The 115,343-nt window shown below is 36.5% G+C and carries 107 protein-coding genes (2 of these 107 only partly in view); 67 read left to right on the top strand and 40 right to left on the bottom strand.

Translation table 11 applies throughout. The features are described from left to right. From A8B79_RS13150 to A8B79_RS13135, 4 genes are all read left to right on the top strand, one after another. Positions 1 to 1,526, top strand: partial view of an exodeoxyribonuclease V subunit gamma gene (locus A8B79_RS13150; RefSeq protein WP_066223520.1) — the end only. The gene continues 1,594 nt to the left of window position 1, outside the view; only the last 1,526 of its 3,120 coding nucleotides appear in the window; the start codon falls outside the window, past its left edge; its stop codon occupies positions 1,524 to 1,526. Then, complete coding sequence (gene recB / locus A8B79_RS13145; protein ID WP_161485175.1) at positions 1,523 to 5,038, top strand: exodeoxyribonuclease V subunit beta; 3,516 nt, start codon at positions 1,523 to 1,525, stop codon at positions 5,036 to 5,038. Before A8B79_RS13150 ends, recB begins: the two co-directional genes overlap by 4 nt. Continuing rightward, on the top strand, positions 5,031 to 6,743 hold the full coding sequence (gene recD, locus A8B79_RS13140; RefSeq protein WP_161485174.1) for an exodeoxyribonuclease V subunit alpha: 1,713 nt from the start codon (positions 5,031 to 5,033) through the stop codon (positions 6,741 to 6,743). Before recB ends, recD begins: the two co-directional genes overlap by 8 nt. A 283-nt stretch (positions 6,744 to 7,026) precedes the next feature. After that, the gene (locus A8B79_RS13135; RefSeq protein ID WP_066223512.1) at positions 7,027 to 8,325 is read left to right on the top strand and encodes a hypothetical protein; all 1,299 of its coding nucleotides are present in this window, start codon (positions 7,027 to 7,029) and stop codon (positions 8,323 to 8,325) included. 70 nt (positions 8,326 to 8,395) lie between these two features. Here the strand turns inward: A8B79_RS13135 and A8B79_RS13130 are convergent, their stop codons facing one another. Next, positions 8,396 to 9,094 carry an FKBP-type peptidyl-prolyl cis-trans isomerase gene (locus A8B79_RS13130; protein WP_066223509.1) on the bottom strand — a complete coding sequence of 233 codons (699 nt, stop codon included), beginning with the start codon at positions 9,092 to 9,094 and terminating at the stop codon, positions 8,396 to 8,398. A gap of 127 nt (positions 9,095 to 9,221) precedes the next feature. Between A8B79_RS13130 and A8B79_RS13125 the strand changes: the two genes are divergently transcribed. Continuing rightward, on the top strand, positions 9,222 to 10,781 hold the full coding sequence (locus tag A8B79_RS13125) for a DEAD/DEAH box helicase (RefSeq protein ID WP_235603726.1): 1,560 nt from the start codon (positions 9,222 to 9,224) through the stop codon (positions 10,779 to 10,781). A gap of 53 nt (positions 10,782 to 10,834) precedes the next feature. Further along, positions 10,835 to 11,998 carry an alkaline phosphatase gene (locus tag A8B79_RS13120; protein ID WP_066223505.1) on the top strand — a complete coding sequence of 388 codons (1,164 nt, stop codon included), beginning with the start codon at positions 10,835 to 10,837 and terminating at the stop codon, positions 11,996 to 11,998. On the opposite strand, the gene A8B79_RS13115 is transcribed toward A8B79_RS13120, so the two are convergent. Both A8B79_RS13115 and A8B79_RS13110 read right to left on the bottom strand, forming a co-directional pair. Continuing rightward, entirely contained in the window at positions 11,985 to 13,196 is a 1,212-nt protein-coding gene (locus A8B79_RS13115) for a hypothetical protein (RefSeq protein WP_066223502.1), read from the bottom strand. The two genes, A8B79_RS13120 and A8B79_RS13115, sit on opposite strands and share 14 nt — an antisense overlap. Then, positions 13,177 to 13,581 carry a hypothetical protein gene (locus A8B79_RS13110; protein WP_153038438.1) on the bottom strand — a complete coding sequence of 135 codons (405 nt, stop codon included), beginning with the start codon at positions 13,579 to 13,581 and terminating at the stop codon, positions 13,177 to 13,179. The genes A8B79_RS13115 and A8B79_RS13110 overlap by 20 nt, the downstream gene beginning before the upstream one ends. 112 nt (positions 13,582 to 13,693) lie before the next feature. Between A8B79_RS13110 and A8B79_RS13105 the strand changes: the two genes are divergently transcribed. Next, positions 13,694 to 14,197: a DUF4920 domain-containing protein gene (locus tag A8B79_RS13105; protein ID WP_066223495.1), complete on the top strand. Its 504-nt coding sequence runs from the start codon at positions 13,694 to 13,696 to the stop codon at positions 14,195 to 14,197. Beyond that, positions 14,194 to 14,685: a putative metallopeptidase gene (locus tag A8B79_RS13100; RefSeq protein WP_066223493.1), complete on the top strand. Its 492-nt coding sequence runs from the start codon at positions 14,194 to 14,196 to the stop codon at positions 14,683 to 14,685. Before A8B79_RS13105 ends, A8B79_RS13100 begins: the two co-directional genes overlap by 4 nt. On the opposite strand, the gene A8B79_RS13095 is transcribed toward A8B79_RS13100, so the two are convergent. From A8B79_RS13095 to A8B79_RS13075, 5 genes are all read right to left on the bottom strand, one after another. Continuing rightward, positions 14,682 to 14,903 (bottom strand): translation initiation factor, encoded by a 222-nt coding sequence (locus tag A8B79_RS13095; protein WP_066223491.1) that lies wholly within the window; start codon positions 14,901 to 14,903, stop codon positions 14,682 to 14,684. The two genes, A8B79_RS13100 and A8B79_RS13095, sit on opposite strands and share 4 nt — an antisense overlap. Further along, positions 14,904 to 16,319: an MATE family efflux transporter gene (locus A8B79_RS13090; protein ID WP_066223489.1), complete on the bottom strand. Its 1,416-nt coding sequence runs from the start codon at positions 16,317 to 16,319 to the stop codon at positions 14,904 to 14,906. 4 nt (positions 16,320 to 16,323) lie between these two features. Further along, positions 16,324 to 16,866 (bottom strand): hypothetical protein, encoded by a 543-nt coding sequence (locus tag A8B79_RS13085; protein ID WP_153038437.1) that lies wholly within the window; start codon positions 16,864 to 16,866, stop codon positions 16,324 to 16,326. Between the two features lie 16 nt (positions 16,867 to 16,882). Further along, a complete protein-coding gene (locus tag A8B79_RS13080; protein WP_066223485.1) occupies positions 16,883 to 18,388 on the bottom strand; it encodes a carboxypeptidase regulatory-like domain-containing protein in 1,506 nt (501 codons plus the stop codon). 112 nt (positions 18,389 to 18,500) lie between these two features. Next, the gene (locus A8B79_RS13075) at positions 18,501 to 19,724 is read right to left on the bottom strand and encodes an MFS transporter (protein ID WP_066223483.1); all 1,224 of its coding nucleotides are present in this window, start codon (positions 19,722 to 19,724) and stop codon (positions 18,501 to 18,503) included. 267 nt (positions 19,725 to 19,991) lie between these two features. Between A8B79_RS13075 and A8B79_RS13070 the strand changes: the two genes are divergently transcribed. The 8 genes from A8B79_RS13070 to A8B79_RS13035 all read left to right on the top strand — a co-directional run bounded on the left by A8B79_RS13070 (position 19,992) and on the right by A8B79_RS13035 (position 30,337). Then, positions 19,992 to 20,432, top strand: a complete 441-nt coding sequence (locus A8B79_RS13070; RefSeq protein WP_066223481.1) for a hypothetical protein — start codon at positions 19,992 to 19,994, stop codon at positions 20,430 to 20,432. A gap of 547 nt (positions 20,433 to 20,979) precedes the next feature. Further along, positions 20,980 to 22,185, top strand: a complete 1,206-nt coding sequence (locus tag A8B79_RS13065) for a type II secretion system F family protein (RefSeq protein ID WP_235603725.1) — start codon at positions 20,980 to 20,982, stop codon at positions 22,183 to 22,185. Continuing rightward, positions 22,185 to 23,963: a GspE/PulE family protein gene (locus tag A8B79_RS13060; RefSeq protein WP_066223477.1), complete on the top strand. Its 1,779-nt coding sequence runs from the start codon at positions 22,185 to 22,187 to the stop codon at positions 23,961 to 23,963. The genes A8B79_RS13065 and A8B79_RS13060 overlap by 1 nt, the downstream gene beginning before the upstream one ends. Positions 23,964 to 24,037: 74 nt before the next feature. Then, positions 24,038 to 24,538, top strand: a complete 501-nt coding sequence (locus A8B79_RS13055; protein ID WP_066223475.1) for a Crp/Fnr family transcriptional regulator — start codon at positions 24,038 to 24,040, stop codon at positions 24,536 to 24,538. Between the two features lie 74 nt (positions 24,539 to 24,612). After that, positions 24,613 to 25,866, top strand: coding sequence for a type IV pilus twitching motility protein PilT (locus A8B79_RS13050; protein WP_235603721.1), 1,254 nt, complete (start codon positions 24,613 to 24,615; stop codon positions 25,864 to 25,866). Between the two features lie 4 nt (positions 25,867 to 25,870). Then, entirely contained in the window at positions 25,871 to 27,619 is a 1,749-nt protein-coding gene (locus tag A8B79_RS13045; protein ID WP_066223473.1) for a PilN domain-containing protein, read from the top strand. A gap of 4 nt (positions 27,620 to 27,623) precedes the next feature. Then, positions 27,624 to 28,484 carry a hypothetical protein gene (locus A8B79_RS13040; RefSeq protein ID WP_066223471.1) on the top strand — a complete coding sequence of 287 codons (861 nt, stop codon included), beginning with the start codon at positions 27,624 to 27,626 and terminating at the stop codon, positions 28,482 to 28,484. After that, positions 28,481 to 30,337, top strand: coding sequence for a type II and III secretion system protein (locus tag A8B79_RS13035; protein WP_066223469.1), 1,857 nt, complete (start codon positions 28,481 to 28,483; stop codon positions 30,335 to 30,337). Before A8B79_RS13040 ends, A8B79_RS13035 begins: the two co-directional genes overlap by 4 nt. Before the next feature lies 1 nt (position 30,338). Here A8B79_RS13035 and A8B79_RS13030 read toward each other — a convergent pair whose 3' ends face one another. Continuing rightward, positions 30,339 to 31,127 (bottom strand): alpha/beta fold hydrolase, encoded by a 789-nt coding sequence (locus A8B79_RS13030; RefSeq protein ID WP_066223467.1) that lies wholly within the window; start codon positions 31,125 to 31,127, stop codon positions 30,339 to 30,341. A 117-nt stretch (positions 31,128 to 31,244) separates the two neighbouring features. Here A8B79_RS13030 and A8B79_RS13025 point away from each other — a divergent pair, with 117 nt between their 5' ends. The 4 genes from A8B79_RS13025 (at position 31,245) to A8B79_RS15975 (ending at position 35,817) form a co-directional block, all read left to right on the top strand. Next, positions 31,245 to 32,021, top strand: a complete 777-nt coding sequence (locus A8B79_RS13025; RefSeq protein WP_082894181.1) for a GNAT family N-acetyltransferase — start codon at positions 31,245 to 31,247, stop codon at positions 32,019 to 32,021. A gap of 16 nt (positions 32,022 to 32,037) precedes the next feature. After that, entirely contained in the window at positions 32,038 to 32,814 is a 777-nt protein-coding gene (locus A8B79_RS13020; RefSeq protein WP_066223464.1) for a lysophospholipid acyltransferase family protein, read from the top strand. Beyond that, entirely contained in the window at positions 32,804 to 33,343 is a 540-nt protein-coding gene (locus tag A8B79_RS13015; protein WP_066223462.1) for a DinB family protein, read from the top strand. Before A8B79_RS13020 ends, A8B79_RS13015 begins: the two co-directional genes overlap by 11 nt. 164 nt (positions 33,344 to 33,507) lie before the next feature. Next, positions 33,508 to 35,817 carry a DedA family protein gene (locus A8B79_RS15975; protein ID WP_161485173.1) on the top strand — a complete coding sequence of 770 codons (2,310 nt, stop codon included), beginning with the start codon at positions 33,508 to 33,510 and terminating at the stop codon, positions 35,815 to 35,817. Here A8B79_RS15975 and tadA read toward each other — a convergent pair whose 3' ends face one another. Further along, a complete protein-coding gene (gene tadA / locus A8B79_RS13005; protein ID WP_066223575.1) occupies positions 35,818 to 36,246 on the bottom strand; it encodes a tRNA adenosine(34) deaminase TadA in 429 nt (142 codons plus the stop codon). Between the two features lie 92 nt (positions 36,247 to 36,338). On the opposite strand from tadA, the gene A8B79_RS13000 reads away from it, so the two are divergent. From A8B79_RS13000 to A8B79_RS12985, 4 genes are all read left to right on the top strand, one after another. Then, entirely contained in the window at positions 36,339 to 36,878 is a 540-nt protein-coding gene (locus A8B79_RS13000) for an adenine phosphoribosyltransferase (RefSeq protein ID WP_066223460.1), read from the top strand. Positions 36,879 to 36,949: 71 nt separating this feature from the next. Then, positions 36,950 to 37,423: a hypothetical protein gene (locus A8B79_RS12995; RefSeq protein WP_066223457.1), complete on the top strand. Its 474-nt coding sequence runs from the start codon at positions 36,950 to 36,952 to the stop codon at positions 37,421 to 37,423. After that, positions 37,420 to 38,646 carry a hypothetical protein gene (locus A8B79_RS12990; protein ID WP_066223456.1) on the top strand — a complete coding sequence of 409 codons (1,227 nt, stop codon included), beginning with the start codon at positions 37,420 to 37,422 and terminating at the stop codon, positions 38,644 to 38,646. Before A8B79_RS12995 ends, A8B79_RS12990 begins: the two co-directional genes overlap by 4 nt. 75 nt (positions 38,647 to 38,721) lie before the next feature. Continuing rightward, positions 38,722 to 39,255, top strand: a complete 534-nt coding sequence (locus tag A8B79_RS12985; protein ID WP_066223454.1) for a SixA phosphatase family protein — start codon at positions 38,722 to 38,724, stop codon at positions 39,253 to 39,255. Here A8B79_RS12985 and A8B79_RS12980 read toward each other — a convergent pair whose 3' ends face one another. The 7 genes from A8B79_RS12980 to A8B79_RS12950 are packed head-to-tail and all read right to left on the bottom strand — an operon-like array spanning position 39,256 to position 48,558. Then, positions 39,256 to 41,340 (bottom strand): hypothetical protein, encoded by a 2,085-nt coding sequence (locus A8B79_RS12980; protein ID WP_066223452.1) that lies wholly within the window; start codon positions 41,338 to 41,340, stop codon positions 39,256 to 39,258. A 1-nt stretch (position 41,341) separates the two neighbouring features. After that, positions 41,342 to 42,337, bottom strand: coding sequence for an AAA family ATPase (locus A8B79_RS12975; protein WP_066223451.1), 996 nt, complete (start codon positions 42,335 to 42,337; stop codon positions 41,342 to 41,344). After that, positions 42,337 to 43,704, bottom strand: a complete 1,368-nt coding sequence (locus A8B79_RS12970) for a peptidylprolyl isomerase (protein ID WP_066223449.1) — start codon at positions 43,702 to 43,704, stop codon at positions 42,337 to 42,339. Before A8B79_RS12970 ends, A8B79_RS12975 begins: the two co-directional genes overlap by 1 nt. 3 nt (positions 43,705 to 43,707) lie before the next feature. Beyond that, the gene (locus tag A8B79_RS12965) at positions 43,708 to 44,601 is read right to left on the bottom strand and encodes a peptidylprolyl isomerase (protein ID WP_066223447.1); all 894 of its coding nucleotides are present in this window, start codon (positions 44,599 to 44,601) and stop codon (positions 43,708 to 43,710) included. After that, a complete protein-coding gene (locus tag A8B79_RS12960) occupies positions 44,602 to 46,533 on the bottom strand; it encodes a peptidylprolyl isomerase (RefSeq protein ID WP_066223445.1) in 1,932 nt (643 codons plus the stop codon). It lies immediately after the preceding gene. A 37-nt stretch (positions 46,534 to 46,570) separates the two neighbouring features. Continuing rightward, on the bottom strand, positions 46,571 to 47,902 hold the full coding sequence (locus A8B79_RS12955; protein ID WP_066223443.1) for a NupC/NupG family nucleoside CNT transporter: 1,332 nt from the start codon (positions 47,900 to 47,902) through the stop codon (positions 46,571 to 46,573). Further along, positions 47,902 to 48,558 (bottom strand): thymidine kinase, encoded by a 657-nt coding sequence (locus tag A8B79_RS12950; protein ID WP_066223442.1) that lies wholly within the window; start codon positions 48,556 to 48,558, stop codon positions 47,902 to 47,904. Before A8B79_RS12950 ends, A8B79_RS12955 begins: the two co-directional genes overlap by 1 nt. A 144-nt stretch (positions 48,559 to 48,702) precedes the next feature. Between A8B79_RS12950 and A8B79_RS12945 the strand changes: the two genes are divergently transcribed. The 3 genes from A8B79_RS12945 to A8B79_RS12935 all read left to right on the top strand — a co-directional run bounded on the left by A8B79_RS12945 (position 48,703) and on the right by A8B79_RS12935 (position 52,740). Then, complete coding sequence (locus A8B79_RS12945; protein ID WP_066223440.1) at positions 48,703 to 49,239, top strand: HDIG domain-containing metalloprotein; 537 nt, start codon at positions 48,703 to 48,705, stop codon at positions 49,237 to 49,239. Between the two features lie 113 nt (positions 49,240 to 49,352). Next, complete coding sequence (locus tag A8B79_RS12940) at positions 49,353 to 50,615, top strand: hypothetical protein (protein WP_066223438.1); 1,263 nt, start codon at positions 49,353 to 49,355, stop codon at positions 50,613 to 50,615. Positions 50,616 to 50,718: 103 nt separating this feature from the next. Then, entirely contained in the window at positions 50,719 to 52,740 is a 2,022-nt protein-coding gene (locus A8B79_RS12935) for an ATP-dependent helicase (RefSeq protein WP_066223436.1), read from the top strand. Here A8B79_RS12935 and A8B79_RS12930 read toward each other — a convergent pair. Then, on the bottom strand, positions 52,729 to 52,986 hold the full coding sequence (locus A8B79_RS12930) for a hypothetical protein (protein ID WP_066223434.1): 258 nt from the start codon (positions 52,984 to 52,986) through the stop codon (positions 52,729 to 52,731). The genes A8B79_RS12935 and A8B79_RS12930 overlap by 12 nt on opposite strands. A gap of 60 nt (positions 52,987 to 53,046) precedes the next feature. Here A8B79_RS12930 and der point away from each other — a divergent pair, with 60 nt between their 5' ends. The 6 genes from der (at position 53,047) to A8B79_RS12900 (ending at position 57,227) form a co-directional block, all read left to right on the top strand. Beyond that, positions 53,047 to 54,354: a ribosome biogenesis GTPase Der gene (der, locus tag A8B79_RS12925; RefSeq protein WP_066223432.1), complete on the top strand. Its 1,308-nt coding sequence runs from the start codon at positions 53,047 to 53,049 to the stop codon at positions 54,352 to 54,354. An 88-nt stretch (positions 54,355 to 54,442) separates the two neighbouring features. Continuing rightward, positions 54,443 to 55,129 carry a NuoI/complex I 23 kDa subunit family protein gene (locus A8B79_RS12920; protein ID WP_066223430.1) on the top strand — a complete coding sequence of 229 codons (687 nt, stop codon included), beginning with the start codon at positions 54,443 to 54,445 and terminating at the stop codon, positions 55,127 to 55,129. Positions 55,130 to 55,150: 21 nt separating this feature from the next. Beyond that, positions 55,151 to 55,675, top strand: a complete 525-nt coding sequence (locus A8B79_RS12915) for a hypothetical protein (RefSeq protein ID WP_066223429.1) — start codon at positions 55,151 to 55,153, stop codon at positions 55,673 to 55,675. A gap of 3 nt (positions 55,676 to 55,678) precedes the next feature. Then, positions 55,679 to 56,293 (top strand): hypothetical protein, encoded by a 615-nt coding sequence (locus A8B79_RS12910; RefSeq protein WP_066223427.1) that lies wholly within the window; start codon positions 55,679 to 55,681, stop codon positions 56,291 to 56,293. Continuing rightward, the gene (locus tag A8B79_RS12905; RefSeq protein ID WP_066223425.1) at positions 56,274 to 56,744 is read left to right on the top strand and encodes a redoxin domain-containing protein; all 471 of its coding nucleotides are present in this window, start codon (positions 56,274 to 56,276) and stop codon (positions 56,742 to 56,744) included. Before A8B79_RS12910 ends, A8B79_RS12905 begins: the two co-directional genes overlap by 20 nt. Positions 56,745 to 56,873: 129 nt before the next feature. Next, a complete protein-coding gene (locus tag A8B79_RS12900; RefSeq protein WP_066223422.1) occupies positions 56,874 to 57,227 on the top strand; it encodes a response regulator in 354 nt (117 codons plus the stop codon). 3 nt (positions 57,228 to 57,230) lie between these two features. On the opposite strand, the gene A8B79_RS12895 is transcribed toward A8B79_RS12900, so the two are convergent. The 5 genes from A8B79_RS12895 to A8B79_RS12875 all read right to left on the bottom strand — a co-directional run bounded on the left by A8B79_RS12895 (position 57,231) and on the right by A8B79_RS12875 (position 60,658). Continuing rightward, complete coding sequence (locus A8B79_RS12895) at positions 57,231 to 57,908, bottom strand: energy transducer TonB (protein ID WP_066223420.1); 678 nt, start codon at positions 57,906 to 57,908, stop codon at positions 57,231 to 57,233. Between the two features lie 86 nt (positions 57,909 to 57,994). After that, positions 57,995 to 58,342, bottom strand: coding sequence for a DUF952 domain-containing protein (locus A8B79_RS12890; RefSeq protein ID WP_066223418.1), 348 nt, complete (start codon positions 58,340 to 58,342; stop codon positions 57,995 to 57,997). Positions 58,343 to 58,347: 5 nt separating this feature from the next. Beyond that, positions 58,348 to 59,292, bottom strand: a complete 945-nt coding sequence (locus A8B79_RS12885) for a succinylglutamate desuccinylase/aspartoacylase family protein (protein ID WP_066223416.1) — start codon at positions 59,290 to 59,292, stop codon at positions 58,348 to 58,350. After that, positions 59,285 to 60,208: a 30S ribosomal protein S6--L-glutamate ligase gene (rimK, locus tag A8B79_RS12880; RefSeq protein ID WP_066223414.1), complete on the bottom strand. Its 924-nt coding sequence runs from the start codon at positions 60,206 to 60,208 to the stop codon at positions 59,285 to 59,287. The genes A8B79_RS12885 and rimK overlap by 8 nt, the downstream gene beginning before the upstream one ends. Before the next feature lie 6 nt (positions 60,209 to 60,214). Beyond that, positions 60,215 to 60,658 carry an ATP-dependent zinc protease family protein gene (locus A8B79_RS12875; RefSeq protein ID WP_066223410.1) on the bottom strand — a complete coding sequence of 148 codons (444 nt, stop codon included), beginning with the start codon at positions 60,656 to 60,658 and terminating at the stop codon, positions 60,215 to 60,217. A 92-nt stretch (positions 60,659 to 60,750) separates the two neighbouring features. Here A8B79_RS12875 and A8B79_RS12870 point away from each other — a divergent pair, with 92 nt between their 5' ends. Together A8B79_RS12870 and A8B79_RS12865 are read left to right on the top strand one after the other, a co-directional pair. Continuing rightward, positions 60,751 to 61,317: a hypothetical protein gene (locus A8B79_RS12870; RefSeq protein WP_066223409.1), complete on the top strand. Its 567-nt coding sequence runs from the start codon at positions 60,751 to 60,753 to the stop codon at positions 61,315 to 61,317. Continuing rightward, positions 61,314 to 62,399 carry an alanine racemase gene (locus A8B79_RS12865; RefSeq protein ID WP_066223404.1) on the top strand — a complete coding sequence of 362 codons (1,086 nt, stop codon included), beginning with the start codon at positions 61,314 to 61,316 and terminating at the stop codon, positions 62,397 to 62,399. Before A8B79_RS12870 ends, A8B79_RS12865 begins: the two co-directional genes overlap by 4 nt. 30 nt (positions 62,400 to 62,429) lie before the next feature. Here A8B79_RS12865 and A8B79_RS12860 read toward each other — a convergent pair whose 3' ends face one another. The 6 genes from A8B79_RS12860 to fni all read right to left on the bottom strand — a co-directional run bounded on the left by A8B79_RS12860 (position 62,430) and on the right by fni (position 70,594). After that, positions 62,430 to 65,969, bottom strand: coding sequence for a DPP IV N-terminal domain-containing protein (locus A8B79_RS12860; protein ID WP_082894179.1), 3,540 nt, complete (start codon positions 65,967 to 65,969; stop codon positions 62,430 to 62,432). 71 nt (positions 65,970 to 66,040) lie between these two features. Continuing rightward, entirely contained in the window at positions 66,041 to 67,063 is a 1,023-nt protein-coding gene (locus A8B79_RS12855) for a S66 peptidase family protein (RefSeq protein WP_066223402.1), read from the bottom strand. Between the two features lie 24 nt (positions 67,064 to 67,087). Next, the gene (gene nadD / locus A8B79_RS12850; RefSeq protein ID WP_066223399.1) at positions 67,088 to 67,666 is read right to left on the bottom strand and encodes a nicotinate (nicotinamide) nucleotide adenylyltransferase; all 579 of its coding nucleotides are present in this window, start codon (positions 67,664 to 67,666) and stop codon (positions 67,088 to 67,090) included. A 6-nt stretch (positions 67,667 to 67,672) separates the two neighbouring features. Then, positions 67,673 to 68,503: an outer membrane protein assembly factor BamD gene (locus tag A8B79_RS12845; RefSeq protein WP_066223397.1), complete on the bottom strand. Its 831-nt coding sequence runs from the start codon at positions 68,501 to 68,503 to the stop codon at positions 67,673 to 67,675. A 14-nt stretch (positions 68,504 to 68,517) separates the two neighbouring features. Next, entirely contained in the window at positions 68,518 to 69,513 is a 996-nt protein-coding gene (locus A8B79_RS12840; RefSeq protein ID WP_066223396.1) for a polyprenyl synthetase family protein, read from the bottom strand. A 55-nt stretch (positions 69,514 to 69,568) separates the two neighbouring features. Next, on the bottom strand, positions 69,569 to 70,594 hold the full coding sequence (gene fni / locus A8B79_RS12835) for a type 2 isopentenyl-diphosphate Delta-isomerase (RefSeq protein WP_066223394.1): 1,026 nt from the start codon (positions 70,592 to 70,594) through the stop codon (positions 69,569 to 69,571). Between the two features lie 81 nt (positions 70,595 to 70,675). Between fni and A8B79_RS12830 the strand changes: the two genes are divergently transcribed. The 5 genes from A8B79_RS12830 to A8B79_RS12810 are packed head-to-tail and all read left to right on the top strand — an operon-like array spanning position 70,676 to position 75,787. Beyond that, on the top strand, positions 70,676 to 72,031 hold the full coding sequence (locus A8B79_RS12830) for a glutamine synthetase family protein (protein ID WP_066223389.1): 1,356 nt from the start codon (positions 70,676 to 70,678) through the stop codon (positions 72,029 to 72,031). Beyond that, positions 72,031 to 73,074 (top strand): hypothetical protein, encoded by a 1,044-nt coding sequence (locus A8B79_RS12825; protein ID WP_066223387.1) that lies wholly within the window; start codon positions 72,031 to 72,033, stop codon positions 73,072 to 73,074. Before A8B79_RS12830 ends, A8B79_RS12825 begins: the two co-directional genes overlap by 1 nt. Positions 73,075 to 73,077: 3 nt before the next feature. Beyond that, the gene (locus A8B79_RS12820) at positions 73,078 to 73,923 is read left to right on the top strand and encodes an HAD-IIA family hydrolase (RefSeq protein WP_066223385.1); all 846 of its coding nucleotides are present in this window, start codon (positions 73,078 to 73,080) and stop codon (positions 73,921 to 73,923) included. Further along, on the top strand, positions 73,920 to 75,008 hold the full coding sequence (locus tag A8B79_RS12815; RefSeq protein ID WP_066223383.1) for a class I SAM-dependent methyltransferase: 1,089 nt from the start codon (positions 73,920 to 73,922) through the stop codon (positions 75,006 to 75,008). Before A8B79_RS12820 ends, A8B79_RS12815 begins: the two co-directional genes overlap by 4 nt. A gap of 17 nt (positions 75,009 to 75,025) precedes the next feature. Then, positions 75,026 to 75,787, top strand: a complete 762-nt coding sequence (locus tag A8B79_RS12810) for a creatininase family protein (protein ID WP_066223569.1) — start codon at positions 75,026 to 75,028, stop codon at positions 75,785 to 75,787. A 44-nt stretch (positions 75,788 to 75,831) separates the two neighbouring features. On the opposite strand, the gene A8B79_RS12805 is transcribed toward A8B79_RS12810, so the two are convergent. Continuing rightward, positions 75,832 to 76,491 (bottom strand): O-methyltransferase, encoded by a 660-nt coding sequence (locus tag A8B79_RS12805; protein WP_066223381.1) that lies wholly within the window; start codon positions 76,489 to 76,491, stop codon positions 75,832 to 75,834. Positions 76,492 to 76,539: 48 nt separating this feature from the next. Here A8B79_RS12805 and A8B79_RS12800 point away from each other — a divergent pair, with 48 nt between their 5' ends. Further along, positions 76,540 to 77,205, top strand: a complete 666-nt coding sequence (locus tag A8B79_RS12800; RefSeq protein ID WP_066223379.1) for a lysophospholipid acyltransferase family protein — start codon at positions 76,540 to 76,542, stop codon at positions 77,203 to 77,205. Positions 77,206 to 77,236: 31 nt separating this feature from the next. On the opposite strand, the gene A8B79_RS12795 is transcribed toward A8B79_RS12800, so the two are convergent. Next, positions 77,237 to 78,307 carry a hypothetical protein gene (locus A8B79_RS12795; protein ID WP_066223377.1) on the bottom strand — a complete coding sequence of 357 codons (1,071 nt, stop codon included), beginning with the start codon at positions 78,305 to 78,307 and terminating at the stop codon, positions 77,237 to 77,239. A gap of 122 nt (positions 78,308 to 78,429) precedes the next feature. Here A8B79_RS12795 and A8B79_RS12790 point away from each other — a divergent pair, with 122 nt between their 5' ends. The 6 genes from A8B79_RS12790 to A8B79_RS12765 all read left to right on the top strand — a co-directional run bounded on the left by A8B79_RS12790 (position 78,430) and on the right by A8B79_RS12765 (position 84,363). Then, positions 78,430 to 79,527: a glycosyltransferase gene (locus A8B79_RS12790; protein WP_235603697.1), complete on the top strand. Its 1,098-nt coding sequence runs from the start codon at positions 78,430 to 78,432 to the stop codon at positions 79,525 to 79,527. Positions 79,528 to 79,567: 40 nt separating this feature from the next. After that, on the top strand, positions 79,568 to 80,509 hold the full coding sequence (locus tag A8B79_RS12785) for a tyrosine recombinase XerC (protein WP_235603695.1): 942 nt from the start codon (positions 79,568 to 79,570) through the stop codon (positions 80,507 to 80,509). Between the two features lie 17 nt (positions 80,510 to 80,526). Further along, entirely contained in the window at positions 80,527 to 80,826 is a 300-nt protein-coding gene (gene hpf / locus A8B79_RS12780) for a ribosome hibernation-promoting factor, HPF/YfiA family (protein ID WP_066223373.1), read from the top strand. After that, positions 80,826 to 81,857, top strand: a complete 1,032-nt coding sequence (gene hprK / locus A8B79_RS12775) for an HPr(Ser) kinase/phosphatase (protein ID WP_066223371.1) — start codon at positions 80,826 to 80,828, stop codon at positions 81,855 to 81,857. The genes hpf and hprK overlap by 1 nt, the downstream gene beginning before the upstream one ends. Positions 81,858 to 81,930: 73 nt before the next feature. Further along, a complete protein-coding gene (locus A8B79_RS12770; protein WP_066223370.1) occupies positions 81,931 to 82,905 on the top strand; it encodes a M23 family metallopeptidase in 975 nt (324 codons plus the stop codon). Positions 82,906 to 82,989: 84 nt separating this feature from the next. Continuing rightward, the gene (locus A8B79_RS12765; RefSeq protein ID WP_066223368.1) at positions 82,990 to 84,363 is read left to right on the top strand and encodes a M28 family metallopeptidase; all 1,374 of its coding nucleotides are present in this window, start codon (positions 82,990 to 82,992) and stop codon (positions 84,361 to 84,363) included. Here A8B79_RS12765 and A8B79_RS12760 read toward each other — a convergent pair. From A8B79_RS12760 to A8B79_RS12750, 3 genes are all read right to left on the bottom strand, one after another. Next, entirely contained in the window at positions 84,360 to 85,040 is a 681-nt protein-coding gene (locus A8B79_RS12760; protein WP_066223366.1) for a TrmH family RNA methyltransferase, read from the bottom strand. The two genes, A8B79_RS12765 and A8B79_RS12760, sit on opposite strands and share 4 nt — an antisense overlap. A 64-nt stretch (positions 85,041 to 85,104) precedes the next feature. Continuing rightward, entirely contained in the window at positions 85,105 to 85,776 is a 672-nt protein-coding gene (locus A8B79_RS12755; protein ID WP_066223364.1) for a response regulator transcription factor, read from the bottom strand. 106 nt (positions 85,777 to 85,882) lie between these two features. After that, positions 85,883 to 86,572, bottom strand: coding sequence for an alpha/beta hydrolase (locus tag A8B79_RS12750; RefSeq protein WP_066223360.1), 690 nt, complete (start codon positions 86,570 to 86,572; stop codon positions 85,883 to 85,885). A gap of 120 nt (positions 86,573 to 86,692) precedes the next feature. Here A8B79_RS12750 and bioB point away from each other — a divergent pair, with 120 nt between their 5' ends. From bioB to A8B79_RS12730, 4 genes are all read left to right on the top strand, one after another. Next, positions 86,693 to 87,685 (top strand): biotin synthase BioB, encoded by a 993-nt coding sequence (bioB, locus tag A8B79_RS12745; RefSeq protein ID WP_066223357.1) that lies wholly within the window; start codon positions 86,693 to 86,695, stop codon positions 87,683 to 87,685. Positions 87,686 to 87,739: 54 nt separating this feature from the next. After that, positions 87,740 to 87,973, top strand: a complete 234-nt coding sequence (locus A8B79_RS12740; RefSeq protein WP_066223353.1) for an addiction module protein — start codon at positions 87,740 to 87,742, stop codon at positions 87,971 to 87,973. A 277-nt stretch (positions 87,974 to 88,250) separates the two neighbouring features. Then, a complete protein-coding gene (locus tag A8B79_RS12735; RefSeq protein ID WP_066223352.1) occupies positions 88,251 to 89,144 on the top strand; it encodes an SMP-30/gluconolactonase/LRE family protein in 894 nt (297 codons plus the stop codon). A gap of 58 nt (positions 89,145 to 89,202) precedes the next feature. Continuing rightward, positions 89,203 to 90,429, top strand: a complete 1,227-nt coding sequence (locus A8B79_RS12730) for a GAF domain-containing sensor histidine kinase (RefSeq protein ID WP_066223350.1) — start codon at positions 89,203 to 89,205, stop codon at positions 90,427 to 90,429. Here A8B79_RS12730 and A8B79_RS12725 read toward each other — a convergent pair. Continuing rightward, positions 90,426 to 91,229 (bottom strand): DUF547 domain-containing protein, encoded by an 804-nt coding sequence (locus A8B79_RS12725; RefSeq protein WP_066223348.1) that lies wholly within the window; start codon positions 91,227 to 91,229, stop codon positions 90,426 to 90,428. The two genes, A8B79_RS12730 and A8B79_RS12725, sit on opposite strands and share 4 nt — an antisense overlap. A gap of 101 nt (positions 91,230 to 91,330) precedes the next feature. Here A8B79_RS12725 and A8B79_RS12720 point away from each other — a divergent pair, with 101 nt between their 5' ends. From A8B79_RS12720 to A8B79_RS12680, 9 genes are all read left to right on the top strand, one after another. Beyond that, the gene (locus A8B79_RS12720) at positions 91,331 to 92,029 is read left to right on the top strand and encodes a TIGR04283 family arsenosugar biosynthesis glycosyltransferase (RefSeq protein WP_066223345.1); all 699 of its coding nucleotides are present in this window, start codon (positions 91,331 to 91,333) and stop codon (positions 92,027 to 92,029) included. A gap of 185 nt (positions 92,030 to 92,214) precedes the next feature. Further along, complete coding sequence (locus tag A8B79_RS12715) at positions 92,215 to 93,975, top strand: aromatic amino acid hydroxylase (RefSeq protein WP_066223344.1); 1,761 nt, start codon at positions 92,215 to 92,217, stop codon at positions 93,973 to 93,975. An 891-nt stretch (positions 93,976 to 94,866) separates the two neighbouring features. Then, a complete protein-coding gene (locus tag A8B79_RS12710) occupies positions 94,867 to 95,376 on the top strand; it encodes a toxin-antitoxin system YwqK family antitoxin (RefSeq protein WP_161485172.1) in 510 nt (169 codons plus the stop codon). Positions 95,377 to 95,566: 190 nt separating this feature from the next. After that, entirely contained in the window at positions 95,567 to 96,904 is a 1,338-nt protein-coding gene (gene mtaB, locus A8B79_RS12705) for a tRNA (N(6)-L-threonylcarbamoyladenosine(37)-C(2))-methylthiotransferase MtaB (protein ID WP_066223341.1), read from the top strand. Next, entirely contained in the window at positions 96,897 to 97,781 is an 885-nt protein-coding gene (locus A8B79_RS12700) for a uracil-DNA glycosylase (RefSeq protein WP_201118593.1), read from the top strand. The genes mtaB and A8B79_RS12700 overlap by 8 nt, the downstream gene beginning before the upstream one ends. Before the next feature lie 205 nt (positions 97,782 to 97,986). After that, positions 97,987 to 99,522: a replicative DNA helicase gene (gene dnaB, locus A8B79_RS12695; protein WP_066223339.1), complete on the top strand. Its 1,536-nt coding sequence runs from the start codon at positions 97,987 to 97,989 to the stop codon at positions 99,520 to 99,522. Positions 99,523 to 99,582: 60 nt separating this feature from the next. Continuing rightward, complete coding sequence (locus tag A8B79_RS12690; RefSeq protein ID WP_066223337.1) at positions 99,583 to 99,774, top strand: type II toxin-antitoxin system VapB family antitoxin; 192 nt, start codon at positions 99,583 to 99,585, stop codon at positions 99,772 to 99,774. A gap of 2 nt (positions 99,775 to 99,776) precedes the next feature. After that, positions 99,777 to 100,169 carry a PIN domain-containing protein gene (locus A8B79_RS12685; protein WP_066223335.1) on the top strand — a complete coding sequence of 131 codons (393 nt, stop codon included), beginning with the start codon at positions 99,777 to 99,779 and terminating at the stop codon, positions 100,167 to 100,169. Beyond that, positions 100,166 to 101,458 carry a M28 family metallopeptidase gene (locus A8B79_RS12680; RefSeq protein WP_066223333.1) on the top strand — a complete coding sequence of 431 codons (1,293 nt, stop codon included), beginning with the start codon at positions 100,166 to 100,168 and terminating at the stop codon, positions 101,456 to 101,458. The genes A8B79_RS12685 and A8B79_RS12680 overlap by 4 nt, the downstream gene beginning before the upstream one ends. Here the strand turns inward: A8B79_RS12680 and A8B79_RS12675 are convergent, their stop codons facing one another. The 3 genes from A8B79_RS12675 to A8B79_RS12665 form a co-directional block, all read right to left on the bottom strand. After that, positions 101,459 to 102,565 carry a tRNA-queuosine alpha-mannosyltransferase domain-containing protein gene (locus A8B79_RS12675; RefSeq protein WP_066223331.1) on the bottom strand — a complete coding sequence of 369 codons (1,107 nt, stop codon included), beginning with the start codon at positions 102,563 to 102,565 and terminating at the stop codon, positions 101,459 to 101,461. It abuts the gene before it with no gap. 729 nt (positions 102,566 to 103,294) lie between these two features. Continuing rightward, positions 103,295 to 105,124 carry a DNA mismatch repair endonuclease MutL gene (gene mutL / locus A8B79_RS12670; RefSeq protein WP_066223329.1) on the bottom strand — a complete coding sequence of 610 codons (1,830 nt, stop codon included), beginning with the start codon at positions 105,122 to 105,124 and terminating at the stop codon, positions 103,295 to 103,297. A gap of 11 nt (positions 105,125 to 105,135) precedes the next feature. Beyond that, on the bottom strand, positions 105,136 to 105,351 hold the full coding sequence (locus A8B79_RS12665; protein WP_235603691.1) for a hypothetical protein: 216 nt from the start codon (positions 105,349 to 105,351) through the stop codon (positions 105,136 to 105,138). 146 nt (positions 105,352 to 105,497) lie between these two features. Between A8B79_RS12665 and A8B79_RS12660 the strand changes: the two genes are divergently transcribed. The 5 genes from A8B79_RS12660 to A8B79_RS12640 all read left to right on the top strand — a co-directional run bounded on the left by A8B79_RS12660 (position 105,498) and on the right by A8B79_RS12640 (position 111,156). After that, entirely contained in the window at positions 105,498 to 106,217 is a 720-nt protein-coding gene (locus tag A8B79_RS12660; RefSeq protein WP_066223328.1) for a hypothetical protein, read from the top strand. 203 nt (positions 106,218 to 106,420) lie between these two features. After that, positions 106,421 to 108,649 carry an NADP-dependent isocitrate dehydrogenase gene (locus A8B79_RS12655; protein ID WP_066223325.1) on the top strand — a complete coding sequence of 743 codons (2,229 nt, stop codon included), beginning with the start codon at positions 106,421 to 106,423 and terminating at the stop codon, positions 108,647 to 108,649. A 48-nt stretch (positions 108,650 to 108,697) separates the two neighbouring features. Further along, positions 108,698 to 108,955, top strand: a complete 258-nt coding sequence (locus tag A8B79_RS16230) for a GIY-YIG nuclease family protein (protein ID WP_201118590.1) — start codon at positions 108,698 to 108,700, stop codon at positions 108,953 to 108,955. 567 nt (positions 108,956 to 109,522) lie between these two features. Next, positions 109,523 to 109,834 carry a hypothetical protein gene (locus A8B79_RS12645; protein ID WP_066223323.1) on the top strand — a complete coding sequence of 104 codons (312 nt, stop codon included), beginning with the start codon at positions 109,523 to 109,525 and terminating at the stop codon, positions 109,832 to 109,834. An 11-nt stretch (positions 109,835 to 109,845) separates the two neighbouring features. Continuing rightward, the gene (locus tag A8B79_RS12640) at positions 109,846 to 111,156 is read left to right on the top strand and encodes a hypothetical protein (protein ID WP_066223321.1); all 1,311 of its coding nucleotides are present in this window, start codon (positions 109,846 to 109,848) and stop codon (positions 111,154 to 111,156) included. A gap of 25 nt (positions 111,157 to 111,181) precedes the next feature. Here A8B79_RS12640 and A8B79_RS12635 read toward each other — a convergent pair whose 3' ends face one another. Continuing rightward, a complete protein-coding gene (locus tag A8B79_RS12635) occupies positions 111,182 to 111,700 on the bottom strand; it encodes a hypothetical protein (protein ID WP_066223318.1) in 519 nt (172 codons plus the stop codon). Positions 111,701 to 111,730: 30 nt separating this feature from the next. Further along, the gene (locus A8B79_RS12630) at positions 111,731 to 113,362 is read right to left on the bottom strand and encodes an acyl-CoA carboxylase subunit beta (RefSeq protein ID WP_066223316.1); all 1,632 of its coding nucleotides are present in this window, start codon (positions 113,360 to 113,362) and stop codon (positions 111,731 to 111,733) included. Between the two features lie 111 nt (positions 113,363 to 113,473). On the opposite strand from A8B79_RS12630, the gene A8B79_RS12625 reads away from it, so the two are divergent. Next, positions 113,474 to 114,853: a GWxTD domain-containing protein gene (locus tag A8B79_RS12625; protein ID WP_066223314.1), complete on the top strand. Its 1,380-nt coding sequence runs from the start codon at positions 113,474 to 113,476 to the stop codon at positions 114,851 to 114,853. Positions 114,854 to 114,892: 39 nt separating this feature from the next. After that, positions 114,893 to 115,343, top strand: the 5' end (the start) of a protein-coding gene (gene pdxA / locus A8B79_RS12620) for a 4-hydroxythreonine-4-phosphate dehydrogenase PdxA (RefSeq protein WP_066223312.1). The gene runs 551 nt beyond the window's last position; the window shows 451 of its 1,002 coding nt (coding positions 1-451); the start codon lies at positions 114,893 to 114,895; its stop codon lies off the right edge, out of view.

Raw genomic sequence — 115,343 nt, 5'->3', positions numbered from 1 at the left:
GTGAGTTTCAGGTAAAGAGTTTGATAAGCAGGCTTCAGGAACTACAAGCTAAAATAGAAGCAGTTGATATTAACCATACCATCAATTTTGAGTTGTTTTCAATATGGCTAAAGAAGCAATTTAAGGAATCTAATTCTGCTACGGTCTCATTTGGTCATGGTGTAAACTTAAGTGAATATGTACCTAATCGTAATATTCCCTATAAATTTGTTGCAATACTTGGTCTTAATGATAAAGTGCTTCCATCGCCTGTTCTGCGACCTGATTATGATTTGATACATCGACATCCTATTCCGGGCGACAGAATCGAAAAGCAAGAGCAAAGATATTTGTTTTTTGACATGATCCATTCTGCAAAAGAGAAATTACACATTAGTTATTTGGGACAGAATAGCCAGTCAATTGTGGAATCAATGCCATCTGTACTTCTTCAGGAATTAATAGAGACCTGCAAGGCTAGTGGGGTATCATTAAGTATTCAAAAGCACAGATTACACGGTTTCGAAAAGGAATATTTCAACAAAAATGATGCAGATCTAATAAGCTTTTCTGATAGAAGAAAGTTGCTTACAAAATTTATTTATGAAAATGAGCCTGAGAACGACAATTTATTCGAGCAAGATATGACCTTTCAGGAAGAGGCTAATAAATTCGAAATTTCACTTAGTGAACTCGTTTCTTTTTTTGCAGATCCACCAAAGACATTATGCAGAGAAAAACTTGGTATCTCTAACTATGATGATTTCAATGATCCAAGCGATCGTGAACTGTTCGAAACAAAAATGCTCGATAAGTATTTTTTAAAAGATTTTCTACAGGAGTCACTATTTGAAAATATAGACTTTGAGCAGATCAGGTCAGCTTCTAAAAGTAAAGGACTGGTTCCGGAGGGTTATCCGGGTGAAATAGACTTTAAAACTAACCTGAAGCTAATAAATAAGCTTAATCTGGTTCGGGAAAAATATGACTTGCAAACAAAATCCAGAATGGAAATAGATAGTGGTTCAGCTTTAAAACCCTATACTCTTAATGGAATAGTCAGTAATGTTTTTGAAGATTCACATGTAGAGATCAGATTAGGATCATTAAAAGGTAAGAACGTACTAAAACTATGGTTAAATCATATTTCCTTAAACCTTGAATCCGATTTTACCAGTGAGTTGTTTTATTTTGAAAAAGAGGAGCTTAAAAGTTTAAAAATAAACGCAAAGACAATAAGCCCTGACGCTGAGTTAATCCGTCTGATTAAATTCTATCATAAAGCACTGGAGCAACCTGCATCTCAAGTTTACCCAGTAGAAAGCAGTTTTGAATTTGCAAAAACTCATTTCAAAACCGGATCGGATAAAGAGGCGATCAAAAGTGCACAAGCAATCTGGAATGGTTGGGGAGAATTTTCAGAAAGCGATAGCTACTATAATAATCTAATGTATTCTGACATTGATTTCATAGAAAGTGAGCCTTTTCAAAAGTCATCCAAAGAGTTATGGCTCCCAATTTTAAAAGCAATAGGAGATATGTCTTGAAGTCTCTAGATGTTTTTAATATTGAGTTTAAAGGCCTTAATCTTGTAGAGGCGAGTGCAGGGACCGGAAAAACATACAATATCACTTCTCTGTATATCAGAGCTTTAATTGATCAGGAATTATCACCGTCTGAGATCCTTGTTCTTACATTTACTGAAGATGCCACGGCAGAGCTTAAACAACGCATCAGATCAAGAATTTCAGAATGTATAAATGCATTTAAAAATGGAAACCCGCACAACGATCCTTTTCTTCAGGAATTATTAAAAAGAGATCCAAAACAATCATTAAAACAATTACAATCTGCACTTTTTACTTTCGATGAGTCCGTTATTTCTACTATTCATGGATTTTGTCAAAAGTTATTGAAAGAATTCAGTACCGAACTTAACGTTCAATCTGATTTTAAAATTTTGACCGATCCTTCTGATCTGATACAAGAAAATGTGGATGAGTTCTGGAGAAAATTTATTCGTGATCATTCTGAATCTAGCGTGGGCAGAAAACTAATTGATCATTTTATTTCAGATAAGATAAATCCTGATAATCTAGCAGGACTTTTAAAACAAGTAATTAATAAACCATATGCCAGTTTAAAGCCGGCTTTGCTTACTGAAACTGAAAGAGATCTCATTTTTAATGATATAAAGGAAGCTTATTTAAGAATTCAGGAAAGGTGGCAAGAGGATAAAGCAGAACTTGAAGAAATTATTTTTTCAGGGAAAATGCATGGTGGGTGGTACAGACCGGGATCTTTTAAGATCTATTTTCAAAATTTTGAAGATTGGATAAGTCAATCAGAAACTCCGTTAAGTGGTTTTGAAAAACTAGAATCATTTGGACTCACAAAGATGGATAAGGGAACGAATAAAAGTTTTAACCCTGAATTTCCTGAGATTTGTGAGCTGATAGATGTCTTTTTGAGTAGATCTGCAGAAATGGATAAGATCGTATCTCACTTTAAAATAGAATGTATTCAGGAAGTTCAGAAAAAGATCTCTGCTCAAAAGGATAAAGATAATGTTCTCACATTTGATGATATTCTTCAAAAGGTAGATGAAAACCTGAACAAAGATCTGCAAAATAAACTTTCAGCTCTTTATCCGGTTGCTTTGGTAGATGAGTTTCAGGATACTGATCCCATACAATATTCGATCTTCAAAAGTATTTTTAAAGGATCTTCATCAGCTTTGTTCATGATCGGTGATCCTAAACAAGCGATATATAGTTTCAGAGGAGCAGATCTGTTTACCTATTTTCAAGCAACGAAAGATGTGCCTGACGAAAGAAAATATTCTCTGGATCATAATTATCGTTCAAATAAAGAGATGATCTCATCCGTAAATGAGATATTTGAGAACAAAGAAACTCCCTTTGTAGGTCAAAATCCGAAGTTCCGGTCAGCTAAATATCCTGAGAATAAAAAAACACCTCAGTTAAAATTAAACGGAAAACCTTGTGTCCCGTTTTCGATAGTTGATTGTGAATTTGACGGTAAAAAAGAAGAATGTTCAGATGTTGTCTGCGAATACGTTTCTGAACAAATTTCAGAGTTATTAAGTAAAGATTTTAGAATTGATAACCGTCTCGTACAGCCTAAGGATATTGCTGTTTTGGTAAGGAAAGGAGTAGAAGCTCAAGCTATTCAGTCGGCATTAATTGCAAAGAATATCAAAAGCTCAGTAAAAGCCAGGGAATCAGTATTTAATAGTAGAGAAAGCAAAGACCTCCTGATCATTTTAAAAGCGGTTGCCGATAGTTCAAATCCGGGAATGGTCAGAGCGGCACTTGTTACTTCTTTAGCGGGTTTCAATGCAAAAGATATAATTGATCTAGAAAGAAATGATGCAAGATGGGTAGAGATCAGTCGTGCTTTTTTACAAGCAGAAGAAAACTTTACTGAAAAAGGCTTGACCTCAGGATTTAAAATTCTGGATTCTTTTTTCAAGATAGGAGAGAATCTGGCCAAAAAAGATCAGCCTGAACGTCGGATAACGAATTTAGAACATATACTGGAACTTCTGTCTCAGGAAGAGCAAAAGACCAATGCTTCTATTTACACCTTGATCAGATACTTGAATAAAAAGACAAAAAAGAATTCAACTGTAACTGATGATGAATTGATAAGGCTGGAAAGTGATTCCGATCTTGTTACGATTTCAACACTTCATTCCAGTAAAGGACTTGAGTACCCCATTGTGTTAGTTCCTTTTTTATGGGATGATTTCGAAAGTTCGGGTTCAAAAGGATTAAAACTTACCGAATATCATGATAAAGAGAATCGGCTTTGTATTGATCTTTCTAAAAACCCGGACGAAGAAATTGTTTTACAAAGAAGGAGGGAGTCATTAGCAGATGCTATCAGATTAAATTATGTTGCCTTTACACGGGCTAAATATGCTTGTATAGTTCCTTTTGTTAATTATAAAGGCCTTTATAATTCACCATTGGTTGGCACCATATGTGATCCTGAAATAATTTTTGATGAATCGCTCAAGTCTAAAAACAAAAAACAGCTTTTTGAAGAAAGTTTATCTGTGTTAAATGAAAGTGAGAATATTGAATACCTGACTTCAATGGACATGTTGAATGCTTCTCTCGAAGGGACAGCGGTAAAGAGAGAACTAAGTAATGACTTTTCAGATGGTTTGTCAGTACAGGAGAATAAAAGGGGAGATCTCTTTGATTTCAAAAGAGTGTTGAGTTTTTCTTCTATTTCTTCAAATCATGAAACTGATAACCATAAAGATTATGATGAATTTGAAATGACGGTTGAGGAAACCATTTCAGATGAACTTGAAGAATCGAAAAGATCGAAACTTACCTTTCCAAAAGGAGCGGATACAGGAAATTTACTCCATTTTATTTTTGAAGACATTTCATTTAGTGATCACTCAAGCGTAGATGATGTAGTATCAGATAAGTTAAAACAACTTGGGTTTGACCCTGAATGGAAAGAAGTACTAAACGAATGGGTCTTTGAGGCTTTAGAACATCCGCTATTCGAAGATATGAGGCTTAAAGATCTTGAGGAGTCATCTCTTTTAAAAGAAATGGAATTTTATTTTCCGGTTAAAAACCTTTCCGCTGACCGGATTATTTCTGAAATAAGAAAAGATGTTGAGCTTGTTCAAAGTAAAAAGGAATCCATTTCAGGATTTATGAAAGGTTTTATCGATCTGATTTTCAGATTTAAAGGGAAGTTCTACATACTTGATTACAAAAGTAATTTTTTAGGATACGAAGTAGAAGATTACTCGGCTGAAAAACTACAAGATGCTATTTTCTCATCAAGCTATGATCTTCAGTATCATATCTATTCGGTTGCTCTTTATAAGTTTCTAAAACTCAGAACGCCGGAATTTGAGTACAATGAACATTTCGGAGGAGTTATATATTTGTTTTTAAGAGGAATAGATTCTGAACGGTCAGGTTCAGGTGTTTTCTTCGATAGACCAAAAGAGGAAATAATTGAATCGATAGCAACACTGATGGAGGATGCCATTGATTGAAATAAAGGCTCCATTTCTAAGATCGCTTCGCAAAGAGAATGAAATTGATCAATTCGAATTTGAGTTTATAAAATTTCTGGTAAGAAATTATCCGAACATTGAAGATAATGTCATTAAATGTGCTTTAATTGCCGTAAACGATCAATTGAATGGAAATATTTGCACTAATTTAGAGTCGTTAAGTGAATCAATTCTTGCTCAAGAGTTGGGAATTGATAAGATAGATCTAACAAAATTAAAGCACGAGTTAGTTTCGTCCGAAATAATTGGCTCTCCTGAAGAATACAAACCATTCATTTTAGAAAAGAATAATCTGTATCTCCATAAATTTTGGAGCTATGAGAATGAGTTGGTGAATTGGTTAAAAAAGAAGAGAAATGAACCCTCGGCTCTTATAGATTCAAATGTAGTTGATAAAGTAAATAGACTTTTTCCGGATACCGATGGGGATCTAAATTATCAAAAGCTGGCAGTCTTTTTATCGTTAACGAAATCTTTTTTGATCATTTCCGGGGGACCCGGAACCGGAAAAACATACACGGCCAAAAAAATAATAGAAGCGCTTAAGATCTATAACCCTCAAATCAATATTGCACTTGCTGCTCCAACGGGAAAAGCAGCTGATCGTTTAAATGAATCGATATCAGACATTAATGGGGATTTTAAAGCCATTACTCTGCATCGTCTAATTGGGGCAAGATCAGATGGTGAATTCAGGTTTAATGAAAATGAGAAGTTACTTCAGGATGTAATAATTATTGATGAAGCATCAATGCTTGATATCAGAATGTGGGTAAGTATGCTGAGAGCCCTGAAAAGCTCAGCGAAACTCATTTTACTTGGGGATAAAGATCAACTTTCATCCGTTGAAGCCGGTTCGGTATTAGGAGATATATGTTTTGAAGCTGATAATTACTTTACAAGTGAAATAACAGAAATGCTTTCTGAGCATGGAGTAGAATGTCACCGATCACATTCAGTTAATATTCTAAATGATCATATAGTTTTACTGAACAAGAGCTATCGATCGGAATTAAGTTCCGGAATTCCTCAACTGGCAAAAGCAATTAATGAAAAAAATCTAAAATCATTCGAGGAAGTAATTCGAGATTTTGATCAAGTTCAGTTACTTGAGCCTGACACTGAAAATGTAAATAGTCTATTAAACACTTATTCAGAAGAGATTGTAAATCAAAAATTCGATTCTCAGTTTTTATGCTCTAATAAAAAAGGAGTTTTTGGAACCGAAAATTTGAACCGACTTATTGAAAGTAAAATAAAAAGCTTGCTTAAAATTCCTGTGATCAATGAATGGTATGCCGGGCGAAGAATTATGATCACAAAAAATGATCCAATACTTGGTCTTAGTAATGGTGAGATTGGAATATGTATTCGTCTTGAGGATAATTCGTTTGTTGTCAATTTCGAGGACGATAAAGAAGTCAAGATCTCAGAGCTCCATAATTTTAGCTTAGCTTACGCTATTACTATTCATAAAAGCCAGGGTTCGGAATTCAATAGAGTATATATATTCTTGCCTGAGGAGCATAATTCTATTCTTTCTAAAGAATTATTGTACACAGGTGTAACAAGAGGGCGTAAAAATACTCTTGTAATAGGAAAAAGGGAACTGATAAAGCAAACACTAAGTAGTGAGATTAAGCGAAACAGTTCTATCCGTGAAAAATTAGGCCATAGACTTTAAAAAAAAGCCGTAACGCATATGCGCTACAGCTTTCTGATTGTACCCCGAAAAAGCCAACGTATTCATAGGAGATTGGATGATATCTGATCTCCTATTTTAATATCAGGTATTTTTGATATTAAATCCCTTAGAAATTCTTAATTATCAAATCAATAGAATCTAATATAACCGCATAAGACAATAAGTCAACATCGGATGTTTAAAATAATTTAATCCCTTATTCGGAACAACTTGTACTATAGCTTGTTCAAGAGAGTAGTTAATCAAAACAAAACAACTAAATATGTTGACTAACAAATTTTATAAATATCCAATAATGATTCTGATGCTTGCAGTATTTGGCTTTGCATGCTCAGACAGTAATAATAATTCTGATTCAGCTACCGTGAATGGTAATGTTGAACAGTCTCAATCTAATGCCAAAGCACTACCTGAGGGCACTGTTGTAACAATGGCAACTGTAACCTCAAGCGGTTCTATCAATACAATTGATGGAGCAGAAACTACTACTGATGCAAACGGAGATTTTTCTCTTTCATTTGATGCAAACGCAGCACAAAATTTTGTTGTAGTTGCAGAAAATAATGGATCAGAAGCAATGGGTTTCCTTTCTGCTAATGTAGAAAATGGACAAACGATCCTTCTGAAGCCTATTGATAACGAATCGACTGCAGAGAGTAATGTTTTTGCAAGACTCGTAGCTCAAGGCGATGCTGATCTTGTAACTAAGTCTGATATTGAGACAATGGTTACCGCAGCAAACGAGAGTGAAGTGAGAAGTAATACATCATTAGCATCTCAATTTGCTACTTCTTTAGCTAGTTCTGCTGAAGCAAGAGCTGATTTCTTTGCAAATGAAGTAGAAGAAAACGGTGAAGAAAAGTATGAAGCTACACTTGAAATACTTGCAGATGCTCAAGCTCGTCTTGAAGCAGATTTAGAAGCAGCAAGTTCAACAGAAGCTGAAACCGAAGCTTATGATTTATTCATAGAAACAACAGCAAGTGCTTTTGTAAGTGCTGGTGTTGAAGCGAATAAAGCTGCTCAAGCTATTGAAGTTTGGGGAAGAGTAATGATCAATAACATAAATTCTGCTTCTGAAGAAGTTGAAAACTCGGTAAGAACTCAAACTTCTATTATGGCCGGTATCGCAATTGATGCTGCTGTAAGAGCTGAAGCTGAGGCTTCTGAAATGTCTGATGAATCTAAACAAACAATTGCAGACGCTGGTGTAACCCTTAAAGCTGCGCTAAGAACAGCTGTAGGTGTAAAAGCTGACGTAGAAACTGCTTTTGAAGAGTATCAGGAAGAAGTACAAACTACGATGGAAAGTGATTCTTCAGTAGAAGCTAACTTTGTGATCACTGTTAATACAGAGATCAATTCTCAAACTGGTGCGAAAACTATATTTGAGAATGCAATTTCAAGCACAACTTCTGCTGATCTTGCATTGAATATCTTTGCAACGTTCTTCAGTGATGTTGAATCAACTTCAGATGATAATGCAAACTCAACTTCAATGAGCGAAGCTAATCTTGAAGCGGTAACAAGTATAATTATACTTACAAACCTTGCTTCATAAACAGCTGAATAAAAGACAATGAAAAAGCCCGTGATCTTAGATCACGGGCTTTTCTTTTTTTAAGTAATCTTTACTTCACTGAAATTAATTCTACCTTAAAAACTAAAGTGGTATTAGGCTTGATAGGTCCGCCCGGTCTAGGGTTCTCACCATAAGCCAGATCTGAAGGTATATATAGCATATATGTTGCACCTTCTTTCATTAAGGCTACACCTTCTGTGAAACCTCTAACAAATCGATTTAATTGTAACTCATAAGGCTGACCTCGATCATATGAACTGTCAAATTTTTCGCCATCAATGAATGTGCCTTCATAATGAACAACAACTGTATTTTCAGGATCCGGAGAGACTCCTGTACCTTCTTCAATCACTTTGTATTGTAGGCCGGATTCAGTTTCCATTACACCTTCTTTAGTTTTGTTCTCAGCTAAGAAAGCCTCACCTTCTAACCGGTTCTTTTCTTTTTGTGCAGCTGTTAATTGAACTCTAAACTCATTCATTAATGAGTTTCTTGTTGCCTGGTCCAGCTTTTCTGTTTGCTCTATTCCATTAATAAAACCAGCTATATATGCATCATAGCTAAATTCTGTAGCTCCTTCGCGAGCGAAGAAATCTCCATTTTGGTATCCTAAAGCAAAACTTATGCTATCCTGAGCTGAAGAAAGGTCTGTATTTTTATTAATTGATGAATCACTTGAATTGTCACAAGCTAAGCCAACTATTAAAACTAAAAACAGGGCTAATCTTGATGAATTTTTAAAAGTCATAGTATTTTTTTGATTGATATTTAAATTTTGTACTAAAAGTAAAGGAAATTACCACCAAAGTGGAATATATATTCCGTACTTTCTGTGTATATTTATATGATTTAGAACTTTTAAGAAATTTAGCACTTTGACATTTAAAGATTTTGAGCTCCATGAGTCTCTTCAGATGGGATTGAACGATGTTGGTTATTCAGAACCTACTCCCATTCAGGAACAAAGCATTCCGGAAGCCTTAAAAGGCAAGGATATTTTAGGGGCAGCACAAACCGGTACCGGTAAAACCGGAGCATTTGTAATACCAATTATTGAATTAATACTTCGAAATCCATCAGAGGGAACTCGAGCATTAATATTATCACCGACAAGAGAATTAGCTCAGCAGATCGATGAACAGATCTTTGCGTTGGGTTATCATTCTGGAATTAGTTCGGCTACTATAATTGGAGGAGAAGATTTTTCAAGACAGGCAAATGCTTTAAGAGCCGGTGTTGATATTATTGTTGCAACTCCCGGGAGGCTGATAGATCAAATGAAAGTGTTGGATGTTGACTTCAGTAAGATCAATTTTTTGGTACTTGATGAAGCGGACAGGATGCTTGATATGGGTTTTCTTCCTGATGTAAATCATATCATCGATAAGCTTCCGAAAGAACGCCATACAATGCTTTTCTCGGCTACAATGCCCAAAGAGCTTCAAAAGCTTATGAAAAGCGTAATGAAGGATCCTGTCAAAATTGAGATTGAAGTTTCTACAACTTCAAAACAAGTTGATCAAAGAGCATATCAAGCTCCTCCAAGAAAGAAACTAGGAGCTGTTCAAGATCTCCTAGATGAGCTTGATTGGACATCTTGTATTATATTCTCTGCAACCAAAAAGGGAACAAACGAATTAGAAAGAGCGCTCAAGAAAAAGGGCATCAATGCTGGTAGTATTCATGGAGACCGATCTCAGGAAGAGAGAACTGCTTCATTAAGAGCTTTTAAAAACGGAACTGTTCCTGTTATTGTGGCTACCGATGTTTTAGCCAGAGGAATTGATATTGATAACGTTTCAGTTATCATAAATTATGATGTTCCAAGAGCTGTTGAGGACTATATCCACAGATGTGGAAGAACAGGACGTTATGATAAAGAAGGTATTGCGATCACCTTAGTGAGCAAAGCAGATGAGAAATATTTTGAGCCTATAAAGAAAAAAGTAGGAGATGATCTCAAAATTCTTGATTTGCCGGAAGAAAAGAAATCTTCAGCAAAAGAATCTCCTAATCCTAAACCAAAAACTCAGCCGGCAAAAAAGCAACAGACTAAGACAAACAAGAAGATCTCTGATGGTACAAAACCTATTAATGTTGAAAAAGATACGGTTGTAATTTCAACAGACAAGGACGGAAAGGTTAAAGTAGAACTTAAGAACAAAGCTCAGAAAACTGAAAAAACTGAGAAAAAGCCTTCTGAAATTAAAAAAGATGAGAAGAAAAAAGTTGAGGTCAAGTTAAAGAAGAAAACAAAGCCCAATAAAAAGGAAGACAAGAAGAAAGAGAAGGAGAAGAAAAAACCTGAATTATGGAGTAAGCAAGACCGGCCTGACCGAATTGAAAAAGCAAAGGACAGAAAGCAAAAGGTGCGCAAACCATCAAAAGGAATTTGGGGGCTTATTAAATCTTTTATTCCTAAACTTCCTAAGTAGTTTATATTCTGTTAATCTTAACACACTAATTTCACTTAAAAAATACCAAAAAAATGAAATTGAAAAGCATACTAGTAATTTTACTTTTTAGCTTTGCATGTACTAAAAGCCAGGAAGTTGAAGTAGTTAAAACCAGTACTTCAAATACGGAACGTTTACCAATGGTAAATGAAACTAAGATCAAGAATGTGATCTTGTTAATTGGAGATGGAACCGGATTAGCACAAATTTCTTCAGGTCAATTAAATATAGTGGGACCGGATGGCTATTTGAACTTACAACGAATGCCTGTTACAGGTATCGTAAAAACGCAATCTTCTAGTTCATTAATTACTGATTCCGCCGCCGGAGCTACTGCTTATTCTTGTGGTATGAAAACAGATAATGGAATGATAGCTTATTTACCCGATGGTTCTCATTGTAAAACACTATTGGAACTAGCTAAGGAAAAAGGAATGAGCACAGGATTGGTTGCAACTTCTACCATTACGCATGCTACTCCTGCCAGCTTTGCTGCTCATGTGCGTTCTAGAGGCAGTCAGAATGAAATAGCTGAACAATATGTGAATTCCGGTAATGATGTATTTTTGGGTGGTGGAAGAGAGTTCTTTATCCCTCAGAATCAGGAAGGAAGCTCACGTAAAGATGACAGAAATATAATTGAGGAATTTGAATCTAATGGATATGAATATGTTTCAACAGCTGAAGAGATGCAAAACTCTGAAACAGATAAGGTTTTAGGACTTTTTGCTAATTCCGGAATAGAAAGTGAGAACAGAACTCCTACACTACAAGAGATGACGAACACTGCGATTTCAAAATTAGAATCAAATGAAAAAGGTTTCTTCCTGATGGTTGAAGGCAGTCAAATTGATTGGGGTGGTCATGGAAACGATGCTGAGTATGTAATTCGTGAAATGAAAGACTTTGACGATGCTGTTAAAGCTGCTTTAGAATTTGCAGAGAAGGATGGCGAAACGTTAGTAGTACTTACTGCAGATCATGAAACAGGTGGCATGACAATGATGACAGCATCAGATGATCCTCATAAGTTAAAAGTTGAATGGGTTACTGATTATCACACCGGAGTACCCGTAGCATTAATGGCTTATGGCCCTAATGCAATTCAGTTTACCGGATGGCATGACAATACAGATATTGGAATTAAAATAGCTGAATTAATGAACTTTGGTGAGTTTCCTCTTATTCTAGAATAGCCACTTTAATTTTAGAAGAGTTCTGATCGCTTACATCAGCCCAGGCAGCTATAATTGATTTTTTATAGCTGCTTATTTGTGGAAATCCACTTTTTCTGCTTGATTCCATTAAAGAAAATTCAAATTCATTCTGAATTTCTCCATCTGTCGTGATCCTCTTTGCTACAAAAAATGCTTTTGAGCGATTTTCCATATTTCTTTCCATCCAACTGACCAATACTTCGTTGTTCGAAATAAATTCAACATCGACTCTTCCAAGTGGGTTTCCGTTATCTAGCAATACAGGCGTTTCAAATGATTTTCCCTCGTCATTAGAAAAGGCAAGTTTTACACGAGATGTATCGCCGGCTCCGGTATACCATGCAATTGCAAGAGTTTGTCCTTGTGCGGCTATTGCAGGTCCGTTGACAGGACATGCTGCTATTTCCCAGTTATCATCATGAACTGATACAGGCTTTTCCCATTTACCGTTCATAAAACGGGATATGTATATATCCCGAATTTCATCTTCTGTACGGTCTCTGTAAGCAGCAATAAAACCGTTTTTAGTCTTTACTGCGGCTGTTCCACAACAATCACAAACGCTTGCATCAATTAAAAAGCTCTCTTCAATCTTTAAATCATTATTGATGAATGCTGACCTCAAAGTCATCGCTGAAGAAAGTCCTGAAGTATGGCTATCATGTCCACCGGAACCGGCTGTATTTCTGCCATCTAACCAAATACTCAAAAAAGTGGAATCCGAAGCAGGAGTTAAACTTACAAAGCCATGTTCAGTTGGTGTATTATCTTTATGAGGTGTTAGTACGTTTTCCCAGTCGTTAGCAGAACCGGCAATATTGACATTATAAGCGTAAGTGCCTCCGGGAACTTTTTGCAACCAATGAGCTGCTACTGCTTTACCGTCTTTGCCAATTACTGAAGGGAAATCTGCCCAGTTTACAAACCAACTATCAGATTTGGCAATGAGTTTTGGTTTAGACCATTGATCATCATTAAGAGAGGAATAAAACAGGGAAGAGGTATCTCCTTTAGATTCAACCCAGCTGAGAAATACGGTACCGGTGTTATCCGTAAATAGTCGCGGTAACGAGGCATTTTCACCACTTGGAGAGGTAAATTCTTTAACTGAATATTCTTTGTTAGATGAACAGTTTATAGCTATCAATAAAAAAATGCTAAGAATCAGAGGACGCATTGTGAGTTCTATTAAGATTGTATGTGAATTTTGCAGTAAATAAACCAAGAAGTGAAGTAATTGGAAACGTCATTAAATACCATAACGGTACTACTTTGATTGATGCCAAAGTTTCAAATATTATCCAAAAAACGATCAAGGAGGTAATGACATAAAATGCATTTTTTGAGTTAGGATCAGCCATACTAAGAGCTAACATAACTCCAAGCCAGGTTGCCATAAATGAAACGATATAAATGATCAGTATCCATGAAAAGCCCGGTAAAGACTCTATTCCAAAAAAGTAAAATTCTTGTTTGTGAAAGAACGAAATAATAATTCGGGAAAAGCCTTCAACAAATAAACCAAATCCGAAACCAAAAACCGCAGAGAAAAAAGATTTCAATACAAAGTATTTAAAAATTAACGTATCACTTAATATAGAATAATTAATAATCAAGGTTAACAATTGATAGCTTAATTAGTATTTTCAATGCAACAATTAAAAACCAATTTTTATGAAAACATTATCCGTACTTGTATTAATAATCCTTTTAGGGTCAAACCTGTCTGCTCAGGAAACAAAAAAAGTAATCAAACTATCTGAACCGGTCCGGGTTACAAATAATTTTGAGATATATGGCGCCAATGTAGAGGATTTTGAAAAGCCTAAATCACTTACCGAAGTTTTAAAAAATGATGAAAAAAGTTCTACAGTTGTTGTTAATACATCTATAGCAGAAGTATGTGAAAAGAAAGGCTGCTTTTTTATAGCTCAGGAAGGAGATTACTCTGCTCGGATCACTTTTAAGGATTATGGTTTCTTTGTCCCAACTGACTCAGAAGGTAAAGAGGTCACTATTATCGGAGAGCTAAGTAAGAAATTGTTATCAGAAGAAAAGGCTAAGCATTATGCTGAAGACGCCGGAAAAAGCAGTGACAATATACAAGGAGAGCAAATCGAGTACTCGATAGTAGCATCAACAGTAATTATTCAAAAAGAAAGAAAAAATCAGGAATGAACGATAACGATTTATTGAAGCCGGTAGAAGTAACATCAAGTGATAAACAATTAATGGAATCTCCCGAAGTGGAGAAGATCGCTAAAGATGTAATTGCAAAAAATAATATGGAGTTTGGTCCTGCAGAGATCGGTTACTTTTTGGTTTACCCCAACATCTCAAAACAGAGAGCTGCAAAGTGTATGAAAGCAACCAGGGAAGTCAAGTACTATTCCGGTAATGATTATCTGATAGAGCTTTCAGGGGAATTATGGGACATGCTTGATACCAAAACTAAAGAGATGGTTCTTTACCATGAACTCATGCATATTGATCCTTCCTTTAAATCAAAGACTCAGGAATGGAAGATGAACTTAAGAAAACCTGATTTTGCAGATTTCTATACTATCAACGATAAGTATGGAAATGAATGGTATAAAACGGTTCAGGCTACTGCTTCTTCGTTATACGATCTGGATCCAAGACAAGAAAGCAAGGTTTCGCTTTAGAAAGTAAACCCTTCTTTTTCAAGGAGGGGTTTTACACGTTCAATGTGGTTTCCTTGAATTTCAATTGTTTTACCTTTTACAGTACCACCGGTTCCCAATTGCCCTTTTAGCTTTTTGGCAATTTTTTCGATGTGTTGAGGATTATGTTGAATATTTTTGATGAGGGTTACTTCTTTTCCTCTGCGACCTGACCGGTCTAGTGTAATTGTAACTTTCATTTAAACTTGTGTTGTTTTCCATTTACCACGTTTGAATAATATAAAGCCTATTATTCCCAATAAAGTTTCAGAAACTACTATTGAATAAAAAACGCCTTCTTCTGCCAGTCCTAAATGCATTGCTAAAAAATACGCCAGAGGAATTTCAACTATCCAAAAACATACTAAATTGATAAGGGTAGGAGTGAAGGTGTCACCTGCTCCGTTAAAAGCCTGAATAATTACCATCCCAAAAGCATAGGCCAAATAACCATAGCTCATTATTCGTAAACATCTGGCTCCTACATCTATAATGGCTTCGTCAGATGTAAAAATGCCCATCAATAACTCAGCATTAGTAAAGAAAATCAAACCAACAATACCAAGGAAAACCATATTTGCAAAAGCAGATATCCAGGTTGATCTTTCAGCTCTTTCAGGCTGATTTGCCCCGAGATTCTGGCCTACTAAAGTTGCAGCAGCATTACTCATGCCCCAGGATGGTAAAATCGAGAAAATTAAAATTCGAACTGCGATCGTATAACCAGCTAAGGACACGCTGCCAAACTCAGCAATAATCCTGACCAGCCCAATCCAGCTACTTGTAGCAATTATAAATTGACCAATTCCACCAAGTGAAACTCTAATCAAGTTAGACATGATATCCCATCTCAGAACAAGATGTTTTTTAAGGACATTAATTCGTGTCTTTCCGTCAAAAAGTTTGTAACACTGATATCCGACTCCAATTCCACGCCCTATGGATGTGGCAACAGCTGCTCCGGCAATACCCATTTCCGGAAAGATCCAGATTCCAAAAATTAATAAAGGATCCAGAATTATATTTATTCCATTAGCAATAATAAGTGTACGCATTGCGATGTTTGCATCTCCAGCTCCTCTGTATACTGAGTTGATCACAAAGATCAGCATGATCACAAAATTCGTACTGAACATTATAGTGGTGTACACAGAGAACTCAGAAACAATTTGTCCGGTAGCGCCCATCAAGACTAGTAATTCCGATGCAAAATAGCCTCCAAAAATTGCGATCGGAGTGGAGACTAAGATTCCTGCAATTATTGCTTGAACGGCAGTTATTGATGCTTTGTCGTAGTTTTTTTCTCCGAACCTTCGGGATACAACAGCGGTAGTGGCCATAGCAAATCCAATGGCAATTGCGTAAATCAGTGTCATCAGAGACTCTGTAATGCCTACTGTTGCAATAGCTTCAGCACCCAGTTTGGAAACAAAGAAGATATCTACAACCGCAAATACCGACTCCATGAGCATTTCCAGAACCATCGGAATTGAAAGAACCAGAATTGCTTTTCCGATACTTCCCTTTGTGAAATCTTTATCCGTTCCTGAAAGCGAGGCTTTTACTTCACTCCAAATAGAAGCTTCTTTTAGTTCGTTCTCCTCGCTTGATTCCATTTAGTTAAACCGGGCGACGGGAGGGAAGATTGGAACCGTTTACTCTTACTTGGCTTAACCAGAAAAATAATTTCTCAATTCTGGATGATGGAACATTAAATCTAATAACAGCATCTGCAGTTCTTTCAATTGCTTTATCGATATGATTTAAATTCTCAAACTCGATAATACAAGGGCTGTTCAGCTCTGCTAGTTTTTTTATAAAATACTTTTCCTGTGGAGTAGCATATTTCACAACAGAATAAGTATGCCCAACATATACACCGCAAAGTTGCTCTGCATTATTGAAAATAATGAGTGACCTTATTGATGATAGACGGTCAAAGAGTTGATCTAACTTTTTATAAGTTTCAGATTCTGAACCAGAGATATGATCTTCTAAAGAAACATGAACGGAATCGCCCATTACTTCAGTTTCAAATTGGCTTAAAGCATATTTTCTATTTTCGGCGAAGTTGCCTGCAAATACTATCACTCTTTTTTTCTCAGGGTCGTTTCTGAAGTTTTTAAGAAACTCTTTATAAGAGGTACTGTTAAAGTCGAACATTAATTTTGCTGTAGTTTTATTGTTTTCTTTCAATGAAGGTTGTCTCTGTGTCACTGGGATCGAAATTCCACCCACCTGATTTTGCACGTGTTCCTTGAATGGTTAAGGATGTAGTTGAACCTGTTCCGGCTGAAGTTACCGTAATTGTGATTGACGTACCAATTACATCTGCATTTTCATCATCGGTATCCGAGACAGTAAATCCAAACTCAGTACTTCCTGCACCCGGAGCAGTAAAATCTCCTAATGAAAAGCCAACATCACCAGATGCTTCTAAACCTGTTGCTACACTTACTCCTATATCTGAACCTGCAGACATAGGATTACCATTTAGATCTGTAACAGTGTAAGTGAAAGATTGAGCTCCATCCGCAGGTATATTAACGGAATTAGGATTAATCGAAATTAACGCTTGAGACGTTGTAAAAAGCAATTTTAGATCTTGATTAACAAAATCATTGTTTTCATCTACTGTTTTTGCTTTAACAGTAAAAAAACCGATACCCTGTGGGTCAGAACTTGGGCGACTTCCATCTGGTCTTAGTTTCACAGTTGCAGTACCAAATTCATTGGTAAGCGCTGATCCTTCGATAATTCCTGCACCTTGTGTTCTAAAGTCAACGGCGGTTCCTCTTTTTACAGGGTTCCCAAATTTATCACCAACGCTAGCAACAATATCATACTCCAAAGAAGAGTTATTGCCTGATATCAGTCCGAACCCTTCTAAGTTTGTATTGGCAGATGCTATAAAAAACCTATCCGGAGCAGGAAAACCTCCATTTATTGCCACTAAAATAGGCTCTGATACTATTGTGAGCCCAACATCGGAGCGGTCAATAAGAGCTCTTACACGAACTACTCCTGCTGAATCTCCACTAAATAAACTTGTAACTGCTTGTCCGGCAGCGTTTGTTGTTACAGAACTAGGAATTACAGTTTCACCCCCACCAGGACCTTTTAATATGGAGAACTCCACATTTACAGCACCTTCAGTATTTATTGCTCTACCCGCAGAATCTTGTACAACAAAGGTAAATGTAGAACTAACTTGACCACCTGTTTGTCTTATATTAATGGATTCAGCTGAAATCCTTTCTAAAATAATAGCAGCTGCTCCTTCGGGATCTCCACTCACTTCGTCACCACCCGGATCATCCGGTCCCTGTGAATCATTTGGTGTTAATTCAAAATCAATATTATTCAAGACATCCGAAGGGGCTACCCTTAATGTTTGTGTAGCATCACCAAAATTAGCAGATGATGCAGTAAGAGAGATGTCAGTAACTTCATCTATACTAATACCGGTAAACTGGTAATTACCACTAGAATCAGTTTTAACAAAATCAGTCAATTCTTCAGGAGACTCTATTTCAACTGTAGCTCCAAGAATTGGGTCTCCCGAATCAGAGTCTGAAACCTGGCCTGTTATTATCACATCATCATCAGCATTATCAGTGCTGCATGAATTGATCGTGACAAAAAGAAAGAGAACAAAAAGACTTAGGAGATGATATTTTTTCATGGCTTTTTCCTAAAGAGATAATTAAAAGTTAGTAAAGTTACATATTATTTTATCGTCTTGGAAAGTTAATTTATAAAAGCCGGTCTTTCAGATCAAAAATGCTTTAATAAAACTATTCCACAATTGAAGGCTCGGGTATTGGGGTAGATTTAAGTTTTGGTTCAGGTACAAATTTCCAAACTACCAAGGCGGTTAAAAATATAGCAAAAGCACCAAAATAAGTATTACTGGCATATCCTTTAATTGAATAGAGGGGGCCTGCAACAGTTCCTCCGAGGCCGTAACCAACTTGTCCGATTGCAACCAGCAAACTCATCATAGTTCCTCTGTTATTAGATTTTACTAATTCTGATGAAAGTGCCTGAAAGGGACTGATTCTCATTGCTATCAAAATCATAGCAACAGGAAATAAAATAAATGCAAAAGACAGTTCTGTAATGAAAAAAGTTGTACCCGTCATTAAAACAGAAAGCCCGAGACATGAAGTAATAATCATGTTTTTTCTACCAATTTTATCTGATATCCATCCGGAACTTGGTCCAGCAATAACATTAGCGATACCACCCACTGCAAATATATACCCAATGGTAGTTAAGGAAGAATCAAATGAATCTTCCAACCAAGTAGGGAAATAAATTATAAAAACAGATAAACTTAGAAACATTAGTAAGTAACAAAGGGCTACAAAACTCACGTCTTTCCTCTTGAGGAGGTTTATATACTTAGTAAATGTAGAAAGTATTGTAAGCTTGTCAGTATGAAGCTCAACATTAGGTTGAGGGACTTTTATATATATAAGTATAAAAGTAAGTGACATTACAATTCCAAAAACCAAGAACGGAGATTTAAAGCCGAATTGTTCAGCTAGAAATGTACCTAAAGGTATTCCGAGTATCTGTCCAACAGCTATACCACTCATAACCCAACCATTAGCCCAACCTCGTTTTTCGTATGGGAAGTAATCTCCCACATAAGCTACCGCCGCTCCACTTAATACACCACCTGCCATTCCGGCCATCGCTCTAACCAATAAAAAACTCTTAAAATCAACCACTAGTGTATGGCAAAATAAAAAAACAGCCATACCACCAGTGCCTATCAGAAGAATTTTACGGCGACCGATTTTATCAGAGAAAGGCCCCATAATTATAGCAAAAACACCAACCATTACGGCATAAACAGTAATTAAATTGCCTAACAGTTCAATGGGAGTGTTAAGAGTTTGTCCAATTTCCGGTAGTATTGGAGCTATTATCATAATTTGGCTACTCGCAGAAAAAACCAGTAACCATAATGAAAACAGAATAAAATAGGGAGTGGTAGAATTGTATTTCATAAATATATTTAGGAAAGTAACATAACAACTTAAATTTCTTCAAAAAAATGCCGATACTATTAATATATGCTGTTAACCAATTATTACATTGAGCGGATAAGTTTTAGTTCTGATTTTTTTTGTAATTTTTCTCAGACAAATTACTCTTGATGTTAAATAAGCTTAACGCGGATAAACAATTTCTAATTTATTTTTAGAAAATGTTTTAAGAAATTGAATTATAAATTATATTAACAACAAACAAACAACAATAAATAGGTATACCCAATGGGACAACAACAATTACTTCTAGTTATACTAGTAACAATAATCGTAGGTATTGCAACTGTAGTTGCAATTAACACTTTCTCAAGTGCAGCTGATTCAGCTAACTTGGATGCAGTTCGTCAAGATGTTGCAAATATTGCAGCTTCAGCACAGAGCTACTATATGAAGCCTACACAGTTAGGTGGCGGTGGTCAGGATTTCACCGGTATCACATTTAATAACTTATCTTTCGCATCAGATACTATTGATCAGGGAGACTTGTTATCAGCACTAAATGCTAATGGTAAGTATGTTCTTAGTGCAGCTGGAGCTACTCAGTTCACTATTACTGCACATCCAAACAGTGATCCTGATTTTGACGGAACAATTGGTGATGCTGCTACTAACACAATGGCAGCAGATGTTACCAGAGATGATTTGAGCTGGACTGATAATAACTAATATCTATCCAAGTCTTATATTTAAGGACTTCATTTTAAATGAAGTCCTTTTTTTTTAGATTAAAATAAGTAAAACATACTAGTAGCTTTTACAACGCTGTTAGAAGTAGAAGGAATAATGCAATAGGTTCTATTAATATGTTTCCAGAAGCTGAAAAGGATGTAGTAAGACAAAGAGTGCTCGATTTAACACTTTACTCTAATTCTTACTTTACAAAATCGGATATTTCAGAATGTTACAATTGTCGTATTACTAACCTTTTAGGAGGTCAAGTTTGAATAAAGCAATTTATAATGAACAATATTTTATAAGCTCTAAAGCCGTTACAAGAACTTTTAAAGAATTCTCATCAACTTTGGGCTGGATGGATATTTTACATCTACATCTATTAAATTTCGTATAATCTGGAGTAACTTTTAACATGGCACAATTTCGTTTAAAAGCAGTTTCTAATGGTGGTAAAGTAATCTTAAAAGAGTTCGAAGCAGAGAATAAAAAAGACGCTCAGATCAAGGTAGATAGATTAACGAAGACTAATGGCTTAAATGTGAAGTCATTAGAACAAAAATCTACCTTCATGTACAAAGTGAAGCGTCCCGGAAAGCCAAAGTTAACCGGAGAGCAGGAAGCTTACAATAAAGAAGAAGTAGAAAAGGCACTTCTTAAGCTTGGATATGAAATTCTAAGTATTAATAAGAAGTTTTTTGAGTTTAAGGGAGGGGTGCCACACACGGAAGTGGTTACTTTTATCAGTTTGTCTGCAGATCTTTTAAAACAACAATTAACTTACGATGAAATTTTAAACCTCTTATATGAAGATACTGCAAATAAGAGGATGAAAGAGGTGATAAAGACTATTCAGAAAGACCTAAAGGATGGTAAGGAAGGTTCTGAAGTTTATGGAAAGCATGAAGACGTCTTCGGAAAATTTGCTGCTTACATGCTTAGTGTTGCTTCTACGTCTGGTAACATGGCTTTAGTATTTGAAAGTACTGCTAAATTTCTTGAAAGGGATGCTGAATTTAAAAAGAATTTAAAGCGCTCCTTGATGATGCCTGCTGTTACAGTTCTTGCTGTAGTTGGAGTTGTATTATTTTATGTAGGATATATATTTCCCGCAACAGCTGAATTATTTGTAGATATGGGGATTTCATTACCACCCATGACAGCTGCAACACTCCAATTAAGCTATTGGTTGGAGGCAAATTGGATAACACTTATACTTAGTGTAATCGGTCCTATTGGTGGTTTGATTTACTATTTTAAGACACCTAAAGGAAAACTTTTCTTAGATAAGTATATCATAAAAATCCCTGTAATCGGTGATTTATTACACAAAACAAGTATTGAAATTTTTTCAAGAGTATTTTATACACTTTATAGTGGTTCAGGGCAAAATATTGAAGTAATAAAGGTTGCTAGCGAGGCTTGCAGAAATACATATATGGAAAAGCGAATCAAAGAAGTTGCAATAAAAAAGATGCTTAAAGATGGCGCGGGCTTAATTGAATCGATTGAAGAAACAGGTGTATTCACAAGAACCGCGATAAGTAGATTTAGATTAGGAGCTGAGTCAGGATCTTTACGAGAAAATGCACGCCAACTCGCAGAATACTATGAAGTTCAAACAACGTATAGAATGCAATCTGTAATAGATACTATTAGTTTATTCGTGAATTTATTTATTATGATAGCTTTAATTGGAATCACTGTTGTTTCTTCTGAATCTGCTGTTATTAAGCCGAATGCTTAATGGGTAAAATTAATATCAGAAGACATATCGGCGATATTCTTGTAAAGAAATCTATTATTTCTGGTGAGCAGCTGAAGGAGGCTTTAGAAATATTAGAGCAAGAACCGGAATCGAGTAGCCGTAGATTAGGTCAGATCTTATTTCAGGATTTAGATCTTAACAGGCATACTATAATGAAAGAGATTGCCGAGATTTATGCTTTTAGAGAGGTTCTTGAAAATATTGACTCTGTCCCTGAAGAGATTATTGACCATATTAAAACAAACGTTGAAGAGCTTAATAATGATGTAGTAGATGAGCTCGTAGTTCTAAAAGCAGTTCCTTTTCATCGATCTCAAAATTCTATAACGGTTGCTGCTGCTGATCCATCTGACCCTGATATTCAGGGAGTAATACAAAAGCTCAATTTCAAAAAAACTGAATTGGTTTATTGTAAGTATGAGTTTATAGAGGAGATCTTGTCAAACGTCTATGAACAAAAAAATGAGTTCCTGGACCTTTTAGAAGAAATAGATTATGACGAATCTCAGTTAGAAGCTGAAGAGGAAGAATCAATCAATGAAGAAGAGATTGATGCTGAGATAAACCAAAGTATGCTTAATTCCTTGGTAGAAGGGATGTTAGTTGAATCAGTTAGGCAGGGTGTTAGTGATTTGCACATCGTTCCAAGCGGACCTTCTACTACAGACATTCGCTTTAGAACGGATGGAAAGCTGCAATTATGGTATCAACAGAAGAATGTTAAACCAGAGGCAATTTCCGCAGTAGTAAAAGACAAAACCCGAAATGTAGATAGATTTGAAAGAGATGCATCTCAGGATGGATTTATTCAACGTCAAATTGATGGTGTTGGTATTCGGTACAGAGTTTCTATTATGCCCATAGTTGGTAATCAATACGATAGAAAATTTGAGTCTATTGTAATCAGGGTTCTTGATGACAGAAAAGTTATTCGTGACCTTGATTTACTAGGGCTTCAAAAAATAGCAAAAGCCAATTTTGTAAAAGCTATAAGTCAACCTTCCGGAATTGTTATAATTACAGGGCCTACTGGAAGTGGTAAATCAACAACACTTGTAGCAGCTCTTTACTCGGTTATTGACCCAACTAAAAATGTTCTTACTATTGAAGAGCCTGTAGAATATATAATAGAAGGAGCGCGGCAGTTAAAGATCAGTAATCATATGACCTTTGATCAATCAATACGCGGAATACTTCGTCATGATCCGGATATTGTATTAGTAGGAGAGATGAGGGATCTTAAAACAGCAGAAATTGCAATAAAATTAGCCAACACCGGTCACCTTACTTTTTCTACTTTACACACAAATGATGCACCCAGTGCTGTTTCTCGTTTATTTAAAATGGGAGTTGAGCCATTCTTGATCGCAAATGCGGTTAATTTAGTTATGGCTCAGCGTTTGGTAAGACGTTTATGTAAAGATTGTAAAGAAGAATTTAAACCACATATTGAAGTAGCAAAAGGTATAGGTTTTACTGAAGAAGAGTATGAAGAAACAACTTTTTATAAAGCTGTAGGGTGCGAAGTTTGTGGTCAATCGGGTTTTAAAGGTCGTTCAGCGATTCATGAAGCTTTGTTTTTCTCGAAAGAGATAAAGGAACTTGTTTTGGAATCAGGAGGCGATATAGATGAACAAGCTATAAAAGATTTAGCTATGTCTCAGGGTATGTTAACTCTTAGAGGCTCTGGCCGTGAACGTATTAAAGAAGGTATTACAACGATTGAAGAAATAATTGCAGGAACTTTAGAAGATTAATTTGAAATATTAGATAACTTATTAAATATTAGTTAATCATTTTAGCGATATTTAGTGTACGGGGAAGAAAACAAATGGATATGCAAGAAAAAAACCATGATAAAATGCCTGACTACTTAAAGAAGTTTCTTAAGGAACCTCCTTTATTGTTACGCAATTTTCACTACGAAGACGTATTAGAGTTCTTACAAACTGGCGTTGAAGAACGCTACATGGCTGGTGATAATATTATTAATGAATCCGAAAATGTTAATTCTGCGTACTTAGTTGCATCAGGTAAAGTGGCTATTTGGAAAGATGGAATTCAATTAGCAACATTATCGGAAAGTAATTTTCTAGGAGAGGCTTTTTTATTCAGTAAAAACAGCAGAATGGCTAAAGTAACTTCTGAAACGGACACTATATTATTAAGGTATGAACGATATGATGCACTTAATTTCTTTCGAAAAAAACCGGAAAAATTGTTCAATATCTTTACAAAGAATATCATCGAAATACAGCAAAGAAAAATTAGTAACATGAATGTACAGTTACTAAACCTCAAAAAAAGATTACTTAATGACAATACCTGGTAAGATTTACTAACTAGGTTAAGTATAATTCTGTAACATTCTTGATAGGAAATCATCTATAACAATGATTTCTTTATATGATTTTTATGCAAACGGCTAGCAAAGAACATATTCTTAATACGCTCACAGCGCCTTTAATTGAGCAAATTCCTTTCACTGCCAGAGGAGACGAGCTTTTTATAAAAATGAGCCAAATTCTGGATGACCAACCTGAAAAGCTTCGTATTGATTTAAAAGCTGTTCTGGATAGTTTTTTACTTAAAATGTTGAAGAATGAGGCTTCTGATATAGATTTAGGTGGGGCAGGCTGTAGAGGTAAAGTTTGGTATAGAATTTTTGGGGATAAATCACCGGATAAGAGTACTCAGAATTTTTCGGTAGAAGCTACTGATTTTTTACTCTTGAACATATTGGTAAACAGCCAAAGGAAGTTACTTTTAAAGGATCGAAATCTTGATTTTTCATATGGGATAGAGATTGGTAATGGTAAGAATCAACGTTTCCGAGTTGATATTTACTTTGATTTAGAGCATTTAGCTATGAATATGAGACGCATTGATAATACAATACGTCCTTTTAAGAGTTTAGGAGTTAACGCGGAAGTAGCAAAAGCACTTAGTCTGAAATATTATAAATACGGATTAAGTTTAATAACCGGAATTACAGGATCCGGTAAATCGTCTACTTTAGATACGATTATTGATGCAAATAATAGAACAGTAGACTCTCATATAGTAGTTATCTCATCTCCTGTAGAGCTTATTCACAAACCAATTAAATCTGTGGTTAGGCACAGAGAAGTAGGCAGAGATGTAGAATCTTTTAAAGCAGGAGCTATTCAAGCGTTACGTCAGGATCCTGATATAATCGTAATAGGTGAGCTTAGAGATCCGGAGACTATTATGACTGCTCTGGAAATTACAGATTCAGGACATAAAACGTTCAGTACATTGCATACATCCTCAGCAATGGATAGTATAGAGCGTATATTAGGTGAAGTACCTACAGAAGAACAGAATCGAGTTCGAGCTCGTTTAGCAGATGTTTTAACGTGCGTTATAAGTCAAAAACTTGTACCCAGCTTAGATGGCAAGCGAGTGTTAGCTAAAGAGGTTCTTATAGCAAACTCATCGGTAAAAGCAGCGATCAGAAACAATAATATCAGCGAAATTTATCAGATGCTGATGGAAGGAAGCGAAAAAGGAATGAATACTTTAGAGCAAGATCTGAAACGATTATTCACTGAAGGAAAAATTTCTAAAGAAAACGCAATTAATTATTCCAACAATAAGTCGAAAATAGTACAACTTTTAAGTGAGACAAGTTATTAATTAGATGGCTGGAATTAAATTATATACCGGATTTTCTCTTGAAGACGATTCCATCAAGATCGCTAGAATAAGTGTGTCCGGAAAAACGGCAACACTTGAGAAAATAGATAAGATCAAGCTCGTAAATGCACCAAATAAAATTGGTGAACTTAAAGATCAGGATGAAGAAGTTTTTGATGCGTTTGATGATCTTGAAGATGATAGTATTTTCGGAATCGAAGATGATAATACTTTTGATTTAACAGAAGACGACGAGGAATCCGATGTAGAAGGATCTTCAGATGAATTAGATTTAGATCTAGATCTTGATTTAGAGGATTTAGAAGATGATGATTCAATTCTGAATGTAGATGATATGGCCCTTGAATCTGATTCTGAGATGGCCGGGAGTAATGAATTACTTATTTATAACATTCTTACTGATCTAGATCCTTCAAAAGTAAAACTAAGCGTAAATATTCCTTCCGGGTCAACTATTTTTCAGATTTTAAGGGATATAGATTTTTCTTCGATTAAGAAAAAAGACCTTCAGATAATTGTAGATGACCGTTTAGAATCTCTCTACGGCTCTCCGAAAGGAAAGGATCTTTACTCAACAACAATTAGAGATGATGGTTCTTTACTCTTAGTATCTATTGATGAAAATCCGCAAGTACTACAACTAATCCACCAGTCTGAAACCATCTACAGCGGTAAAGTTACCATTAATGAAGTATTACCCGACGAAGCTCTTATCGTTGGTTTATTTCGCGCTAACTATGATGTTGATTTTGAGAGTATTACCGCTTTAATACAGTATAGTGAAGAAAGTTGTAGAGTAATATTTCTGAAAGGTAAAGATCTACTAAGTATTTCTCCGATCATAACGGAAGGAGCTTCTTCAAAAAAATTCCTGAACACTGTGTTTAGTAAAGTGCTTTTTCAGCTTGATACCGGTGAAGTCCCAAGTCTGGACCGGATAATACTATGTAACAATAGTTTGAATGGTGCTGCTATTGAGTTCTTTGAAGATCGTTTTCCTGATATCGAAGTTTCAGAGTTTATATTTGACGACGAAATTTTTGACACTAACGGTTTTGAGCCAGGCGTGGTTTCATCTTTTACATCTGCAATTTCACTAGCCTGGGCTGACGCCGGCTTTCAAAAAGAGTCTTATCCTGACATCAGTTTTTTACCTTCATATGTAAAGGACCGTCAGAAAATTTTTAAGCTTCAGTGGCATGGATTTTTACTAGTTGCTTTAATTATCTCTGTTTTCCCCATAACAAACTACTTTTATCTCGCAAATTCTTCAGAGATAGTTAGTTTAAGAGAAAGTGTATCAAGTCGTAAAGCAGAAATAAGAGTTCTTGAAAATACAGTTCAAGAGTATAACAGAATAAATTCTGAACTAGCTGGAATTCAAACAAAGCTCGTTTTACTTGATGAATTGAGTGAAGAGACACTAACATGGTCGGTTAACCTGGATTTAATAAATAAAGGAACAGATAATATTGATTCTATTTGGTTGACAAGTATTTCTCAATCAAATGATACTGGTATAGATTTAAAAGGTATCGCAATTTATAGAAACAGGATCCCGATGATTGCCGATATGTTCAGTAAGGCTGTATTAAAAGATGTACAAAGAATATTGATCCGAGATAAAGAAGTATATTCATTTACTTATTCTGTTTCTGAAGTTGTATCCAACACTGAAAGATACACTCCTGAAAGTGCTCAGGGTCTTAAAGAAGTATTAGGGGGTAATTAATAGTATGTCCTACGCTCTTCGAAACTCTTTAATTCTATTGGTGACCTTGCTTTTGATTGCAGGGGCAGCATTTTCTTACATAAAGTTTGTTCAAAAGGCTGAAATTAATGACCTGACTACAGAATTAGAATCTCTAAATAGAGATTATGGCACAAAGACAGAAATAAGAGATCAATATCCTCCTCTACTGGAGCGCTACAATAAAGCACGAGATATTGTACAAAATTTTGATAAAAAATTATATAGTTCCAATAACCCTGACGATGTTTATGACTATTTAAGCGAAATAAATGATGAAAATCTGGAACTATTCTATGACTTTACTTATCAGGATTCAACTGTAAATAATCAATATGGAATTCTTAGGTCCAGAATTGTAGGCACCGGGATCTATTCTGATTTTGTTACTTTTATCAATAAAATTGAAAATAGTCTTTATTTAAATAAAATTGAAAACGTGAATATTACACCTGGTGTTGGGGAAGCTACTCAGGATTATGTTAATTTTAACATGACTTTAAATAGTTATTACCAAAAAATTGTTTTCGAAACAGCAGAAGATATTCAACAAAAGTTTAGAATTGATTCGACCATCTCTGTATTTAATCCTCTAAAACCTTTGGTATTAAGTTCAGTTCCAGCTAATACTGATAACCTTACTAACATTGAACAATCCAGATTAATTGGATTAACGAGTACAAGGATTTTTATAATAGACCAAAATGGAGAGACACAAATTCTAAAGCCAGGCGATAAGGTTTATTTAGGGTATCTAAGAGAAATTGACTCGGAAAACAAAGAGGTTATATTTAACCTGGACAAAGGCGGGATTCAAGAAATATTCACTTTAAAGGTGGAAAGATGAAATCATTTACAATGCAGCTTACAACAAAATTATTTGGCATTTCTTTACTGTTAATCATTTTTACTCAGGTTTTCATTCAGAATGCGAACGCACAAACAAAGAATCCTTTCAGAGAGTACACTAACCCGGATGAGATAGTCACTTTTGACAGAAGCACGAGTTATACTGAAGCAATTGAGATATTTAATCAGTTTGCACAAGAATATGAAAATAAATTCATTGTTGATTTATCAGGCTACACCGGTTCTATTGGGGTTAGTTTACCGCCAATGTATTGGAAAGAAGCTTTAGATTATATTCTTAAAATTCAAAATCTTCAATTGGTTGCAAAACCTGATTACTATGAAATTATAATACCTCAGGTCACATCTGAAGGAGCTTCAGGAAGTTCACAGGATAGAGCTACAAGTGGGGGAGAATCAGCAGAGATTTTAGCTGATATTGATACAAGGGAAGTACGAATTAATGCTACTTTCTTTGAAGGAAATAAAAGAGCACTGGCTGAGATCGGTATAGACTGGTCTACGCTTACAAATAATGTTCCGGCTAATATTCAGGATTTCGTTGGTTCAGGTGCAACTGCTTCGGTACCTCAAACTGCTTTTGCTGACCAGTTTGTTTCAATTAATTCTGCAAACGCCAATCAGGTTTCACAAAACGTTTTTAATGCTTTGGTAAATCTTGGAGAAATTGGCCCCGGAATTAGTGTTCAAGCTCTATTCAGTACTTTCGAATCTAATAACTTGGGAAGCATAATAGCGACACCTTCAATAAAAGTAGTTGATGGTGAAGAAGGAAAAATTCAGGATGGTCAGGATTTTTCAGTAAAACAAAGAGATTTTGCGGGAAATGTAACAGATGAGTTTTTTAGTACTGGTACAATACTAACAGTTACTCCAACGATAATAGATTATAACGACAGTACGTTTATCCATCTTGATATAGCAGCCGAACGATCTAATGCCCAACCGGATGCCGTTAGTACGGTTATCAGGAAACAGGAAGTAACTACTAAAACTTTATTGTTGGATGGAGAAGCAACTGCTGTAGCCGGATTATATACAACCTCTGAAACAAAGATAAGAAGAGGTGTTCCGATTCTAAAAGATCTTCCCGGATGGTTCTTTGGTTTAAAATACCTATTTGGATATAATTCTACTGACAAAATTGAAAATGAGTTAGTAATTATAATACAGGCAGAACTGGAAAAGACTTTATCTGAAAGGATGAACGATAAGTTAAGATCAAAAGGGTCTATTCTTAATGATGAAAGAAATCGTTTTCGCAATGAAATGGATTACGTGATGGATAAACCCGGTCCGGTAATAACCCCAACTCCTGTCAGAGATGATGAACCTGATACAACAACAGTTACCAGCGAAGAGATTAAAGGGATGGAGACTCCTAAAGAACAAGGAGAGGACAAAAAGCCCATTAAAAAAGAAGAAGAGCTGACAGAGAATCAAAAAGAGGAACTGAAAAATCTTTCAATGCCCATTAAAGATCCCGAGTTAATGGTAGTTGTTCCTAAAGCTTTTGATCTTAATGAGTATTTGGCAAAAAGAGAAACCGGAGAAGTTCAGGAAGACAACACTGACTTAAAATACTTCGTAATTGGAGGTTCATTTATTGTCCCCAAGAATGCGTCTAATTTTTCCAGTACTTTAGATTCCCAAGGGTTTGAGTCCAGAATACTTTTTCACCCGGGCACTCGCTTTAATTATGTTGCATACTACGCTTTTTCAGATTACGATAAAGCAGTGGAAACAACCAAACGAATGAGATTAGAAGGGGACCCGGGAACCTGGCTATTTACTCTTCAGCCAGAAGTCGAATTCAAAGAAGAAAATTAACTTAAGTTCCTGAATTTTTCTTCAGAAAGTTAATAGAGACTTCATTGAAGATCTCAGGCTTTTCGACATTGCACACATGTCCACAGTCCTCTATTATTTCAAGATGGGCTAATTTGTGGTTCTTCACTATGTTTTTGACGGGTGGTAAAAACATATAGTCCTCTTCTCCCATAATATAAAGCATAGGCGAAGACGTTTCTTTTTCTTTAAAATACCTTAGAAGGGGATTGACTTCATTGGTCAGTTTGAACCATTTTATAAATTCTTTTTGAGCCAGTTTTTTTGCCTCACCAATAAACAGATTTCTGGATTTTTCATGTCTCTTTCTAGGCATTATTATCCAGGCAAAAAATTTGTACAACCACATATATGGTACTACTCTTTTAAAAAGATGACCTATAAAAACTAAAATTCTTGAGCGAATATTCATTCTTGTAATTGCGCCACAAAGAATGGCAGAGTTTACCCGCTCAGGAGCTATTTCACTCAGGGAACGAATGATTATAGATCCTAAGGAAACACCAACAAAATGTGCTTTTTCTATTTCAAGATGATCGATTACTTCTAATATATCCCTGCTTATATTTTCAAAAGAATAATTTTCCTCATAATATTTTTGCAAGAGGTCTTTCGACTTACCATGTCCGCGTAAATCCAGAAGCAATACATTAAATTCTTTTCTGAAAGATTTTATTTGACTGAACCATATACTTGAGCTACCACCTGCACCATGTACAAATACAACCCAATCGGCTTCCTTAGATTTTATATATTCTTTATAGTAAAGCATTGGTATTCAAGTTATCAAACCATTTTGATTTAAACAGCTATAATTTGTTAACATAAATGTGAAGTTTTCGTCATACTGTATTACTAGTTTAAGAGATAATACCAAGAAAAACTGAATATGAAATTCACAAACATGAACACAGAAATAAAAAGTGAGTGGGAAATTTCAAGTGGTAAATACTCAGTACGTTTAGCTGAGAATAGAAAAGAAATAGAATCTGCACTCCGTTTACGGTTTTATGTTTTTAATGTGGAGCTTGGAGAAGGACTTCAGGAGTCTTATGACACTAAAATGGATGAAGATGTATACGATCAATATTGTGATCACCTGATAGTCCTTGAGAACAAAACAAATCAGGTAATAGGTACATACAGAGTTCAGGATAATGAAAGTGCAGAAGAGGGTGAGGGGTTTTATACAGCAAATGAATTTAAAATTGATGTTCTTCCGGATAGCATACTTTCAGATGCATTTGAGTTAGGAAGAGCATGTATTGATAAGGACCACAGGAATGGCCGTGTTTTATTTCTATTATGGAGAGGTCTTGCCAAATATATGATGCTTTTAAATAAAAGATATCTTTTCGGTTGTTGTTCTATTACAAGTCAAAACCCCGCTGAAGGATTGTCATATTACGCTCATCTTAAAGAAGAAGGATATTTACATAAGGATTATTTGATTGATGTGGAAGAAGAGTATGTTTGTGAAGTTTCTTCTAAAACTAGTTTTTCGGGAGAAGTAAAAATTCCCCAACTTTTTCAATTATACCTTGACGTCGGATGCAAGGTTTGCAGCCCACCCGCTCTTGATAAAGAGTTTAAAACTATTGATTTCCTGATTCTTTTAGATCTGGAAACATTATCAGAACAAACCAGAGCATTATTTTTAAAATAGTTTCTTACATTTCTGGATGAGATTAATTACCGCTTTATTTAAGCTAACTTTGATACTGATAGCTACAGTCGTTTTTTATCTGCTTATCATTGCAGGTATTCCATTCTCTGTATTTGGATTGAATAGCAAAAGATGGAGAGCCTATTTTTTAAATAAGTGGGGAAAGGTTATGTGCTTGATCATTGGTTTAAGGGTTGAAGTAAAAGGAAGGCCTCCTGAACCTCCGTACTTTATGGTTTCCAACCATCTAAGCTATATTGATATTTTTATGCTAATTTCGAAAACTAAAAGTGTTTTTATAGCAAAAAGTGAGGTTCTGAGTTGGCCTATGTTTGGTTTCATGTCCAAAACAGTGGGGATGTTATTTGTAGACAGATCTAAACGAACCGATGTAAAAAGAGTAAACGAACTTATATCCGAAAGAATAAATGAATCTCAAGGTATTTTACTTTTCCCGGAAGGCACTACAACATCAGGAGCAGAAATTATTCCATTCAAGGCATCATTATTAGCGTATCCGGCCGAACTGGATATGCCAGTACATTATGTAACAATAAGTTACTCCACTCCACCCGATGAAATACACGCTTCTGAATCTGTTTGCTGGTGGCGAGATATAACTTTTGCATCACATTTCATAGAATTATTGAAGCTTAGAAAAATTTACGGTACAATTACTTTTGGTAATGAACCAATTAGTAATAACGATCGTAAGGAATTGGCGAGTGATCTTTATGAGAAATCAAAAGAACAATTTATACCTGTAATTGATAATTTTGAGTATGCAAAATAAACTAGCTGTAGTTAAATCTAATATCTATTTCCTTGAGCAAGGAGTTTCTCTTCTCTCATCCATTACAGATGATGAATACTCTAACAATAACGGCAAATATTTTAAAAGTGGGATAGGTAGGCATTTCAGACATATAGTAGAGCACTATATAAGCTTAATTAACGGATATACAGAAAAAATTAACTACGATCTCAGAGAAAGAAACCTAAAGCTGGAATCAAACAGAAAGTTGATGATTAGTGAATTAAGAAACACAATCGACTCAATTGAAATTTTTGGGTTAAATTCCGAACTGATCGATAAAAAAATTGAAGTTAAAAGTAATGAGGGGATCAGAGAAGGGGAAACACCCTGGAGTGTTTCCAGTATTAGAAGAGAACTTCAGTTTTTAGTTAGCCATACTGTACATCATTACGCTTTGATTGGTTTAATTCTTAAAACTATGGATGTTGAAGTTCCTGAAGATTTTGGTGTCGCTCCCTCTACATTAAAATATGAATCTGAGCAAGAGACAGCAAAAGCTTCATAGATTACATGAGAAGCCTCCAAAATTCGTTTCTGAGAGGGTGGAGGCTTTGGTTCCTGCTTTACCTTGCCCTTCTTTTCTCTTCCCTTTTATTCGAACAATTTTCAAAGCCTCAACAGTTAAATGCTATAGAGTATAAAAGTGAGGTACCGAATTCGGAATCAATCTTGATTTTTCCTGATTTAGAGCAAGAAAGTGACGAGTTCAACTCAATAGTTTCAGAATTAACCACAGCTAATTCGGTTCTGAAAGTTGATTATATATCACTCGCTAAGCATATGAACACTCCATCGGCTCAGTCATATGCAGAACATATTCATTCAATAATCGAATCCTACGAGTCAGATTCACTTCATATTATTGCTAACGGTTTTGGTACCGTTGTCGCTTCTCATTTCCTGAATGCTTCCGGATCAAAAGCACGGTCTCTTACACTATTTGAACCCGAAGGTGTTTTAGAATTTGAGCTTTTAGGAGGTTATCACCTAAACCGTGGGGTTTATCAGATCAATAATGCACTTTCATGGTCTGTACAAAATTTACTTCCTGACTTTGGTTTTTTTGAATACACCTGGTTGAATGATTTTTATTCACGAACTCGACTTAACACAGATCTTAGACAGGTACCTTCTTTGTACAACCGGATTAAGACCCCAACGATTATAATTAATTCAAAACGAAATGTTGAATCTGTAAATAGAATATCATCTGAGCTCAACAGATTAATCGTCACAAGTGATTTGTTAAACCCTGCTTCAGGAAGAAATTCATCTACTGAATTGATTCAAAGTTTTATCAATAACCCAACTATAGCTGATCGAGACGTTTCAGTTTCCAGAAAGGTCAAGGCTTTAATTCCTTTTTCCTATTCAAAAATTATCAACGCTGAAGGTTGGATTCTCACCGGTTTAATGCTGTTGATTATTTTCAGCACTTTTATTTCAGAGGACTTAGCTTGTATTGGAGCAGGCTTAATGGTATCAAGAGGGTTGATGAGCTTTTTTCCGGCTGTTACAGCTTGTTATATCGGGATTTTTGTTGGTGATATTCTGGTCTATCTTTCAGGAAAATGGCTTGGTAATAACGCTATTAATAAGTTCCCCTTTAAATGGTTCATAACTGAAAAAGATATCCAAAGATCTAATCAATGGTTTCAGGCAAAAGGACCTATTATAATTCTGATCAGTAGATTTATTCCGGGCACCCGATTCCCAACCTATTTTTCTGCAGGAATTATTGGCGCGAGTTTTTGGATGTTTATCTTCTATTTCGGAATTGCTTCTCTGTTATGGACTCCTGCAATTGTAAGTCTTGCAATGGTTTTAGGGAATGAACTGATTTATTATTTTTCTGTTTATCAGGATTATGCTCTATGGGTTTTGATGGGGACAATTCTGTTTGTCCTGTTTGTATTAAAAGTCATAATTCCTCTGTTCACTTTTAAAGGAAGGAGATTACTTTATGGCAAGATCAATCGTTTGATACGATGGGAATTTTGGACCATATATGTTTTATATACACCCATCGTATTGTACTCTTTAGTACTTTGGATAAGGTTTAAAAAGATCACTGTTGTAACAGCAGCCAATCCAGGAATGGAAGAAGGTGGATTTAAAGGTGAATCCAAAAATGAGATTCTGAAAAAAATTGAATCTTATGACTTAGTAGCAAGGTTTAAATATTTGGATTCTGAAAACACTTCAACAGAGTTAATTGATTCAGCTTTAAGTTTTATGGAAACGAACTCTCTGGAATTTCCAATAGTTTTAAAGCCAGACAAAGGAGAGAGGGGAAAAGGGGTCCAAATAATTAAAGATCTGGATGATCTGAAATACAGTCTCTCTAATCTTTCGGAAGCTCATATCCTTCAGGAATTTATTGATGGTAAGGAATTTGGTGTGTTTTATTACCGATATCCCGGTAATGAAAATGGGAATATTTTCTCTATAACTAAAAAACATAAACTATCCGTAACGGGAGATGGTAGACAAACTTTAGAACAGTTAATACTAAGAGACTCAAGAGCCGTTTTTATGGCTCAAACTCATTTTAATAAGCATTTAGATGATCTTTATTCCGTACCTAAAGAAGGTGAAAAAGTAATACTTACTGAGCTTGGTACGCATTCCCGTGGTTCACTTTTTCTTGATGGTTCTGAATTGATCTCAGATACCTTGATCAAAAAGATCGATGAGATTAGTAAAAGTTTTAAAGACGGGTTTTATTTTGGAAGATACGACTTGATCACCGGTTCTGGAGAAGAATTAACAAAGGGAGAGAATATTAAAGTAATCGAGTTAAATGGGGTAACTTCTGAATCCACAAATATTTATGATCCGGAGCATAGCTTTTTATTCGCTGTTAAAACTCTGATGAAACAATGGAGAATTGCTTTTGAAATTGGAACACAGAATCACAAAAGAGGTGTTTCAATTCCTTCATTAAAACACATGCTTTCTGTGATATTTACTTCGTGATCAGCGTTTAGCTCCAAAAAAAGATTTTAGCAAATACTCAGAATCCATTTCCAGAATTCCCTGAATAACTTCTATCTGATGATTAAGGTTATTATTTGCTGTGATGTTAAAAAGAGAGCCGGAACCTCCTGAAGCTGAATCTGAAGCTCCGTAGACAATGGTATCAATTTTAGACCAAACCAAAGCCCCTGCACACATCGGGCAAGGCTCTAATGTCACGTATAAAGTGCATCCTTTTAGATATTTATTTCCCAAGGTCTCGCAGGCAGCAGAGATTGCAATCATTTCAGCGTGGGCAGTAGGATCACTTAGTTTTTCAACCTGATTATATCCTTTGCCAATGATCATATTATCTTTAACCACAATAGCGCCCACAGGAATTTCTCCCTCTTCAAAAGCTTGTTCTGCAAGCATTAAAGCCTTCGCCATGTGTTGTTGATGAGTATTCCAGAGTGCCGGATTTTTTTCTTTCTTCAAATGCGGAAAAAGTATTAGTTTCTATTTCTAATTAAATCAAAATAATGCTCTCAGAAGAAGAAAACATCAAAAAATATCTTGAATCAGTAATCAGGACTATACCTGATTTTCCTAAACCAGGAATTCAATTTAAAGACATAACCACACTGTTAAGCGACAAGAAAGCTTTGCAGCTTACAACTAAAGCTTTATGCGATCCTTATCACAATTCAGATTGTGATATAGTAGTAGGTCTTGAGTCAAGAGGATTTTTGTTCGGTACCAACATGGCGGAAGTTCTAAATGCTTCTTTTGTTCCGGTAAGAAAGCCCGGTAAACTTCCCTCTGAGACGATAAGTGAATCTTATGATTTAGAGTATGGTACGGATTCTGTAGAAATTCACAAGGACGCCATTAAAGATGGAGACCGAGTTATTATTCATGATGACCTGATAGCTACAGGAGGAACAGCTTTTGCAGCTTCAAAACTGGTTAAAAGATTAGGAGGCGTAGTAATTGGATATTCTTTTATCATTGAATTAGGCTTTTTGAAGGGGAGAGAGAAACTAGATCACGAAATTATAGAGAGCGTTTTAATTATGTAGTCGGGAACTTAATTGCACAACTCTTATACAAATGATTGAATAACCATCAATCATAATACAAGGAGTTGGCAATGAAGTATCCAAGAATTTCCCTTTTTGTTTTTATGGCAGTTTTATTGTTTGCATCTGCCTGTAAAACATTCGAAGTAAAAAATGTAAACTACGCACAGCAAGTTGAAAGTGTACTCACTCCTACAGATAATGGAGATGTAACAGATTCCAGATACGGCATCGCTTTTAACATTTTGCCTTTCCAATACGAAGAAATGAAAGACAGCTCATCTGTTTTAGTTGATGAAGTCAGATTGATTCGTAACCAAAACGGGTTTTATTTTATCACTGCCGATGGTTTTAACAATGTGTATGTGATGGAGCCTATCAACAGCGGATTAAAGCTTAAAGAGAAGATCAATGTCACAGAACAGGGACTTGTATCTCCGGCATTTAATCTACGATCCCCATTTGTTCAGCTTATTGATACAGCAACTTCAGAAACATTTACACTCAACGAAAAAGGAATTAAAAAAGAGGAGAGCAAATCATGAAACGTTCACTAAATTTATTGACCTTATTATTGCTCTTTGCAGTAAATAGTACAGCTTTATTTGCACAGCAATCTGACTTCCAGATAAAGAAAGATTTTGAAAATCGACATGCAGAGTTATTGACTAACATTGAATTGGCTCAAAAAGTCAATGAAATTGATAGCCTCATAATGGTTATAGATGATTTCAAATCGAATTTTTCAGAACACAGCGAAATGCTTGATTACGCACTTTATCCTGAATCTTTTGATTCTAAAGTCGCAAATTTGAAAAGTGAAGCGAGATCATCAGAACACAAATTACTTATCATTGAAAATCAGGCTGAAAGATTATCAGAGCTTACTGTAGAAGTAACAAGATTCAGATCAGAGCTTTCAAACTTAAATTCCAGAAGTGATTCATTGAGAAATGCGATCACAGAATCTCAGGAAAGCGAAAGAAAGCTATCTCAACTTGTTACCAGATATCGTAAAAGTGTAGAAGAAAGAGATGAATTTATCTTTGATATGGTTGACTCATTGTTTGTTACTTACAATCAATTAGCTCCGGGAACTATTGAAGAACTTTCAAAGAAAGATGGATCAGGAACTATAAAATCAGGTGATAATCCATTGGTTATTATTGATTCTATTCTTGAAGAAAATATCGAAACTCTGAAAGCAGGTTCAAATACCTTTTCTACTGAAGATTATTTGAGAATCTATGCTCTGCAAACAAAAGTAAATGATGTTTGGAATAGTATAGGTGATAATCTGGTAGAGATTTATGGTGGCAACGATAAAGCAAAATGGAAGAAGAGTATAGAAAGTGATCTTAAAGATTGGAAATCTAGCGCTTCTTTATCAATGTGGAATTCTCTTGATGGATATCTGGAGCAAAAGAATGTGGAATTAGGAGCTTTTGACAATAACTCCAGTTTCTTTATGGCTCTTGATAGTTTTGTCTCTAAAGCTTCCAAAAAAAGTGATGAAGAGATAATCAGCAGCAGTACATACGAAGATTTTAAGACATTTAGTGAGTTCTGGACTACCAAAGTTATGGATGAGTGGAACAACTACTTAGTAGAATCAGATGTGTTAACTGCATCACAAATAGCTACTATAGACGGTAAGGTTGACAACTGGGGAGACAGCTCAGAACCTTTTCCAACAAGTTTGCTCATTATATTTGGAATAGGACTGCTTGCAATCATTGGCTTGATAATAGCATTGGTTGTTAAGTAAAAAGTTATCATAAAATTCGAAAAAGGCTAGTCAATAGACTAGTCTTTTTTTATACTGATCAAAAAGGTCTCTTTTATGAAAAAATTACTGTTCTTTTTCCTGTTTGCTGTACTGTCTCTTTCCGGTTTGAATGCTCAGAATATATTAGGTACTTCAGATTCAGCTACGCTTATTTTTGTCAGACACGCTGAAAAAGCAGACGATGGTACAAGAAATCCACCATTAACAAAGGAAGGCGAAGCAAGAGCAGAACGTATAAAAGCAATGTTGAAAAAAGCTTATTCAAAAGTAGATGCAGTTTATTCAACGGAATATAAAAGGACGGAATTGACAGCTCTTCCTACATCAAAGGAATTTGATCTAGAAATACAAAGTTACGATCCAAGAGCCCCAAAAGTATTTATAAAAAAACTCGTTAAAGATCATCAGGGAGAAGTAGTGCTTATAGTTGGCCATTCAAATACTACTCCGTTTCTGGTTAACATGGTAATTGGAGAAGAAAAGTTTGTTCAACTGGATGAATCAGCCTACGATGATGTGTTTATTGTGAAATCTAAAGAAGTAGGGAAAGGAACAGTCGAAGTTAAATCTTCAGCTATTAAAAAATAATTAAGGAAGAGCGAATTTCTTCCTGATCAACCATTCTGTACCCAGAAGTGTAAGAACTAGTACAAACCAAAATACATATCTAACTGGATATATATAGCTCTCCTTTATTTCTGTTCTGGACTGTAGGTTTGAAACGATCTCACTTGTTTCCCAGAATTCATTAGCCGATCCAAAATCAAAAAAACTACCTCCTGAGCCGGTCGAAATATTATTAAGCATTTCATCATTTCTAACAGTGTTAGCAAGCTCAATACTTGACTGTGAAACTAAAAATTCGCCGGTTTCGGTATCAATCTCCCTGTTTCCTTTTCTGGCTGTGGCCGAGAACTTATAATTCCCTTCCATTAAATTCGGTATCTGAAGTTGGTAATTGCCATTTCCAAGATTATCCATTGTATAATTAGCGGCGTAATCATCACTATTTAATGTGAATTCAATTACAGCATTACTTTCAATGTCTCCGGTTTCATTAATCAAACTGGCATTTATCATAGAAGATTCTCCTGAATTAAAAGCATTTTTTAAAGGCTTTATCTTCAACAATCTATTGTCGGGGTTCGATGAAGTCCAATCTACAAGGTTGATAATCAATTGTGTAATAAATGCTCGTTCATTGCTGTTAGGACTTAGGTACAGTTTATACCAACCTGAAGCATTCAGATCGCTTTTCCGGATATTTCCTTGCTCCAGAGTTGAGAGCAAGGGAGAGTTTGTAGATATATTCTGATATCTGGATGTTAACAACAGAGAAGCTTCAGGGTATTCATTGTAAGCATTTATAGAAGATTGAACAGGCGCAAAAGTATTGAGATTTGATTCTACTAGATCTAAGATAGGATGATCCGAACCCTGTGATGAAACCTCCATTTGAACATTAAAAATGTTGGGTGAATCATTGCCAATTATATTAAAAGCTTCAGAAGAAATAATGGACTCGCGATCAGGTAATAAAATAAAGAGGGTAGAGGTTTCTTTATTTTTTAATCCAAGTTCTGAAAATACATTTTCCGAAGGTTTCCCATGATAAATAATCAGATCATATTCACCAGATTCGTTCAGGTTTTTTAATCCGGAAATTGGACCTAAAGAAGTGTAGGTACTCAATTCAATATTTTCATCTGACATTAAAATAGACCTGAGGGCCTTTACATCCGGGTGAACAGCAGAGGCAATATGAAGAATTCTCTTTTTACTATCTAAAACATCAATTGAAAAAAAAGCAGTATTATTTTCGGATGACCATTCTTCTAGTCCTGAATTGATTTCTATTCGAAATTGCTTTAATCCGGGTTCAGTTAACTCCATTTCAAATTGAAGTTCATATATTTCTTTATCTTTTGAGAGAGAAAGAGATTTAGAATCTAATACTCGGTCATCTGATTTTAAATTTACAGTAACAGATCTGTTATCAAATCCGAATTGAGATATATCAACTAAAACCTGATGCATAGTATTAGTAAAACCAGTGCCATTAGTAGAGATATTCTGTATAGAAATATCTTTAACTTTAGTTGTATCACCAATTGCTATGGTATGGATAGGAATTGAAGAGTTTCTTGCTATAAGAACCGGATTCTTGCCGGAAGTAATTATTCCGTCACTTATAAGAATTACCGAAGAAAAATCTTCGTCAGCAGTAGTGATAGTTTCAACAGCGTTAAAAATGTTAGTGAGTGGATAAGTAACTGAGAACTCATCCGGATCTACACTTTGAATTGTTTCTCCAAAATTAAAGAATACCAAGTCAGTGTTATTCGGAGCATCTCTAAGATTAGCAATTACATTTTGATAACTCTCCTCGCCATTATAATCTCCTTTTTGAATGGAAGTACTTTCAGATCCGTCTAATAAAACAGCAATTTTCGGATTTACTATGATTTCTTCAATTGTTTTAAAAAAGGGATTTAGAAATAAAAACAATAAAACAATTAAAGAGATAGCTCTTAACGAACTTAAACTAAGCTTCCATGCTAATGAAATAGTAGAGTACTTTTTATAAGAGAACCAGGAAAGAAAACAAATCAGTAGTGCAACAATTACAGTTACAAAAACAGGAATAGTATTCTGTAACCCTTGAAATTCCACTTTACTTCAACTTCTCAATAATCATTTCAATTATTTTAACAGTAGTAAACCCTTCGGCTTCAGCAGCATAATTATTGACAATTCTGTGCCTTAGAACTGGTACTGCTAACGCTTGAATATCTTCTATAGTCACATTAAATCTACCTTCGGAGAGGGCACGGGCTTTTCCTCCAAGTATAAGGTATTGTGAAGCTCTGGGACCTGCTCCCCAGCTTAAGTATTTCTTTACAAAATCCGGTGCTTGTTCAGAATCAGGTCTTGTACACCCTACCAATTTAACAGCATAATCAAGAACAGTTTCTGGTACGGGAACTTTCCTTACTAGATCCTGCAACTCTTCGATCTTAGATTTATCCAGAATTGGAGAAAGCTTTTCCTTTTTAGTGGAAGTTGTTTGGCTGACAATCTTCTTTTCTTCGTCAAAGGTAGGATAATCAACCCAAATATTGAACATAAAGCGGTCTAACTGAGCTTCCGGAAGAGGATAAGTTCCTTCCTGTTCAATCGGATTTTGCGTTGCAAGAACAAAAAAAGGAGTGTCTAAGTGGTAGGTTTGTCCTGCAGTAGTGACATTATACTCTTGCATTCCTTCCAATAAAGCTGCCTGTGTTTTAGGCGGTGTTCTGTTAATCTCATCGGCGAGAACAATGTTGGCGAATATTGGTCCTTTAACAAACTTGAAAGCTTTCTTACCTGATTCTCTTTCTTCCTCAATGATCTCTGTACCTGTAATATCCCCGGGCATAAGGTCAGGTGTAAACTGAATTCGGTTAAAGGAAAGTCCTAACGTATCGGCTAGAGTATTGATCAAAAGCGTCTTTGCTAAGCCGGGAACTCCGATCAAAACACAATGTCCACGTGAAAAAAGTGAGATCAAAAGAAGGTTAATGATCTCATCCTGACCAATTATGATCTTATGGACTTCCTTTTTAATGGCATTAAAGGTTTCCGTAAACTCGTTAGCGGCTTCAACTGAATCTTTATTCTCTTTCGTCATTACCTTGCAACTACAGATTCTAATTTAGGAATTCTGTACTCCACATATATTTCCTCACGCAGTTCACGTAACCATTTCTGAAATATTCTTGTCTGCTTTTGTTGAAGAGCAATATTTTTAATTCTCTGGTAATCAACGTCTAAACTTGCAACATGCTCCGGAATTTGTCTGTCTAATCGAACGATACGATATGCCTTTCCGGCGTTAGCATTATTAGGATTAAAAAGCTTAGGTTCAGAAATAGACCCTACTTCATCCATCAATAATACAATTCGGTAAAGGGAGGGGTCTAGTCTGGTTAGCGGAATAAGTCGTTCTCCTGATTGTACATCAACAATCTTACCTCCTGATTTAGCAGTAGAAGGATCTTCACTATTTCTGATTGCCATCCCTGAAAAAGTAATATTCTCATTGTTTAACAGGCTATCTCTAATTGTAGTCAACTCTTGTATTGCAGTTTCGTCATCGAGCTGCTCTGCATCAATTCTAATAAGAATGTGACTTGTTTTGATCCTGTTTCCAACCCTCTCGTCTAACCTGATAATATGAAACCCGAATTCAGTTTCAACAACCTCGGAAATTTGACCTGGTTGCAATGCCGCTGCTGCTGCTGAATATTCAGATACCAATTCGTTTAACCCCATCATTGGAAGTTGACCTCCACGTTCTGAGGAACCATCCATACCATGTCGTTTTGCTAATTCCTCAAATGCTACACCATGGTTAAGAACGGAGTCTCTAAGAGATTCTGCGAATTTTAGCGAAGCATCTTTTGCATCCGTTTTGGCTTTTGGCAGCTTAACAATATGAGATAAAGCAACTTGTTCCGGAATAGTAGGGAGGGAGTCTTTGGGAATCGCCTCGAAAAACTCTTTCACTTCGGGTCTTGTGATCTGTATTTCGCTGAACTTGATCTGCTGCATTTGATTTGCAGTCATTTGCTGTCTGAAGTTATCCCTGAAATCGGCCTTTAGTTGGATAATTGACTTACCAAAAGCATCTTCGAGAGCTTGTTCACTACCGGCTTGTTGTATTAGTTGGGATACTCTGGCATCCATTTGCTGATTAACTTGTTCGTCTGAAATCGTAACAGAGTCAATCTTAGCTTTTTCCAATAACAATTTATTATCAATTTCAGATTCTAAGAAAGAATACCAAAGTTCTTTTGTGAAAGGAACATTTTGTTGGTTAAAACTAGCTTGTCTTATGTAGTCTGATACGCTCTGATCGATGTCAGATTTGAGTATAATTTGATCGTTAACCAATGCTACAATTTTATCAGCTGACTGAGGAGAGTTTTTCTGTTGAGCAAAAACAGAAACAGGGGTTAAAAATGACAGAAGTAAAATTAGTTTTAAATATCTCATTATTTAATTTGAGTTCAATGAATCGGAAGTAATTTCCTTATTAATATTATTTGGTAGAACGTTGTAAGTTCGTATTTCATTATTCGCTTCTGCTGCAAGATAAAGATTCTTTACATAGGTATTGTAAGCAATGCGTTTTTTTTCGAGTATTAACCATTCTTTTATTTGAATTAATAACCATTCCAAATCGGGATGTTCACCAACGGCCTTTTCTTCAAGTAACTGAACAAAATGGTACTTCCCGTTAATGTTTTCGATAATCGAAATTTCAGTCACACCTATGAGTCTTAAATAACGGTTTAAAGTATCAAATTCCTTTAACGCATTTGATTCCGGCCAAAAACGAGATGCGTTTTTAATAACCATTTCAGGTTGAAGAGAATAGTTTTGAGCTACTCTTTCCCAAGTATGGCCTTGCATAAGATCTCTTTTAGCATTTTGTGCGTCTACTAATGAAGAAGCTATAAGATGCCTGAACCTGATATACCGTTCATCCAACAGAAACTGATCCTTATTTTGCTGATAATAATCCTGAACTTCTTCTTCAGTAACGATGATCTTACTATTCAAATTATTTAGAACAGCTTCCTGAAATGAAATAGCAATCATATCTTGTCTGGCTCTTTCAATCCTTTTTTTAATTTCGGGCGAATCAGGGATTTTCAAACGTTCAGACTCCTGAAGTATCAACTGCTTTTCAATCCACTTTTCAATGAAATTATTATATGATAATACGCTATCTGATTGGAATTCACTCGAGGGTATACCGGCTTTAGCCTCCTCCATAGTTAAAACAGACCCATTCACTTCAGCTAATATAATATTATCAGAGTTTTGGTTTGTTTTGCAACCTACAAAAAGTGAACCTGAAAGTATTAGATACAACAAAGTTTTCATCTAAAGCTTTTCATCATTTTTAAAAGCGTTTCGTAATTTTTTGTAATCTGCTTTAATTTTAAATCTTTTCTTTAGCTCATTTAACCAAAGATCCTCTCTTTTAGGTTGATAGCTTGCCAGCAATCGATTAAATGCTTCTTCAAAATTCATTTTACGCGAGGGTAAAATTTCTTTTAAATAAAAGACTGCGGTTCTTTGTCTATAATCAAATGGTTCAGAAAAACTACCCGGACTCATTTGCTCTAATTTATCAAATGGATCATCAGTAAAAACACCTGTAGAATCTTTAACTACTGACACTCTAGGGTAATAAGACCTTAAACTATCAGGATGATTTCCATTCTTAATGAAATCTATACCTTTAGCTAGCGAAGTATCCGCAAACGAACTTAAGAGATAGTAAAAATGTCTTTTCGGGAAAGAATATTCAGCCTCATTATTTTCGTAGATCTTTACTAATTCAGACGTATCAACTGTAGCAGCGCTCCATAAGTAGGTGTCATTCACTTGATATACAGCCAAACCTTTCTGATAATTATCCAGTGTTTTCTGAAATTCAGGAAATTCAGAAACCGTAAGTTTCACTAGTACACTATCTATAGCATAAGTCTTAAAATCACTAAACCATTTATCTGAATATGATTTCGCAGATGCTTCAGGATGAGTTGCATCCAGATAATTATGATAATCCGTATCTGTAAACTTGTAATCTCTAAAGCTGAAAAGGTTTGTATTAGTCTCAGGAAATTCGATATTACTGATCTTAAGAGTATCAGACTGAGCAATTTTGGTATTGAAATTTTCCAAAACCTGCTGATTCACACTGTTCCTATAATTATTCATCAACCAATTAATAACAAATGAATTACTTTTTTTGAAATTTGGAGAATCTAAAAACTCTTTCATATACGTTTTCTTTTTCTCTTCTTCATTTCCGAAAGATTGCACAGAATCGATTCGGAAGATGTGATACCCATAAGATGTTTGTATTGGTTTAGAATAATCTATTTCGGTATCCAGTGCCATTACAGAGTCAACAAAACCAGTTTGATATCTACCATAATTAACCCAGCCTATTTTTCCTCCATTTGGAGCAGAAAGACCGTCATCACTAAATTCTAATACAACCTCGCTCCAAGGCCATCCGGCTTCCAACTTTTCAAAGGCAGTATCTACTTTCTCTTTAGAAGCTTGTGATCCTGCCCGGGTAAATATATGAGATACTTCACGAGATAAGGTTCGGGATCTTTTATCCTGAAGATGAACAATATGGTAACCGAATTGAGTTCTGAATGGCATAGAAACTTCACCAATCTTTAAACTGAATATTTGGTCCTCAAATTCTTTTACGGTAGTTCCTATACTAAACCAAGGTAGATCGCCGCCCATTGACCGTCCATTTTGAGTACTCGAATATTGGCGGTCAAGCTCTGAAAAATCAGTTCCATTAAGAAATTTATTACGAGCTTCAATTAATTTTTGATAGGCTTCAAGAGTATCTTCCGGTGATGCATTATTATTTAATGCAATTAGTATATGTTCACTCTTAAGTTCATTTGAAGCTCTGTCGTAATACTTTTCAAACTCCGTCTCTTTAATTTTGTTTTCTAACCAATAAGAGTATGATGCTTGTTTTGAGTATTGTCCCAGTTCACTCAGAAGCTGCTCATCTTTCAGGATACCTTCTTTTTCAGCAAACTGAATTTTAGCTTTATACTCCAGATAGATGGGTAAAAAATCTTCCAATTCTTTAAGTGAAGGAGAACTGTTTGGGAATGTATTGACATTCGCTTTAAGCTCTCCGTAAGTTATCTTTTCTTTCCCGACTGTTCCAACAACAGTTTTATCGTTTTTAGATTGGGAAATTGAAAGAGTTGAACAAATTGAAATAATTAAAAGGCATAAGCCTAGCTTTCTATCTAGTCCGTTCATTTAAGAAATCATATTTTTTTGATGTTAGTCTTTATTTTTAAAAAAGCATTCCTGCAATAGTTGCTGTCATCATCGTTGCCATAGTACCTGCAAAAACAGCTTTTATTCCGAATTTAGCTAAATCAGATTTTCTGTCCGGAGCAATACCACCAATTCCTCCGATCTGAATAGCAATTGAAGAAAAATTAGCAAAACCACATAACGCAAAAGTTGCCATTGCAATAGTTTTAGGTGAAATATTTGCGGCTGATACTTCATCTGCCAATTTGAGATATGCAACAAACTCATTCAAAACAATTTTAGTACCTATTAAACTTCCCATGGTAGTTGCGTCAGCCCATTCAACACCAATTATCCAGGCGATGGGAGCGAGAATCCAGCCTAAAACCATTTCGATACTCAGTTGAGCTCCCAGCAAACCTGTTAAACCGGTTAAGTCAGAGATCCAACCGAAAAACCCATTAAACATTGCTAGTAATGCTATGAACGCCAATAGCATAGCGCCTACATTTAAAGCTAGTTTTAAGCCTACACTAGCTCCGGTAGCAGCGGCATCGATTCCGTTAGCATCTGTTTTTTCAACTGTAATTGATACATCACCGGCAGTGGCTGCTTCTTCTGTTTCAGGATAAAGAATTTTAGCAATTACCAATGCAGCAGGGGCAGCCATCAAACTAGCACCTAATAATCGTTCGGCAAACAGTTGTTGGGCAACTTGAATTTCAAGACCATTAGCAGCCGCAAATGAGGTTCCAAGCATAGCTACATACGCGGCCATAACTCCTCCGGCAATTGTTGCCATTCCACCTGTCATAACAGCGAGTAGTTCGGACTTGGTCATTTTACTTATGAAAGGCTTGATCACTAAAGGCGCTTCTGTTTGTCCTACGAAAATATTAGAAATAACCGACAATGTTTCAGCTCCTGAAGTTCCAAGCAATTTCTGCATACCTTTTGATAGTACTCTTACTATAAATTGCAGCACCCCATAATGATAGAGAAGGGCGGTTAAGGAAGCAAAGAAGATAATGGTAGGTAAAACCTGAAACGCAAATATTACTCCCAAGCTTTCCTGATATTCCGGACCTTTTCCGAGAAAGCTAAACAAGAAAGAAGCTCCTTCGGTCGTATACTGCAAAACAATAACAAAGAAGCTCGCAATTTGTTTAAAAAGTAATTTTGGCCACCCTAGTGGTGAAAAGATCGCTTCTATCTGATCAGATTTAAGAATAAAAATAGCTAAAATAAACTGGATACTGAGTCCTGTTCCTACTAAACGCCAGTTAATTCTTTTTTTGTTATTTGAGAACAGAAAAGCAATTCCAATAATTGCTACCATTCCAAGTATCCCGCGTAATATATTTTCCATTAAGAGTTTTCTAAGTTTAAATTATCTTCTTCCTGAGGTGCGACTTTTGGTTGTAAAAACGGTCTGATCGGCCTCCCGCGCCTTCTATCTACAGAAGGACGGAAACAATGCCTGGCACGAGGCTCATAGGCATCGTATTCTCCTACCAACACTTTGTTGGTATCTTCTATTACTCTTTGAGAGAAATTTGCCATTGTTCCACTTTCCGCACAAACAGCATGGAGCTTTGTAACATATTCTGCAACAGCTAAAAGATAGGGCATAGGTCCAAAGGGTTTTCCTTCAAAATCCATATCAAGTCCGGCTACTATAACTCTTTTGCCATCATTAGCGAGCACATTTACAATATCAACAATTCGTTCATCAAAGAACTGAGCCTCGTCTATACAAACTACTTTGGCATTAGATGTGAGTAATACTATTTGATCTGCAGTGTCCACCAAAATGCTTGGGAGTGCAGTTTCATTATGAGAAACAACTTCTGTATCACTGTATCTTTTATCAATAGCCGGTTTTACAACTACAACTTCTTGCCCTGCTATATGAGCTCGTTTAGCCCGACGTATCAGTTCTTCCGTTTTTCCACTAAACATTCCTCCACAAACAACTTCAATCCATCCATATTCTCTGGGAGCAAACGAGGGTTCATTAATCATCAATTTTATCTTCTTTTAGAGAGATTGCCAATCGTTGTAATATATTAGGGCGAATAACAAAAGGAAAGGAAATCTGATATTTAGATGTTAGATTAATATATAACTCTGACTTTCTATCTGAAAAATGCTAAACAAGAAACTAATATGCCGAACAGAAACGAATCTTTAAACCTTTTAAATCAATATATAGAAGGAGAGAGCCTGTTACATCATTCTAAAATGGTTGCAAAAGCAATGGAAGCTTATGCAACAGAACTAGGAAAAGAAGCTACCGTAGTTGAAGAGTGGTGGACAGCAGGACTTCTTCATGATCTGGATTGGGAAAAATTTCCTGATGAACATCCAAATAAAGCTATAAATGATATTTTACCTGCTCACGATTATTCAAAGGAAGTCATCGATGCCATTAAAGCACATGCACCTGAAAGAACCGGTAAAGCTCCTGAGGCAGAAATTGAACGATATCTCTTTGCATGTGATGAGCTTTCGGGATTTATGCATGCAGTGTCATTGATGCGTCCTACAGGTTTTGAAGGAATGAAAGTGAAATCGGTAAATAAAAAACTCAAAACTTTAAAATTCGCTGAAAGTGTACCCAGAGATGACATTAAAAAAGGTGCTGAACTCATCAATAAAGAACTGAATGATCATATATCCTTTTTGATATCCGTATTTTCTTAAACAAAAGACTAGGTTCAGTCTATCTTTCAAAATATTAGAATCAAATGGAATTTTTTGAAAATTGCTCTAAATTAAGTTAATTGTTCTATCCTCTAACTTAAGTAGAATTAGTTATGAAACAGATATCAATTCTCTCTTGTCTGATTGTAATAGTAACTAGCTATTCAGTCTCTGCTCAAAATTATAGCACTAATTACTCTCATACCAATCATAAAGTTTTTTATCAAACGAATGGTCTTCATTACGATCTGTTCGATGAATATGAGTATGACAATCAATTTGGTGCTTATCGGTATTTACCAACACTTCAATCAATTCGGTATAACAGAGTGGATGCTCTTTTTGTTGGGGTAGGTTCAGATTTTACTGATCCGAACTCTGAAATTTTAAATATTGGTGGAGTTGATTTTGATGGATTCATAGGATACTCAACCGGTCAAAAAGACTGGCAGTACAGAGCTTCTGCTACTAAAACATTTGGAAATTGGATTTTATTTGGGGGAGAATTAACGAGTAGTTCTGCCACTAATGATCTCTGGAGAACAGGGCTTTCTGAAAATTCTATCACTACATTAGTAGCCGGGTATGATTACCACGACTATTATAAAGCTGAGGGTTACGGAGTATTTTCTGAGATTAATTTGGGAAGACTTATAAGTCTTGGCGCAAGTTATAATTACACTACTTATAGTACCTTAGAAAATAACACGGAGTATTCATTTTTTGGAGATGGAAATATAGGTCGATTAAATCCAGCAATTGACCCTTCAACAGATATGATCGATCAGGAAAGTATTGGTCTGAGACTTACTTTAAACAAGAAAGGTTATACAAAAGGAATTATAACCAGTAAGTTTTTAGCAGAGGCTGAGCTTTCTGACGCAGGTTTTGCTAATGATTTCAACTATAATAAATTTGAGATAACTACTCTAAACTACTTAAAACTTGATGATCATACTCTTTTTAAATTGAGAGTTAAAGCTGGTTCGATCACAGGTGAAGTACCTGAATTTAAAAACTTTGCTTTAGGTGGAATTGGCTCACTACGCGCTACAGGATATAAATTCTACAGAGGAAACAGAATGTTTATGAGTAACGCAGAGGTAGTTTTTGGTGATCTATGGGACTACGATGATGGTGAACTTGAAATAGACGGACTTTACTTAACACTATTTTTGGATTCTGGTTGGACCGATTTTGTGGACTCAAATTCTAATGATCCTTTTTCAGGATTTGAGTCATTAGGAGTTAAGACACTAACTCATAACATTGGAGCCGGTATTGGTACTGGATTTATCAGACTCGAAGTCGCTACACCGATAGCAGGTTCGGACGGGTTTACTTCTCTTTGGGTTAGATTAAATCCTACATTCTGATATTTATATCAAAACTCTTTAAAAGCTGACCATCCTGGTTGGCTTTTTCTTTTTACTTCATTACATAATTTTTACATATAGTTAAAGTTTGCTATTTTGATGTATGAAGAAATTCGTTTTAAAGAAAGAAGAGCTAAAGCTTCGACCTGAAGAGTTTTCTATTCCATACTCAGAATTGCTTAATGAGAAGCAATTAAGTGCTGTATTCTTCGATAAAGGACCGGCATTGATCATAGCAGGAGCCGGAACCGGAAAAACCAGAACTTTAGTCTATCGTGTAGCACGATTGGTTGAAAGTGGGATTGATCCATCGAATATTCTTTTATTAACGTTTACAAGACATTCTGCAAAAGAAATGCTAAATCGGGCAAGCAATATTCTCGACGACAGATGCAAAAGAGTAAAAGGAGGGACGTTTCATTTTTATTGTAGCCAGATCCTTCATCGCTATGCTGAAAGAATAGGATATCCCAACAATTTCACGATCATAGATTCAGCAGATGCTTTAGAAGTCATTCAGTTTATACGAACTAAACTCAATCTTCATAAAAAGAATAAACGCTTCCCAAATAAAAATACTCTTTTAAAAATAATTAGTACTGCTGTAAATAAGCATTTAGATCTTCGAGTGGTTGTTATGGATCAATATCCACAATTTGCTGAAGCCATAGATAAGATAGAAGACGTTGCAGTTGGATATTCCGAATACAAAGAAAAAAACTTTGTTATGGACTTTGATGACCTTCTCATAAAAACTACGCAACTTCTTGAACAGCATGAAGATATAAGAATTAAAATAGCTTCTGACCATAAATTTGTAATGGTAGATGAGTACCAGGATACAAATCAGCTTCAAGCAGACCTGACTAAACTATTTTCAAGTGTCCATAAAAATGTAATGGCCGTAGGAGATGATGCTCAAAGTATTTATTCATTTCGTGGTGCTGATCATCAAAATATAATGGAGTTTCCGGACATTTTTGATAATACGACGATCATAAAGCTTGAAGAAAATTACAGATCCACTCCACAAGTGTTAAATGCTGCTAATAACCTATTAAAGCAGGCTTCTTTTAAATTTGATAAAGAATTGTATTCAAAAAAAGAAGATTCAGATTTGCCGGCTCTGGTGCAAGCGCCCAGTGAGCATGATCAAAGTCGTTTTATTTCACAGGTGATATTGCATTTAAGAGAGCAGGATATAGATTTAAACGAAATTGCAGTTTTATTCAGAAGTGGCAGAGATTCTTACGATCTGGAAGTTGAATTGAATAGGAAAAACATTCCCTTTGTAAAGTTTGGTGGTCAAAAATTTACCGAGGCAGCTCACATAAAAGATGTATTAGCACACGTTCGGGTTATCGTTAATCCTATGGATACAATAGCGTGGAACAGAGTTTTAATGCTAATTGACGGAATAGGTCCTAAAACAGCGCAAGATCTTTTTGAATGGATAAGATTGGCAAAAAACCCCTACGATCTTGGTATGGCTGATACAGTAAGTAAATCTTACTTAAAGCAGATGGAAAAATTGAGTAAACTTCTTCAATCTTTCAAAAACTCTGAATACTCTGTGTCAGAAGTAATAGAAAACATAGTAGAATATTACAGAGTTTTCTGTGAAAAAAGATACGACGATTATCCTAAGAGGTTAAAAGACCTGGAAGCTTTTGTTAATATTTCAACCGGATTTAGTTCGCTCTCAAAAATGTTAGAAGAACTGGCGCTGGATCCAATTTCTGCCACTGCAGTTGATACTGAAGAAAAGGTGCATGAAGAAGCGCCCCTTGTATTAAGTACAATTCATTCAGCTAAAGGTTTAGAGTGGAAACATGTTTTTATAATTCAATGCTTAGATGGAATAATTCCTTCTGCATACTCAGTAGAGGATGATGAAAAACTGGATGAGGAACTACGATTATTGTACGTGGCAACAACGCGGGCAGAAGAGATGTTATACTACACTTATCCTATGCTCGCACAATCAGCTTATGGAGACTACTTTACAAACCCTTCAAGATTTCTAAAAGAGCTAGAGAAAGATACTATAGAAGAGTGGCAACTTGAAGAAGAAAAAACTCCTGAGTTAGCCGAACTAAGCGACCCAAAAAAGTTAAACAATTAAGTCGTTGTTATCTTTTTTCAGGAACTCTCTTTGATGATACATTTCATAAAAAAGCCATAAAACAGGGTATATTGGAAAGAAAATAGCAATAGCGATCTCGGTTTTAGAACCTCTTGGCTTTCCTCCGTCAACAGGTAAAGTTATACCTGCAATGCCTGCAACCCAAAGTATAAATAAAACAAAAAGACCTAACGCGAGAACCAAAGCTCCTAAAAATCCTATTTCAGTGTAGAATGTTTTTAACATATAAGTTGGGCTATAATAGTTGTATATTTACTGTTCTAATTTATAAAGACAAATTCATAAATGCTCCCAGTAGTTTCCATTGTTGGAAGACCTAATGTAGGTAAATCAACTATATTTAACAGATTAATAGGTAAAAGAAAAGCAATAGTTCATGACGAATACGGTGTGACCCGAGATAGACACTACGGGCAATCTTATTGGAACGGTATAGATTTTAATGTGATAGATACTGGAGGTTATCTGCCTGATGATATGAATGTGATGGTTGTAGGTATCCGTGAACAGGTTCACATAGCTTTGGAAGAATCTGATGTGATTCTGTTTGTAGTTGATGCAGAGCATGGAATAAACACCTTAGATAGGTCAGTATCCCAACTGCTGCGCCAGCAAGAGAAGCCTGTACTTTTAGTAGCCAATAAAGCCGATAATGAAATGAGAAGGTTAAATGCATCAGAATTCTATGAATTAGGGTTTGATGAAATATTTCCTATTTCCGGAATAAGCGGCATCGGAACCGGAGACCTTTTAGATAAAGTTACAGATCTACTCCCCGAAGCTATAAAAGAAGAAGAAGACCCATCACCAAAAGTCGCTTTTATTGGTCGCCCAAATGTTGGTAAAAGTAGTCTGGTAAACGCCTTATTAGATGATGAACGATGCATTGTAACCGATATAGCCGGAACTACAAGAGATACCATTAACAGTAAATTGAATTTTAATGGTAAAGATTACGTGTTAGTGGATACAGCTGGACTTCGTAAACGAACTAAAGTGAAGGAAAACATTGAGTTCTACAGTACAGTAAGAACTGCAAGAGCAATTCAGGAATGTGATGTTGCCGTCCTTATCTTAGATGCTATGAGGGGCTTTGAAGATCAGGATAAAAGAGTTTTAAGAGAAGCTGAAAAGTATAATAAAGCGCTGATTATACTATTGAATAAGTGGGACTTAGTAACAGAAAAGGATACCCATACTGTTAAGGATTTCGAAAATTATATTTATGAATCTACGCCACAGTTAGATTATGTTCCTATTCTTACTATTTCAGCACTGAATAAAAAAAGAGTCCACAAAGTAATGGATGTTGTAGAAGAAGTAATTCAGGAGAGGAAAAAGGAGATAGGCACTTCAGAATTCAACAATTTCATTGAAGACATGTTATCGATGAGGCCATTACCAATGAAAAGAGGCCGGCAACTTAAAATTCAGTATGGAACTCAAGTAAAATCAAATCCACCCGTATTTAAATTTTTCATGAACAGCCCTCAAGATCTTCCTCCAAACTACAGAAGATTCATAGAAAATCAGCTGCGTGAACGGTATGGATTCAAAGGTGTTCCAATAACAATGGTGTTCCGTCAAAAATAATTGATAAAAACAGGAATAATCTTTGAAGCTGATGTTACAAAGGTTTATTTTTGAATATAAATTCGAACTATACTTCTGACCAATTTAGATGGCTAAGAATCTCGAGAAACCAGTTTTAAATGCTTTAAGTAGCAATCAAAAGAATGAGCGAAAGCTTAATTTCTTAGAAAGAATATATTTACCTGAGATATTCAAAGGGCTTTGGTACACATTCAAACAAATGTTTCAGCCAAGGTTTACAATGAACTATCCTGAAGAGAAATGGACTCCACCTGCAATTTTCAGAGGAAGACCTGTTTTGGTTGAAGATCATGGTAAAGAACGTTGTGTAGCATGTGGATTGTGTGCTCGCGCTTGCCCGCCTCTCGCTATAAGTATGCAGGCTTCGGAGACGGAAGATGAAAAAGAACGTTTCCCGGATTTCTTCGAAATAAATATGTTAAGGTGCATCTACTGCGGATACTGTGAAGAAGTTTGCCCGGAAGAGGCAATTGTAATGAGTAAAGACTATGATATAGTTTTTGAATCCAGAGAGGATGCAGTTTACGATAAAGAACGATTGCTTGTACCAAAAGAAGATCTGGAAGAAAGACTTGAGTACTTAAAAACTTACAAAAATACTCAGTTTGGTAATTTTTGGGACTTTCAGGAAGAAAATAATATTCATTCTGTTCGAGACAGAGATACAGATTGGAATACCGGACTTTCTTTAGTAGATATGATTAAAACTCAAGACAAAAACGACGCTGCTCCGGCATCTAAGACTTGGAAATAATTTAAATCTAACCTGGTTAGTTTGATAAATCAGCAACAGCTTGATCATCTCATAAATGATATTGAGTATCTCAAATATGAAATACAGTCGCTTAATAAAGTCATAAGCTTTGTTCCTTATTCCCGGAAACCTTTAGGTGGGGAATCTATAATTGAGAACTTATTATCTATCAATTCTACACAATCCAGAATTGCAACTGTACTAGAAGCATTAAAAAAACAGGGAGAAGGATTAGAGTTAGAAGACTTCTTAATTTTTGATAGGGTAGAGCTCACAGAAGAAGAAGTTGAGAACCTAAGTGTTTCTACTGTTTTAAAGGACATTGAAGTACTTAGAACGGATTTAATTAAATTTCTTAGAGATAAACCACCATCTTATTTTGAAATTGAAATGACTGAGGAATCTAAAACCGTTTCAGTTTTAGATGTTTTATGGGCTATGGTTACTGAAGAAAGAAAATCCTTGAAAGAAATAGCTCAACTAGTGCTCACTTATCAGTCTGATAAACAATTCCAGAGAGAAATAGCCTCAAGACCCAAGCATTAATTTATGGATCTATCAAGTTGGTTAAGTCTTCTAAATGTATTAGTGCTACTGTTTTCATTATTTCAGCTTGTCAATGTTATCATCGTTAAAAAATCTTCTTTTTTGATTCTTTTGAGTTCTGCACTACTAACTTATTTGATTTCAAATGTTATCTATTTAATTGATGATGCACTAGTTATAACCATTCGCTTCCTGAATACCGCAAGTTTAGTTTGCATACTAAGTGCATTATTTAATCTGATACGGGAATCAAAACCAATATTCGCCAGGTTTCCAACAATTTTAGGTTATCTGCCTTTTGTAATTCTTCTGTTCATCCCTTTAATTCTGGATCAGTCAGTTATCTATAACCTGATATTAGGCACGTTTCAAGGAGGGGCACTTATTGTCTCAATTTTGATTTTCTCAATAAATCAAAAAAACGAGAAGAATTACTCACTACTGATTATTGGTACTTTAGTATGTTTAATTGCATTCATTTTCTTTTGGATGATCCCATTGACAGATATACAAAGTACCGTGGTTACAGAATTACTATTGATTGCAGGCGTGTTACTGATCTCGCTTGGAACGAAAAAATCTCAATTAAATAATCCAAATGGCCGATCTATTATATAAAAGTGCTCCTGACTTTACATTACAAAACACCAAAGGTGAAAAGATAAACCTTAAAGATTATGAAGGGGAGAAGAATGTAGTTCTATTATTTTTTCCTTTGGCATTTACCAGTACTTGTACAAAAGAATTGTGCCATACACGAGATAATCTAAAGATGTACAATTCTTTAGACGCTGAGATACTTGGAATAAGTATAGATACTTTCTTTACACTTAAAGAATTTAAAGAATCACAAAACATTAACTTCCAACTTTTGAGCGATTTCAATAAAGAAGCCTCACTAAAATATGATGTTTTATACGAAGATTTTTTTGGTATGAAAGGAGTTTCAAAAAGATCTGTATTCATTATTAATAAAGAAGGAATAATTGTTCATACTGAGATATTAGAAAACGCGAATGAACTACCAAATTTTCAGAAAATAGAAGAAGAGTTAATGAAGTTAAATTGATTAACTTTACATAATATATATTATACGACACTTGTTGTATCATATGAATTAAATCTAACATACTTAAACGAGCCTTAACATTTACTTAGCTGCAAACAGTGTATATTTAAAATTAACTAAGAGACTCCTATGAATGTATTAATTATAGAAGACGACAAAGTATTATCACTGTTGTTATCCAAGATGGTTGAGAGATTGAATTATCGAGTAGTCGGAATATACGCTAAAGGATCAGATGCGATTACTAAAGTTCAAGAGCTTGATCCCGATCTAGTCTTAATGGATATAATGTTAGAAGATGATATCGATGGAATTGAAGCTACCAAAGAGTTTCAAAAAACTAATACTACATCTAAAGTTATCTTTATAACTGGAAATTCTGACTCTTATAACAGAGAGAGAGCAAATTCTACCGACCATATAGACTATTTGGTTAAACCTATAAGCTTAGACGATCTTAAAAATACTATCGAAAAGATTTAGTAATTAGTCTTTAGCCATTTTAAATAAAATAGGGATCGTATACTTTACAGGCACTGGTTTGCCGCGTTGCATACCGGGTTTGAATTTAGCTAGCTTTATTACTCTTAGTGCCTCCTCATCACAACCACCTCCGATGCCTCGTAATACAATCGGTTTTGTAACATTACCCTCTTTGCTAATTACAAACTGAACGACTACTCTGCCTTCTATATTTGCTTGCACAGCCACATTAGGATAAATTACTTTAGATTGAAGGTCACGAAGACCGTTAATTAAAACCGGTGGTTGTTCTACTACTACAAAAACCTGTTCTTCTTCTGTATCATTTTCATTTTGTGGCAAAGGCGGTGGCCCTAAAGTTATGATCTGATCGAAATCAATTTCTGAGCTCATGAAAATAATTTCATCTTCAATGATCTCATCATTGGGTACTTCGATAGGAACCACTGGTCTTGGAGGTGGCGGCACTTTAAGCTCTTGTTTAGTTTGAATAGTTTTCTCTAAAAAAACTATTTCTTCATGTTGCTCGAAATTAGTTTTAATAATTTCGTTAGAAGAAATATCAATTCGGGTTAACAAATTCAAAATACCAAGAGAAAGTATTAAACCAGTCTCAAAAAAAAGAAGATAGTTTTTCTTAAGATTGATTTTGCGGAATTTTATAGATCTGTGATTTTTCATCTTAACCTCCTTAATTCTTATCTGAAATTAAAACAGAATTATGAAGAAATGATGAATTACAGACTCAAAAACAGAAATCTAGAACTCTAGTCGTAGTGCTTTATTTTAATGCTGTAATCTCCTTTTTTGGACGGTTTAAGATCTATTTTATCGATTATAGCATCTAAGGTTAGGCTTCCAAACAGTTTAATTATTTTAAAATCCCCTTCTTTTTCTGTTTTAATGGAATTCTTTACTCTTAGTGGGTCAATAACTACTAGGATCAAGTCCTTATGTTTGTGGATATCCAGGTTTACATAATTCTCTAAATCCTTCTCATCAATACATTTAATAAAGCCGAGTTCGTCTAGACTTTTTGGATGAAATGTTCCTTCAGAAGCAATTTCTTTCCAGTTTTGATCGTCAATTACAGTAAATAGTAAATCGTAATCCATTTCTTTTAATTATATGAATAGTGTATAATTGCATCGCCCTTATTTACTACAGGACAATAGTTTAAACCAATAACCCTACCCTCTTTAGGGGCTAATATTTTGGCATGAAGTTCTCCATAGGCTCCATTGATATATCCAAGAGGCTGTTTTTTCTTAAAAGTTTCTCCGAGTTTTATTGACGGTGAAAACAGACCTGCATAACTAGACCTGATCCAGCTAGAGGAACTATAAATTTCAGTGCTATGTCCCTCCTTTTTAAAGTCTACCATCCCTAAATGATTCATTAGTCTTAATGTACCATTTAAAGCTTCTTTAATTCCGAACTCATCGAATCTTAATGATTCTCCTGTCTCATAAACCAAAATATTTTTTCCTTTTCTAAATGAAGCGCTTCTAAATGACTTAGGAATTAACTTTGAGTTAATTATTAAAGGCGGTTGAAATGCTTTTGCAAGATCAAGAGCTTCATCATTAGACAGATCTACTCTTATCTGTGGATAATTAGATCTACTAGCACCACCGGTATGAAAATCTATACCACAATCTATATGTGGGATTATATTTTTCATAATAGTGTAGGCTAAAAGCTTAGCTAACGAACCTCCCTTTCTAACGCCCGGAAAACTACGATTTATATCCTTTCCATCAGGAAGCCCTCTTGAATTTTGAATAAAGCCATAGATATTCACTATAGGAATAGCGATAACTGTTCCCCGATCAGGAATTACATCACCTGAATCGATCAATCGTCTTATAATCTCAACGCCATTTAGCTCATCACCGTGTAAACCACCGGTTAACAAAATCGTAGGTCCATCATTTTCTGACCTGTAAACGTGAACAGGAAGACTTATTGATGTTCTGGTTGGCAAGCTTGCAATATCAAAATTGATAATTTTGTTTTCGCCCGGCCTTATTTTTTCTTTATTTATTGTGATGCTACTAGGCATTACTTTTTATTTTGCGACGCTTTGAAGGGTTATTTCTCTGGGCTTCTACAGCCGTGGTAACATACTTGATAATATTGCCTGCGATATCTTTACCGGTTGATTTTTCAATACCCTCCAACCCAGGTGATGAATTTACTTCTAAAATTAAAGGACCTCTTTCGGATTGTAACATATCTACTCCGGCTATTGGTAATCCCATTGCCTGAGCAGCAGTAAGAGCCGCTTCTCTCTCCTTTTTTGATAGCTTAATTAAGCTCCCGGAACCACCTTGATGTAAATTAGACCTGAACTCCCCTTCTTTTCCCTGGCGCTTCATTGCTCCTGCTACTTTTCCATTTACGACAAAGACTCTTATATCGGCTCCCTTACTTTCTTTAATAAATTCCTGAACAATAACACGTGCTTTCATGCTGTGAAATGCTTCTATCATTGATTGGGCTGCTTTTTTTGTTGGAGCTAACACAACCCCATAACCCTGAGTACCTTCAAGCAATTTTACAATCAAAGGCGCTCCACCAACCGAATCAATTAATTTATCAACCTCTTTAGAGTAGTTTGTAAATACAGTTTTCGGAAGTCCGACTCCGGCTTTAGCTAGAATTTGTAAGCTTCTCAGTTTATCTCTAGAGCGTACCAAAGCCTGAGATTCAACAGCACTAAAGATGTTCATCATTTCAAACTGACGAACCACTGCCGTTCCATAAAAAGTTACGGAAGCACCAATACGAGGAATAACTGCATCAAGATCAGATAGTTGTTCTCCTTTATAAAAAATGGTGGGTTTATCCTGTTCAATTACTATATCACATTTTAAATGATCAATAACCTTTGCTTCATGACCTTTTGCTTCTATTGCTTCAACAAGTCTTTTGGTAGAGTATAGATTAGCGTTTCTCGAAAGTATTCCTATTTTCATATTTATTTAGTTTTCCTCTTTATTGGATAAGTATTTTTTAGAAACATCTACAAGAAATTTGGTTTTTAAAAACTTGCGCCCTACTAAGATCGGGTATTTCATTTCTGAACGATTAGTAAGTGATAATTCAATATCATGCTCTTTATTAAAAAAGATAATTTTAGTTTTAACAAAAACTCGTAACTCAGTTTGGCCGTTTGAACTTTTTACCTCCCTTATGTCTGATACGGGCAAAGAAAATAAGCGTTCATTATATGAAGGGTGTTCCGGGTCTAACAGGTTAAATTTCACCCATTTAGCACCGTTCTTCTCATATTCTTTAATATTGTGACAATGTAAACTTGAAGAATAAGCTCCGGTGTCAATTTTAGCTTCTATTTCTTTAATATCCCATTTTGGCAAATCTACAATTTCCAGTCTGCCAATAGTTTCTTTTTTCTTTTTCTTCATTTCTACAAAGATAACTCATTATTAATTGATCTTCACTTTCTGAACTCTATTTTATTAAACCTTTGCAATATATTTATAATCGATCTGTTAAAATGAGTATGCTTAAAAAAGGTTTGTTGATAATAGTTTCTACTATTTTATTTCTAACTTTCTTTTCAAATTTGATATTTGCACAGACTCAAGCAGCTATAGTGCAATATTCCGATAATGATTATATAAATTCAGTTTATTTGGAATTTGGAGGAGCAGGAACATACTTTACTATCAATTACGATCTTATAATCAACAGGTCATCGGTTTTAAGGTTTGGAGCCGCACCAACTATATTTCAACCATCTATGAATTCCAATAGGACCATTGAATCTAATAGTGATGATTTGACTGTTGTAGGTATAATCTCTTATTCAAAGTTGATCAAGTTTTCAAGTTCACCTCACTCGTTAGAAACAGGCTTGGGTATCGCATTAGGAGATATTGAAACTGAAGACGTTCCCGGAGCACCTTCTCTTTTCGCTAATATCGGTTACAGGTTTTTAACTAATAAAGAAAAAGGATCCTCTATAAGATTATCGTTCACCCCTTTTATTAAAAATAATAAAATACATCCTTGGTTTGGTGTATCTTTAGGGTATTCCTTTAAACCTAATTTTTTTCAGTGATTACATCCCCTACTCTGGTTCTGGATAGAAATAAAGCCCTTGAGAACATTAAGAAAATGTCTTCAAAAGTTTCGAAACTCGGTTTAAAATTCCGCCCCCATTTTAAAACACATCAGTCTTTAGAAATTGGTAATTGGTTTAAAGAATTTCCCATTGACGGAATTACTGTCTCTTCTCTAAAAATGGCAAAATATTTTGCATCGGATGGATGGGAAAGTATTACAGTAGCATTTCCTTTTAATATTCTTGATATAAAAGAAATTAACGCTCTGGCTTCAAAAATAGATTTAAGAATCTTGGTGGTTGACTCTGAATCAGCTATAGAATTAGATAAGAACTTAACATCAGATGTATCTGTTTATATCGAAATAGATCCCAATTATGGAAGAAGTGGAATTCATCTTAATGATACTGAACAGATCGGCAATCTGATATTGGCTGTAAATAATTCTGAGAAATTAACGCTCCATGGTTTTTATTCACATGCAGGTCATTCATATAAATGCAGATCATCAAATGATATAGCACGATTCTCCAAGCCTATTATTGACAGTTTAAGTCAAATAAAGAATAAATACGACCTGCCAATTTGTTTTGGAGACACTCCCTCCTGCTCTGTTCTAAAAAACTTTGGAGCAATAGATGAGCTAAGTCCCGGTAATTTTGTTTTTTATGATTGGATTCAGACACAGATCGGTTCTTGCGATCCGAAAGATATAGCCATTGCAATGAAATGTCCTGTAGTTGCTAAATATCCGTCCAGAAATGAATTGTTAATTCATGGAGGAGCTGTCCACTTTTCTAAAGATCATGATCTCCTAGAAAGTGGAGAGCCTTATTTTGGTCAAGTTGTTCCAACTCTGAACAAAGGATGGGGAAAACCGATTGAAGAATGTTATTTGAAGACTGTATCACAAGAGCATGGAATAGTAAAATGCTCAGATGAATTTTTCAGCGATACAGAACCCGGAGATCTCATTACAATACTTCCAATTCACTCTTGTTTAACTGCTGATTTGATGGGCACTTACTTAACTACAGATGATGAGAGAATATCCCACCTTTCCGAAAAGAGGATATAAAAAAGGCTCCCGAAAGAGCCTTTTAACTAATTATTTATTCGTTCCCGGCAAACCTAAGCTTTGAGGCTTTGGATCGTTCCAACTAAATGGCTTTGCTTTTACTTTTCTCGGGTAAACCTCATTCAGATTATTCGCATCGTACAAACGACCATTTTTCATAACATGAGTAACTGTATTTGTATTTCTCAGATCATCAAGAGGATTCTCGGAAAGAATAACCAGATCTGCTAATTTTCCTTCTTCAATCGACCCAAGATCTCCATCAAGCCCAATAGATTCAGCACCAAGAATGGTAGCAACTCTGATAGCATCAATATTACTCATTCCACCCGCAGCTACCGACCATAGTTCCCAATGATATCCAAGCCCTTCTAACTGACCGTGGCTTCCTACACCGGCTAGACCGCCTGCTTCTACAATTTTGGTCATAGTTTCAGCGTGCTTTTGGAAAACATGCTCATCGTCTCTGAACCAACCCGGTCTCCTTCTTGTTTTACTTGCCAGTACAGAATAAGGAGTATATTTATTCAATTTAGAATCGTCATATGGATTTTCACGAGAGTAGTAAAAATTCTCAGCCCAAGGCCCTCCATAAGACACCAGTAGCGTTGGAGTAACAGCCATTTTGGATTGAGCTATTACATCCACTACATCATTGTAGACCGGATAAATTGGCAGAGAATGTTCATGCCCCGGATAACCATCAATGAGTTGTGTCATATTTAGTTTCCAGTCTAATGCGCCTTCAGTAGTTGGCATTATCTTTTGCTCACGAGCTGCCTGAATGATCCACTGTCGTTGCTCACGGTTACCTGCTAAATACATTTTGATAGTCTTGGTATCGTAATATTTACTGTACTGCTTCATCACATTCTGAGCTTCTTCTAAGCTTTTTACGTTATACGCCCAGTACCCAAAACCTGGTCCAGTAGAATATACTCTTGGACCGAGCATTCTTCCCGTTTCAACCATATCAGAATAAGTAAGAACATCTGTAGTTGCAGTTTGAGGATCTCTTGTTGTAGTAACCCCATAGGCAAGATTTGCAGCGTAATTAAAGATCTCTTCTTTATGAATTCCCCAGTTCGGCCACATATGCGCATGAGTATCGACAAATCCCGGAGTTATGGTTTTTCCGGTCATATCCATTTCCTGAGCACCGTTAGCAGAGAGGTTTTTTCCAACTTCAACAATTCTGTTATTTCTGATCAGGATATCCCCTCCTTCAATAACTTCATTGCCATTTGCTGTAATAATTCTGGCGTTCTTCAGAAGTATGGATGATTCGGGAATATCTTTTTCTATGGTTACATCTATAGAAAGCTCAATGGGTTTAAATGTATCATCTTTCTTTTTTTCTTTTTTGTCAGATGATTTTTCTTTGTCCTCATCGCCTTCATTATCACCTTCATCCTTATCCTCATCAGAATCTTCATCTTCTTCAGCTTTTTTCTCAGCTTCTTCTTTTTTCTTTTCTTCTTCAAGCTTTTTTGCCGCTTTCACACTGTCTTCGAAAGCTTCTGCATCATCAAAATTATATATGAAATGGCCATTACCTATTGACCAGTGAACTTGTTTAGCGTCAGCACTCCATGTTGGAAATTGCCCACCAATAGTAGTCAGCTTTTTTGAAGGAAATGGTGCAGATGCTGCATTGGCAACAGATATTGAAGGAGTACTTCCACCTGTAACAGGTACAGTGACCACATAAATATTATTGTTTACCTGAGCCAAAGCTTGATCACCCTCCGGAGCCATTTGAATAAAAGCAGCCCGTGAAGGGGGATTGTTTTCTTTGGCATGATCATGATCTCCATCAGGATGAAGAATTTCTGCAGGTGTTTTCCAAACTTCTGCTTCTTTTAAAGCAGTTTCAAGGTTGAATGGTGAATAAGTTGTAATACCGGTAACAGCTACATGTTCTTTTTCATCCGTACCATCCCATCTGATCGATACTAAAGTTCCGGATCTGTTCAGGTAAATACGATCGTCTGATTTTACAAAATGTGGATTTGAGCGACCTTTAGCTCTGTCAATGACAGAAACTTCCCCACCGTTTGAAGGTATCCAAACTATATCCGTTAAAGCACCTGAAAATCCTGGGCCGTAAGAATCGTCGTAAACTTGTTTATCATTTCTAAAAGCAACGATCTTGCTTCCATCTCCGGAATAAACCGGGTTTGTATAAATACCTGTTTTATTGGTTAATTTTGTTGGACGGAATCTTCTAGCGAAAGGGTCAACAGAAACTATAGCCCCTCCTTCTGTAGAATTCCAGGTTACATAAGCCAACTTCTTACCATCAGGAGACCAGGTTGGTTGTGCTTCGGTATCTCCTGAATTTGTTAGTCGTTTAGGTTCTCCTTCAGGTAATTCCTGTATATACAAATCATTCAATACTGTAAATGCCAACCACTTTCCGTCAGGTGAAGGAACAGCGTCTCTGATCTGTGTAGCAATCATTTCAGTTTCATCACTGATCGGATATTTGAAAAGAACTTCAGGTCCCATTTCGAGTTCGGTAGTAACCTCAAATGGAATTTTCGTAGCTTCACTACCATCAACTGGAATTTTATGGATCTTACCACCATAAGAAACTATTAGATGATTGTTATCAGGAGTAAACGACATTGCAGGAAGTACACCAAGAGTTGCTTGAGATTCCATATCATCTCTTTGAACCGGATAAGCCAACCAGTTTTCAGAACCTGAATCCATGTCACGAAGAACAAGTCCTGTTTTGTCTTCAAATCTACTTCCATAAACCATCCATTTGCCATCACTTGAAAGAACTGGTGTAAATGCTGATCCATATCTGGATGTTACAGAAGTACGTTCTCCTGTTTCACGATCATATCTTCCAATCTGATATTGAGGGAATTGAGCATTATAATTCCATGATCCGTTTCTTTGTGAGAAATATATATAACGTCCTGTATGACCTACAGCCGGATCGGTTGTTTTAAGTCCATTCGGAGATGAGATTAGCGCTGTACCACTTCCACCATCTTTATGGTACATCCAGAGTTTAGGAACTCCTTTTCCTTTGGCTCCTATTATATATTCGCCATCTGTTGTCCATTCACCTGAAGCATAACCGCTGGATTTGCCTTTGGTGACCTGAGTTACATCTGATGTATCTTCTAAGTTTATGTAGTATAAATTATCAGCACCATGGGCATCAGAAACATAGAGCAAATATTTTCCATCCGGGCTGTATCTTGGATGAGAATCAAAAGCCATTCCATCCGTCAATTGCTTAGCCTCACCACCCGAAAATGGTATCTCATATAAGTCTCCCATGAAATCAAATGCGATTTTAGATCCATCAGGGCTTACATCTAATGACATCCAAGTAGCTTCTGTAGAATTTACTTCTATCAACCTACCCGGATTAAGAGGTAAGTTTTTTGATTTCTTTTCAATTTTATTAGTGTCTGTTGTATCAGAATGAAGTTCAACAAAGTTTGAACTTCCTGTTACTTGAGCAAACAATAATGTTGGAAAAACACTTAAAAAAAGTACCAAAAAGGTCCCCTTTGTTTTGCCGTAGCGGTTTAGCTTATTCATGTAATTAGTTTTGGTGAGAGTTTTCATTGGAAATAAACAAATTTCCACGTGAAATTAGAGTAAAAAAATGTCTATTTAACAGCTGCTGATAAAACTTCGAATGACTTGTTATCAGCATCCATTCTGCCACGTAAACCAACCGGTATTGTTATGTTAAGTTCTTCGTGGCTTATCATTGCTCCATAAAATGCAGGAATTTTCAAAGGTTTTATCGTATCATTTAAAAGCTGTGGAAGGGTTAAGCTATTAGCTCCTGCGTCGCAATTCGTACACTTCCCAAAGATAAATCCTGAAATTACATCCAGTATACCATTCAATTTTAATTGAGTAAGCATACGATCCAATCTGTAAACATCTTCCCCAACATCTTCGAGAAAAAGTATAGCATTTGTAAAGTCAGGCAGGTACTCTGATCCCATCATTGCCACAAGTACGGAAAGATTACCTCCTAGAAGTTGACCCTCTGCTACTCCTGATGTTATTGTAAAAGCATCAGCTTGGTTACTTGGAAGTGAATATTTCTGTTTTTCCTTTTTGATCAAGACCTTTTCGAAACTTTCTTTTGTGAAATCATTCCAATCTGATTTTCCAACAGGCCCATGAAAACTAACTAATCCTGTTTTAGATAAAACTGCATTATGAAGTGAGGTTATATCACTAAATCCGATAAGAGGTTTTGGATTACTTTTTATGGCTTCATAATCGATCAGGTCGAGTATTCTGTTACAACCCCATCCTCCACGAACACAAAGAATAGCATCTATTTCAGAATCCTTAAACATATCAACCAGATCTGCTGCTCTGTCTTCATCAGATCCGGCCAGGTAACCATACTGATCCTGAACATGTTTACCCAGCTTCAGATTAAAGCCGAGACTTTTTAAAGTAATTATCATCTCATCAAACTGAGAAGCGTCATAAATGGGGCTTGCCGGTGCTATTAAACCGATGGTAGAACCCCAGCTTATAGCATTGGGAAGAATCAACTCATTAACCTCGGTTTTTTCCTCTTCACAAGAGTTTTTTGATAATCCAACTAAACCGAGAGAAGCCAGACTTGTATTTTTTAGAAATTGTTTTCGGGATAATGACATAAGAGAATTTTAAGTTCGCAGTAATTAGCGATATAAATTCTCTTTTTCAATAATTGAATAAACTTGTTCAGGAATATTTGATTTCAGAAACTTGATCTCCGAAATACGGTCCCTAATAGCTGAAGACGAAACTTCAATTGGGGTATGTTCCACAAAAGTAGTTTTGCTTAGAATTTCATTATCGACATTTTTGTGATCAGACTGAGGTCTTTTGGCAACTAAAAGTTCAGCTTCATCTAAAATCTCCTCAAAATGTTTCCAGGTATGGAATTGAGCAAGACTATCTTCCCCTAAACAAAAATAAAAAAAAGTATCAGGGTTGTTTTCTTTTAAAATCTGAATGGTTCGGTATGTGTACGAAGGTTTCGGTAATTCTTTTTCGATAGAAAGTATCTTAAAGTCAGTATCTGAAAAAGCAGCCTTAAGCATCGAAAGTCTTTTCTCGTACGGAACATGCTTTTCACCCAGTTTATGAGGAGGAAATGGAGTTAACAAAATCCATAATTCATCTATAAAACCTGAATTTATAAATGAATACGCGATTTCAATATGTCCGTTATGAACAGGGTCAAAAGTACCGCCGAGTAGACCGATTTTTCTCAAATCAGGTTAATTACCTTGGTTAGTTTCTCTTTGTCGCAATTGTTCTTGAGCATCTTTGACTCCTTGTTCGGCTTCATCTCTAAAAGTTTCTGCTTCGGAACGAGCATTGCTTTGTGGAAATAACTGAATAAATTTCTCGTAAGAAGATATTGCTAAATTATATCTTTCTACTTGCTTGTTAAGGATACTATTGACTGCATATTCGTTATATGTGTCAATCTGGTTTAGCAAAGCTGTTTCTGCCCATTTAGATTCCGGGTATCTGTCAATAACCAGATCATAGTAAATTGTTGCTGCTTTATACTGATCCGTTCTGGAATAAAACTGAGCAGACTCGTAATACTTTCTGGCAAGTTTTTCTCTCAACTCATTTATTTTACCTGCAGACTCTGTTACAAACCTGGAATCAGGGTATCTGCTGTTAAACAATTGAAATTCTTCGATAGCTCTTCTTGTAGCACTTTGATCCAGTCTGTACCTCGGACTTTGATGATAGATACTCAGAGCTTTTTTATAATCTACTTCTTGACGCTTTGAGTCTCTGGGATAAAAAGTGATAAATCTATTATACTCAGCTTCAGCAAGGATATATCTTTCCTGATTAAAATAACTTTCTGCTAAATAATATTGGGCTTCCTGAGCGTACTCACTACCTCTTCCTACTCTTGTAACAGTTTCAAAGATCTCAGCTGCATCGCCATAGCTTCCTTCTTCAAATTTCGTAATACCTTTTTGATAAGCTTCCTGAACTGTATCACCCGGGTTTACTAATCTCGAGCTTTTACAAGCAGTGAATAATAAAATTACAGTTAAAAATAAATATGAATTCTTTTTCATTAGTGAGTTTATAATTAATGATCTCTGTTTTTTAGAAAGATAAGAAGATTTTTAAGCTCTTGTTTGTATTCTGAGTCTTCAAAATTATTCAATGAATCAATGGCTTTGTTGTAATGTTGTTCAACTTTAAGAGCAGTATCAGCAATAACTTCCAACTCTTTCATCAATTGTAATACAGCGTCGACTTCTTTTTCTTTCGAATTTTCTTCCGATAAAACACTTTCAATGAACTCTTTCTGTTCTTTATCTGCTCGTTCTAACGCAAGTATTGTAAGATATGTTTTCTTTCCTTCATAAATATCTCCACAAACTCTTTTTCCAAATTTTCCCGGGTCGGCAATTGCATCTAAAAGGTCATCCTGTATCTGAAAAGCAATTCCCATTTCTGTCCCTAAACTGAAAAGAATATCAGATTGAGATTCAGTAGCATGAGCTGAAATAGCTCCAAGCTTAAGCGAACATGCCAGCAGAGCTGAGGTCTTACCTTTGATCATCTGAATATATTCATGATGATCTACATCTGATCTGTCCACAAAATCCATATCCAAAGCCTGACCTTCGCAAACTGTAATGGTTGCTTTGGTAAATGTTTTGTTGATTTCAGCGTATTCTTGTTTTGAGAAAGAATCGTTGGAACCATAAAATTCTAATTGTCTGAATGCATCAGCAAACATGACATCGCCTGAAAGAATAGCGGTGTTTTGATCCCATTTATTAAAAACACTTGGGTTACCCCGCCGGGTTTCTGCACTGTCCATTATGTCATCATGAACAAGAGTGAAATTATGCAAGATTTCAACAGCTAGGGCTGAAGGAATTGCATCTAAAACATCTCCTTTACAGATACCGCACGCTAATAGCACTAAAAAAGGACGAATCCTCTTCCCTCCCGTTTCCATTGTGTAAGAATACGGGGCGTAGAGAGTCACAGGTAATTTCGGAATTTGTAATTCTGAAATTTCTTTCTCTATAAGTGTGTAAAGATTTTGGTGTAATTCGGTTTGTGCCAAGACGTCTCTGGAGAATAATTTGAGAGAATATAAGGATTCTTATACACCTAAAAAGCTAGGATTTGAGTTTTAAATGTGAATGATTGAGATCTTCTAAAGATTTGCAACCAAGTAGTGTAAGAATGGTTTTCAGATCTTTTTCCCATTTTAAAAATAACTCTTCAGCTCCCTCTAAACCATTAACTGAAATTGCTTTAATAAAAGGTTGTGCGCTAGCGGTAAAATCGGCTCCAAGACATAAAGATTTAGCTATATCGAAAGCGGATCTTATACCACCTGAAGAAATTAATTCAAACTTATGATCCTTCTTGAGCTTATTTATATCAATTAAACAATCAGTTGTGCTGATTCCCCATTCATCGAAATCAAAATTAGGATCAAGATTAGAATCACGAAGATTTTCCACTTTTGCCCAGCTGGTGCCTCCTGCTCCGGCTACATCAATAACAGAAACCCCAACATTAATTAGTTTTCTTGCAACTGATTGTGAAATTCCGGCTCCGGTTTCCTTTACCAACACAGGAATTGAAGTTTTTGTAACTAAATGCTCAATCCCATCCAGTACTCCTTTGAAATTTCTATCTCCTTCGGGTTGCATAAGCTCCTGCAACGGGTTTAAATGTACGATAACAGCATCAGCTTCAATACTATCAATCATACTTCTTAAAGAATCTTTTTGTAAACCTCCTATTAGCTGAACACCACCGATATTAGAACAAATAAAAGTATTTGGAGCTTTCTTCCGGACTATGGAAAAAGTCTCCGTTAAAGAGTCATCTTCCAGCATCGCTCTTTGGCTCCCAACTCCGAAAGGTAGATTCTTCTCATTGCAAAATTCTGCTATAATAGCATTAACCTGACCTGCTTCAGAGTAACCGCCTGTCATCGAAGAAATAAATAATGGAAAAGAAAATGTACGTCCAAGCAATACCGCCTCTGTTGATATATCGTCTAGATTTACTTCAGGAAGAGCATTATGTATAAATTGATATCTTTCAAATCCAGTTGATTGATCATATTGAGCTTGCTGATCAACAGTAAACTTTATATGATCTTTTTTGCGGTCTCTTATTTCACTCATATGTATTTTGGGAACTGTGAAAATTTTTGAAATTTATAGTAAGCATAGCTTTCCTATATTGTAAAAGATAAATGTAAGGATTTGAACAAAGAAGAAATTATATCACATATCAACCAACAAGAAAGTAACAGCATTAAGTTCGCTGTTACAGACATTGATGGAGTTCTGAGAGGAAAACTGATAAGTAAGGAGAAATTTTTAAAATCTCTAGATAATGGTTTAGGGTTTTGTAATGTGGTTTTTGGATGGGATATAAATGATGCAACCTACACAAATACTATGGTAAGCGGTTGGCAAACAGGTTATCCAGACAGCTTATCTACTATTGATATAAACACATTGAGAAAAATTCCCTGGGATGATGACAAGCTTTTTTTTCTAGGTGATTTTGAGCATTCAGAAGATCTGAATAAAGTTTGTCCCCGAAGTTTACTGAAGCGTATCCAAAAGGAGTGCAATGATTTAGGTTATTTACCCAATTTTAGTAATGAGTTTGAATGGTTCACGTTTGTAGAATCACCGCATACCTTGCAGCACAAAAATTATATGGCACCAGTACCCCTTACACCCGGAATGTTTGGGTATTCAATTTTAAGATCGTCACAACACAGCCATTTCGTGAATTCCATTTTCGATTCCTTGCATGATTTTGATATTCCTGTTGAAGGATTGCATACTGAAACAGGCCCGGGTGTTTATGAAGCCTGTATCAAGTACGATAATATTCTATCAGCTGCAGACAAAGCTGTTCTTTTCAAATCTTCTGTAAAAGAAATTGCCTATCAGGAAGGAGTAATGGCTAGTTTTATGGCGAAATGGAATAAAGAATTACCCGGATGCAGTGGGCATATTCATCAGAGTCTTTGGGATATTGAAAGCAAAAAGAACTTATTCTTCGAACAATCATCAGAAAGCAAGATGAGTTCACTAATGGAATCTTACATAGCAGGTCAGCTTCATTGCTTGCCTTTTATCTTGCCAATGTTTGCGCCAACTGTAAATAGCTATAAACGATTTGTAGAAGGCTCCTGGGCTCCTACAACTGTAAGCTTTGGGATTGACAACAGAACAACAGCTTTTAGAGTAATAAGAAGTTCTCAGGAAGCAATAAGAGTTGAAAACCGAGTGCCGGGATCGGATGCAAATCCTTATTTAAGTATGTCAGCAAGTCTCGCTTCGGGTTTATACGGTATCAAGAATAACTTAAAACTTGAGATTCCTGTTACAAAAGGAAATGAATACGACAACACAACTACTGAACCATTAGCAACAAATCTTCATAAAGCAACTAAAGCAATGAAAGAATCAGATATAGCTAATGAACTTTTTGGTGAGGAATTCACAGATCATTTTATAAAAACGCGGGAATGGGAATGGAAGCAATATGATCCTCAGCAGGCTAATTGGGAATTAAAAAGATATTTCGAGATCGTTTAATGGCATTCATCGACTTTGATACAATAATTCGAGAGGCTTGGAACAGCTACGATATCTCCAGAGAAATAGCACACATCGTGGATATAAGCGCGAAAGTTTCTACAAATCATGTGTACAGGATTTCGCTTAAGGACAAAAATTATATAGTAGCCAAGCTTTCCTATTTCGGAAAGTTCGAACACTTTGTTGAAGATCACAGCATTATAAACACACTTTCCAATAATCTGCCCTCTCCTTTTGAAAACTTTCTGGCCAGATCTTTGATGAAAGGAAACAAGTTGTTTGTTCATCGTTATAAAAGTGAAGTTATAGATGCCTGGGTGGTTTTTTACAGACCTATTCACATTAAAAATAAACTTCCTAAACGTCTGAACAAGAATGAGATAGTAAAGTTAGCTCAGCAAACAGCTCACTTCCATAAAGCTTGTGATACTGTAAAAGCTACTTTACCAAGATCTTCTAAAACCATGCAGGACGATGTTAATGATCTTCTCGAGATTCTGGATGATAAATCCACTAAATATGAATACCCTGTTCACAGATCTTTGATCAGAGATCATTGTCACCTCTTTTTAGATAACTATAAATCCTTAGGTGGAGACGAACTGGAAACCATTCCTGTATTTGTAGACTGGAATATTGGCAACTTTTCAGTAACACCGAATTTTAAGCTTTTTTCAAGATGGGATTACGATTGGTTCCGGATGAGTACCCGAATGCTTGATTTCTATTTCTTTAGTCGTGTAGCTTCTGATATTGGCGATAAAACCGTGTTTAGCTACAATGTGGATGTTATGATGGAAGAACGTTTTATCATCTTTCTAAAAGCATACCATAAGATCTTTCCACTTTCAGAACTTGAGATTCACTTTCTTAAGGAATCATATCGTTTTTTTATTCTCACTTATGTGATTAAATATGGCCGATTTTTCTTTCATGAGATATTTGCCACTAAACTTCAGAAAGAGGCATTAGAAATTCATTTACCCACTCTGGATGAAAAATTTGACGCTGAACCATTACTTAACGCTTTAGAACTATAATAAATGAGCTACCCTTCTTTTTTCGATATTGCAGAACAATTTAAAGTTATTATGCTGGACTCGTACGGCGTAGTCAAAAATCACAACGGATTAATTAAAGGTGCTGATAAAACTCTGGCTTTTATCCGTGAACAGAAAAAACTATTCAGGATTCTTACAAATGATGCGTCCCGAAGCCCACAGCAACAGGTTGATAAATATGTAGAATTAGGTCTGCCGGGTATTCAGCTTCATGAAATGATAACATCCGGGATGATGGCGAAGCATTTTCTTGAGCAAAAGATAACCAGTGGTAAAATCGCTTATCTGGGGACTGAAAACTCAGCGGATTATATACTGCAAGCAGGTTTGGAGCATATTGCAGTTGCCGATGTTGATCTGAACAATATTGATGATATATCAGCTTGTGTGTTCTTAGACGATGAAGGCTTCGATTGGAATATTGACATCAACAAAGTAGTAAACCTCCTTAGAAAGAAAAATATGCCTGTTATTTTGGCTAATTCTGACTATTACTACCCTGTTTCACATAACGATATTGCCATTGCTACCGGTGGTGTAGCAAAACTGGTCGAAAATATGCTTGGAAAAAAATTCATCCATTTCGGAAAGCCGGATTCTCAAATGTTCATGTATGCTTATGAACAGCTTATTCAAGATGAGTATATAAACAAAAATGATATCCTTATGGTTGGTGATACATTACGTACTGATATATTGGGTGGCAATAAGTTTGGAGTTAAAACAATGCTGGTTCTTTCGGGAAATACTCGTGAAGATAATTACGAATCACAGATTCGATCTACGGGTATTATTCCTGATTTCGTCTGTAAATCCATTATGGAATGAAATACACTTACAATGATCGTGACTTTGGTATTAAACGCTATCCGTCAACTACAAACAGATCGCTACAACCCTGGAATGCAGCTGATGAACTGATCCTTGAGTATATAAGCGACCTGAGTGATGAGTATGAATCTTCAGTGTTGCTAAACGATCGCTTTGGTTTTCTTGCCACTACCCTTTTCAAGTTGCAACCGCTTTCAGTAGTAGATTACAAGAGTCATCAAAAAGCTATTGAAAGGAATTATGTTATCAACTCCTTAGTATTGAAATCACGCACAATTAAATCTCCTTTGGGGTCACTTCCTGATACCGATATAGGAGTGATAAAGAGTCCTAAATCATTGGAAGCTTTTGAGTTCTATCTTCAGTTATTACACAACTCATTAAAAGAAAATGGCGTCATCGTTTGTGGATTTATGACCAAATACTTTACACCACAATTGCTCGAAATCAGCAGTAAATATTTTGTAGATATTGAGCAATCAAAAGCTAAGAAAAAATCCCGTTTACTCATTCTAAAAAATAAGAAAGAAGTTGAGCAACAAGCAGTTACGCTCGACATCAAATTTGGCGATAAAGTATACAAACAGTACCCGGGAGTTTTTTCTTCCGATCATATTGACTATGCTACTCAATTCCTTTTAGAACATCTTACAGTCAAAGAATCAGAAATTAATATCCTTGATCTGGCTTCAGGAAATGGTGTGATAGCGGATCATATACTTATTCAGCAACCGAACGCTGAAATTCATTTAGTGGACGACTCTTTCCTTGCGGTCGAATCCTCAAAAATGAATGTAAATGAAAGCGCTCATTTCCATTGGAATGATTCTCTGGAAGATTTTGAAGATGGATCTCTTGATCTGGTAGTATCCAATCCTCCTTTCCATTTTGAACACGAAACCAACATTGAAGTAACAATTAGCCTGTTTACTCAGGTTCAGAACTCTTTAAAAGAAGCCGGAAGATTTGTTTTGGTAGCAAATAAACATCTGAACTATAAAACTCATTTAGATAAATTGTTTATAAACTGCTCCATTACTGCAGAGAACGATAAATTTGTAGTTTATGAGTGCTTGAAATAGATAATTGAGGAATAATGATCAGACCATACATCTTAGCTGAAACCAACTGGAAGCATTTAAAAGATGCGGATATTGAACTTGCTGTACTTCCCTGGGGAGCTACGGAAGCGCATAATTACCATCTGCCCTACTCTACTGATAACATTGAAGGCAAAGCAATTGCTGAAGAATCAGCGAGGATTGCCTGGGAAAATGATGCTATTGTAATTGTATTACCGAATATTCCATTCGGTGTAAATACCGGCCAGTCTGATATCTATCTGGATATCAATCTAAATCCAAGTACTCAGTTTCAAATACTAAAAGATATCATTGAAGTGCTGAACAGGCAGGGTATTCATAAGTTTATGATCCTAAACAGTCATGGTGGTAACGACTTTAAGTCAATGGTTCGGGAGCTTGGACTTTTGTATCCGGATATGTTTATCTGCGTAACTTTCTGGCCAAAAATGTTGGATCGGCATAAATATTTTACTGATCCCGGAGATCATGCCGACGAAATGGAAACCAGTTTAATCCTTCATCTTGAACAGCACTTAGTATTACCGGCGAAAGAATGGGGCGATGGAGCTGAAAGAAAAAACAAAATAGCAGCTTTTAATGAAGACTGGGCTTGGAGTGAACGCCCCTGGTCTAAGGTTACAAAAGATACCGGAATTGGTGATCCAAAAGCTTCTACAGCTGAAAAAGGAGAGCAATTCTTTAAGGATGTATGCAAGAAAATGGCTCAACTTTTTATAGATCTTAGCAAGGCTGATGTTGATGATCTTTACGAATAAGGTATCAATTTCCTTGTTTTAGAATCCGGAGAAATTATCTTTTGTTAAATTTTCCTGATCACATTAACGCCATCTCTTACCGGAAGTAATACTTGCTCTACCCTTTTATCCTCAGCTACAAGTTTGTTGAACTCAGATATCGCTTCTGCTTTTTTGTCTTCCGGATCAAGAACGGTTCCATCCCAAAGTACATTATCAGCAATAATGAGCCCGCCCGAATTTAGCAATGGCATTACCTGTTCAAAATAAAACGAGTATCTCAATTTATCTCCATCCAGGTAAACCAGATCGAATGTACCGTTTAGTTCTTTAATTGTGTTCTGAGCATTTCCGCAGATCATTTTAACCTTATGCCCTGCTTTGCTTTTATCAAAGTGATTCTGAGCTATTTTCTGGTACTTCAGGTTCATCTCCAAAGTGATCACTTCTCCATCTTCAGGTAAAGCTTCTGCCATCATTACTGCTGAATACCCTGTAAAAGTACCAATCTCAAGAATTCGCTTTGCGCCTGATATCTTTACCAGCATTTTAAGTAGTTGCCCAACCACTCTCCCGCTCAGCATGTCTATGTATTGGAGTTCTTCATCGCTGGAGTTGATCAGATTTTGAATATCCTTACTTTCGGGACTTGTATGAACTTCCGAATATTTATCAATTTCAGGATTCGTAATTTGAACGATTGGTTTGTCTCTGTGCTTCTTCATAATTGAAAGATAAGGCAGAACACCCTATCATCACCAAAAAGAATTGAATTGAATTTTATCCCTGCTAAAGAATCCCGTTTTTTGATCTGGTTTTTTGACCTGTATACCCGTTGGTTACTTAGACGTCGGTTTAAGAATATTTTTATTAAGCAGGATTATAAACCAGAAACTGATACAAAGACTGTCTACTTCATTAATCACAATTTGTGGTGGGATGGTTTACTTCCACTTTACTTGAGCAGAAATATTTTTCATCAAACAGCACGGGCTTTTATGGAGGATAAGCAGATGCGTAAACATCGGTTTTTTTCTAAAATTGGTGCTTTTTCTATAAACCTTTCTGATCCCCGATCCACCTTAAGATCACTAAGATTCGCTGTTGATAGTTTGAATAAGCCGAGTTCAAGTTTATACATTTATCCCGAAGGAGAAATCACTCCTGTTTCAGCTTCAAAACCAGAGTTTAAGAATGGATTAGCTTGGTTGTATCAAAATACGGATATAGAAATCGATTTTGTGCCCATAGCTTTTTATACCCATACATTCCGTGACAGCAAGTCGGAGCTCTATATCAATATTGGTACAGCATTGAATATTGATCGTTCTCTGTCAAAATCAGAATTAACTACTGATTTCGAGAAGAATGTACATGAATTGCTCAAAGAAACCAGAAAAGTTGCGGGTTTTACTGATGAGCGGTTTGAGAAAAGCTAACAGCTAACAGCAAATAGCTGTTAGCTTTATATCACCATGTCCATTCATAGAACATCTTAAACCTTTGAACCCAATGAGGCTTTTGATTCGCAAATCTCAGACGCATTTTTACTGCGGGCCAAAACTTTTTGGAGTAAATATTTTCAGGATAGATGTATTCTGAAATTCCTTCAGCCACTGAAACCTTTCCATCTTTGTGTATTATAGCCTGACCTAAAAAACGTTGGTAAAAAGGTCCGTCATCCAGAGGTAAAGCCGCCTGTACAGTGACCTCACTGTCCCTCGACTTCAAAGTTATTTTTCTGGCTGAACGTAAGCCAAACATATTTCTGAGAAATCCTTCCGTCTCAACAGATGAGAATTCATCTATTACCTCTCCGTTTTCATTTGAAATCAACCACGCTTTATACTGCTTTTCATTTGTTCTATTCATCACGTAATAGATCAGAGTGGAGTTATCAAAATGATATCTTCCCCAGTACCAATCCTTAAAATCTTCTTTCATAGGTTCTAAACCAACATTATGATCGTGATAACCGGAACCATTAAAAGTGATCTTTTGAAAGCCTGATTTCCCATTAATCTCAATTGAACCTGATACTTCTGATTTTGGCTGAATTAAATTCCAGAAATGATGCTCGTTCGGATTTTTTGAATCGATTGATGGTTCAGTAATTATAGAACTGTTGAATTCGAGCTCTGCTTTAATGGAATGACCTGACGGTAAAATATCATTCAACACGATCGAATAAACCAACTTTGAATCATTTTCAGATTTTGAGAAGCTATGAGGACCTATCGAACAAGTGTCTGACTCCTTGACCCAGTTAAAATCATCAGCTGAATATTCCGCAAAGCTATAGAACTCTGTTTTATTTCGGTTATAGATCGAGATACTGACTCCGGGAAATTCATCAGGAACTGAAGATTTATTTTCGATATTTCGAATGTATTCCGGAGAAAAAGGATTTCCCTGATAGAAAATGATAACAAAAGACCAATTTCCATCTTCACTCAATGCATCAAAATACCACCACTCGTATCCTCCGGATGGCTTATTTGGAAAAGGGTTTTCGTCAAAATGATCTGTAGAAATATTCATGGGCAATTATCAGAATCTTTTGAGTGAACTACAACCTCAGCTTCATTAACTTCCATCACTAAATGATGATCCTTTTATACATATCAGTAGGCTTTTTGATTTATACGTGTTTTATACTTGGAATGAATTTGATTGATTTTAAAGGTTTAAAGAACACAATCGTTCCCGATTCTCCTGAAAAACCAAAAGTCAGTATTTGTATACCTGCAAGAAATGAAGCTTCGGTAATAGAGCGATGTGTGACTTCGGCTCTAAAACAAAACTATCCCAATTTTGAAGTTCTGGTTCTGGATGATCAATCTACTGATGGCACAGGAGAAATTTTAGATAAGCTTTCGGGAATCATTAATAACCTGATACACATCAAAGGAAAAGAAAAACCAAATGAATGGCTCGGGAAACCATGGGCTTGCCATCAGCTTAGTGAAGCAGCTTCCGGCGAGATTTTAATTTTCATCGATGCAGATGTTTGGTTAGACGAGGATGCAATTCCTAAAGCAGTTGCAGAGCTTTCTGATGTAGATGTAATAACAGTATGGCCGGAACAAATCGTAGAGTCTTTTTGGGAAAAACAGGTTATCCCTTTGGTCTATTTTGCATTGTATACACTTCTTCCGTCTCGATATGTGGAACAAACTCCGAAATGGCTTCCCCCCTTTTTAAGAAAGAAATTTGCACCAAAATTCGCAGCAGCCTGTGGACAGTTTATAGCTTTCAATAAAAATGCCTACTCAAAAATAAATGGTCATGAATCTGTAAAAGATCAAATCATTGAAGATGTTGAATTAGCTAAAAACATCAAGAGTAGTGGATTAACTTTAAAAATGCTCCATGGTGTTGGGTCAGTATTTTGCAGGATGTATTCCTCTGACAGTGAATTATGGAATGGACTCAGAAAAAACTTTTTTGTGGGCTTTGGTAAGAATACTGTTCTCTTTTTATTGATGTCTGTTTTACACCTTATTGTATTTGTAGCTCCTATTTTCACTTTTGTCTATGGGTTTCAAGTCAATTCTGTTGAACTACTTATTTGGTCATCAATCTCATTGATTCTGATATTTTCGCAACGAGCCGTACTTAATTTTATATTCAAGTGGGATATCTATTCTTCTTTCACGCATGCAATTGGAGTGCTTTGGTTTCAGACACTTGGAATACAGTGTCTGATAGATCATTTTACAGGAAAATCAGTTAGCTGGAAAGGAAGAAATTTAGACTAGAAATTTCTTCATATTATTTTCATAAAAGTTTTCTTTTTTGATGTCGGATATACATATTCCATCAATGAAAGTGATCATCGAGAAATACCTCAAATACCTGGCTGTTGAGAAGAATGCTTCACCTCACACCATCACTTCATATGGCAATGATCTTACATCTTTTTTAGAGTTTTGTGCACAACAGGAGGATTCAGATCCAGAAAAGATTTCGGTTCACTCTATAACACGGTTAACAATCCGGCTTTGGCTTGGTGAACTTTCAGAAAAAGGAATGGCAAAGAGTTCAATTGCTCGAAAAGTAGCCACGCTCAGATCTTTTTTTAAATATTGTTTTAAGCGAGGCCACATCGACAAAAATCCTGCACAATTATTAGTGGTCCCAAAAAAAGACAGAACGCTGCCTAAAACGGTAAACTCGGCCGATATTGAACGAATGATGGATTCAATAAATACCGATACTCCTTCTGGAAGACAAGATAAAGCTTTGCTTGAATTATTTTACGGAACCGGAATTCGTTTAAGCGAGTTAATAAATTTAAACCGTGAACAAGTTGACCTTAGAAATAATCAAATAAATGTTACCGGAAAAGGTAATAAACAGCGGATTATTCCATTAGGTAATAAAGCTATTACGGCGTTAAAGGATCATCTTGAGACAAAAGAGAAATTATTTGGAAGCCAAACAGACAGAGATGCTGTAAAAGGATTATTTCATTCAGCACACGGGCAACGGATGTATGCAAGAAACGCTCAACGAATAGTAGAGAAATATTTAACTAAAACTAGCGAGGTAACACAAAAGAGCCCTCACGTATTAAGGCATAGTTTTGCAACACACATGCTTGATAACGGGGCAGACATCAGAATAATTAAAGAGTTTTTGGGTCACGCCAATTTAGCAGCAACCCAGATCTACACTCATACCAGTGTAGAGAGACTCAAAAATGTGTATGAGAATGCACATCCAAGAGCTAAAACGTAAAACTAATAGGAGAACAAATGAATATTTCATTCACCTCAAGACATTTTGATGCAAGCGAAAATCTTAAAGAATTTAGTAAAGGAAGTGTTGAGAAATTAGAACACTTTTACGACCGTATAGTATCTTGCGATATTGTTCTGGAGCCTACATCTGATCCCAAACATCCTCAGAAAGCAGAATTAATAATTAAAGTACCCAGAAAGGTAATTGCCGTGAATGAAAAAGCAGAGTCTTACGAAAAAGCAGTGGCCGTTGCAGTGGATGTAGCAACGCGTCAGCTAAAACGATATAAACAAAAACTACAAGAAGCATATTAATGCCATTTACTGCCAGCGAGCCTATTCCTCGTAAAGAAAAGATCAGTGTCTCTTATCTAGTTCAAAAACTAAGGGAACGTGTTCAGCTCAATCTAACCGCTTGTACTTCCGGTGATTGTTCTGAATACAAATTCGTTTATGAAGTTGATCTTCACAGACCGGGGATGGCTCTTGCCGGCTATACCGACCTTTTTACTTATAAGAGAATCCAGATCATAGGAAACACTGAAACTCAATTTCTGGATCATCTTCCAAATTCTGAACAGATAAAAGCATTTGAAAATATTACCGGTTTTGACCTGCCGGTGATCTTTTTAACGGATGGTAACAAGCTTTCAGATGATTTAATCAAAATTGCAGAGAAAGCTTCCATTCCTATCTACTCCACTCCTGTAGAAACTACTCGGTTTATGTTTTTACTTCGGGATTTTCTGGAAGATCAATTTGCAACCCAAACTATGGTGCATGGCGCTATGGTAGATGTGTACGGAATTGGGATTTTAATAGCAGGAAAATCCGGAATAGGTAAAAGTGAAGTAGCACTTGATCTTATTGAACGTGGCCATCGTTTGGTGGCTGATGATGTGGTTATGCTTACCAAGAAAAGTAACGTGCTCATGTCTTCTGCAACTGAAATGAGTAAACATTTTATGGAAATCCGTGGACTTGGTATTGTAGATGTGATGTCGATGTTTGGCATTCGCTCAATCCGTTATCAAAAAAGACTGGAAGTTGTATTAGAACTCACACTTTGGGATGAAGCCCGTGATGTTGAGCGAACAGGACTCAATCACGATTCTGTCTCTATATTAGGTCTGGATATTCCTTTAATCCACCTTCCTATCACTCCCGGTAAAAATATAACCGTAATCGCCGAAGTGATTGCCATGAATTATTTATTGAAACATTATGGCTACGATCCCGCAAAAGCATTCCAGGACAGGATCCAGTCAAAAATAGCAAGTAAAACCGGGGATTTCGATCCTACTCCAAGAAGAGCGATCGAATACTTTGAAGGAGATGTTGAGTAACATTAGAATGTTTGGTTACTCTTTGACTAGGAAACTACTAGTGTGTAACTTTGACGGGTTTATAAAATAGGATATGTCACTACATAATCATTATTACTACGACGAGGAAAGCTGCGAATTTATACCAATGGAGTATAATAAGGCAGAGCAAATCATCTATAACTTATCTATCTGGATATTAACCGGTGTGTTTTTATCCGGACTGGGTATTATTTTTCTTTCCAGTTATGTCGGTACACCGGCTGAATTGGCTCTCAAAGCTGAAAATGAAATTCTTTATAAGCAGCTTGAAACCACCAAAAAATCAATTTTAGATATTGATAGCCAGCTCAAAGAAATTGCAGAAGCTGACAATGAAGTTTATCGTTCTGTGTTAGGTCTGGAAGAAATTTCTACTGATGAGCGCGAAGCAGGTTCCGGTGGAGGTACCCCGAATCCGGAATTCGATGTTTATAATCAATCAACAGCAGAACTCTTGAGATGGACATCTTCAAAAATTGACAACCTGGAACGGCGTATCAGTATTCAAAAAATTAGTTTTGAAGAACTTAAACAGTCTTACAACACCAATAAGGATAAACTACAACACTTACCTGCAATAAAACCAACCGCCGGTATTTTGCTGAGTAGTTTTGGAATGAGAGAGCATCCTGTTTTAGGCTATACCAGAACGCATGGTGGTGCGGATTTTCGCGCTGATATTGGCAGTTCTGTATATTCTACCGCAAATGGGAAGATCAAATATGTAGGACTCCGAGGAACTCTTGGTCGTATAATTGTAATAGATCATGGCTACGGATATGAAACCCTTTATGCTCATTTGTCCACTGTACCTAAAGACATTAAACGTGGTACTGAAGTAGAAAGAGGACAATTAATAGGTTACTCAGGTAACTCAGGATTAACCGAAGGTCCTCATCTCCATTACGAGATTCATTTGAATAATCAGAAAGTGAATCCTATCAATTATCTTTTTGCCGATATCTCACCTGAAGAATATCTCCTCTTCCAGGAAATAGCCAGAAAGAACACTAAATCAATGGACTAATTGCACATTATTTTGCAATTCCAATAAGCATAAGTCCTCCCTTTTCTTTTTCTTGAATCAAATTTCAAATCTTAAGTTGTATTCATGAAACTGAACAAATTCTACTTCACCCTATTTGCTTTATTAGTAGCAATTCCCGGAGTAAGTCAACCTCTGGTTAAGCAAAACATCAAAGAAACATCCGATAAACTTATAAAATCTGCACTGGCTAATGACTTGGGTTTTGAAAGATTGGCTCACTTAACAGACTATTATGGCCCCAGATTAAGTGGCTCAGAAGTTCTTGAACAAGGTATTGATTGGGTAGTTCAGGAAATGGAAAAAGACGGCTTTGACAGAATATGGACGCAGCCTGTGACTGTTCCTCATTGGGTTCGAGGAAAGGAATCTGCTACTCTTGATGCTCCTATCCAAAAAGAATTACCGATGGCTAGTTTGGGTGGAAGCGTTGGAACTCCTGAGGAAGGAATTACTGCCGAAGTTATGTTGGTAAAGAGTTTTGAAGATCTTGAAAAAAGAAGCGCTGAAGCAAACGGAAAGATCGTACTCTTCAATGTTCCATTTACTACTTACGGACAAACTGTTCAGTATAGAGTTAACGGTGCTTCTGCGGCTGCTAAGCACGGAGCTGTTGCAAGCGCTTTGGCATCAGTTGCATCCTATTCTATGCAAACTCCTCACACAGGAACTATGAGTTATGAAGAAGGAGTAAAGAAAATTCCCCATGCAGCTCTAACTACCGAAGATGCTAACCTGATAGAACGATTTATAAAACGTGGTGAGACCGTTACTCTTACTTTAAAAATGGAAGCCAAAAACTTACCCGATGCCCAATCCAGAAATGTGATTGCTGAAATTAAAGGAAGTGAGTTTCCGGAAGAGATCATTGTAATGGGCGGACATATTGACGCCTGGGATAACGGACACGGAGCTATGGATGACGGCGGTGGATGTGTTGCTGCCTGGGAAGCTTTAAGGTTGATAAAAGAAACAGGTGTACGTCCTAAAAGAACCATCCGAGTTGTCTTATGGACAAATGAAGAAAATGGTTTGAGAGGCGCAAATGAATATTTAAGATGGGTACAAGAGGATGAGAAATCATTAGATAATCATATTCTGGCTATGGAATCGGATGCCGGAGTTTTTGATCCTATTGGTTTTGGATTTAGCGGAAGTGATGATGCTTATAAAATACTTGTCGAGATTGGTAAAATGCTCAAATCTGCTGACTCAGGTGAAGTAAGAAAAGGTGGTGGAGGTGCTGACATTGGTCCATTAATGAGAAATGGCGTTCCCGGAATGGGATTGAATGTTGATGGTAGCAAATACTTTTGGTTTCATCATACAGCGGTTGATACGATCGACAAGCTAAATATTGATGATTTTAATGAGTGCGTGGCTACAATGGCTGTATTTGCATTTGCTGTTGCAGATCTGGATGTAAGATTACCCCGTTAGGATCTGTTTTCAGCTAACCATTTTTCTGCAAGCTGATCTCCTGCTTTGATGGATTTTTTAACCCACTCAAGCAGGAGTTCTTCCCTCCTGTTTTCAGATAAAGCCCATTCAGATTCAGGAACGGATCTGCGTAATCTGGTTGAAGTATCATACAAACAGATTGCTGCACTCACGGATATATTAAAGCTTTCGCTAAAACCTGACATCGCAATTTTTACAAAAGCATCAGCCTGATCCATAACCTGATCAGTAACGCCTTCCAATTCTGTACCAAAAACCAAAGCGGTAGGTTTAGAAATATCCAATTCGTCTAAATTATGATCGTTTTCATGAGGTGTTGTAGCAACAATTTGGTATCCCTTTTGTCTTAGAACTTCGAAACAATCAGAAACGTTATCTGAATCAGGATTTTTATAACGGTGTAATGAAAGCCATTGATCGGCCCCAATAGTAACTTCTGATGACGCATCAAAAACATTATTATTTTCAATCACATGAACATCCTGAATTCCAAAACCATCGCAGCTTCTTAAAACAGCACTCGCATTATGCGGTTGATAAATATCTTCCAAAACGACAGTGATGTGTTCAGTTCTTTTATCAAGGACTTCATTGATACGGTTCCATCTGGCTTCGGAGATAAACTGCTTCAGATATTCAATTAATTGTTTGTTCATGTGTATAATGTAAATAAAAAAAGCCGTCTCTTATTCAGAAACGGCTTTAGTAAAGTCTATTTTATCAGTTACAACGAAAAGTAAATCCTTTCTTTCGGATCGTTTCGATGTAATCAGTTTCAGTATATTCACGAATTTTCTTTCTCAGATAACTGATATATACGTTTATATAATTTGTTTGAGTATCAAAATGAATATCCCACACTTTTTCAGCGAGTTCTTCCTGTGTGATTATTCTGTTTTTATTCTTTATAAAATAAACAAGCAGATTAAACTCGTTATTGGTGAGCTGAAGCTTGTTATCATTTACAGTGCATTCCCTTTTCAATAAATGAACATTAATTTCACCACAGGTAAGCGTTTGATCTCCTGAAGATTCTGTTCTTCGTTGAATAGCTTCCATCCTTGCCAGTAATTCTTCAGTATTAAATGGCTTTGTCAGGTAGTCATCAGCACCGACTTTGAGGCATTTTACTTTAACATCTGTTTCTTGTTCACCGGAAAGAATAAGAACCGGAGTAACTACTCCCTCATCTCTGATCTGTTTACATACTTCGTATCCGTCACCATCCGGTAAACCAAGATCGAGTACGATCATTTCAAAATTTTCGCCTGTCGCTAGGGCCTGACCATCCTTAGCAGTTTCAGCAGTTATTACGGTATTGTCGTTATGTTCTAAAACTGCTTTTACAAGCGTTCTAACTGAAGGATCGTCTTCAACAACAAGAATTTTCATATGCGATTTAAATTAGTTGACTGATCAGGTTACTCTTTAATGTTAGTTAGAAAAAATTAACAAACATTAGAAAGAAAACCTAACTACTCATAATATTTATTAGAAATTAGTACCCGTTTTCCTTAAGCCAGAGCTCACTTTCTGCTATAAACGGTTGCGAGAGCTTATGTTGCGCTTCTATTGATTTAAAACGTGCGTTAAATCCTTCCTCTTTTAGCTTTTCGATTTCTTTCTGTTGTGGTTCTGGAAAAACACTCGTATCTCCGGATCCATGGAGAGCCAAAACATTAATATGTTTAGCTTCTTGTAGTCTATCAGTGAAAACTTCCGTTTTTATTCTGGCTCCAATTATAATTGCCTCATTCACATGCTTCCACCTTGAAAGCATAAAATAGCCGGCCAGATATCCACCCATAGAATACCCAAATAAACATAATCTGCTTACTTCTATGTTTGGTAATAAATTATCGATGATCTCCTGAATGAATTCGGATGACAGCTCCATAGATCTAACAAACTGTTGCTGCTCTCCATCATACAAATACCAGCTCCTGCCCCAATCTTCTACTTTTTTAGTGCGTGTCTGGTCATATAAGGGATAAGGTGCCTGAATAAATAAATGATAAGCTTTCAACTCAGTTAATGGGTTCACTATTTTCTCAAAGCGATCAATATTTTGATTAAATCCGTGTAAATAGACAATTAAAGGCTTTTTTCCTTTTTCCCCTGTCTCATACAATTTATACGGCACTTCTATTTTGAAGGACGCCTTACCGGAAATCAAAACTTCTTTCATATAATTTTTAGTCTTACGATAGCACTTTTATTCCTTTTAATAAATGTAATTATGGATTGGCATTTGAGGCGATACCTCTTACTTTTGGATGAGTAAATCATCATCAGAAAAAATAAACTTATGTCAGTGATTCGCAACGATTGGACCGAAGAAGAAATCTCAGAGATTTATAACACTCCGCTGATGGAGTTAATATACAGAGCTGCTACAGTCCATCGCGAATATCATGAAACAGGCGAAGTTCAGGTTTGTACCCTTCTTTCGATTAAAACAGGTGGTTGTTCTGAAGACTGCGCTTATTGCCCTCAATCTGCCCGCTACGATACCGGCGTTGACTCTGAGAAACTGATGCCTAAAGAAATGATCCTTGCTTCAGCTGAGAGAGCTAAAGAAGCCGGAAGTACTCGTTTTTGTATGGGTGCAGCCTGGAGAAGTGCCAGACGAAACAAAGATTTTGATGAAGTTTTAGATGTGGTTTCTTCTGTAGCTGATATGGGACTTGAAGTGTGCGCCACTTTGGGAATGCTGAATGATGAACAAGCTGCTCAACTTAAAGAAGCCGGATTATATGCTTACAATCACAATCTAGATTCCAGCGAAGATTTTTATAAAAAGATCATTACTACCCGTTCTTATGACGATCGCTTAGACACCATCAAAAAAGTTCAGGACAACAATATTTCGGTTTGCTCCGGTGGAATTATTGGAATGGGCGAAACACATGAAGACAGAATTGGATTGCTTTATACACTGTCTAACTTAGATCAGCATCCGGAATCAGTTCCTGTAAATGCTTTGATCGCCGTAAAAGGAACTCCGATGGAAAATCAGCCCAAAGTACCAAGTTGGGATATGGCTCGAATGATCGCCACCGCCAGAATTTTGATGCCGCAATCTATGGTTCGTCTTTCTGCAGGACGTGTTCGAATGAACTTCGAAGAACAGGCGCTATGTTTTATGGCGGGAGCTAACTCGATTTTTACAGGAGAGAAACTTCTAACTACGGACAACAATGAGCTGGACGAAGACATGCATATGTTTGAGTTATTTGGCTTGAAGCCACGACCTTCTTACAAGAATGCGAAGCCGGAGCATGTGCCGGTTAATGTTTGATTTGTTGATCATAAATTTGATTTTATATAGATTGAGATAACTAATCCTAAAGCTATGAAGAGTACACTTAAAGAAATTAAAACGTCTGCTCTTAATCTTGATGAAAAAGACCGAATTGAACTTTTACAATCCCTTGTAGAGAGTTTGGACAGAAATAAGACACTGTTATATGAAGATGAATGGCTGGAAATCGCTCGAGAAAGAGAAGTCAATTATAAAGCTAAGAAATCATCATCAACTTCTTGGATAGATATAAAAAAAGAGCTGAATAAGAAAATACAGTCTTAAAATGCCTTTTTTTACCTCGCTCCGATGCTCTGCGTCGGAGCGTATTTTGTGGTCCTTCAAATTACCATCAAGACAAATAGATCTTCTTAATATGGTCTCTATATTTAGAGATTAAAGCTTATCCGATTTGTTCCGACGCAGAGCATCGGAACAAGGAATAGCCTAAACATACACCTGTTCAGGAAAAACCAGCATCAAACATTTACAAACTCTTTCTTAGCAGTACTTGTAAATCTTAGATAAGAAGGTGACTTTCAATTAACTCAAAAATTACTCGATGAAATCACTTTCTTTAATTCTACTGGCTCTTTTCACAGCTGTATCCTGTACAACGCAAAAAAAGCAACACATCACAGCCGATTTTGAAACCGTTCAGGATTCTACCTCCATCCTATTTTCTGTAGAAGGACTCAGCCAACCTGAAGCGGTTCGATACGATGAATCTCAAAATGTGTATTTCATTTCGAATTTCAATGGTGGCGGAAATGATCTTGACAGCAACGGCTTTATTACCAAAGTAGATGCTGAAGGAAATGTTATAGAGATGCAATTCATGACCGGAACAGATGAATATCCATTTCATGCTCCACGAGGGATGTATATCGAAAAAGGATCTCTTTGGGTAGCCGATGTAACAGGTGTTCATGTCTTTGACACCAAAACAGGAGCTCAACAAAAATTCATAGATTTCACATCATTTCAGCCGGGTTTCCTTAATGATGTTTCAGGAGATGGCTCCGGAAGTATTTATGTAACTGACACCGGAAAACCGATCGTTTATAAAATAGAAAACGACTCTCCTTCTGTATTCTTGGACTCTCTCCCTGTATATCCGAATGGAATTACATTTAGTCTTCTGAAAAACGAGTTTGTCCTCGCTCCTTGGCGTGGTGACACTACGTTTTATTCATTCAGAATAACTAAAGAAGTGGAAGAACACTACACCTTCCAAGGTGGGAACTTCGATGGCTTAGAATTTGATGAAGGCATGTTATTGGTTGCAAGTCAGGTCGACCAAAGCATTCGTGTACATGACGGTAGTTCAAACAAGATACTGATCCATACCATTGGCAGACCCGCAGATATTGGCATCGACAGAACCAATAAGATCATTGCTGTTCCTTACATTGCGCTCAATCGTGTAGATTTCTGGGGATACTCCCGGAACTAAATCTGTTCACAGTAATTAACATAGTAACAATAGATAAATTAACCTGTTGATCTAATTAATGATACACATCGAAGACGAACAAAAAGAACTTGATCGCCTTACCAGACTAGCTGAATTCGACATAGATTATTCCAAAGATTTTGAAGATCTGGATGACCTGTCAAAGCTTGCTGCTCATATTTCGGGAACACCAATTTCATTGATCAATCTGATCGGAGCCAACACTCAGTGGTCGATTTCAGATTACGGAATTGAGCAAGATCAGATGCCCCGAAAAGATTCGATTTGTGATCATACCATTTATGAAGAGGAATATTTAGAGCTTTCTGATCTGCATAAAAGCGAGGAATTCAAAGATAAGCCTTATATAGCCGGTGAGCCTAATTTGAAGTATTATTTTGGGATACCTTTGCGCACTAAAGATGGCATTAACATAGGCGCCATTTGTGTGATGGATCAAACTAATCACTACTTCCCTCCTGAAAAGATAGAGATGTTCAAGATCATAGCTGATGAAGTTATGAGACGACTGGAGCATTATAAATTAGTCAAAGATCTAAGAGAAAAGCTGGAAGAAGCAGACGATGTTTCTCGTAAAGTAAGTCATGATATTCGCGGACCTATTGGTGGAATTATAGGTTTATCTCAGATCATAAGAGATAATGCTGAAGAGCAGGATATTTCCAATATTGTTGAATTGATCGAAATGATCAACAAAGGTGGAAAAACTGTTCTTGAGCTGGCTGATGAAATCCTCTCAACGCATAGAAAAAGTGATGAGAAGCCGGATTTTAAAAGAGAATCATTTGATCTTTCTACTCTTAAAGAGAAACTCATTGATCTGTACAAGCCACAGGCACAGCTTAAAGACATTGACTTCAGAGTTCAGATCGAAATTGTAAACAAAGAGCTGTTGTTCCCCAAAAACAAAATGCTTCAGATCTTCGGGAATATGATCTCTAACGCAATAAAGTTCACCAATCCGAGTGGAAATGTTGTTGTAAATTTGGGTTTTGGAGAAATCAAAGATTCCAGAGCACAATTAAACTTCAGTGTTAAAGATGACGGCGTTGGAATGACTGATAAGCAAATTGAACAAATGCTCAACCATCAGGCACAATCGACTCCCGGAACAAATGATGAGCGTGGTTTTGGCTTTGGTTTTCGACTTTCAAAGCATCTGGTAAATACATTGAAAGGAACTATTGAAATTAAATCAGAGCTCAACAAAGGAACTGAAATTCTGGTACATCTTCCGGTAAAGATCTTCGATCAAAAGAATTAGATGTCTTTGTAATTATCCAATTCCAGAGTCCAGTCGTATTCCAGAAAACTTACTGAAGGATCGGCATCCTGTGGAATGATATCATACTTCTTTAACATTTCTACTGCTCCGGATTTGCCACCAAAGTCGGCACGAAACCAACTCATAAGTGCATTTACCTTCACTTTGTCTTTATCCACATCGTATTCTGTAGTCTTTTCCAGATATTGTTTGGAGGAGATATCGAGTTGCTCCTCTACCCTTTCAGGATCATAAATAGCAATAAACGGACACGCTTTAGCTCCGCAATTCAACGCAAAGTGAACCCGTGGATCAACTTCTTCCCACCTGAACATCACTTCATAATCACTTGGAAACCATTTATCCCAATAGCCCATAGAAAGTTTGATCTTGGAATGACGAATGATTCCATGCTCGATGGTATCAAAACTCAGTTCTTTTCCGGCTATGGTGACCTGTGGCGACGAAAAGAAATTGTAACCAAACCAGGAGTTTCTGTCTTCAAACAATTCGGGCTTATCAAGCAACAAGATCTGCACGTATGCATTGTAGATATTCAACCAAAAAGCTTTTTTCTCAGATTCTGTATCCAGATCAACATTTAATTCCTCTTGGGAAACCTCAGCAAGTTTACTTTCAATCTGTTTTGTTGGTTTGCCGTCCCGTACGTTTTGCAACAGGATCATAGACAGCTCGGCAAAAGAGGTGTCCTTATTCAGGCTATCCATTTCCTGAGCTTGAAGGTTTGGTCCAGAAAAAAGCACAAAAATGGTTAAAAACAGAATATAAATTGGTTTCATATTTAGGTTGTTCATTAATTGAAATCTGTTGCGCTAATAACTTCGTAATTTAATATCATCCAAAGTGCTTTTAATATCATCACAAAATTATAAATAAGTTAATGGCGATAAGTATCATTATCCCAACATATAACGAAGAAAAAACGGTTCCGGATTTATTGGCTCATCTTTCTGCAGGAATTAACCACGTGAAAGACGCCGAAATTTTGGTGATCGATGGCGGAAGTACCGATAACACTGTTAAACTTGTTTCCGAATTGGGATTCACATGCATTCGTTCCAAACGAAAAGGACGTGCAGCTCAGATGAATGTGGGTGCAGAACATTCAAAGAATAATATCCTGTATTTTGTTCATGCGGATTCCATCCCTCCTGCTTCTTTTGCTGATGATATTTCAGAATCTTTGGAAATAGGATTTCAATCAGGATGTTATCGCTACAAATTCGATCACTATTACACTCCATTGCTTCGAATAAACTCCTATTGCACTCGTTTTGATCGAATTATGGTTCGTGGCGGTGACCAAACCTTATTTATCACCCGAAGTTTGTTTGATGAACTTGGAGGCTTCCGTGAAGATTACAGAATTATGGAAGATTACGATCTGATCGAAAAGATCCGGAAATCATCCAGCTTCCGAATCATTCAAAAAGATGCGATCGTTTCATCCCGAAAATATAAAGACAACGGCTACTTCAGAGTTCAGATCGCAAACCTTACCGTTTTTATGATGTATTTCGCCGGAGCATCCCAGGAAATGATGTGTCATGCTTATTCGAATATGTTGAACTATAGATAGTTTTTTTGAAAGCCACGGAAACACGAAGGCACAAAAGTAAAGTACTTACGATCCTCTTTTTAATAGCTGAAGTTCATTATCATTTTGACATAATTTATTACCATTCTTTGTCGTCATTTTTTGATATTTGAATCCTGTTATTGACACTTTAAAATTGAATTAAAACTCCTCAGTAAAAAGAATACATGCTTGATCATATTGAATACGAAAGCAACGAGTTAATTGACAGACTGCCAGAGCACTTAAAGCAGTTCATCAAGCCACAGAATTACGAAGATTACACTCCGGTTGATCAGGCTGTTTGGCGTTATGTGATGAAACGTTTGGTTAGTCATCTGTCTAAAGTAGCTCATGATTCATATTTGGAAGGATTAAAGAAAACAGGTGTTAGTCTTGATGAAATTCCAAGTATGTATGGAATGAATCGGATTCTAAAAGAAATTGGTTGGGCCGCTGTTGCTGTGGATGGATTTATACCTCCCAATGCTTTTATGGAATTTCAGGCGTACAAGATCTTAGTAATTGCGTCTGATATCAGACAATTAGAAAATATACAGTACACTCCTGCCCCGGATATTATCCATGAATCCGCGGGACATGCTCCAATTATTGCAAATCCTGATTACGCCGAGTATTTGAGAAGATTAGGAGCTATTGGCGCAAAGGCGATTCTCTCGAAGCATGATATGGATGTTTATGAAGCTGTCAGAAAGTTATCGATCTTGAAAGAAGCTAAAGGTACTCCTCAAGAAGAAATTGATGCCGCTGAATCTGAGATCGAAGCGCTACAGGAGAAAAAAGTCGAGCTTTCCGAAATGGCCAAGATCAGGAATTTGCAGTGGTGGACAGTTGAATATGGCCTGGTTGGTACTATTGACGATCCTAAGATCTATGGAGCAGGTCTTTTATCTTCTATAGGTGAAAGTATTTCCTGCTTAAAAGATGACGTGAAAAAAAATCCATATTCCATCGAAGCAGCAACACAGGAATTTGATGTTACTAAACCACAGCCTCAACTGTTTGTAACGCCTGACTTTTCGTACTTAATGCAGGTTTTGGAGGAGTTTGCGAACAATTTAAGTTTGAGAAAAGGTGGCAGCAAAGGTTTACAGAAACTCATTAATTCAAAGATGGTGGGCACTATCGAGTTGAGTACGGGACTTCAGATTTCCGGAAATTTTTCCAGAACTATACTTGATGAAGATAGCGAAGTTATTTTCTTTGAAACCGAAGGACCTACAGCTTTGGCTTACAGAGAAAAAGAACTTATCGGGCACGGAATAGAAACTCACAAGAATGGATTCAGTTCTCCTCTCGGGAAATTAAAAAACATCAATCTCGCCATTGAAGATATGGGTCCGGTGGATCTGAAAGCATATAATTTTTACGATGGCAAGCATCTGTCATTCGAATTTGAAAGCGGAATAAAAGTCGAAGGATTAAACGTTACCGGTATCAGAAGCTTACAAGGCAAGTTATTGTTGATTCAGCTAAAGGATTGTACCGTTTCCTACAATGATGAAGAATTGTTTACTCCAGAAGACGGCGTCTATAATATGGTAGTCGGAAAAGATATTGTTTCAGCTTTTGCCGGCAGTGCAGACAGCAGCTCATTTCCGAACTTATACAGCAAGTCATCTACTTTGACTGTAAAAAAAGAACGGCCGGGTTCTTTGAGCGAATTAGAAAAGCACTATCAATCTATAAGAGAGTACAGAGAAAAGAATTCAGACGACGCTGCTTTTCTTAAAAATCTATTTCAGGAATTGAAATCAGAACATCCTGAAGAATGGCTGCTAATGTTTGAGATTCTGGAAATTTCGAAAGATGAAGCCCTTAACCAACTTTTAAGAGATCATTTGAATAAGCTAGCGGTAGATTCTCCCAAGCTGAAATCACTTATTGAAGATGGTTTAGAATTGATCGAAGAAGGACTTCCTGTTTAGATTATAGATAGTTGATTTTGAGCCACGGAAGCACGAAGGCACTAAAGCAGGGCTATCATTGTGGGTTTTAGATAATTGGTTGAAAATTTAGTAGTGCTACGCCTATAAAAATTCGCCCTTAGTATTTTAGACGGAATAGAGAACATGATCCGGATGCGTCTGCGAAGCAGGAATAATCCTTTCCGGTGAGAAATGTAGAAATGTATCTAAGCGAACGAAGACCTTTAGGATTATTCAGCGCAGGATCAGTGAACCCGTCTAAAATACTAAGGGCGAATTTTTATAGGATTCAGTTACTTGGCTCTGTGTACTTTTGTACCGACAAAAGTACCAAAAGCTCCCGACAAGAATTATTGGCGCGAACTCCATTACATCGACTAATCATTACAAAAGGTCTTCGCTAGTATGATACACATTCAAGAATCAGCCAGAAGTGTAATGATTCCTCCTTCGGAGCCGTCGATTTCATTACGTTCTTGGCTCGCCAATAATTCTAAGTTCGGTGTAATTGGAGACTTTTAAAAAAATCAGGTTTAAAGACAAGGCGAATTTTTTTACAACTATCTCTAAATACCTTGTCATTTCGAAGGAGCTTGTCGACTGAGAAATCTAAAGATTGATTTCAAAGCAGAATTCTAAATTTCTCACATCCGCTCTAAATAACATAAAAGAAACAAATCTCCCTTCAAAGAAGGATTTAGTTTTTTAGATAAGCTTTTGGCATATTTAAATAAGCAATTTTCAGATATTAGAATCACAGCAAGGAAAATGAGACTATCAATCTTACTAATACTAATTCCTTTTTTCTCCTTGAAAGGTCAGGAGATCAGATATAACCTATTCATAATAGATCCTTGTGAGGACAAAATCGAAAAAAGTGATTTCTTTACAATGAAAAAGGACTCCATTGAATTTGTAATGTATTATCTTGATGATAGCACTTTGTTGCTTCCAAGTTTTGGAGTTTATGAGTTGGATTCAAAATTTAATGCAGAAACTAAATTAGTGAATGTAAGTAAAGCTATAAATTCTGATACCTTAATTGCTCCCAGAGTTCAAGAATTTGTCGTTACACATGACAAGTATGCATACAGATTTAAGAATTGTGGCAAGAATAGTCATGGTGTAGAAAAAAGTTATTATACAGATGGCTCTTTAAGAATGATGGGGAGTTTTAAAAAGGGTTTAGCCATTGGAGAGCTAAAGAGATTTTATGAAAACGGTGAAATCAAAGAGATTGCTAACTATACTAAAAAAGGTTTTCAAATAAATTCGACTCAATATCATAGAAATGGCGAAATCAGAAAAATTTCAATCTACAACAAAAAAGGCTGGCTTATAAAAACTTCAACTTATGATGATAAAGGTTTGTTAATTGAAGAATGGGAAAGAGACAAGTAGAGTTTCAACACCCCAAGATCTTTCAAGTTTGTAACTTGAAAGTATAAGCTCAGGAAGTCTATGACTTCCATTACAGAATTCACTTTACAAAAATACCACCACATTTAAATCTTAAAACCGTCTAAATCTAATTAAGCTTCAACCAAAAATTCCCCCTGCATTCCCTCCTCTTTCTGCTTATCTTTGACGCATGAAAAGTGCCGCATTTGAAACATTAGGTTGTAAGTTAAATTTCTCGGAAACCTCTTCCATGAGAAGAGACTTCGAGGACGAAGGTTTTGAGCTCAAAGAGTTCGATGATAAAGCTGATGTGTATGTTATAAATACCTGTTCCGTGACTCTGGATGCCAATTCTGCCTGCAGAAAGACCGTCCGACAAGCTCTCCGAAGAAACCCCGATGCTTTTGTGGCTGTAGTGGGTTGTTATGCTCAGTTGGAGCCTGAAGAAATTGCTCAGATCGAAGGCGTGGATGTGGTACTTGGTGCCAAAGATAAATTCCACCTGCTGGATCTGTTTGATGATTTTGTGAAGCAGGAAAAGACCATCATCCACAACACCGATGTGAATGAAGCAGTAGATTTCCACAATGCCTTTTCTTCAGACGACCGAACCCGCGCTTTTCTAAAGGTTCAGGACGGCTGTAATTATAAATGTTCGTTTTGTACCATTCCGCTGGCTCGTGGAGCGAGTAGAAGTCCCAAGATCGCGACGGTAGTTCGCAACGCTGAGCAGTTGGTAGCCGAAGGATTCAAAGAAATTATTGTTACCGGCGTGAACTCCGGAGATTTCGGTTACGGAACCGATGAGAACTTCTACATGCTTTTGCAAGCGCTGGACGAAGTTAAAGGATTGGAGCGATTACGTGTTTCTTCCATCGAGCCGAATTTATTGACCGAAGAGATCATCCGATTTGCTGCTACTTCAAAGAAATTACAGCCACATTTCCATATCCCACTACAAAGTGGCTCTGATGAAATGCTGAAGATCATGAGAAGACGTTATAAATCTGATCTGTACCGAAGCAGAGTGGAATTGATCAGAGAATTGATTCCGGATGCATGTATTGGTGTGGATGTAATTACCGGTCACCCGGGCGAAACAGAAGAATTGTTTCAGGAATCGTTTGATTTCATCAATTCACTGGATGTTTCTTATCTGCATGTGTTTACTTATTCCGAGCGACCAAACACCCATGCGCTTTCTCTAAAGCCCGTGATCCCTAAACAAGAGCGAAAGAAACGAACGCATAAGCTCAGAAGACTTTCAAAGAAAAAGCGTTTTAATTTCGATTCCCGATTTGAAGGCCAAGTGCGCCCTGCCCTGTTTGAAGAATCAGAAAAAGACGGATTGATGTTTGGATGGACAAACAATTATGTGCGTGTGGCTATCCCGTTTAATGAGCGATTGGTAAATACCATTCAGGATATTGAATTGACCTCGATCACCAGTGAAGGACATTTTTTAAGTACACTATCTGAATCGGTTCAACAAGAAGAACAAGCCATTGCGGAGCTCATTGATGGCTGAATCGGAAAATGATCTTATCAGCCGAACGATTCGGTTTCTGAATCAACAAAAAGAAATGTATGGTGATTTTTCTGTGAAGCAGGAAGAGTCTTTAGCCACAAAAACACAGAATCACGAAAAAGAGAATAACGAAGTTAAAGTAGTTTCTGAAGTTTCTGAGCAAGAAGAGGTTTCAGCCACGGAATCTCAAAAGCACGAAAATATTGAAGAAAAAGTAGAAGCTGATACTTCTGTTTCTGTTGAAGAAGTGAAAACAGAGTATCAAACTGAAGAAGTTAAGCCTGAGTTAACCGAAGCAGAACTTATCGCTCAGTGTTCAACTTTAGAAGAGCTGAAAGCTCTGTGTGAAAAGGCAGAGACTTTAAAAACCGATCTGGAAGGTACTAATCTGGTGTTTGGAGTTGGAAATCCGAATGCTGACTTGATGATCATCGGCGAAGCTCCCGGATTTAATGAGGACAAACAAGGTGAGCCTTTTGTTGGAGAAGCCGGTCAGCTGTTGGATAAGATCATGGCAGCCATCAATTTTAAGCGGGATGATATTTACATCGCCAATATTTTGAAACATCGTCCACCGGAAAACCGAGATCCCAAGGTAGAAGAACGCGCAAACAGTCTGCCCTATTTATTAAAACAGATCGAACTTGTTGACCCGAAATTGATCTTGTGTGTGGGCAGAGTTTCCGGAACTACTTTATTAGGTAAAGACGACTCTCTGAAAAATATGCGTTCCAAATTTCATGAGTTTAATGGCAGAGAGTTGATGGTAACCTATCACCCGGCGGCGTTACTCAGAAATCAGCAATGGAAGCGACCTACTTGGGAAGACGTTCAGAAACTCCGCAAACGATACGATGAGTTGGGCGGCAAACCCTGATAAATGTTAATAACTTTGTAGAAAAGTTGTTCGAAAGTTCCTCTAAATTCGTTTAAACTTTTAGTTACTTTAATGAGGTCATCCCGAACTTGTTTCGGGATCTTTGCGAAGGTTAATAACAATATTCTGCAACGATTAAGATCAAAGCTTTTTCTTAAGATCCTGAAATAAATTCAGGATGACTTAAATTTTTTTAGTTCAGTAAATGGCAACAAACGGTTCAGCATACAAAAAAAACAATTACGTAGAGTCCAATAAGATTTTGGAGCAGCAAGGACGAGTACCACCTCAGGCAGTTGAAGTTGAGGAAGCAATTCTGGGCGCTATGCTGATCGAAAACGGAGCTGCTATTATCGCTTTTGGTATGTTGGTTGCTGAAGATTTCTATAAGCCTGCTCATCGCCATATTTTCGAAACAATTAAGAATCTCTCCGAAAGAGATAATCCGTTAGATCTTTTGACGGTAGAAAACGAGCTTCGGGATAATAATTTACTGGATGCAAGTGGTGGTCCCTCCTATTTATCTGATCTGACTCGCTCCGTAAGTTCAGCGGCAAACATCGAATATCATTCTCAGATCATTATTGAGAAAGCGGTTAAGCGAAATCTGATCCTGAATTGTACCGATGTAATTAAAGACTCTTACGACACTGCTTCGGATGCGTACGATGTTTTGGATGACGCAGAGCAACGAATTTTTGATCTTGCCAATAATAAGACCAAGAATGCTTCAAAGCCTGTATCTGAAATTCTGAAAGATACTCTTGAGTATCTGGAAGATATGCGTGGTAAAGAAGGCGGAATCACCGGAGTTCCTACGGGATTATCTATCGATACCATGACGGCCGGATGGCAGAAAGGCGATCTGATCATTATTGCAGCGCGACCTTCTATGGGTAAAACGGCTTTTGTACTGACGGCTGCCCGAAATGCTGCAATGCATCATGATGAAAAACTAAGAACTTCTGTAGCTCTCTTCAGTTTGGAGATGTCGAATCAATCGTTGGTTCAGAGATTGTTGACTATGGAAGCTCGTGTAAATGCATCGGAAGCCCGAAAAGGAACGCTGAACGACGACAGTTTCAAACAATTGATCGAGGCTGCCAGTAATTTACACGAAGCAGATATCTTTATTGATGATACTCCGGCAATCACATTGATGGAGCTTCGTACTAAATGTCGACGCCTAAAAAGTGAGCATGATGTTGGATTGATCATCATTGATTATCTGCAGTTGATGCAGGGAAATACCAAAGACACCGGGAATCGTGAGCAGGAAATTGCTTCTATTTCCCGTGGACTTAAAGCACTGGCCAAAGAACTTGATGTTCCGGTTATTGCACTCTCGCAGTTGAGTCGTGCAGTGGAACAACGTGGTGGTGATAAACGACCACAGCTTAGTGACTTACGTGAATCAGGTTCGATCGAGCAGGATGCTGATGTTGTGATGTTTTTATATCGTCCTGAGTACTATAAGATTACAACTACGGAAGATGGTCAGTCTACAGCCGGACTTGCTGAAGTGATCATTGGAAAGCAAAGAAACGGTCCGGTTGGAAGTAAAATGCATTACTTCGTTAAGGACTATGCTCGTTTTGAAAATCTAACTACGGCTGATTCCGGAGGATTCTTTGGCGAATCTCAGGGACAGGCTCAATTGCCGGATAACTTTGATCAGGGAAGTTCGGGGCCACCGCCTATGCCACATAATCCTGCACCTGATGAGGATGCGCCTTTCTAGTTAAATTGGTTTCTTTTATTTAAATTGCATCAATTATTAAACATTGATGCATAATTAATCATGAGAACTACTTTAGATATACCTAAAAAGCTGATTGAAGAAGCTATGGAAGTTACCGGAGCTACAACCAAAAGTCAGTTGATCAAAGATGCTTTACAAGCCCGTATTGATGAGGTAAAGAGAAAAAGGTTGATTTCTTTGAAGGGTACCATTGATTTGGACATTGATCTCGATTCTCTAAGAAACAGATAAAAATGTCCAGATATAAAGTTCTTGTAGATAGTTCTGTTTGGATTCAGTATTTCAAAAAAGGTAAACTTCCTATTCTTGACCGCCTTATCGAAGAAAATTTAATCTGTGTAAATGAGTTAATTTTAACAGAGCTGATTCCTATCCTAAAAAAGCAACAACATTATGTCGCAATAGACAGTTTAAATTCTCTGGAGCTGATACCATTAAAGATCGACTGGGAATTAATTAGAGAATATCAATTCATGAATCTTAAAAATGGAATTAATAAGGTAGGTATTCCCGATTTGATGATTCTTCAACAGGCTATAGAAGAAAAAATGACTTTATATACGCTAGATAAACACTTTGAGCTAATGAACGAGATCTATAATTTTGAATTGGTAGGTAAATCATGAGTTCTCACCCTTTTAAGATCATTTTTGCAATATTCTCCTTTCTGATCCTTTCGGAATCAATTTCAGCTCAATCTTTAGATTATGCCCGGGAAGCAGTAAATATTCTTGCTTCAGACAGCCTCAAAGGCCGAGGTTATGTTGATAACGGAGATAAACTGGCTGCGGATTTTATCAGAAGTGAATTCGAAAAGTTTGGATTACAGGTATTCAATGGTAGTTTTTATCAGGAATTCGAAACTTCTGTAAATACTTTTCCTGATCGACAATCTGTAATTGTGAATGGAAAAGAGCTTGAAGCCGGAAAAGATTATTTATTGGATCCGGGTTCTCCTTCTCTCAAGGGTTCATTCGATGTTATGACTGTGACTGCAGATGAAATTCTGGATAATGCTAAATTTGTTAACAAACTCAGAGTTTCTTCCGGACAATTGATCGCTGTTCTGCCTTTTGATAAATCTAATTTCAGTAAAGAACAAAACGAGCAGTTAAATGGAGTGATCAACTTTTTGAAGTATCATCCACAAAATCCATCCAAAGGAACGATCATACTCACCAACGATAAGTTGACATGGGCAGGCTCCGTCAGACAACATCCTAAACCTACCATCATTATTCATTCCGATTCGTTAAATGGTTCTTTAAAGTCTCTGAAGCTGGATATAAAGAGTTCTTTTATCAAAAAGTATCAAACTCAGAATGTGATCGGATATGTGCAAGGTAAAAACACGGACTCCACTATTGTATTTATAGCTCATTACGATCATTTGGGGAAGTTAGGCCCTCAGGCTTCTTTTAACGGTGCAAACGACAACGCAAGCGGAACAGCTATGCTTCTAAGTTTGGCTAAACACTACTCAGAAAACAAGCCGAATTATAACACAGTATTTATAGCTTTCGGAGCTGAAGAGCTGGGATTGATCGGTTCTAAATATTTCACTGAAAATCCTCTCTTCCCTCTTTCAGAAATAAAGTTTCTCATGAATTTTGATCTTGCCGGAACCGGAGATGAAGGTATACAGGTTGTAAATGGTTCTGTATACAGAAAACAATTTGATGAACTGGTTCAGATTAATGAAGAGTTGGATCTGCTTCCCAACATCAAAATAAGAGGAGCGGCTTGTAACAGCGATCATTGTATGTTTGACCAGCAAGATGTTCCCGGATTCTACATTTATACATTGGGTGGTATTCAAGCCTATCATGATGTTTATGACAGACCTGAAACATTACCACTTACTGAGTTTGAAGATTATTTTAAGCTGATCGTAGAGTTCATTGATCAGCTTTGATCAGATCATTTCTTCAAACAACTTATCATAATCTTTGATCTTTCTGCTCCAGTCCAAATGTTTATTAATATTCTGAAGAGAAGATTTTGGAAGTGGCTTGGTCTTTCCGGTCAAGAGATCCTTCATATGTTTGAATAAAGCATCTTCATCGTTATAAAGAACCGGAGCATGTAAAAGAGGACTGTGAAGCGATTCGGGTATCAATTCGGGATAATGAAGAGCATTAGGCACAAATGGGTGACATCCACAATAAATAGCTTCTAAAATCGGCGTGCAAAAAAATTCATAACTCGCTGTTGAAACTACAATATCTCCCGAATGAAGTAACTTGCTGTAGTTTTCTTTGTCGTCTACATAACCGAAATGAGTAATGTGAGTTCCATATCGCTGCCAGGCCTTTTCAAATTCTTCCGGCTTCTCGTGTTTGGTATCTCCTGCTAATATCAGATCGAATTTTAAGTCAATATCATTCAACCTGTTCAACACTCTGAAGAACATGGCCGGGTTTCTATCAAACTGCCAACGTTGATTCCAAACAATAACCGGATTTTCATTCTTCAACCGGGTATCAGCTTGTTCGTTAAAGCTCTTCAGGTCTAAACCGGGCTGTAAAACTATACTTTTTTCTCTGATCTGCTCTACGGTATTGTAATGTTTGTCATCAGGATAATTATCCAAAAACTTCGGTAACGCCTCCATCAGATCATCAATATGGAACTGAGAAGTAAAGACCAATTTATCAGCTACAAGCATACTCAAATAGTTTATATAGCAAAAGGTAAGGTCGCGGCTCTCTCCTTCCGGAATAGGTCTGGTAAACTGATTATCATGCATATACATGATCTTTGGAGTATGAGAGAATCTGGGATTTGTAAGCGCAATAAAAGCCGGCAGGTTCGTCATGCTACTCACCATCAACAGATCTATATCTTCCTCTACCTGTCTGGTTAGCTCTGCAAGTGTAACTGAATCTCCATGCATTCGCCATTTCCACCCTTTATAATTCAGCTTGATGGGAATGATTGTATGACTTGAATGCTCAATCAGTCCCTTTAAAAAGGCTTTGTGAGATCCACTGTAAAAAGGTTCAATTGCAAGAATATTCATTTATAGAATAGTAGCTAAATTCCAGAGAAGCCAAGTATAAGAAATTCCTATCTGTCTTCTTAGTCTTCAAATAGTCATTCCTGTAGAAGTTAGATAATTCACTTACAAAAATTGTTCTGTAAATAATCCTGACGATTTCAAGATAAAGCCTCCACCACACCGACCTTTAGAATTATTGGCGAGCCAAGAATGCAATGAAATCGACGGCTCCAAAGGAGCAATCATTACACTTCTGGCTGATTATTGAATATATATCATACGTTCGTAGACCTTTTGTAATGATTAGTCGATGCAATGGAGTTCGCGCCAATAATTCTTGTCGGGAGCTTTTGGTACTTTTGTCGGTACAAAAGTACATAGTACGAAGGAATTGAAACCTTATTTTTGGTTTGGTTTAGATCATGGTTACCTACTTTTGTCTTGATACAAAAGTAGGAAAAGATCAAGCCGAAGTATTTAAGACGGGTTCACTGATCCTACGCTGAATAATCCTAAAGGTTTTCGTACGTGCTGAGATAATTATTAGACTCTTCACCAGAAAGGATTATTCCTGCTTCGCAGACGCATCCGGATCATGCTCTCTTCTCCGTCTTAAATACTAAGGGCGATTTTTAACTTAGGCAATAAATATTAATACCGTTAATGAATCAGTATATCAGATAGAGTACAGAAACAGAATTAATGGCTAGTATCTGATGCATTCGCCGTAAGATAACTTAGAACAAATTATCATCTAAACCGTGACTGTATTTCATCCAGCGAAAGATAAACGATTGTGGGCTTTTTCAAAGGATCCAGATAAGGTTGATCGCATGCAAACAATTGATCTACCAATGCTTCCATTTCTTTGATATCCAGCTCTTTACCTCTTGGAATTGCCGCTTTGGATGCAAATGAAATTGCTAATTTATCTCTGGCTTCCAGATTCATTTTCTTTCCAAGATCCTGATACTGATGAAGCATAGAGATCAGTACTTCTTGTTCATTTCCGATCTCAATGTCGGCCGGGACACCGTTGATCATAGCCGTATTTCCACTCAACATTTGAACAGAAAAACCCATTCTTTGTAAGATCGGATGTAATTCTTTCAACAAAGTGTAATCACTTGCTGACAATTCCATCGTTTGAGCAAATAAAAGCTGCTGTGTACTTGGAAGAGCAGATTCAGTAGCAGTTATCGCTTTTTCAAAGATGATGCGTTTATGGGCCAAATGCTGATCAATAACACAAACTCCTGTACGCGTCTGAGTAATGATATATGCATTATGAAGTTGGAAAAATCCATGATTATCACTTGGTTTACTATCTTCAGATCTGAAGTCTCCGGAACTGAAAGTTTGTTCTGATGAAGAAGATTGACCATACAACATCTCGCCAAATTCGTCTCCTCTGCCCTTTGCAGGATTTCGGTTAATTCTGGATGGAATATGAAATCCGGACTCACTTTGACGAACATCCTTCTTCTGATTAAAACTAAAGCCGGAATCAAATCCTTTGCTTTCGTTATCGCCGAGAAAGGTGCTTTCTTCTCTTTGGATATTAGGAACCATAAAATGTTCGTTCAGAGAACGGTTTACTACCGAACGTGCAAGCTGAATTACACTTCTTTCATCCTCAAATTTAACTTCCATTTTAGAAGGATGAACGTTCACATCAACTTTAGAAGGATCTATTTCAAAGAATAAAGCATAAAACGGATACTCATTATTCTTAGTCCAGGCATCATACAAACTGAGTAGCACATGAGTAAGATAGCGATGCTGAAATGGTCTTCCGTTTACAAAAAGAAATTGCTCTCCCCTGCTTTTTTTAGCCAGTTTCGGATCAGAAGCAAATCCAAAGATCTTTACATAGCTGGTTTCTTCCCCAAACTCGATCAAACTTGCTTTATAAGGAGCTCCGAATATAGCTGACACTCTTTCTTTGAGTGATTGAACCGGAAGATTGTAGATCTCTTCACCATCAGCTACAACCTGAAATGCCACATTTGTATTTGCAAGAGCTGCATATTGAACCGTCCTGAGAATATGACGAAGCTCTGTTACATCAGTTTTCAAAAACTGACGTCTGGCCGGGACATTAAAAAACAGATTTCTTATCGAAAAAGAAGTTCCATCGGGAGTAGCTACCGGTTTGATCTCCTTTTCATCGCCACCGTCAACTTCAAACTCCCAGCCGTTATCATCTTCTGCTCTTTTTGATCTGACAGTAACTTGAGAAACGGAAGCGATGGAAGCCATTGCCTCGCCCCGAAATCCCAGCGTTCTGATCTTAAAAAGATCATCAACCGTGTTTATCTTTGAAGTTGCATGACGTTCAAAACAAAGCGGAAGATCTTCTTCACTCATTCCACAACCGTTATCAATCACTTGAATGAGCGTTCTGCCTGCTTGTTCAATAATTATTTTAATCTCATCCGATCCGGCATCAACGGCATTATCCAATAACTCCTTAACTACGGAAGCCGGTCTTTGTATAACTTCACCTGCAGCAATCTTGTTACTGATTTCCGGTGGTAACTGATGTATAACTGAAGTGCTTTCCTTCGTTTCGTTCAACTAAATAAATCCTATAAAAGTGTAATGATATAAACCACTAATGAAAGCAGTAAAGCTAAGGCCAGAACTTTAACATTTTGCTTTGGCTTAACTCTGTTGTGTGTTTGAAATTTGATACGGCGTTTTCTTCTTTCGTCTTCACGCTGTTCCTTTTCAGGATCGTGGTATCTGAATGGTAAATCGAATTTTTTTGGCTTCGGACGGAAACCGAACATGGGTCTGATCATGGCTCTGGAAGTTAAATTAACCTTTTTGAAACCAACGGAGTACCTCCGCTAATCATTGCCAATATAATAATTAGGAATGAAAGAATTAGGAATGAATCAATGAGATTTCATATGAGTTTTTGATCCTAAATCTGTTATAATGAGATATGAAAGTCATTCGATATACTCTTTTAATTTTACTCTCTTTACTTCTGTTAAACCTGATCACCTACTTTTTGATCGGAAAGAAAAGTTTAAGAGAACGGAATATTTCAGAGATGATGAAAACTGAATTTGAAAACCCATACGATCTAAAATTAGAATTTCAACTGGTTAGTGATCTACAATTAGACTCCACTTTTAAGTTTCAAAATAAAAAGTATCCAGTCTTTCAAACATTTATAGACAAGAATGGAAAAAGAGATTTTGAGACTAACAGCTCAGAAGTAATAAAACAAGAAAAGTTTACATTAGATCTCAGCGCTGTAAACAAGATTTTAAATACAGATTTAGACTCTATTAATAAAATAAGTCCCGAAAATACTTATACGCTTTTAAATGAATACTTTAAACAAATTGTAGACTCTGTATCGGATTCCATTGAAGCATTACCATTTAGAGGTAAGATTGGAGGTAACTGTGAGTATTATGAATTCTCTAAAGAAGTACACTGCATTGTTTTTGGTAATAGGGTTATTTCATTTGATGAGGAAATAATAGATTTATATCCATGGTATGTAGAACAAGAACTTTTTGTCATCGCAGTAGGAAGTGATGTTTGGCTATTTCGTGAAGAAAAACTAATCTGGCTTTTCTACAAATGGGTGCAAATTGATTGGATTGACGGTAATGGTCTTGGTGGTGATGATCCTTCATCAAAAAGATAAGTAAGCATTGCTTATATAAGAATATCAATTCAGAATTAAGAATGAATAAATGATCAATTTCAATGAAATCAAATGTTAATTCTTCATTGAGAAATTCTTAATTGTATTCCTTTTTTCGTAAACTCCTAGCCTATTAATTTTTAACTTCGGGTGACTTTCCGGCGGGAAACGATCTAAACTAAATTTAAAGACTTCAGAGAATAATGAGCGACAACAAAGCAAAGATCATTTACACAAAAACTGATGAAGCTCCGGCTTTAGCAACCTACTCTTTTCTACCAATTATTGAATCATTCGCAAAAGTAGCCGGTGTTGCTGTTGAAACCAGAGATATCTCATTAGCAGGTCGAATTATCGCAAATTTCCCTGACTATTTGAAAGAAGATCAACATATCGGAGATGCTTTAGCTGAACTTGGAGAACTTGCTAAAAAGCCCGAAGCAAATATCATCAAGCTTCCGAATATAAGTGCTTCAGTTCCTCAATTAAATGCAGCAATTAAAGAGTTGCAATCTCAAGGCTACGCTCTCCCGGATTATCCTGAAGAGCCTAAAACCGATGAAGAAAAGAAGATCAAGTCTCAATACGATAAAGTAAAAGGTAGCGCGGTAAATCCCGTTCTGCGTGAAGGAAATTCTGATCGTAGAGCTCCGAAAGCCGTTAAAGAATATGCTCGCAATAATCCTCATTCCATGGGAGAATGGAGAGCTGAGTCTAAATCTCATGTATCGACTATGGATCATGGCGATTTCAGATCTACGGAACAATCGGTTACTCTTAGTAATGCCATCGATGTAACCATCGAACATGAAGACATTTCAGGTAACAAAACAGTTTTAAAAAATGGTATTTCATTACTGGAAGGCGAGATCATTGACGCCGCTGTAATGAACAAAAAAGCGTTGCTGCGTTTCTTGGATATCCAGATCAAAGAAGCGAAAGAAACGGGTGTTTTATTTTCGCTTCATATGAAAGCAACGATGATGAAAGTTTCCGATCCTATAATTTTTGGTCACGCAGTTAAGATCTTCTTCAAAGATGTATTCGAAAAGCACGCTGAGACCATCCAAAACCTTGGAGTTGATACCAACAACGGATTCGGTGATCTGATCTCAAAATTAGACGAACTTCCTGAAGACAAAAGACAAGAAATTGCAGCGGACATCGAAGCTTGTTATGAAAATCAGGCTGATCTTGCCATGGTAAATTCTGACAAAGGAATTACTAACCTACATGTGCCAAGTGATGTTATCATTGATGCTTCCATGCCTGCAATGATCAGAACTTCGGGCTGTATGTGGAACAAAGAAGGAAAAACACAGGATACTAAAGCAGTAATTCCGGACAGCAGTTATGCGGATGTATATCAGGCTGTGATCGAAGACTGTAAAAAGCACGGAGCTTATGACCCTACAACAATGGGAAGTGTTCCTAATGTTGGTTTAATGGCCAAGAAAGCTGAAGAATATGGCTCACATGACAAAACTTTTGAGATCGATAGTAATGGTAAAGTCAGAGTTTTAGACTCCGATGGAAACACTCTTATTGAACATGTTGTAGAAAAAGGCGATATCTGGAGAATGTGTCAAACAAAAGACGCTCCGGTTCAGGATTGGGTAAAATTAGCAGTTTCCAGAGCAAGAGATACCGGTTCTCCGGCTGTTTTCTGGTTAGATGAAGACCGTGCGCATGATGCTGAGCTTATCAAAAAAGTAAATACTTACTTAAAAGACCACGATACTAACGGACTTGAAATTCATATTATGAGTCCTGTTAAAGCAACCTGGTTTTCTTTGGAAAGAATCAGACAAGGAAAAGACACCATTTCAGTAACAGGAAACGTACTGCGTGATTATCTAACCGATCTCTTCCCTATTCTGGAAGTTGGAACCAGTGCAAAAATGCTTTCTATTGTTCCTTTGATGAATGGCGGCGGACTGTTTGAAACCGGTGCAGGCGGTTCTGCTCCAAAACATGTTCAGCAATTTGTTGCTGACAATTATCTCCGCTGGGATTCATTGGGTGAGTTTTTAGCATTAGCGGTTTCTCTGGAACACTTAGGTAAAACATTTGATAATCAAAGAGCAAAGATCTTGGGTGCAGCTTTAGATAATGCTACTTCTAAATTTCTACAGAATGATAAATCTCCTGCACGTCGACTTGGACAAATAGATAATCGTGGAAGTCACTTTTATTTAGCTATGTATTGGGCAGAAGCTTTAGCCAATCAAACTGAAGATTCCGACCTGTCTTCGAAGTTTTCTGATCTTTATAACTCTTTGTCTGACAATGAGGAAAAGATCAATACTGAACTCATAGACGTACAAGGAAATCCGGTTGATATTCAGGGATATTACAACCCTAATAATGAATTGGCGTCAACTGCAATGCGACCGAGTGAGACCTTGAATGGAATACTATCGGATTTCTAGACTTATTGTCTTCTTGAATATGTTAGGTAATTCGCTAACAGTTTTTGAATGGTAAAATATATAGGGTCATCCCGTCCGCCAGCTGGCGGATCGGGATTTTTGCAAGGAATTGCTCTTGAAACAGTTTTACTTACTATGAACAAAGGCTATGTGTACTTTCTTACTAACTATCGAAGAACTACGATTTACATCGGAGTTACCAATAACATTCATTCACGAGTGTGGAAACATAAACTGGGAGAAGGCTCTTTATGTACTTCAAAGTACAGACTAACCATTCCAAATATATGCGGAAAAATACGATAATATAAGTGATGCTTATATAGCAAGGGAGAAGCAACTAAAGAATGGGCATAAACAATGGAAATGGAATCTGGTAAAGCAAAACAATCCAAAGTTGGAGGATTGGTATGATACCTTAAGAGGATGGTAAACAAGAACAGACTAAAAGCCTTTACATAAGATCCCGATCCGCCAGCTGGCGGACGGGATGACCTGCTTGCAATATTGAGGTTGGTATAAAGAAATTTTGTAAACGAATTAGCTAACATCTACAATTCTAAACTTGATTCAGGATCTGTAAATACTTCAGATTCTTAAAAATCTTAAAAGCCCGTTTCTTCTGATTCGGGCTTTTCTATATAAACGATATCCGTTTCAAATTTAAATTATTTCACCACATTTTTACATCGGATAGATCTCATCTACATTAAATAACCAATTTTTTGCCTTTTTTGAATCCTTAAAAAACGCCATCTGGTAGGTATAAATGAAGAAATAATATTAGAATTTAACTTTAACAGACAATTAATTATGTAGTTAGAAATAAAATTTGCTAATTGATAAGTACTAACATGAACTAATTCAATTATTATGCCTTATAAAGGAAACGTAAGCAAGAATAGTACAATTACTGCTGAACTTTCATGTTCAAGTTCTAATAGCGGATCTGCACTTTTATTTATTACAAGTTCAGATGGAAATGGTGACTCGAAAGCAGTGGCACCCGGAGGAGCAGATTCTGTATCCATTACTCCTACAGAATCCGGGATTCTAAATGTTATAGTAGATTTTGGTTCAAATACAGATAGCGGAGTTCTTACCGTAAAGGAAAACGGAAGTAATATTCCCGGAAGCACCGAGAATATACAGGGCGATCTTAGATGGAGCTATTCAGTTAATTAACATTCAGTATTATGAAATTCAGAATCATTTTCTTTTCTATGTTTTCTATGTTTTCTACGGCTTTATTAGCTCAGGATGCTTGTAAAGAGATTTACGACTCATTAAATATTCCCGGCAGTTTACCTGCAGATTATTGTATGTCTCTTTCTGTTTATTTGTCCAGTGAACTAACTGATAATAATTTTATTACAAGCAGTCAAAACCCGAATCTCAAGCCCAGGGTATTGCAAAACAGAAATGCAGAGCCATCCGGAGCTGGGTTATTAAATCAAAGTGGTGCAGTTACTTCTGTTCAACCTATTGCACTTGCAGGTGGTAGTTTTGCCACCGGTGGAACCGACGATGGTGCTTCTACCATTTTTGCTCTTACTTTGAATCCATCGATATTCTATACGGATATTTCTAATCCTAACGAAACTGCAAAATCAAGCCGCTTGGGGGATATCACAGTTTTTTTCCCAACTAATGCTGTTGAAGAAAATACTTCGGAATTGGAATATTTTGGAGTTCGGGCTCGGTTAAATATAACCGGTATATCTGCAGGAGATGAGTTGCTTCAGAATGTCCAAAGCATCTATACCCGGTTAACTATAGATCAAAGCAAAGTTGCTTTAAGCATTAATAAATTACTTAATGACGCCACTGATAAGCAAGCTTGCTACGATCAAATTAAAAACAAAGACGAATCTACTAATTCCTGTTACAGCAACATTGAATTTCCGGTTTTCACTCAAAAACAAAAGGATGAACTTGAATCAAAATTACGAGAAGCAAGGATGAAAGCAGATTCAAAGTACTTTGGACTTGATCTTCGTTTTGATTCAGGCGATCCAACATTGGGAAGTAAACCAGGTGCAGCGGGAACGCGTCTATTTGGTGGATTAGCACGCGGAAGAACACTGGAAGATAAAAAAGAACAGACTATGAAATACCATTTCAGAATTGGAGTGGATTATTTTGATCAGGAAGATTATCAGAGTATTTCAACAGATACTGTTATGAATATGCCTGTAATGGATACTACAATGGTCTCGGGGAGAACGAATTTCTCTTTAGATTCAGCCTTTGGTTTAGAGTTCTCTAAGTCAGTTGAAAATCAGACTGTATCATTTTCTACCGGACTTGAACTCCGTCTGGCAAGAGATATTCCCGACGGTCTGGATGAAGTTTTTCAAACTAATTATATGATGTTAAGAAGTTCACTTAGTGTTCCGTTTACATCTACTAATAAAATTTCCTTAAATCTTGGTGTTCCGGTTTTTGGAGAAATAAGTCCTGTTTTTAGTATAAGTGCAAACTGGAGTCTCTTACTCCCTGATTAAACCTATAACTAAATAAGACAGATTCTTAAAAGCCCGTTTCTTCTGATTCGGGCTTTTCTATATAAACTATATCTGTTTCAAATTTAAAGAACTCTCCTACTCTTTCTTTAAGAACTAAATAGAGTTCATCTGCTTGAGGAAGTTCGTCTTCCGGCACCTTAACTATTCTAGAAAAATTACTTTTAAGAATGAAATCAATAGTAAACCACTCTTTCAGTTTCATGGTCTCCTGAAGAACATTACCTGATTCTTCATTCGAAAAACGAATGCATTTTACTTCACCAAAAGAGAACTCTCTTCTTTTAATTTTTAAATAACTAAACCAGCGAATATTTTGAGTTACTGAATAAGTATCCGTGTTAAAAATAAACTCATGACTTGCGAATACCTTAATAAAAACGGCTATAAAAAATATCCAAAAGAACACAGCGAATATAAACCCAAGAATAAAACATACGATTAACGCCGTAAAATCTATAAGTGTAAAAGTAGCTTCTACATTGAGCTTAAGTTCTTCGCTATATTCATCCAGTTTGTATTTCATAAGTTTCCGTACTGTTTAAGTACGTATGAGTTACGTTTGAATAACTCCGGTCTTAAATTCCTCTATATCAGGGTTCAGGTTAGCACATTCAAGCGCATTAGAAATTCTGTCTCTGGTTTCTGCGGGATGGATGATAGCATCAACCCAAAGCCTTGAAGCGGCATAGCGAACGTCCGTTTGTTTGTTGTAACGATCGGTAATTTCTTCCATAAGCTCATTTTGTTTTTCTTCGCTTACTTCTTCCCCTTTTTTCTTCATAGTAGCAATTTTGATCTGAGTAAGTGTTTTTGCTGCTGATGCACCACTCATTACAGCAATATTTGCAGTTGGCCATGCAAACATAAACCTCGGATCGTATGCTCTTCCACACATGGCGTAATTTCCTGCTCCGTAGCTATTCCCTACTACCACAGTGATCTTTGGGACGGTGGAATTACTCATAGCATTCACCATTTTCGCTCCGTCCTTTATTATCCCACCATGTTCGCTTCGCTTTCCGATCATAAATCCTGTTACATCCTGAAAAAAGATCAATGGAATTTTCTTTTGATTACAGTTCATGATAAAACGAGCGGCTTTATCAGCAGAATCAGAATAAATAACTCCACCAATCTGCATCTCTCCTTTTTTGGTTCTGGAAATTGATCTTTGATTTGCCACAATTCCAACACTCCATCCATCAATTCTTGCGTATCCTGTGATCAGAGATTGGCCATATCCCTTTTTGAACTCCGTAAAACTATCTTCATCAATAATACACTCCAGCAGCTCATTCATGTCATATGGAGAGGTACGTGATTCCGGCAGGATATCAAATATTTCAGCTGACGATCTTGAAGGAAGTTTTGCTTCTTTTCTGTTAAATCCTGCAGTTTTATGCGGCCCTAGTTTACCCACAAGATCACGAATGGTTTCTAAACACTCTTCATCATCCTTCATTTTATAATCCGTTACACCACTTATTTCAGTGTGAGTGGTAGCACCTCCTAAAGTCTCATTATCAACAGATTCGCCTATAGCAGCTTTAACTAAATAACTTCCTGCCAAGAAAACGCTTCCGGTTCCATCTACGATCAAAGCTTCATCACTCATGATAGGTAAATAAGCGCCACCGGCAACACAACTTCCCATAATAGCTGCTATTTGAGGAATTCCTTTTGCTGAAATAACAGCATTATTCCTGAACATTCGCCCGAAATGATCTTTATCCGGGAAAATTTCGTCCTGCATTGGTAAAAACACACCCGCAGAATCAACTAAATAGATCAAAGGGATATGATTTTCGATAGCAATTTCCTGAGCTCTTAAATTCTTTTTTGCTGTAATAGGAAACCAGGCACCGGCTTTAACTGTGGCATCATTTGCAACGATCATACAATCTCTGCCTTCTACTTTTCCTACACCTGTAACTACTCCACCACCCGGGCAACCACCAACATCATCGTACATTTCATAGCCAGCCCATAAACCTAGTTCATAAAAATCTGAATCTTCATCTAATAATTTCTCTATACGTTCCCGAGCAGTTAACTTACCTTTTGCATGTTCCTTATCTATTCTTTTTTGCCCACCCCCTAACATTATCTCATGTTCTTGGGCTCTTAAATTATCGAGTAATTCGTTTAACCAATTTTCTTTATTAGATGCGTTTGAATTCGCCATGTTTGTCAGAAATCTTTTATTATAATACTAGTGATTACTATTGCGTTGATTATAGGAATTTTAATGATTCATAACGTGATTTAGATGTAATTGAATTTAAAAACCTTTGTAATGAAAAAATTTATTCTTTCTTCGCTCCTTGTTGTGCTCACTTCTACATCGTTGATGTTTGCTCAAAGAAGAGGAGATGTTACCTATACGAATTTAGCTAACAGAGCTGCTACTCCCAATTTCTTCCTTGACGCAATTGTGATTCCCGGTGATAATCCGGAACAAGGAAAACTCGTTTTCATTTTCAGGATGGACAATAGCTTTTTACCTTTTAAAAAGCTTTCAACAGATGATGAAATTCAAGCTCCGGAGAATGCTGAATTTTATAGTATGGCAAGACTGAATACTGAGATCTTTGAAGGAAAAGTCTCCAAAAAACAACTTAAAAATATAAGTCCGGTGTCGCGAGATCTGTGGCAAGACACTCTTTTTGTTGAAACTTATGACGACACAAAATCAAGAAATAAGTTCGCTTCGGGTAGGTTAGTTACAGAACTAAATCCCGGAATGTATAACTATGTTTTACAGCTGAGTTTGATGGAGGAAACTAATGATCGGAACTCTCAAAGACGAAATATCAGGATCAAAAACTTTGCCACAAGTAAAGAAGGAGAAATGTACCTGATAAAAGCCAATGGATCAGAATCTGATCTCGAGCTGATCAACATGGGGAGTAACGTTTTATATGGAGAAGATTATCAGGCTTTGATCCGAATTCCTGACTTCTCCCCTTCAGAATCGTACCAATTAAACATTAGTGAAGCAAAAATTAACAGAAAAGATACTACGAATACAAAATTGGTTAAAACCATTGATATCAACTCTGAACAAATTTATACGAACTCTTCTTTAAAACTGCTCGACCGAAAAGAGACTTCTTTTTCTATTGTAAAGGGTGATGGCAATTATACATATGCTCTTGTTCAAGTTCCGAATTCAGAATTTGAGAACTCCATTTACTCGCTTGAATTAAAGAGCAGTTCAGGCAAAGAAGTACAAGCTAAAAAAATAGCTCGCTCTTACTGGCCGGATATCCCTCCTGCACTTTTAAATCTGGATATTGCTATCGATATGATGAAGTACATTGTACCTGAAGACCAACTCGATAAACTGAAAAAAGGAAATCCTGAAGAAAAGGAAAGTAAATTCCGCGCATTTTGGGATAAAAGAGATCCTACACCGGATACAGAATTCAATGAGTTAATGACAGAATACTTTAGAAGGGTTCATTATGCTTTTGTTGAATACAGAACGCCTGAAACACCGAATGGACAAGATACAGATCGGGGTGAAGTATATATAAAATACGGGCCACCAAATTCCCGCGACCGTTCATTCCCAAAGAAGGGTCAAGTAATAGAAACCTGGAAATATAAGAACCGCACTTTCGTATTTGAAAAAGGATCGGGCTTCTCAGAATTCTTGCTTGTGGGCAAATAATCCTCTGCGTTTCAATAGCCTAAGTGTTAACTTTCGCTTATGCTACCCAAAATTGGAATAACGATTGGAGATATAAACGGAATTGGTCCTGAGATCGCTTTAAAAGCAATCTCAGAGATCGATTATTCTGTTTCTGTCCCTATTCTTATTTCTTCTGCCCCTGTAATCGATTTCTACAATTCTGAACTTGGACTGAATAAATCGTTTCACAAGATCACTTCTGTATCTGAAGCAAAAGATGGAATTCTAAATATTCTTGATACAAACAAATCCTCTCCGGAGATTGAAACGGGTAAGATCACTAAACAAGCAGGACTTGCTTCTATGAGATCTATAGAGTCAGCAATAAGCCTTTGTATAGCTAAAGAGCTCAAGGCTATGGTGACTCTTCCTATTTCGAAAGAGTCTGTACAGTTAGCTGGATATGATATTCCGGGACATACTGAATTTTTAGCTGAGCAAACAAATACCGATCAAGTTTTGATGATGC

Source organism: Balneola sp. EhC07 (assembly GCF_001650905.1).
Classification (GTDB): domain Bacteria; phylum Bacteroidota; class Rhodothermia; order Balneolales; family Balneolaceae; genus Balneola.
Note: the sequence above shows the minus strand (reverse complement) of the source record. Positions and strands in the feature narration are given on the sequence as shown.

Bases quoted from the DNA above. Each gene is read 5' to 3' on its own strand.
- A8B79_RS12890 (WP_066223418.1), bottom strand. From the start codon at position 58,342: ATGGATTACGATTTACTATTTACTGTAATTGACGATCAAAACTGGAAA.
- A8B79_RS12885 (WP_066223416.1), bottom strand. From the start codon at position 59,292: ATGCCTAGTAGCATCACAATAAATAAAGAAAAAATAAGGCCGGGCGAA.
- A8B79_RS12940 (WP_066223438.1), top strand. From the start codon at position 49,353: ATGAAACAGATATCAATTCTCTCTTGTCTGATTGTAATAGTAACTAGC.
- A8B79_RS13085 (WP_153038437.1), bottom strand. From the start codon at position 16,866: ATGTTCGACTTTAACAGTACCTCTTATAAAGAGTTTCTTAAAAACTTC.
- A8B79_RS12750 (WP_066223360.1), bottom strand. From the start codon at position 86,572: ATGAAAGAAGTTTTGATTTCCGGTAAGGCGTCCTTCAAAATAGAAGTG.
- A8B79_RS12995 (WP_066223457.1), top strand. From the start codon at position 36,950: ATGAAGTATCCAAGAATTTCCCTTTTTGTTTTTATGGCAGTTTTATTG.
- A8B79_RS12685 (WP_066223335.1), top strand. From the start codon at position 99,777: ATGTCCAGATATAAAGTTCTTGTAGATAGTTCTGTTTGGATTCAGTAT.
- A8B79_RS12795 (WP_066223377.1), bottom strand. From the start codon at position 78,307: ATGAATATTTCTACAGATCATTTTGACGAAAACCCTTTTCCAAATAAG.
- A8B79_RS12740 (WP_066223353.1), top strand. From the start codon at position 87,740: ATGAAGAGTACACTTAAAGAAATTAAAACGTCTGCTCTTAATCTTGAT.
- A8B79_RS13060 (WP_066223477.1), top strand. From the start codon at position 22,185: ATGGGTAAAATTAATATCAGAAGACATATCGGCGATATTCTTGTAAAG.
- A8B79_RS12765 (WP_066223368.1), top strand. From the start codon at position 82,990: ATGAAACTGAACAAATTCTACTTCACCCTATTTGCTTTATTAGTAGCA.
- A8B79_RS12910 (WP_066223427.1), top strand. From the start codon at position 55,679: ATGGATCTATCAAGTTGGTTAAGTCTTCTAAATGTATTAGTGCTACTG.
- A8B79_RS12825 (WP_066223387.1), top strand. From the start codon at position 72,031: ATGGCATTCATCGACTTTGATACAATAATTCGAGAGGCTTGGAACAGC.
- A8B79_RS12895 (WP_066223420.1), bottom strand. From the start codon at position 57,908: ATGAAAAATCACAGATCTATAAAATTCCGCAAAATCAATCTTAAGAAA.
- bioB (WP_066223357.1), top strand. From the start codon at position 86,693: ATGTCAGTGATTCGCAACGATTGGACCGAAGAAGAAATCTCAGAGATT.
- A8B79_RS12690 (WP_066223337.1), top strand. From the start codon at position 99,583: ATGAGAACTACTTTAGATATACCTAAAAAGCTGATTGAAGAAGCTATG.
- tadA (WP_066223575.1), bottom strand. From the start codon at position 36,246: ATGGCGAAGGCTTTAATGCTTGCAGAACAAGCTTTTGAAGAGGGAGAA.
- A8B79_RS12855 (WP_066223402.1), bottom strand. From the start codon at position 67,063: ATGTCATTATCCCGAAAACAATTTCTAAAAAATACAAGTCTGGCTTCT.
- A8B79_RS12900 (WP_066223422.1), top strand. From the start codon at position 56,874: ATGAATGTATTAATTATAGAAGACGACAAAGTATTATCACTGTTGTTA.
- A8B79_RS12820 (WP_066223385.1), top strand. From the start codon at position 73,078: ATGAGCTACCCTTCTTTTTTCGATATTGCAGAACAATTTAAAGTTATT.
- A8B79_RS12720 (WP_066223345.1), top strand. From the start codon at position 91,331: ATGGCGATAAGTATCATTATCCCAACATATAACGAAGAAAAAACGGTT.
- A8B79_RS13090 (WP_066223489.1), bottom strand. From the start codon at position 16,319: ATGGAATCAAGCGAGGAGAACGAACTAAAAGAAGCTTCTATTTGGAGT.
- A8B79_RS12935 (WP_066223436.1), top strand. From the start codon at position 50,719: ATGAAGAAATTCGTTTTAAAGAAAGAAGAGCTAAAGCTTCGACCTGAA.
- A8B79_RS13115 (WP_066223502.1), bottom strand. From the start codon at position 13,196: ATGCGTCCTCTGATTCTTAGCATTTTTTTATTGATAGCTATAAACTGT.
- A8B79_RS13100 (WP_066223493.1), top strand. From the start codon at position 14,194: ATGAACGATAACGATTTATTGAAGCCGGTAGAAGTAACATCAAGTGAT.
- A8B79_RS13055 (WP_066223475.1), top strand. From the start codon at position 24,038: ATGGATATGCAAGAAAAAAACCATGATAAAATGCCTGACTACTTAAAG.
- A8B79_RS12905 (WP_066223425.1), top strand. From the start codon at position 56,274: ATGGCCGATCTATTATATAAAAGTGCTCCTGACTTTACATTACAAAAC.
- A8B79_RS13095 (WP_066223491.1), bottom strand. From the start codon at position 14,903: ATGAAAGTTACAATTACACTAGACCGGTCAGGTCGCAGAGGAAAAGAA.
- A8B79_RS12790 (WP_235603697.1), top strand. From the start codon at position 78,430: ATGAATTTGATTGATTTTAAAGGTTTAAAGAACACAATCGTTCCCGAT.
- A8B79_RS13000 (WP_066223460.1), top strand. From the start codon at position 36,339: ATGCTCTCAGAAGAAGAAAACATCAAAAAATATCTTGAATCAGTAATC.
- A8B79_RS12990 (WP_066223456.1), top strand. From the start codon at position 37,420: ATGAAACGTTCACTAAATTTATTGACCTTATTATTGCTCTTTGCAGTA.
- A8B79_RS12975 (WP_066223451.1), bottom strand. From the start codon at position 42,337: ATGACGAAAGAGAATAAAGATTCAGTTGAAGCCGCTAACGAGTTTACG.
- A8B79_RS13080 (WP_066223485.1), bottom strand. From the start codon at position 18,388: ATGAAAAAATATCATCTCCTAAGTCTTTTTGTTCTCTTTCTTTTTGTC.
- A8B79_RS13130 (WP_066223509.1), bottom strand. From the start codon at position 9,094: ATGACTTTTAAAAATTCATCAAGATTAGCCCTGTTTTTAGTTTTAATA.
- A8B79_RS13040 (WP_066223471.1), top strand. From the start codon at position 27,624: ATGTCCTACGCTCTTCGAAACTCTTTAATTCTATTGGTGACCTTGCTT.
- A8B79_RS12860 (WP_082894179.1), bottom strand. From the start codon at position 65,969: ATGAATAAGCTAAACCGCTACGGCAAAACAAAGGGGACCTTTTTGGTA.
- A8B79_RS12675 (WP_066223331.1), bottom strand. From the start codon at position 102,565: ATGAATATTCTTGCAATTGAACCTTTTTACAGTGGATCTCACAAAGCC.
- A8B79_RS12635 (WP_066223318.1), bottom strand. From the start codon at position 111,700: ATGAAATACAAACTGGATGAATATAGCGAAGAACTTAAGCTCAATGTA.
- A8B79_RS12920 (WP_066223430.1), top strand. From the start codon at position 54,443: ATGGCTAAGAATCTCGAGAAACCAGTTTTAAATGCTTTAAGTAGCAAT.
- A8B79_RS12645 (WP_066223323.1), top strand. From the start codon at position 109,523: ATGCCTTATAAAGGAAACGTAAGCAAGAATAGTACAATTACTGCTGAA.
- A8B79_RS12735 (WP_066223352.1), top strand. From the start codon at position 88,251: ATGAAATCACTTTCTTTAATTCTACTGGCTCTTTTCACAGCTGTATCC.
- A8B79_RS13020 (WP_066223464.1), top strand. From the start codon at position 32,038: ATGAGATTAATTACCGCTTTATTTAAGCTAACTTTGATACTGATAGCT.
- A8B79_RS12950 (WP_066223442.1), bottom strand. From the start codon at position 48,558: ATGATTAATGAACCCTCGTTTGCTCCCAGAGAATATGGATGGATTGAA.
- A8B79_RS12730 (WP_066223350.1), top strand. From the start codon at position 89,203: ATGATACACATCGAAGACGAACAAAAAGAACTTGATCGCCTTACCAGA.
- A8B79_RS12965 (WP_066223447.1), bottom strand. From the start codon at position 44,601: ATGAAAACTTTGTTGTATCTAATACTTTCAGGTTCACTTTTTGTAGGT.
- A8B79_RS12785 (WP_235603695.1), top strand. From the start codon at position 79,568: ATGTCGGATATACATATTCCATCAATGAAAGTGATCATCGAGAAATAC.
- A8B79_RS16230 (WP_201118590.1), top strand. From the start codon at position 108,698: ATGGTAAAATATATAGGGTCATCCCGTCCGCCAGCTGGCGGATCGGGA.
- mtaB (WP_066223341.1), top strand. From the start codon at position 95,567: ATGAAAAGTGCCGCATTTGAAACATTAGGTTGTAAGTTAAATTTCTCG.
- A8B79_RS12870 (WP_066223409.1), top strand. From the start codon at position 60,751: ATGAGTATGCTTAAAAAAGGTTTGTTGATAATAGTTTCTACTATTTTA.
- A8B79_RS12715 (WP_066223344.1), top strand. From the start codon at position 92,215: ATGCTTGATCATATTGAATACGAAAGCAACGAGTTAATTGACAGACTG.
- der (WP_066223432.1), top strand. From the start codon at position 53,047: ATGCTCCCAGTAGTTTCCATTGTTGGAAGACCTAATGTAGGTAAATCA.
- A8B79_RS12875 (WP_066223410.1), bottom strand. From the start codon at position 60,658: ATGAAGAAAAAGAAAAAAGAAACTATTGGCAGACTGGAAATTGTAGAT.
- A8B79_RS12700 (WP_201118593.1), top strand. From the start codon at position 96,897: ATGGCTGAATCGGAAAATGATCTTATCAGCCGAACGATTCGGTTTCTG.
- A8B79_RS12985 (WP_066223454.1), top strand. From the start codon at position 38,722: ATGAAAAAATTACTGTTCTTTTTCCTGTTTGCTGTACTGTCTCTTTCC.
- A8B79_RS12760 (WP_066223366.1), bottom strand. From the start codon at position 85,040: ATGAACAAACAATTAATTGAATATCTGAAGCAGTTTATCTCCGAAGCC.
- A8B79_RS12970 (WP_066223449.1), bottom strand. From the start codon at position 43,704: ATGAGATATTTAAAACTAATTTTACTTCTGTCATTTTTAACCCCTGTT.
- A8B79_RS12625 (WP_066223314.1), top strand. From the start codon at position 113,474: ATGAAAAAATTTATTCTTTCTTCGCTCCTTGTTGTGCTCACTTCTACA.
- A8B79_RS12710 (WP_161485172.1), top strand. From the start codon at position 94,867: ATGAAAAAGGACTCCATTGAATTTGTAATGTATTATCTTGATGATAGC.
- A8B79_RS12960 (WP_066223445.1), bottom strand. From the start codon at position 46,533: ATGAACGGACTAGATAGAAAGCTAGGCTTATGCCTTTTAATTATTTCA.
- A8B79_RS13050 (WP_235603721.1), top strand. From the start codon at position 24,613: ATGATTTTTATGCAAACGGCTAGCAAAGAACATATTCTTAATACGCTC.
- hprK (WP_066223371.1), top strand. From the start codon at position 80,826: ATGCCATTTACTGCCAGCGAGCCTATTCCTCGTAAAGAAAAGATCAGT.
- A8B79_RS12680 (WP_066223333.1), top strand. From the start codon at position 100,166: ATGAGTTCTCACCCTTTTAAGATCATTTTTGCAATATTCTCCTTTCTG.
- A8B79_RS12930 (WP_066223434.1), bottom strand. From the start codon at position 52,986: ATGTTAAAAACATTCTACACTGAAATAGGATTTTTAGGAGCTTTGGTT.
- A8B79_RS12640 (WP_066223321.1), top strand. From the start codon at position 109,846: ATGAAATTCAGAATCATTTTCTTTTCTATGTTTTCTATGTTTTCTACG.
- A8B79_RS13120 (WP_066223505.1), top strand. From the start codon at position 10,835: ATGAAATTGAAAAGCATACTAGTAATTTTACTTTTTAGCTTTGCATGT.
- A8B79_RS12945 (WP_066223440.1), top strand. From the start codon at position 48,703: ATGCCGAACAGAAACGAATCTTTAAACCTTTTAAATCAATATATAGAA.
- fni (WP_066223394.1), bottom strand. From the start codon at position 70,594: ATGAGTGAAATAAGAGACCGCAAAAAAGATCATATAAAGTTTACTGTT.
- A8B79_RS13030 (WP_066223467.1), bottom strand. From the start codon at position 31,127: ATGCTTTACTATAAAGAATATATAAAATCTAAGGAAGCCGATTGGGTT.
- A8B79_RS13025 (WP_082894181.1), top strand. From the start codon at position 31,245: ATGAAATTCACAAACATGAACACAGAAATAAAAAGTGAGTGGGAAATT.
- A8B79_RS12955 (WP_066223443.1), bottom strand. From the start codon at position 47,902: ATGGAAAATATATTACGCGGGATACTTGGAATGGTAGCAATTATTGGA.
- A8B79_RS12845 (WP_066223397.1), bottom strand. From the start codon at position 68,503: ATGAAAAAGAATTCATATTTATTTTTAACTGTAATTTTATTATTCACT.
- A8B79_RS13015 (WP_066223462.1), top strand. From the start codon at position 32,804: ATGCAAAATAAACTAGCTGTAGTTAAATCTAATATCTATTTCCTTGAG.
- rimK (WP_066223414.1), bottom strand. From the start codon at position 60,208: ATGAAAATAGGAATACTTTCGAGAAACGCTAATCTATACTCTACCAAA.
- A8B79_RS12805 (WP_066223381.1), bottom strand. From the start codon at position 76,491: ATGAAGAAGCACAGAGACAAACCAATCGTTCAAATTACGAATCCTGAA.
- A8B79_RS12655 (WP_066223325.1), top strand. From the start codon at position 106,421: ATGAGCGACAACAAAGCAAAGATCATTTACACAAAAACTGATGAAGCT.
- A8B79_RS13070 (WP_066223481.1), top strand. From the start codon at position 19,992: ATGGGACAACAACAATTACTTCTAGTTATACTAGTAACAATAATCGTA.
- hpf (WP_066223373.1), top strand. From the start codon at position 80,527: ATGAATATTTCATTCACCTCAAGACATTTTGATGCAAGCGAAAATCTT.
- A8B79_RS12770 (WP_066223370.1), top strand. From the start codon at position 81,931: ATGTCACTACATAATCATTATTACTACGACGAGGAAAGCTGCGAATTT.
- A8B79_RS13035 (WP_066223469.1), top strand. From the start codon at position 28,481: ATGAAATCATTTACAATGCAGCTTACAACAAAATTATTTGGCATTTCT.
- A8B79_RS12815 (WP_066223383.1), top strand. From the start codon at position 73,920: ATGAAATACACTTACAATGATCGTGACTTTGGTATTAAACGCTATCCG.
- A8B79_RS12755 (WP_066223364.1), bottom strand. From the start codon at position 85,776: ATGAAAATTCTTGTTGTTGAAGACGATCCTTCAGTTAGAACGCTTGTA.
- A8B79_RS12660 (WP_066223328.1), top strand. From the start codon at position 105,498: ATGAAAGTCATTCGATATACTCTTTTAATTTTACTCTCTTTACTTCTG.
- A8B79_RS12725 (WP_066223348.1), bottom strand. From the start codon at position 91,229: ATGAAACCAATTTATATTCTGTTTTTAACCATTTTTGTGCTTTTTTCT.
- A8B79_RS13135 (WP_066223512.1), top strand. From the start codon at position 7,027: ATGTTGACTAACAAATTTTATAAATATCCAATAATGATTCTGATGCTT.
- A8B79_RS13105 (WP_066223495.1), top strand. From the start codon at position 13,694: ATGAAAACATTATCCGTACTTGTATTAATAATCCTTTTAGGGTCAAAC.
- dnaB (WP_066223339.1), top strand. From the start codon at position 97,987: ATGGCAACAAACGGTTCAGCATACAAAAAAAACAATTACGTAGAGTCC.
- A8B79_RS12665 (WP_235603691.1), bottom strand. From the start codon at position 105,351: ATGATCAGACCCATGTTCGGTTTCCGTCCGAAGCCAAAAAAATTCGAT.
- A8B79_RS12630 (WP_066223316.1), bottom strand. From the start codon at position 113,362: ATGGCGAATTCAAACGCATCTAATAAAGAAAATTGGTTAAACGAATTA.
- A8B79_RS13045 (WP_066223473.1), top strand. From the start codon at position 25,871: ATGGCTGGAATTAAATTATATACCGGATTTTCTCTTGAAGACGATTCC.
- A8B79_RS13075 (WP_066223483.1), bottom strand. From the start codon at position 19,724: ATGAAATACAATTCTACCACTCCCTATTTTATTCTGTTTTCATTATGG.